This window comes from Helicobacter zhangjianzhongii, assembly GCF_030249855.1.
GTDB lineage: Bacteria > Campylobacterota > Campylobacteria > Campylobacterales > Helicobacteraceae > Helicobacter_B > Helicobacter_B zhangjianzhongii.
Genome location: NZ_JANURN010000004.1, coordinates 115343 through 229533 on the forward strand (window position 1 = coordinate 115343; position 114191 = coordinate 229533).

Genomic DNA, 114191 nt, shown 5'->3' on the forward strand with positions numbered 1-114191 from the left:
TAGTAACTCTGCTTGCAAAATATCCAAAATCTCCGTAGGTAAAAATGGCTTTTTCACGAGATAGGAAAACTCTTTAATCGCCTTGGTTTTAGCATACAACATACAGCTCAAAAAGTCTTGTGCTATGGATTTTACACGATCTCTATCCTGCCCTAGCCCACTCTCATCAACAAAGACAAAATACTCTTTTGTCAATGTGCTTACATCACACTCATCAGTGCTTATATAGCTTATAAGCGTGATCCCTGTTTTCTTCGCAGTGGCTTCAATAAGCTTTGCAACCATTGGATCGGTATTGATCAAAACGATTTTCATAAAGTTACCTATTTTAGAGTAAAATGGCACGGATTATAGCATATTTTTCACCCAAGGGGCTTTTGATGAGAAAAATCCTAGTGTTTTTGGCAAGCTCGTGGCTTATATGTGAAGCAAAAAGCGAGCTATTTATGTTGCCCTATGAGCAAGATAAAGCCTTCAAAAGCCTGCACAGCTCACTCAAACGCGCACAAAAAAGCATCGATATAGCCATTTATAGCTTCACCAATAGAGAGCTAGCAAAAGCTCTCCGCGATAGCGCGCAAAGAGGCGTGAAAATCCGCATAATCTTTGATGAGAGTAGCAAAAACGACTCGCGCTCAATGATCGGCTATCTTGATAAATACAACAATATCTCCACCTGCCTGCTCAAAGGAGGAAAATCCCCAAAAGGTAACTACTATGGTATAATGCACCAAAAGCTCGCCATAATCGATAAAAATCTTCTCTACATCGGTTCAGCTAATTGGAGTAAAAATGCGTTTGAAAACAGCTATGAAACGCTTTTTTATGATGATGATAATTATCTTGTCTCTAAGGCTGCGCGCTATTATGAAGATATGTTCAAATCCTGCCGAGCATTTTAATCTAGCCTAAAGGACACTCTTGAATATAGACACAGCCAAAGCGTTCAAAGAGATCCAATCCTATCTCCACACAATCACAGGAATTTACCTAGACATCTCTAAACAAACAATGATGAAAAACCGCCTAGATTCTCTCAAGCAGTTTCCTGTCTTTGATAGCATTACAACTGCAAGTGAGCTTATCGCGCTTACTAGCAAAAACCCCCAAGCAAAGCAGCTTTTCATCAATGCCTTTACCACCAATCAAACAGACTTTTTCCGCGAGAAAGTGCATTTCCAAGATATGCTTGATCGTGTTTTGCCAGCACTTTTTCAAAACCAATTCAATATCAAAATCTACTGCGCTGCTTCATCAACAGGCGAAGAGCCTTACTCCATAGCCGCCACTGTGCTATATGCTAGCGAGATATATAACTCTTCTTGCAATGTGGAGATTTATGCAAGTGATATTGACACAAAAGTCTTGCAAGATGCTAAAGATGGGGTTTTCACCCTAAGCCCCACGCTCAATCTCCCCAACTGGGTCAATATGGATAGATATTTTGACACCTTGCAAGTAGCTGCAAATGGCACAAAAACTATCCGCGCTAAGACAGTGCTAAGAAAAATGATCAAGTTTTTTCAGCTAAATTTGCACGACTCCACCTATCCATTCCACCAGAATGAATTTGATATTATTTTTTGTCGCAATGTGCTTATTTATTTCCAGACCCAAGAGCAAGAGCAGATTCTAGGAAAGCTCTTGCGATTTTTAAAGACAAATGGCACGCTATACATTGGACACGCAGATGATATTTTAGGACTCAAGGATAAGGTAGAGAGACTAGGCAATAAAACTTATATAAAAATACGAGATTAGCCTAAGGATAACTATGAGAGAAATAGAAGAAAAAAAACATCCAGATGTGCTACTAAAAAGCAATCCTTGCTTAATCAATCGTGAAAAGCTTATTGTCATAGGCTCTTCTACCGGAGGTCCCATCGCCTTAGAAGAAATCTTTGTCGCACTGCCCGCGTGCAATCTCCCGCCCATTGTCGTAGTCCAGCATATCCCCGAGCATTTTAGCCAAACGCTAGCCAAGCGACTTGATACAAAATCTAAGCTTAGTGTCTTTGAAGTCAATCAACGCTTCGTGCTTAAAAATGACTGCATTTATCTAGCAAAAGGCGGGACACAAATCGCGCTTGGCTATGAAAATGGCAAATATTCCGCCCATCCTATCCTAGATGCCCCTAGGATCTCAAGGCATCGCCCAAGCGTGGATATTCTCTTCCGCGCAGCCAACAACATTGCCGGGCGCAATACTTTAGCGATCATTCTCACAGGTATGGGTGATGATGGCTGCATAGGCATTAAGGAGCTGCACGATAATGGCGCAAAAACAATCGCGCAAGATGAGCAAACCTGCGTGGTATTTGGTATGCCAAAACGCGCGATAGAAGTAGGCGCGGTCGATGAGATTTTGCCGATCAGTAAAATCGCAGATAGGATTGTCAAATTTGCCCAAAGTAACAAGTAAAGATGACAATCAATAACTCTATCATAAAACCCAAGCACGCCCCCTACTTTATCTCTAGAAACACCCCTAGCAATTTTCTTAAAATCCACAAAGCTAGAATCTAGTTTTGCAATACACTTCTATGCTTCTACCCAATGCACCTACACTACCGCACTTCTAAGGCAACACTCATTGGTGATAATTTTACACATTTATTTTTATAGATGTTACTATTTTACAATCATAAATGGTATTTGACCTGCATATCATTTTATCACCGACATTTTATTGTAGTATCAAAGTGTATGTTACTTTATTGGTATAAAACAGCATAGTAACAAGAAATTTTTACACATAAGGAGAAGAAATGGGGCTCAAAGAAAATCAGCAAAACGCCTTATCGAAATTTCGGCAGTTTGTCAGCTTTAGGAACAAGATTTCGCTTGTTCTTTCGCTTGTAGTTTTGGTGTGCTACTACATCTTTGTCCTTAGCGTAGGATTATTCCCAGAGGTGTTGGGATATCGCTTAGGACCAAGCTCTGTTACACTTGGGATTATTGGAGGACTCTTTATTATTGTTTTAAGTATTGTTGTTACAGGGATTTATACATTCCTAGCAAACACTTATTTCGATCGAGATCAGGCAAATATCTTAAATCAACTGCAAGAATCTAACTTGATCAAAGACCTACAAAATGGCGAGATTGATTATAAAAACCAGCAAGGAGGTGCCCAATGAAAATATGGCAAAAATTTTCTATCACATTGTTTGCAAGCACATTTGGTGTCCTGCCACTTTGTGCTGATGCGATCAATACCGGTGGTGCAAAATCCGATGTAAATCCTGTCGCCATTGGTATGTTTCTAGCTTTTGTATTAGCGACATTATTCATTACTTATCTCTCAAATAAGAAAAGTCAGTCTGCAAGTGGATTCTACACTGCTGGCGGTAATATCACGGGTATGCAAAATGGTGTTGCCATTGCTGGGGATTATATGAGTGCAGCGAGCTTTTTGGGTATTACGGCATTAGTTTTTACAAATGGTTTTGATGGATTGATCTACTCTATTGGGTTTTTAGTGGGTTGGCCTATCATATTGTTTCTAATTGCTGAAAAGTTCCGCAATCTTGGAAAATTTACCTTTGCAGATATTACCGCATATCGCCTTGATGCAAAGCCTATCCGCATTATTTCAGCGGTTTCAGCATTGAGCGTGATTGTGTTTTACCTTATCGCACAAATGGTTGGAGCAGGGCAGCTTATACAAGTGCTTTTTGGACTTCCTTATGGTGTCGCGGTGATTCTTGTGGGGATTTTGATGATTTGTTATGTTGTCTTTGGTGGAATGCACGCGACAACTTGGGTGCAAATCATTAAGGCGATTTTACTTTTAGCAGGGGCTAGTTTTATGGCGATTATGATTTTGTATTTGACAAAATTTGATCTTTCTTATTATTTTGCTCAAGCTATTTCTCACCACCCAAAAGGTGAAGCGATAATGTCGCCTGGCACATTCTTGCCAAACACTATCTCCGCAGTTTCACTTGGACTTGCTTTAATGTTTGGGACAGCGGGTTTGCCACATATTTTGATGCGCTTTTTCACGGTTAAAGACGCTAAAGAAGCGAGAAAATCAGTCTTTTATGCCACAGGGCTTATTGGGTATTTTTATATCCTTACCTTTATTATAGGCTTTGGTGCGATTGCTTTGCTTTATGGGAATCCTGAATTTACAAATCCCGATGGCTCTTATAGCGGTGTGGCAAATATGGTCGCAATCAGCCTAGCTGAAGTGCTTGGTGGCAATGTCTTTTTAGGCTTTATTTCAGCTGTGGCGTTTGCTACGATTTTGGCTGTTGTCTCGGGTCTTGCCATTTCTGGGGCGGGGGCTATTAGCCACGATTTGTTTGTCAATGTCTGCAAAGATGGCAAATGTGATCCTAAGCTTGAAATGAGAGTAACTAAGGGTGCGACTATATTCTTAGGGATTTTGGCTATCGCGTTAGGATTCTTGTTTGAGAAACAAAATATTGCCTTTATGGTGGGACTTGCTTTTGCTATTGCAGCAAGTGTGAATTTCCCTATCTTGTTGCTTTCAATCTATTGGAAAAATCTTACAACTAAAGGTGCGTTTTGGGGAGGATTGATAGGGCTTGTTGTGGTGCTTACACTTGTGGTGTTAAGTCCTAGTATTTGGGTGAAAAGCTTTGGCTTTGAATCTGCGATTTTCCCTTATGATCATCCAGCAATTTTTACAATGCCTTTGACCTTTATAGCAATTTTTATTATCTCTAAGCTAGATAGCTCCAAACGCGCGCAGATCGATAAAGATGGCTTTAGAGCGCAAGATTTCCGCGCACAAAGTGGGATTGGTGCTAGCGAGGCTGTAGCCCACTAAGCCATATCTCACTTATCTCTTCCTGCCCTATGTGGCAGGACACAAAACCAAATCTACCTACAAGGTTTATCAATGATACAAAAATCCATCGCTTTGGCAGAAGAGCTACAAAGCAAAATCGAGCAAAATCTCTCCACTAGTGAGAGACAATTCCACGCTAAAATGCAAAAGCTTCTTAATAATCCCAAAAATAAAGTAATGCTAATCGAGCTACTTGACCGCTCTTTTCGCTGCAAGGATAAAAAAGCGAGTTTTGAGCTTATAGAACACACGCTGAATAAATTTGGTATAGCGGACTTTTTCTCTGCCTTTGAAAAATTCTTGCTTTTTAGCTTTTTAAACTTTGGTAAGTTAGCACCCAATCTTAGTGTGCCGTTTTTCATCTCGCATTTGAGAAATGATACAAAGGCTATGGTGCTAGACGCTGATGAAAATTTCCTAGCCCCGCACATTACCAAGCGTAAAAATGAGCAAAACATCACGCTTAATGTCAATCTCATCGGCGAAGAGGTTTTAGGAGAGGCAGAGAGTAAATACCGTATGCAAAAATACGAAGAAGCCCTAAAATCAAGCTATATCACTTATATTTCTATCAAAATTACTACAATTTTTTCACAAATCAATATTATTGATTTTGACTATTCTAAAGATGAAGTAGTAAAAAGACTTGATACGCTCTATGCCCTAGCCTTAGAAGAGCAAAACAGACAAGGCGTGAGTAAGTTTATCAATTTAGATATGGAGGAGTTTAGGGATTTAGAGCTAACTGTGGCGGCTTTTATGGAGAGTGTGGGCAAATTTGACATTAAAGCGGGCATTGTTTTACAAGCCTATATCCCTGATTCTTACGAGTATCTTAAAAAGCTCCTTGCCTTTTCAAAAGAAAGGGTTTTAAAGGGTATGCAGCCTATTAAAATCCGCTTTGTAAAGGGTGCAAATATGGAAAACGAAGAGACAATCGCTAGCCAAAGAGGCTGGGAGCTACCGACCTTTGAGCGTAAAATCGACACCGATAGCAATTATAATAAAATGCTAGATCTTGTGCTAGAAGATGAAAATTACAAATATATCAATGTAGGCATCGCTAGTCATAATATCTTTGAAATCGCTTACGCCTACACGCGCATTAAGGAAGCGGGGGCAAGTGAGAGCTTCACCTTTGAAATGCTTGAGGGTATGAGCTTGCAATGCTCTTATGAGCTATCTAAAATGCACGATTTAATCCTTTATGCGCCCGTGTGTGATGAAGCACATTTTAACAATGCCATTGCTTACCTTGTGCGCCGTCTTGATGAAAACACAAGCGAAGATAATTTTATGCGCTATTTTTTCAACCTTAAAGTCGGCTCTAAAGAATGGGAAGAGCAAAAAAGCTTATTTTTAAATGCCCTTGAAGGTATCAAAACTCTTGATAATACCACACACAGAAAGCAAGATAGAACCAAGATACAAGATACACCAAGCTCCTACATAACAAAAACTTTTACTAATGAAAGCGACACAGATTTCATACTCTCACAAAATCGCTTGTGGGCGCAAAATATTAAAGCAAAATACGAAAATTTAAGCGATTATGATGTCTATCCTGTTGCCGGAGGGCTTGACTTCACACAAGCGGATTTAAACACTTTAGAAGTTAAAGACAAAATAGCCCATCGCACCATAGGCACAGCGTATTTAGCAGGAGAAAATGAGCTAAAAGCAGCTTTAAAAGTGGCGAAAAACTCAAACTTCACGCAAAAAAGTAGCGATGAAATCTATGGCATTTTAGCCAAAGTCGCCAAGCTTATGCGTGAGAGAAGGGGGGATTTGATAGGGCTTGCGGCGTTAGAAACAGGCAAGACTTTTTTAGAAATTGATCCTGAAGTAAGCGAGGCGATTGATTTTGTGGAGTTTTATCCCCACTCTCTAGAAACACTCAAAAAGCAAAATCCAAACACCACCTTTAAGCCAAAGGGCATAGGCGTTACCATTGCGCCGTGGAATTTCCCTGTGGGTATTTCTGTGGGCACCATAGCCGCTCCTTTAGCTGCTGGTAATGTCGTGCTTTATAAGCCATCATCGCTTTCTATGCTGACAGGCTATAAGCTTTGTGAGTGCTTTTGGGATGCGGGCATCCCAAGAGATGCGCTAATTTTCTTACCAGCAAAGGGCAGTGATATATCGAAATATATTTTAAGCGATGAAGCGGTGAAATTCTCCATACTTACAGGCGGTGAAGATACTGCTTATGCGATGCTAGAGGCAAATCCAACGCTACTTTTAAGCGCAGAAACTGGGGGCAAAAATGCGACCATTGTGTCTAAATTTGCCGATAGAGATAGTGCGGTAAAAAACATTATCCACTCTGCGTTTTCAAATTCTGGGCAGAAATGCTCCGCCACCTCTTTGCTTGTGCTTGAAGATGAAGTCTATGAAGATGAAGAATTTAAAAAAGCCCTTGTTGATGCGGCAGCTTCTTTGGCGGTGGGAAGTCCTTTTGTCTTTAAAAATAAATTAGGTGCTTTGTGTGATAAACTTAGCGAGAAACTGACAAAAGCTATCAATGAGTTAGAAGCTGGGGAAGAGTGGGCGTTAAAACCAACATTTATAAATGATAATGCCCACTTAATGACTCCGGGCATTAAATACGGCGTGAAAAAGGGAGCTTTCACACATATGAACGAGCTTTTCGCACCAATTTTAAGTGTAATGAGGGCAAAAGATTTACAAGAAGCCATCGCAATCGTCAATGCCACAGGATATGGGCTTACAGCTGGATTTGAAAGCTTAGATGAAAGAGAGTGGGAGTATTTTCACACACACATTGAAGCAGGGAATATCTATATCAACAAGCCCACAACTGGGGCTATCGTGCTAAGGCAGCCCTTTGGCGGGGTGAAAAAGTCTGCCATAGGCTTTGGGAGAAAGGTAGGAATCTATAACTACATCACGCAATTTATGGATATAGAAGCAAAAACTGATACAAATTTACTTGATAGCCCCTTAGCAAGTGCATTAGAAAAACTAAGCAAAGCAAGTGATGAAAGCACACAAGCTGCCCTAGCAAATGCCGCCCTTATGGCAAAGTCCTATGCCTACCACTATAAGCACGAATTTAGCGTGGCAAAAGATTATGTCAATATCCGTGGAGAAGATAATCTTTTTTCTTACACGCGGATTAAAAACCTAGCCTTTAGGGTGTGTGAGCAAGATAGCTTGCAAGATATTTTAGGCGTTATTATAGGGTGCAATACACTAGGCTTAAGTCCTCTGGTAAGCTATGAGAAAAAAGTGGATTCTAGGGCTTGTGATACAAACGCGCAAAACGAGGATTCTAGGGCGGTTATCGCCTTAGCCCAAAAAGTTTGTCAAATGGCGGACTTAGCCGCAGATTTTGTAGCAGAAAGCAGCGATGAGTTTATCGCTAAGCTACCACTTTTTGAGCGCGTGCGCTATCACGCCAAGCCGGATACAAGCGATCCTATCTATCAAGCCACTGCTAAATGGGCTAAAATCATTATCCGTGATAAGCCGTTATTAAACGGGCGTTTTGAGCTTTTGTTCTATCATAATGAAAAGGCTTTAAGTGTGTCTTATCATCGGTATGGAAACTTAGGCATTCGTGCTTTAAAAAATTCACAATAAGGAGAAACAATGGAAGTTGTAAAAATCAATACAGAAATTGCCATTACTTTTATCGCCTACTCGGCTTTAATGCTATTTATCGGCTTTTATTTTTATAGGAAAAACAAAAGCACAGAAGACTACTTTCTAGGTGGGAGGTCGCTTGGACCTGTGGTTTCAGCCCTAAGTGCTGGAGCTAGCGATATGAGCGGCTGGCTTTTGATGGGTTTGCCCGGAGCTTTGTATGTGGGCGGCTTGGTGGAGAGCTATATCGCCATAGGGCTTAGTATTGGAGCATTGCTTAATTGGAGTTTTGTCGCCAAACGACTTAGAATCTACACAAGCATTATTGCCAATAGCATTACAATCCCTGATTATTTTGAAACGCGCTTTGATGATGATAAGCATATTTTACGCATTATTTGTGCGATTGTGATTTTGGTGTTTTTTACCTTTTATGTATCTGCTGGGCTTGTCGGTGGGGCGAAACTTTTTGAAAGCACTTTTGGGATCGATTATGCTTATGCCCTTACCACAGGGACTATCATCATCGTAGCCTACACATTTTTAGGTGGGTATAAGGCAGTGTGCTGGACAGATATGATTCAAGGGCTTTTGATGATGAGTGCTTTAATTATCGTGCCTGTGGTGATGCTCACAAATCTTGGCGGCTATGATGAGGCGATGAAAATCGTAGCAGATATTAAGCCCAAAGCTCTTTCTATGGGTGAAGGTGTATCAGCCCTTGCGATCATCTCCGCCCTTGCGTGGGGGCTTGGCTATTTTGGACAGCCACATATTTTGGTGCGCTTCATGTCTATCCGCTCGACTAAAGATATTCCAACTGCTACGATTGTGGGGATTTCTTGGATGGTGATTTCACTTATTGGGGCTTGTTTTATTGGGATTTTAGGTATTGCGTATGTGCATAAATTTAATCTCTCCTTGCAAGATCCAGAAAAAATCTTTATCGTGATGAGTCAGCTGCTTTTCAATCCTTGGATCGCTGGGATTTTGCTTTCCGCGATTTTAGCAGCGATTATGAGCACAGCTAGCTCACAGCTTCTTGTTTCAAGCTCGACTTTGGCAGAGGATTTTTATCGCCGTATTTTCAAGCAAGATGCTAGCCCACAAATGGTGATGAAAATCGGTAGATTTGGGGTATTACTTGTAGCTGTTTTTGCATTTTTAATCTCTACGGATAAGGATTCTAGTATTTTAAAGATTGTGTCTTATGCGTGGGCAGGCTTTGGGGCTAGCTTTGGCTCTGTGATGCTCTTTTCACTCTTTTGGAGTAGAATGACACGCATAGGCGCGATCGCCGGAATGATCACAGGCGCGGTAGTGGTGATTGTATGGCAAAACTACATTGCTGAGTATATCAAGCTCTATGAAATTGTGCCAGGCTTCCTTGCTGCATCACTAGCGATCATTATCGCAAGCCTTATGACAAGCGTGCGCCCAGGCACAAAAGCAGCCTATGACAAAATGATCGCTAATCTACGATCTTAGATTCTATGCTAGATTCTAGCTAGCCTAGAATCTAGGCTAGCCGATCACCCCTCCTCCTAGCACACATTCTCCATCATACACCACCAACGCCTGCCCCTTTGCCACGCCAAACACCGGCTCTTGCAAATGCGCGACAATCCTATCATCACACACCTCAAGCCTAGCTTTTGTAGGCTCGGAGCGGTAGCGGATTTTGATGTCATATTCTTTATCATTATAGATCGTGGGTAGGCTGATATTGCTTGCTTGGACTAGGTTTTTGGCTAGCTCTTGCTTTTTGCCCACGATGATTTCATTTGCCTTTGGGTCAATATCTAGCACGAAATGCGGCTCTAGCGCACCTTTGACACTAAAGCCCTTGCGCTTACCTATGGTGTATTGCATATAGCCCTTGTGGCTGCCTACGATATTGCCCTGCGTATCGCGCACGACTCCGGGGCTATCGACTTTGGCGTGCTTTTTCAAAATATCAATATAATCTGTTTCAACAAAGCAGATTTCTTGACTCTCTTTATAAGTCTCCAAAGTCCCAAACCACGGCATCGCCTCAAAGGCTTTGGGCTTGACTTCGCTCTTTAGCATATCGCCAAGTGGGAAAATCAGCCGATCAATGGCATCTTGGGATATGGCATACAAAAAGTAGCTTTGATCTTTGCCAGAATCCACCGCCTTTGCAATACGCTTTATGCCATTTACTTCTTGTATGCGCGCATAATGCCCGGTGGCGATTTTCTCACAGCCAAGCTCCATGGCTTTTTGCAATGCGAAGCCAAATTTCATATTAGGATTGCACATAGCACAAGGATTTGGCGTCTCGCCATTTTGATAGGAGCGCACAAAATAGTCATATACAATCGCCTTAAACTGCTCTTGTGCCTCTAGGACAATAAACTCAAAGCCTAGATTTTTAGCGACTTTCTCGCAGTTTGGGATAAAGACTTTATGCTTTTCTTCTTTATCGTGTAGCTTTAGGTAGATCCCAAGCACCTCATAGCCTTGCTGTTGTAGTAAATAAGCTGAGTAGGAGCTATCTACTCCCCCGCTCATTAGTAACGCAACTTTCATAGATACGCCTTTTAGTGAGATAAATAGGATGTAATTGTATCGCTAGAAATCTCACAACCACCTTAACAGCGCAGTCAAATGGGGAGCAGATATGTAAGTATATGCGCGTGGATCATCGCATACTTTGTAAGCCAATGCCAATAGATTCTAGGCAAGCCTAGAATACATAAGAATACCCAACGCTTGTGATCAAATTGCGGCTTGAAAATTCAGTATATGTGGCATTTAGCCCCATATTGTCCTTGAAGCTTGCGGCAATTGTAGGGATACGGAAGTTTAGCCCTGCTCTATGATGCTTGCCTATCCCCACTTCAAGCCCAATATTTACAGGCAGGATAAATCCAGATCCTAGATTGGCTTCTGTGATAGTCGCTTGCGCACCTTCTGGGTTTGTTGTCTTAGCTGTGTGCGATCCATACCCTGCCCCAAGCCCAGCATAGACCCCAATGCTTGCTTGACTAAGCTGCACAAAATCCCATACCACCTCGACATTAGCACTCACTTGGTGGATTGATTGCATTGCAGAGTTTGTGGTGATAGTAGTAGTCCCGCCACCGCTACCGCCACCACCTTGCTCTATCTCTGTGCTAGTTCCATTTGATCCATTGACCCCATAATGATAGCTCGCATAAGCACGCACACCAAATGAAGGGACGAAGTAATATCCATACCCAGCCTTCAATCCCAACGCAGCATAGGGATAGGTGATGTTTTGCGCTTGGGTTGTAGTCTGCTGCTGCTGGTTTGTAGGGATAGGATCTTCCCTAGTGAAGCCAGCTGCATAGCCTACCTCCGCCCCGATAAATGCGCCACTTTTATCCATACTTTTATCTATACCTTCTGCTTGCAAGCTAGCTAGCAGCACCGCACTCACACCCAAAAATCTTACCCCAAACTTCCTTGCACTCATACATTCTCCTTGTAATGACAAATTCAAATCAAACGCGCCACATTGTGAAAATCTAAAGTAAATACATTTTAAACAAATCACAAAACACGCTTTTCGTGCTACAATTTCGCCTTACACAATTTCCCTAAGGATTGATATGCTAGAGCGAGAGCTTGTAAGCACGCCACAAGAAGAAGCCCAAGATCGCTTCACAAGGTCGCGTTTGCTATTTGGTGATCATTGGACATTTTTACAAAGCAAGCGCGTGCTGATTTTTGGTGTTGGAGGAGTGGGGGGATTTGCGCTTGATGGCTTGTATCGCTGCGGTGTTACTAATCTCACCATAGTTGATAAAGATCGCTTTGACATCACAAATCAAAACCGCCAAATAGGCGCAGAATCTATCGGCGAGATAAAAGTCAAGGTGCTAGAGAAACTATATCCGGGCATTGTGGGTATAGAAGCTAGGCTTGATGAGCTATGGCTAGAAAGCTTTATAGCCCAAAATCCTTCATCTAGTAGCAAGCAATTTTGCGGCTATGATTATGTGATCGATGCTATTGATGATATTCCGGCAAAGATTCTACTAGCCAAAGCTTGTGCTTCTATGCCTTATGGGAGATATATCTGCTCCACAGGCTCTGCCAAGAAGTTTGATCCATCGCATATCAAAGTTGCTAGTATTTGGAAAAGCTATGGCGATAGATTTGCAAGGAAGCTTCGCGATGGATTGAAAAAAGCCGGGTTTAAAGGAGACTACAAAGTCATCTTTAGCCCAGAGCCACCTAAATGCAAAGGCTTAGGGAGCTTTAGCGCGGTAACGGCTAGCTTTGGCTTGCAAATCGCAAGTGAAGTAGCAAGAGATATTATAAAGGAGTCGTAATGATAGTGGATTCTAGCAAGCACAATGTGCTTACATACGCAGATTTTAGAAGTCGTGCAGATGATGACTTTGATGATGATATAGAAAATGGGTTTGATGATGTAGAGAGTGAATGGGATGATGATGAGTGGGAAGATGACTACAATCAATATGATAGCGATGACTATGAAAGTCCAGATTCTGAATATCAAGAGTAGAGAAGAGCTATGAGAGATATGATAAAAGTCGCTGCTTTGCAGCATAGATTCTATGGCAGCAGAGAAGAGACGATTGCTTACATACGCCAAGAAGTGCTAAAGCTTGCAGGAAGTGTGGATCTCATCGCCCTGCAAGAGCTACATCAAAGCGCGTATTTCTGCCAATATGAGAGCGCGGATCTCTTTGATTTGGCTGAAAGCTTTGAAGCAGATATTGCGCTATTTAGCGATCTAGCAAAGCAGGCAAATGTCGTGCTTGTAACCTCACTTTTTGAAAAACGCGCTAAAGGTCTATATCACAACACTGCCGTAGTCTTTGAGCGCGATGGCTCTATCGCAGGCAAATATCGCAAAATGCATATCCCTGATGACCCAAGCTTTTATGAGAAATTCTACTTCACGCCCGGGGATCTAGGCTTTACCCCCATACAGACAAGCCTAGGGCGGCTTGGCGTGCTTGTGTGCTGGGATCAGTGGTATCCAGAGGCGGCTAGGATTATGGCACTAAAGGGCGCGGATCTACTCATCTACCCCACTGCCATAGGCTTTACCCCAAGTGATAGCAATGAGGAGAAATCCCGCCAGCTCCAAGCGTGGCAGATTATCCAGCGTGCCCATAGCGTGGCAAATGCCCTCCCACTTATAGCGATCAATCGCGTGGGCTTTGAGCTAGATTCTAGCGGGGCTGGAGAGGGGATAGAGTTTTTTGGGCATAGCTTTATAAGTGGAGCTCAAGGCGAGATCCTAGCCCAAGCACAAAGCGAGCAAGCAAGCCTAGTGTGTGAGATCGATCTAAATCGCACGCAAGCCGTGCGGCAAATTTGGCCCTTTTTGCGTGATCGTAGGATTGAGTCGTATGGGGAGATTTTGCAGCGATTTTGCGACTAGCCTAGAATCCACTTTTTCAAGCGATTCAGCTTTGGGATAACATTAGCGCGATTGTGGGATTTTTGAGATAGTCATTACCGCTCTAGGTAACTCCTATCTCAAAAATCCCATAAAGCCCACTAAGCCTATCCGCAAATCTTAGAATCGTTTGCTCAAAAAGTGGATTCTAAGGAAAACGCTGAAAATGTAAAAACATCGCACAACGAAAAAACAGAAAGGGTGTTTGATAAAAACACCACAGGCGGCAGGATTTTTGATGAAAAAGCGGGGTTGTGCAGCCTTTTGCGCGGAGATAAGACTGATGGTCTATCGCACAAGCAAAAGGCAAACTCCCCGCTTTTTCGCAAAAAGCCAACGCCTTTAAAGATAAAACAAAGGAGTCTTATGAGTGATCTTACCACCCTAGCGACCAACCCAGCTCTAATCAGCGTGCTTGTGATGTGCGCTCTTTGCCTGCTGCGCTGCAATGTCTTAATCGCGCTTTTTGCCTCTGCTCTGCTTGCTGGCACACTAAGTGGCAGTGCGGTGCAGCAAACGATACAAATCTTTATCAATGGTATGAGCTCTAAGCTAGAAATTGCCCTAAGCTATATCCTGCTAGGCTTCCTTGCTTCTGCCATTACCAAAAGCAATCTCATCACCATAAGTATCTATAAGCTTACGCAGATGTTCCAAAAAGGTGTGATAAAAAGTAGCGTGCTTATCTGCCTTGCGATCGCGGCTCTCTCTTGCCTTTCGCAAAACCTAATCCCCGTGCATATCGCCTTTATCCCCATTCTAATCCCACCGCTCCTTAGTGTCTTTAATCTCTTAAAAATCGATCGCCGCGCCATTGCGTGTGCGCTTACCTTTGGCTTGCAGGCTCCTTATATCACGCTGCCTTTGGGCTATGGGCTATTCTTCCACCAAACAATCATTGAAGAGATGAATAAATATGGCTTTGCCATAACGCTTAGTGATACAGCCGGTGTGCTGTGGATCGGCGGGCTTGCTATGCTGCTTGGACTGCTTGTTGCAATAATTGGATTCTACTCTCGCCCTAGAATCTACCGCGAGCAAGTGATTGTAGAGCAGCAAGAGTGTATGGAAAATATGCGCTTAGGGCTTGCTGATATTAGCGTGCTTGTGGGGGCGGTGGTAGCCTTTATCGTGCAGCTTAGCACAAACTCTATGCCACTTGGCGCATTTAGTGGGATTGTGATAATGATCCTAGGCGGTGGGATTAAGTGGGGGGCTATGGACTCGCTTGTGGATAGTGGGCTTAAGCTTATGGGCTTTATCGCTTTTGTTATGCTCCTAGCTGCTGGCTTTGCTTCTGTGCTAGAATCTAGCCAAGCCATCACCCAGCTTGTAGAAGTAGGCTCTATGCTTGTAGGGGGTAAATTTGGCGGAGCGGTGCTGATGATTTTACTAGGGCTTTTTATCACTATGGGGATTGGCTCTTCCTTTGGCACGATCCCAATTATCGCGACTTTTTACTGCCCTTTGTGTGTGCAATTAGGCTTTAGTGTAGAGGCGACAATTTTGCTCATAGGCATTGCAGCTGCCATAGGCGATGCTGGCTCACCTGCGAGTGATAGCACCATAGGTCCCACCTCTGGGCTTAATGCCGATGGCAAGCACGATCATATTTGGGATACCTGTGTGCCGACATTTTTAGCCTTTAATGTCCCGCTGCTGCTAGCAGGCGTGATAGGCGCAGTGCTTTTAGGCTAGGAGGTTTCTTGCGCCCACATATTGCTATGCTAGCGGACTTCGATACGACAAAGCGACCCAGACCGCACAGAATGATTTCCGCGCTAAAAGATATTGCCCAGATGTTTGTCATCGCGCGAGAAGCGAGCCAAGAAAATGGCGCACGCTGCTTTAGCTTCCCTGCCCCAGAATCTAACGCCCAGACCCGCACCAAAGAGCAAAACGCTAGAATCCACTTTTTGTGTGAGCAAGGCGACTTTGCCCCGCTTATCTACACCAAAAACCGCGCAACAATCCCTAAGATGTTAGAATCTCTCCCTAGGCTTAATCTAATCATTGTCGAAGATCTAGCACTCTTGCCTTTTGCGTGTGATTATAAAGAGAAGTATCCTTGCAAGATTCTAGTGGATTTGCGTGAATTTTATCCGCTAGAGTATGAAGATAAGCAGTGGCTAGAAGGGCTTGGCAGATTCTTTACTCATTTGTGTAAGCACTACTTGCCAAAGGCTGATTGCTGCTTATGCGTAAGCACCCCCATAATAGATCGCTATGCTAAGGACTTTGGTATCACAAGCATTCTTTACTACTCGCTCCCGCCCTACCATAGCCTAACTCCAAGCGCGATTAGCACGCCTATCAAGCTCATTTATCACGGGCTAATTAGTGAAGAGAGAGGCTCTACTAATCTCCTAGAGCTTGCCAAAGAGCTAGGGGAGGGCTATGAGATTTACTGCCAAGTGCTTAGCAACAATAGCAATTTTCTAGCCCAATTTATCGCTCAAGCAGCCCCTATCCCAAACTGCCATATCCTTCCGCCTGTGAGCTTAGAAGAGATTATCCCTAGCTGCAATGACTTTGATATAGGCATAATCAGCCTGCAAGACACAAGCTTCAACAACAAAAACGCTATGCCAAATAAGCTTTTTGAATATATCCAAAGCAGGCTTTGCGTGGTAGCTACACCGCTAGATTCTATTAGAGAGTTTTTTAGACATTATGAAGTGGGCATAACTTCTAGCGATTTTAGTGCTAGCTCCCTAGCCCAAGCCGTGCGCTCTCTATCACCTGCGCAAATTATGGCGTATAAAATCCGCTCCCACAGCCACGCACAAGAGCTAAGCTTAGAGAGCAACGCCAAAAAAGCACGCCAAATCGTGCGAGATTTGCTGAAGTAAGTCAAAAGTGGATTCTAGTATCTAGCAATCTAGCTATCAAGCCATCACCTGATCTCATCGATAAAATACCTTGGACGCGCCTTGCTCTCTTGATAAATCTTGCCGACATACTCGCCAATGACCCCAAGACTTAGCAGCTGCACACCGCTAAAAAAGCTTAGCGGGATCATCGTCGAAGCCCAGCCATACACCGCCCAATCTGTGAAAAACCGCACAAAAAGCACATACCCGCCAAGCCCAATGGAGAGCAAGAAAAACACAAAGCCTATCACACTCACAAGCCTAAGCGGCACGATAGAGAAGCTTGTTATGCCATTCCACGCGAAAGAGAGCATTTTGCGCAAGGGGTATTTTGACTCCCCAGCATAGCGACTAAGCCTATCATACTCCACAACTCCACTAGAGAATCCAAGCAGCGGCACAATCCCTCGTAAAAACAAATTCACCTCCTTAAACTCCCCAAGCGCAGTGATAGCACGAGAGGAGAGCAGGCGATAATCCGCGTGATTATAGATAATCTTCACCCCCAAAAACGCCATAAGATCATAAAAGCCCTGCGCACTCTTGCGCTTAAAGGCTGTGTCTGTATCGCGCCTTTTACGCACGCCATACACGACTTCTTTGCCCTGCTTGAACGCAGCGACAAACGCATCAAACACTTCAATATCATCTTGCAAATCCGCATCAATGCTAATGGCACAATCACACTGCTGGGCGACAAAATCTAAGCCTGCTAGCAAGGCGTTTTGATGTCCTACATTGCGCGAGAGTTTAAGGGCTCTAGTGGGGATTCTACGGGGGGGGGGGGAAATCAACTAGGGATTCAGCTTTTGGGCTAGAATCGCGGATTGCTTCGCCGCGCTGCGTCGATAGACCACTAGTCTTATCTTCCTTGCGCGGCTCGCAAAGCCACGATTCTAGCTCCAAAATCTTAGAATCCTTTGCAGAGTTGGCTATATTTTGGACTTCATTGCTAGAATCCTGCGCTGGCTCATTTAAATTTGCTTCGGTGCTAGAATCCTTGTTTTGAAGCGCGGCGTTTTTATAGTCATTGCGAGCAAATGCGCTAGCGTTTGCGTGGCAATCCACACTAGAATCCAACTCGCTGTCATTGCGAGCCGACTTGTCGGCGTGGCAATCCATAGATGTTGCGTTAGCAAAAAGGGCATTCCTAGAATCCACTTTTTCAAAAGTGGATTCTGGCAGTAAATGAGCCGTGGCAAGCTGGCTTAGAATCTCCCAAGTGCTATCCTTGCTGCCATCATCGACATAGCAGATAAAGCTTTTTGGGCTAATATCGCTAGAATCCACAAGCGCGCGAAGCTTGTGGCTCAATGCCTTATGCGTATGCACTAAAACCGCTTCTTCATTGTAGCAGGGCACTACCACTGCTACAATGGGGGGCGAGCTTTTTGCTTGGGGGCTAGATAGCGGGCTTTTCAATACATTTTGGCTCGTAGAATCTACATCTTGCATCACACTCTCCTAAAAAAAGCGCATTGTAGCATAAAGCTTTTGATACAATGCCCTATCACACAAAGGGACTATATGGCACAAATCTATATCGCAGGTATCCACACTGACACGGGCAAAACACACTTTAGCGCGGCTTTTTGCAAGGTATTTGGGTATGAGTATTTCAAGCTTGTGCAAGCAGGGCAGGAAGAAGATCGCGCTTTTATCAAGCAATTTGTCCCAGAATGCACGATTTTTGACAATGGTATAAGCCTGCGCACTCCAGCATCGCCACATATCGCTAAGATCATAGAGCGATGTGATTATCAAGGTAGCCATATCACAATCCCAAGCGCGCAAAATCTCATCATAGAGCTAGCCGGAGGGCTTTTCACACCGCTTGATGATACGCAGTGTATGATTGATTATATGCGCTTAAATCCAAAGCCTTGTGTCCTTGTGGGGCGGTATTATCTAGGGTGTATCAATCATATTTTATTAAGCATTAGCGCGCTTAAGGCACACAATATCCCCTTGCTGTGTTTGGCGATGATGACAAGTAGTGATGATAGCTATCAAACATATATCAATGATTTTTTACACAATCACCCCTTGCTGCAAGGCACTCCGCTTGTGCGCACGCCATTTTTCACACAAGAGAAGTTCTCCTATGCCTGCGATACTCTAGCCAGCCAAGCACCGCTTATCACAAATCATTTGTGCCTGTAATGTTTGCAAGGCTAGAATCCGATTTTATCATTTGTGATAGTTATTCTTATTTTTAATAAAAATCTAAGTTAGCTTGCTTTATAATACCCCCCAAAGAAACACAAAGGAGTCAAGATGGATTTTACAAGTATCATTACTCATATGAATGATCATCACACAAACGAGCTTATCGGCTTGGTGAAAAAGTTTGGAGGCAAGAGCGATCCCAAAGATGTCAAGCTAGAGGGCGTGGATTTTGAAGGACTAGATATAGCCTATGCAGGTGGGAGTGTGCGCGTGGAGTTCCCCCAAAAAGCCTCACCAGATACCATAAAAAACGCCATTATCTCACTATGTATGAGCGTAGAGCAGACACACGATCTAGCGGGCATTAAGCAAGAGATTGATGCATTTGCCAAGGCGTTTGGCTCAGGTGTGTTGGCAAGCATTAGCCCTAGCGGCGAGGCATTGGCGACCTATGCGCCTGTGATCCACAGCGAAGGTAGATTCTATATCTACATTAGCGAAGTGGCGGAGCATTATGCAAGTATCCGCGCCAATCCAAACAATGTCGAGCTGATGTTTTTAGAAGATGAGAGTAAAGCACAATCTGTCATCTTGCGCAAAAGACTGCGCTACCGCGTGAATGCAAGATTTGTCGAGCGAGATAGTCAGGAGTTTGAAAATGTGTTTGCGCAATTTATCGAGCAAAGTGGTGGAAGTGGTGGGATCAAAACTATCAAAAATATGCACGACTTTCATCTCATTGAGCTAATTGTCCGCAATGGTCGCTATGTCAAGGGATTTGGTCAAGCCTATGCCATCACAAATGGCGAGATCTCCTATCTTGGCGGATCTGGCAACCCTCATAGCAGAAATCCCCATAGCAAAGGCACACACCCCGCACACTAGCACAACTAAGGAGTAATAGGGTAGGAGTGTGGTGGGTCTCCTTTAGTTGTTGTGATCAGTATTACTTTGCATTATTCTTCCTTTATACCCCCTTTTCTCTCTCCTTTGGGGGGTATTTTTCTCTTACGCATTATGATTTTGGTAAAATCCTTATCTTTAAGTAAGGAGATCTTCTATGCACAAACGCTCGTATTGTATCATCGGTTTAGAATTATATATGGAGGAGTTTTGCCCCATCGCTGTCTATGAAGCCCTAGGACTTCGCCCAAGTATCTATAAGCACAAAAACGCAGAATCCATCACCCTATCCTATAAACATTGGAAACAAGAATTAGAGCAGTATCACAAAGCCTCTAATCTAGAATCCACCCCTACAAGTGAAGCGGGATCTAAAGATGAGCCTAAAGCCTTTTATAAAATCCACTCTAAAATCATAGCTTTAAGCGTATTTCGCAAAGAGTGCGAGCGATTTGTAGAGCGCATTAGCCACAAGCACAAAGCCCTAGAAAATCTCAAAGAACAGCACAATGCCTTCATCGTGCTAAAGATCCACTCCTATCTAAACAAAGCCGACACCCTAGCCCTAAATCTCTCCCCCAAAGTCTCGCAAGTGTGCGCAAGGCTTGGGATACGGATCCTTGTGCAAGTCGAGATTCTAGACTAATGCCCCAAAAGCCGCGCGGCGACATTACGCGCACTGCCGTGCTTAAGATAGGCGCGGAGCTTGTAGGCATTGTCGATGAAGTCTTGCACGCGCACTTGGTGGTAGGCTTGCAAGAGATTTTCCACACTCATAGCCCCTTGGATTAGCTCTTGGTGGATTCTAGAGCTACCGCAGCCGGGCTTCTCTCCGCATAGCGCATTGTAGAAAATATTTGCCAGCCCTATATAGCGCAAATGCACAAAACAGCGTGCGATATAGTAGTCAAGCCACGCGCTTTTATACGCTAGGACAAATGGCACCCCAAGCAATGCTGCCTCTAAAGTCGCGGTGCCAGAGCAGATGAAAGCAAAGTCCGCTTGCATAAGCGCAGATCTAGTATCAAAGCATAGGGTGAAGTCCTGCAATGCCCCCTTAGTGCAAGGGCTTATCTCATAGATTGTCCGCAAGCTTGCAAGGTCGCTAGAATCCTGCGCAAAAGTGCTTGGGATCACAAGAAGCTTTTTGGCATTGGGAAGTTGCTTTGCCACTTGATAAAATGTCGGGAAAATCCGCTTGATCTCCCCACGCCTAGATCCGGGCATAAAGACAATGCAAGCAGGCTTATGGCTAGTGGTAGTCGCATTTGCCCTAGAATCCACCCTAGAATCTAATAGGCTAGATTCTAGCTCATCAAGCAGCGGGTGTCCCACATACACAAACTGCCCACTCTCTCTTGCCTGCTTGCTATAACACTCCGCTTCAAAGGGCAAAATCCCAAGCAATGTATCACAATATCGCTCTAAGCTCTTTGCACGATAGCTTTTCCACGCCCAGAGCTGTGGCAAGATATAATAATAAATAGGCGCGATCACACCGCCACTATGCCCTGCTTCTTGCAGTGAACGGATACGCTTGCTCAAACGAATATGAAACGAAGAAGAATCCATAAGCATAATCACACTAGCTCCTATCGCACTCTTTGCAAGAAGTCTTTGCGCACGGAGCAAAAAGGGGATTTTCACCGCCACATCGCTAAAGCCCATAATAGAAAAATCCCTAGGGTGATAAAGTGGATTTAGCAGCACACCTTGTGCTACAAACTCACCAAACAACGCCCGATCAAAGACCCCTACAATCTCTAGCGGCGCAGCCTCTAGCCCACAGGGCTCGCCACCACTAGAATCACGCAGGCAAAGGAGCTGTCGTATCACTTCTTTGGCGTGGATATTGGCACTAGATTCTAATGCACTAAGAAAAAGTCTCATAGCATCTCCCAAGCAGAGCTAGAATCCACTTTTAATTAAATGCATAAAAGTGGATTCTACAAATCAAAGCTAAACTTTGTCATCACATAGCTACGATTGATCGCGGTGTTTGGTGCGATATTTTGGGGCGCGAAATCAGGATTTAATATACCGCTATGGCGATATATGCTTGTGTAGTAATTAGCTATGATAGAAAAAGTCAGTAGCTTGCTAAGCTGCATATCTAAAGTAAGCTTTAATGAGTATTCATCAGCGGCAGGCGCAGTGGTGTAGCGACCATCTAGTCCTATGCCATAGCTATTTTTATAGCCAAAAAAGCTCTTTTGAAAATTAGCTTTAGTGAAAAATAGCGCGCTAAAGGCGTCTTTATATACGATAGCATTAAGCGAAGAGCCAGTGGCATACACACTATTGTCCCAGATATTTACCCCAAGTGGCGAGCCAAAAAACCCAAGCCTAGCGTGGGATAGCCCGATATTTTGCTGCATAGCAAAAGCTAGGTTGTAATGACTGCGCTCTTTATAGAAGTCCAAATCCTGCCTTAGCATAATCGTAGAAGTAAGCCCCTCTTTATCCCCATTTTCATCGCGCAAAAAGCCTCCAAGCAGCACAGGCACTTGCATATACAGCCTGTCATAAATAGGCAAAACGACATTGAGCCTTGTTGTGGCATTAAAGCCGCCGCCAGAATCACTTGCTGATGAGTTTGTCTCATAGCGCACATCAAGTCCGGGCGCACTATACTCACTAATGCCATAGTAATAAAACGCGTGCATATTTAAGCTACTATCATTGGCAAACACATACCCAAGCCCAAGTTTGGCACTAAGCAAGCCTCTAGGCACATTGGCACGACTATAATCCCAGAAAAATCCATCACCTAGCAAAGCCATACTAGAAATGCCAGCAAACTCTGCAAAAATAATCCCAGAATCTGTAAATCCCACATCATAGCCCAGCTTTCCACCCTCAACAAAGATAGAGATATAATCCCCATCATCATAAAAAAATCGCCCCAAAGAGAGATTGTAGCCGCTACCATCGCGCTTAGATGCGACCTCAAAGTAGGCATTATGGACATAATAATTGCGCGTATTTAGGGCAGTAGGAGTGCCTTTGCCATTGTAGCTTGGATTAAAGCCTATGTAGTTGTAGCCAAGATTATCGCCTCTTCTTGTAGAGTCATACGCCAGCCCTGCCCCAGCAGCACCAAGCCCCACGCGCACCACGCCGGATTCCCCAACGGCTTGGAGCTGCAAGCCAAGTGCGCCTAGCATATAGCCATAGCTCTCTGTTGGCGAGATTTTGTCCCCACCAAGCGCGAATTTGTTAAAAGATTCTACTTGTATCACAGGAAATATCCCTGTTTTAGCAGGATCTTTTGTCGCCGCTAGATCTAAGCTATTTGCCCACGCAAGCCCTAAAAGCAACCCCATACATACACCCACTCTCATACCAGCCCCTTGTCAAAAAATGCGACATTATAAAGGCTTTTTGATTATTGTTTGCTTTAGAAAAAGTAAATGATTAGTAAAGTAATAAAAGTGGATTCTAGTGTGCTGTGAGTGAAAGTAAGAAGAAGATAGCCTAGCTAGATTCTAGGCAGAATCTAGCTAGAAAAGGGCTGGGATTACATCATACCCATACCGCCCATTCCACCCATACCGCCCATATCTGGCATAGCTGGAGCAGGTTTGTCCTCTTTGATCTCATTGATTGTAGCTTCTGTTGTGAGCAGCATACTTGAGACAGATACGGCATTTTGCAGTGCTACGCGAGTAACTTTGAGCGGATCAATAATCCCTGATTTAAACATCGCTACATACTCACCGCTAGCGGCGTTAAAGCCATAGCCTTCTTCTTTAGTGTTTTCGATTTTATCAATCACCACACCTGCGTCATAGCCTGCATTGATAGCAATCTGTGCCAAAGGAGCTTTGATCGCGCGCTTGATGATGTCATAGCCGATAGCTTCATCGCCTTCAAGCTTTAGCTTGACTTTTTGAGCTGCACGGATAAGAGCCACGCCGCCACCTGCGACAATGCCCTCTTCTACCGCTGCTTTTGTCGCAGAGAGCGCGTCATCTACGCGATCCTTTTTCTCTTTCATCTCTACTTCGCTAGCAGCACCGACTTTGATCACCGCTACACCGCCACTAAGCTTGGCAAGTCGCTCTTGGAGCTTTTCTTTATCATAATCACTTGTAGTCTCTGCGATTTGTGTGCGGATTTGCGCGACTCGATTTTTCACATCAGCACTCTTGCCCTTGCCATCGACTATGGTTGTATTATCTTTGTCAATGACGATTCTAGCGGCTTGCCCAAGGTGCGCGATCTCTGCGTTTTCTAGTGTGAGCCCCACCTCATCGCTGATAACTTCACCACCTGTAAGGATCGCTATGTCTTTTAGCATTTCTTTTCTTCTATCGCCAAAGCCCGGAGCCTTCACTGCTGCGACATTTAGCACACCGCGCAATTTATTGACGACCAAAGTCGTAAGAGCCTCACCCTCAATATCTTCTGCGATGATAAGTAGCGGCTTGCCGCCTTTCATAGTCGCTTCAAGCAGTGGAAGAATATCTTTCATCGATGAGATTTTCTTATCTGTAAGTAGCAAATACGCGTTCTCTAGCTGGATATTCATCTTATCCGCGTTGGTTACAAAATATGGGCTTAAGTAGCCGCGGTCAAACTGCATACCCTCTACCACACTTAGCTCATCATTGATCCCTTTAGCTTCTTCTACGGTGATCACGCCATCTTTGCCGACTTTTTCCATAGCTTCTGCGATTAGATTGCCGATTTTCTCATCGGAGTTGGCAGAGATTGTCGCTACTTGGGCGATTTCGCCTTTGCCACCGACTTTTTTGCTAGCCTTTTTAAGCTCTTCGATGATCGCTTCAGCAGCCTTATCCATACCGCGCTTAACTTCCACAGGGTTTGCCCCAGCAGTGATATTTCTCAAGCCCTCTTTATAGATACTATGAGCTAGCACAGTCGCAGTAGTCGTGCCATCACCCGCAGCATCAGCAGTCTTGCTTGCTACTTCTTTGACAAGCTGTGCGCCCATATTTGCGATAGGGTCTGCAAGCTCGACTTCCTTTGCCACAGATACGCCATCTTTGGTGATTGTAGGCGCGCCATAGCTCTTTTGGATAAGGACATTGCGCCCTCGTGGTCCCATTGTAACTTTCACTGCATCGTGTAGTTGCTTTACGCCCTCATAGAGTTTGTTTCTCGCGCTATCGCTAAATTTGATTTCTTTTGCCATTGTTTGCTCCTTGTATTATTTGTATTGACTACTTGGACAAAACGCCAAGCACATCTTTGATCTCAAGCACGATATACTCTGCTTTATCAAGCTTGATCTCACTACCAGAATATTTCCCAAATACAACTACTTCGCCCTCTTTCACAGACTTTTCATCGGCGACTTGCTTGCTTATGGCAATCACCTTGCCCATAAGCGGCTTTTCCTTCGCGCTATCTGGGATAATGATCCCTGAAGTCGTTTTGCTTTCTTCTTCAAGTCGTTCAACCAGAATCCGTTCGCCTAGTGGTTTAAATTTCATTACCTGCTCCTTGTTCTAAAAATTAGCACTTAAAAATTTTAAGTGCCGAAAGTGTAGAAATATTATGTAAATAAGTCAAGTATTTATCCATTTACCATAAATATTTATTAGTCTATATGACTAAACTTTATTTACTATACATCTATAAAGAATCATTATCTACATAGTATAAATCCATCATATATAATGCACAATCAATGCCAAACAGCCCCGACTCTGCGGCTCCGCCCCACTCACACTCATACACCCCACACAAATCCATAAGACCAATCAAGCACATAAAGCAAGCTTTAACCAAAGCCTAGCTATGATACGCACACTCTAGCTTAAGGATATATGTTGTCTCCCCTAGTTTCTATCATTATCCCTGTCTATAATGTAGAATCCACTATTGCGCGGTGTTTGGATTCTTGTATCAATCAAACTTTTAGCGATATTGAGGTTATTATCATAGATGATTGTGGCAGTGATAGCTCTATACACATAGCACAAGATTATGCTCACAAAGACCCTAGAATCCACATCGTGCATAATGCGACCAATCTAGGACTCTTTAGCACACGCATAGCAGGAGAGAGAGTAGCAAGGGGCAAATATATCTTGCCTCTAGATAGCGATGACTACATAGAGCTACACGCGTGCAAGAGACTCTACCGCCTATTGCACAATCTCGCAGAATCCACACCGATCCCTAAGCTCACACTCCTAGACAATGAAAAGGCGTGTAAAAATGCCATTGGGGGGGGGCAGCACATAAACCACACAGGCAGCCGCGCTATGCCGCCTAAAGTCTCTATCATTATCCCTGTGTATAATGTAGAATCCTACATTGCTCGCTGCCTTGAGTCTTGCATACACCAAAGCTTGCGTGATATTGAGATTTTAGTTATAGATGATTGCGGGAGTGATAGCTCTATGCAAATCGCGCAAGATTATGCCCACAAAGACCCTAGAATCCACATTATCCACAATGCCAAAAATCTCGGCACATTTGCTACGCGCATTGAAGGGATCAAAGCAGCAAGGGGGGAGTATATAGCCTTTTTAGACGCTGATGACTATCTCACAAACAATGCCTGTGAGATCTCTTACAACGCCGCGCTAGAATCCACACAAGCCCAAAGCCCAGCCAACCCCCACCCCACAAATCTAAGCAAATCTAAGCAAAGCACCCAAGAGCCTGATACAAGTCCGGATATTGTGTTTTTTGGTATGCGTTTTGAGCCGCCAACGCTTAAGCGCGTAAGTCCCCCTGTGCTATGCAAGCCACTTTTCGGAGATGAAGTGCTTTTTGAAGTCTTCGCCCATTGTGCCACACCTCCGTGGCACATATGGGCGAAGCTTTATAAAGCTTCGCACATACGAGGCGCGATCGCGCACCTCGTGGCACATATGGGCGAAAATGTCCGCCTAACAATGGCAGAAGATGTGCTTAAAAGCTTCTGGCTAACCGCACTAGCTACAAAGAGTATCGGCATACCCGATAAGCTCTATGTCTATTGCGACTCTAGCTCCTCAATCACGCGCAAAATCGATGCAAAAACGCGCGACAAAAAGATCGCTGATATAGGGCGCGTGATTGATGAGCTTCGTAAGCTCTCGCAAGTTGATTGCCTACGCGCTAATGCAAGCTTTAGTATCGCGCAAAAGCGTGCGATTGCTATCCTTACAAGCGTGCAAGTGCTAGAGCACCGCTATGATGGGCTGATAAATGGTAGTTGGGGGGGGGCGGCATATCTTATGGCTTGTCTCAAGTCTCTGCGCTACCATCGCAAGTGGCAGACCTTTGTGCGCTTGCTTGCTTGTATCTTTTCTCTAGGGTATGTCAAGCTCTAAGCCTAGAATCCACTTTTTCAAAAGTAGATTCGGTCTTGGGTATCCATAGCGACGATTTAGCAAAATTTAGGGCAACCGCAGACCGCAAGTCTTGCTCTACCCTAAATTTTGCTAAAAGCCCCACTAGCAACACCGCAATTCCTAGAATCTTTGAAGAGAAACAAGCCAGACGAGAATTGTCATCGCGAGCCGTGTGCCAGCACGGCGTGGCGATCCATAAGCTAGAATCCTCGTTTGAAAAAGTGGATTCTAGGAATGCCCTTTTTGCTAACGCAAAATCTATGGATTGCCATGCCACTGCTAGCGCAGTGTCTCGCAATGACAGCAAAAACGCCGCTTTTCAAAACGAGGATTCTAGGGAAAACGCCCAAATTTTAAACAACTCCGCGCAGGATCCTAGGGAAATGGTGGCAGCATAATGCAAACCCCACTAGAATCCAACGCATTTACCAAAGCGCATATCCTAATCATTCGCTCAAATCCTTGCGACCCAGACTCACGCGTGCAAAAAATCGCCACAAGCCTAGCCAAGCAGCGTGCTAAAGTCCGCGTGCTTGCGTGGGATAGAAATAGTGCGCAAAACTCACACGCCACACTCACACCACAAACCCCGCATATACTCATCGATAGACTAGGCATTAAGGCTAGCTATGGTGTCGGGCTACGCAATCTCCTACCCCTGCTACTCTTCCAAGTCAAAGTCCTTGCCTATCTCTGGGCAAACCGCAAGACAATCGATGCCATCCACGCGTGCGATTTAGACACGGCATTACCGGCATTGTGTATAGCAAAGCTGTGCAAAAAGCCCTTGATCTATGATATTTTTGACTACTATGTCGATACCTTTAATGTCCCTAGAATCCTAAAGCCACTTATAAAGTCCATAGAGACCTTTGTCATCAATCATAGCGATGAGTGCATCATCTGTGCGCAATCTCGCCTAGAGCAAATCGCCCCAAGCAAGCCTAAATCCCTAAGCATTATCCACAATGCCCCAGAAAAGCCCGCATATATTAAGCCCTTTGCTCTGCTAGATTCTAAAGCCAAGCGTGTGAAAATAGCCTATGTCGGCGTGCTATGCCACAATCGCTACTTACTTGAGCTACTAGAGCTTATAGCAGCAGATCCACGACTTGAGCTGCATATCGCTGGCTTTGGGATTTTGCAAGATGTAGTAGAGAGCTATGCCGCGCGTGCAGATAATATCAGCTTCTATGGCAAGATCTGCTATGAAGATACCCTAGCCCTAGAATCTGCTTGCGATATTATCACCGCTCTTTATGACCCAAGCGTGCCTAATCACCTCTACGCCGCGCCCAATAAATTCTACGAATCTCTCCTGCTAGGCAAGCCTGTGGTAATGGTAAAAGGCACGGGAATGAGCGAGATTGTAGAGGCTATGGGCATTGGCGCGGTGATTGACTTTAGCCTGCACAATCTCAAGCAAGCATTCATCACCCTTGCTGCTAGCAACTCTCCCCAGCTACAAGCAAAGCGACAAGCTCTCTATAAAGAGCAGTTTGCTTGGGGGATTATGGAGCAGCGACTCTGGGAGATTTATGCGCGATTCTTCCCCAATCTGCGCAAATCCCTAATCGCTGTCATCTTTGGCACACGCCCTGAAGCCATCAAGCTAGCCCCGCTCATCAAGCAGCTAGAATCTAGCGAGCATTTTGCGATCTGCACTATCACAAGCGGGCAGCATACAGACTCTATGCTCTCTCCCATTTTGCAAGCCTTTGCGATCACACCTAGCTACAATCTCCATATCCACGCCCCACGCCAAAGCCTAGAATCCATAAGCTATAAGCTCCTATATCATCTCTCCCCACTGCTAAAGACCCTAGAGCCAGATCTCCTCTGTATCCACGGCGATACGACCACGGCATATATAAGCGCGCTATGTGGATTCTACCAGCATATCCCCATAGCCCATATTGAAGCAGGATTGCGCACGCATAATATCCACTCGCCTTTCCCAGAGGAGTTTAATCGCCAAGCCATAGCACTTATTGCCACCTATCACTTCACCCCCACAAACACCACCAAAGCCCACTTACTTAATGAGCGCGTTGCACAATCAAGCATTTTTGTCGTGGGCAACACCGCCATAGATGCCCTGCAAACCACCATAGCAAGCGACTTTACTCACCCACTACTAGAGTGGCTAGGGACTGATAAATGCCTTTTACTCACAGCCCATAGGAGGGAGAATCTAGGCAAGAATTTAGCGCGGATTTTTAGCGCGATCAACGCCCTGCTAGAATCTATCCCCAATCTTAAAATAATCTACCCAATCCACCCCAACCCAGCCATACAAGCCAGCGCGCAAAAGCACCTTAAATCCCAAGAGCGACTGCGTATTGTCCCACCGCTTGATGTGATTGCTTTCCACAATCTCTTGCATAGAGCAGATATTATCCTAACTGATAGCGGCGGTATCCAAGAAGAAGCCCCAGCCCTGCATAAGCCCGTGCTTGTGCTAAGAGAATCCACAGAGCGCGTAGAGGGGCTAGAAGCCGGCACGCTAAAGCTTGTGGGCACAGATCCTAGCGCGATCTTTGAAGCTGTATATGAGCTTTTGCACAATCAAGCCCTCTATGCCGCAATGGCTTCTAAGAAAAATCCTTATGGAAATGGCACAAGCTCTAAGCAAATTACTAGCATTTTAGAAAATCTCTTAGGGGGGGGGGGCAGAGCTAGGCTATAAAATCTATGTTTTTGTAGATTTTAGCTTAGAATCCACTTTTTCTAAAAAGGATTCAGCTTGTGGGCTAGAATCGCGGATTGCTGCGCCGCGCTGTGTCGATAGACCTCCAAGTCTTATCTCCTTGCGCGGCTTGCAAAGCCACGATTCTAGCCACACAATCTTAGAATCCCAAAGCGGCGTGGTGCAAGGCGGGGGCACGCAAGCAGGTTTCTTTAGTAAAGCCCAATCCTCCAAAAAAGCCAAATCGCCCCAAGCAAACCAAGCCGTAGGCGGCAGGATTTTTGATGCCGCTGCCTAAAGTCTTGCACCTAGCCTCCGACACCTTCAAAGGCGGCGCAGAAAGTGTGTTTCGCAACACCATAGAAGCCACCCTAGAATCCAAGCAGTTTGACATCTATGTCGCAAGCTGCGATAGACTGTCCCCTTGTGGCATAGAGAGTGCGCAGTTTTTGCGCCTTGATGATTGGCAGCTCTATCCTAAGTGGCGTGGGGCATATAAATATGTCTTTAATCTCGCAAATTACAAGCGGCTTAAAGCCTTTCTTTTTACGATCAAGCCAGATATTATCCACACGCAAAACTACCTTTCCCGCCTAAGCCCTAGCGTGCTTTTTGCCCTTAGAGCCTACAAGGCAAAGCACCCCAACACAAAGCTTATCTACACGCAGCACGGCTTTGGACCTTGCGCCAATGGTGGGCTATACAACTATGCCAAGGGGCAAATTTGCGAGCAATGTATAGGACATAGCAAGGGCTTGCGCATAGCCTATAAAAACTGCGATAGAAGAGGGCGGATATACTCGATTTTAAAGGCACTGCGCTCGCCCTTTTATCAAGGAGCATTTCTACAAGAAAAAGAGCTTTTTGACACAATCATTTGCGTGGGTGAGTTCCAGCGGCAAAAGCATATCCAAGATGGCTGGGATAGCTCTAAGCTAATCACCCTGACAAACCCCATAGAGACCAAATTCTACAATCCACACATCTCCCTAGCAGATAAGCGCGATTTGCTCGTGTTTTTTGGCAGGCTAGCCCCGGAGAAAAATGTCCCCTTGCTACTCCGCGCCTTTGCCAATCTCATCAAGATCCCGCGCTTCTCCCACTATAAGCTGCTTATCATAGGCGATGGCGATGATAAGCCAAAATGTATAGAGCTAGCCAGAGAGCTAATACCCCAAGCAAGCCCAAATGCCACAATCCTAGAATCCACTTTTTCAAAAGTAGATTCGGTCTTGGGTATCCATAGCGACGATTTAGCAAAATTTAGGGCAACCGCAGACCGCAAGTCTTGCTCTACCCTAAATTTTGCTAAAAGCCCCACTAGCAACACCGCAATTCCTAGAATCTTTGAAGAGAAACAAGCCAGACGAGAATTGTCATCGCGAGCCGATGAAGCCCTTTTCCCGTCATCGCGAGACTTGCAGCAGCACGGCGTGGCGATCCAAAGCCTAGAATCCACTTTTGAAAAAGTGGATTCTAGGAATGCCCTTTTTGCTAGCGCAACATCTATGGATTGCCACGCCGACAAGTCGGCTCGCGATGACAGCGAGTTGGATTCTAGCGTGGATCGCCACGCAGAACATAACGCTTGCAATGATGATAAAAACGCGATGAGTAAAAAAGTGGATTCTACTTTTGAGACTATGGATTGCCACGCAAACGCTAGCGCGCTTGCTCGCAATGACGATAAAGCCCAGAATCTAAACGAGTCCGCACAGGATTCTAGGAGCTTTACCCAAAATGCTCAAAATTTAAGCAAGCAGCAGGCGGAAGCAGTTGAGATGAGAAATCGCTGCTTTCTAAAGAAACATCGGCTAACGCCGAGCGGTATCCCTTGTTTTCAAGCGGTGGGCGCAGGGATTTACCTAAGCGGTAATGAGCAAGCCCACCGCGCAGAATCAGTGATTTATCGCTCAAAACAAGCGATAGCGGTGCAAGGCGAAGCCGCAGCAGGTTTCTTTAGAAATGCAACGCCCCTAAGCCCAAGATCTCCGCTTCCTTACACCTTTTTGCCAGCACGCACCCCCAAAGAGCTAGCAGAGATTCTAGCCAAGGCAAAGCTCACAATCCTGCCAAGTTTGTGGTATGAGACCTTTGGGCTTACGATCATAGAATCCATTTTAGCCGGCGCGATCCCCATAGTAAGCGATCTAGGGGCTATGCAAGAAACTATTGAAAATTTTTATGGCAAGAGCTTTGGCTTTGATCCGCGCCAAGCCCTACAAGATAGCAATATCCAAAGCCTAGAAGTGTGTATCATAGACACCCTAGACTCTTATGAGAGTGAGTTTGCCACCTTGCTACAAAAGCGCGAAGAGATTATGCAAGATCTCCACAGCTATGCCAAAAAGCTTATAAATCTCTATTTCTATGGGGGGGGGGGCATAATAACCATTGAGCTAGCTTTACTGAAGCTTTACGCACTTGCCCACTATCTCAACTCTTCCTTTCAATTTGCCCCTGCCCTACCCCCACAGGAGCTAAAGCAAATCCTAGCTAAAGCCAAGCTCTCTATCTCACCAAGCCTACTCAATGAGACCTTTGGGCTTACCATTGTAGAGTCTATGCTCTCTAGCACGCCAGCTCTCGTGGCAAACCGCCCCGAGCTAAACACCACAGCACAGAGATTTGGGGGCTTTGTGTTTGATGATTTAGAGCAAGATTTGCAAGGGATTTTAGATAAGTATGCTAAGTATTATGAAGATTTCTCACACAAACGCGCACAAAGTATCGCCTATATCCTTTCACACCCTTATCCTAGAGAGCTATTTGCACTCTACTTGCAAGGATCTAGCCTTGTCTAGCACCACAAGCCTGTGCAAGCTAGAAATATAGCCCCACGCTTGCATTGGCAAAATCTATTTAACCCCGGAGCAGTATCGCATAAAGTGCCGCACCTTTAAGGCATTGCTAAAGCTTGCCGCTCATTGCATTGCGCGCGCTTGCATTGCTTGGGTATTTGCCGCTTAGTATGGTAATCTCAGCTATATGCGTGCCGTGTCGCATACCACCTCTATCAGTTCGCCCCATATCAAAGTCGTTGTTGATAGACACATTGATTTTAGGCTCTTTGGGTTTAAGGCAAGATAGTGCTAAACACTAAGGCACAGAGCATAAGTCCTGCCTTAAAACAAATTGCAAAGAGCCAAACTCTCACTTAAACAGACCAATCGTAGCACGATAGCACAAAGCAAGTGAGTCGATAGGAGAGATACTTAAGGTAGCAAAAGACTGCCCAAATAGCTACTGCACTACGATATTTTTGTAATTTAAGCTTAAACAAAAAAAAAAAAAAAATAGAATTGTGCTTCTGTATTTTAGATTTTGTGTTCAATTTGAAACTTTAAGGAGATTGATGTGAAAAGTCGTTTGTTTGGTTTAATTGCAATTATTTGTTCTTTAGCGTTTGGGACTCTCCAAGCAGAAAATGCTACAAAGTCCAATGATTCACAGGGTTATGGCAAGTTTTTTATCGGTGCTGGTGCTACATTTATAGGTGGGGAAATGCATTTTGGTGCAGAAGCTTTGGCTGGGTATCAATATTATTTCCCTAAGGAATACTACATTGTTGATAAATTCAGGCAGGGCATTAGGGGATATGGAGTTGTTGGGTATGGCTTTTGGGGTCATAGCAGCACCGATTGGGATGGGGATAAGTGGTCTTATACAACGCATAGCTTCCCTATACTTGCTTTTGTGGATTATGCGCTAGACTTTACACCAAAAGAAAAGTATGTGTGGGGGATATTTGGTGGGATTGGTTTGGGAGCTCTTCCTAGATATGGGACATACACATACATAGATAGAGAATACGCAGGTGCGTATAATAGCTCAGGAAGTGCAACTAATTTTGATTTTGGATGGGCTGTTCGAACAGGTGGAAGTCTAACGATAGATAATAAACATCGATTTGAGCTATCCTTTGGTGCTGGGTATCAGTATTTAGGGCTACGATATATGCTCTTTCTCTAAATCCATTTTCTACATTTAAACCTTAAAAACTAGATATGAGCTTTTAAGGTTTTCTCTACCTATTCTCATATTTTGTCAAAAATTTCCAAAGAAAAGTCCCATTTGGGACTTTTTAAGCAAATAATAAAACAAGGATCTAGCCTTGTCTAGCCCACAAGCCTGCCAAGCTAGAAATATAGCCCCACGCTTGCATTGGCATTGATAGAGTAGTAGTCTGCGCCTACTTGCGAGCTAAACCCAAGCCGCGCGAAATATCGCTTATAGTTTATCTGCGCATTAAGCCCACCATAAAATCCGTGCATACTTAGCTGATGATTTTGGCTAAACCACAAATGCGAAAAATCGCTAAAGGAGCTTTGGCTCTGCAAGTTTGTCAAAAGGCGCAATGTGTAGAATCCAAATCCATTGACACTAAAGCTAATGGATTCTAGCGACTTAGCATAGCCGATATGCAAGCCTAGGCTAGAGCCTAGGGTATTGTAAGTCGCGCTTGCATACGACTTGGCAAAGATACCGCCCTGCTCGGCGTAGCTGCCTTGCGCGACTAGAGAGTAGTTGAGCAATGCCATAGGCTTAAACACCACAGCTTTGTAGGCAAAATCCCTAGCAACCCCAATTTGCGCATTGAGCAGATACTGCATAAAAGAGCTTTGCAAGCTTTGTGGAGCAGCGATGATAGAGCGCGTGGTGGCGTTTGCCCCAAGCCCAGCACCAAGCGCGCTTATCAAGCTTATATGCTTCAAATCCCACATCGCACTACCACCTAGCGAGAAAGAGTTCGCGCTAGCTTGCGTGTAGGTGTGCTTGGCTTGGTTATTAGTGAAGTCTAAAAAGCCGCCGATTATGAGAGAGCTACTCATCGCGCGCTTTGCTTGGATAGTGGTGGAGATGGCATTAGAGTAGTAGGAGCTATGCTTAAAATGCGTGTAGTTGGTGCTAAGGGCTACTTCATTTTTCTTGCCTGCAAGAGTGCTAGTAATATCTGCAAGCAGCTTTGTTTGCAGCATATTTGTGCCAGCCACAGCCGCAAGCCTTGGGAGCTTGCGGAGTGCCAAAGGCGCAGGGCTTGCAATCGCAGAGTCCGCCAAAAACGCAAGGCTATTGATAGAGAGACTTTCTTGGAGTGTAAGTGTGTCTTGCATAGCTTGGAGCGGGGCATTTTCCGCAAGACTATCAAGGCTTGCTTGATACAATGGGCTAGCGGCGTTTGTGATAGCCCCAAAGTAGTCTTGGTAGTCTTTTGAAAGGCTAGGGTCTTGAAAAATATCTTTCAATGTCTCGCCCATAGTAGAATCCCCACTTGGCTTAAAGGCGTCCGCTCTAAGCGCGGTGCTAAGGGTTTGCTCGGCGTGATTGTAGGTAAAATCTAGGACATTATTGCTCTGTGGCAAAATGGTGTCAAATTTATCAGTATGATTTTTGAGTGAGCCTAGGTCTAGGTGTATGGTTTTCCCAGCAGTGAGCAAGCTTCCCTCTCCACTATATATGGGGACAAACTCTAGCGTGCCGCCTTTTATATCATAGCTTGTTGCTTCTAGCTTGGAGTTGAGAGTCCCACTAAAAGCGATTTGCAGCTTCGCGCTAGAATCCTGTGTATAAGAGCCATTGATTGTAAGGGTGTTTTGCGTAAGGCTTGTGATAGGCGCAGCACCAAATCCTGCCATAACGATACCGCCTAGATTCTCTACCTTGCTTGTGCTTACTTGTATATCACTTCCTGTGGCTATGGTGCCAGAGCCGGCTAAGATCCCGCCATTTGTGAGCTTTACACCAGAAGTAGCAAGTGTCGCGCCGCTTGTGTTTGTGCCATTTATCACAGAGCCTAGCTGGATTACTCCGCCATTATCCGCATAGGTCGTGCCTTTAATTGTCGCACTATTTTCAATATGCACAATTCCAGAATCTTTGGCATAAGCGTTTTTCTCTATCACACCGCCACTTAGTAGCAAAACCCCAGCACTTTCCGCATAGGCATTGCTATGGACGAGCTTGCCGCTTTTACTTAGCTCTAGCACACCTTGCAAAACGCGTGTCGCACCTTCATAGGTGTTTGTCCCGCTTAAGGTTAGCTTCCCAGCTCCTACTTTGATAAGCCCTGCTTTTTTGATGTCTTTTAGCTCTTCTTTAGGCGAGTTCCACGCACCATCTATATGCCATTTATCTTCCCATAATCGCTGGTCTATATTGTTGCTAAACTCACCGCTTAGCCCCTTTGTATCAATGGTATAAAAGGCTTGATTTTCACCCTCAAAATGCTCTACACTATTTTTATTCATACGATTGACATCAAGCCGTGCTAAACCCTTAAGGGCTTTTTGCACATCTAAAATCCCCTGCCCAAAGACTTCTTCTTTACTAAGTTTGATAATGCCTTCAGGGCTGCCATTTACATTGATGGCATTATTTAAGATTTTATTAAGAAAGGTCTCATCTTTATAGCCTATCTCTCTTAAATCTTGCTTGACTCTATCTTTATCAATTTTGCCATCTGTGGTTGTTGGTATCTCATCGCCTACATAGATGATATTAGCCAACGACCCTTTGCCAAGATATTTCAGCATAAGTTTTGGAGCTTTAAAGTCATTGTTTGCCGTAGTGAGCAGCACATCAGCGATCTGCGCTCCACCTAGGAAGCCAAATTTCTGCTGCACGAGCATTGCCGCACCACTTACCATAGGCGTAGCTTGTGATGTCCCACTCATACCACAAAACTCTTCTTGCTCTCCGCCGCTACACATAGGTCTTTGATCCGCCCCCGGAAGTTTATCTGTCTTGCCAAAATACGCGTTTGCAGAGTCTATATCAACCCCCGGAGCTGTGATAGCATAAAGTGCCGCCCCTTTAAAAGCATTGCTAAAAGCTGGCGAAGCACTGCAATCATATGAATAACTACCACTGCTACACATTCCACTTTTAATTATCAATTCTCTTTTGCCACCCTCTTCTTTGACTTCAATGCCATCAGCGTTTAACGCCCCCACCACAAGCCACGCACGCAGCTCCTCATCATAGCTTGCCGCCACAGCTGCAGCACTTGGGCTAATCCTCCCATCATTCCCAGCACCCCAAATATTAAGAATGTCTTTTTCCTTAGATATGCGGATAAGGTGTAGTGTATCGTGTTGCTTGCCACGATTGAGTTTATGTTCTAAGAGTGTATTGAAATAATAATCTGCATTGATACTGCTTGTGTCTTTTTGGATAAGCTGGTAGCCATAATCTGTGGTTACATTGATAAGCGGATAATAATTTGGAGCTTCCCAGCTATTGTTGATAATTTTGACATCCCAATTCTTTATATCTTCATATAAATTGCCTGTGTAAGTGTAGCCCGGATTATTTTTGCCAAGCCCATAATATCTGCCATTATAGGCAATGCCGTGTGGGTCATTTTCACCTAGCTTTTTACCAATGGCAATCCCAGCTACATGCGTGCCGTGCCGCATACCATCTCTATCATTTCGCCCCATATCAAAGTCATTGTTGATAAGCACATTATCCTTGCCCTGCAAACTTCTATGCGAGTCGTTAAAAACAGAATCTATAATGCCAAGATTTATCCCACTCCCATCAAATCCGCTATTTTCATCATAGTTGATAATCTGCCAAGACTTTTTTAATTTATTGATTTGATCACTAGCACTTAGCACAAGCGGTAAGACACCTATACAAAGGGCTATCGCATACTTTTTCATTAGAATCCTTACTAAAATTTTGGCGGGATTCTAACAAAAAAAAAAAAAAAAAACGCTTTACTATTTGTAGCTTTATATCAAGAAGACAAAATAAGTTACCAATATCCACACAGACAGCACTAAAAAGCAAAGTAGAAAAAAGCTATGAGAGCTACTGCATTGCGGAGATTCCACAATGCAAAGCCACAAGAGAGACAAACAAGGATAAAAGGCTATGCCTAATTCTTATCCTTATCCACAAGTTTATTTGCGCCAATCCAAGGCATCATAGCCCTTAGTCTGCCGCCGACTTTTTCAATCTTGTGAGCGTTTAGATTCTTTCTCTCCGCATTCATTCGCGCATACCCAGCTTTTCGCTCTAAAATAAAATCTTTTGCAAAGCGTCCTTCTTGAATATCTTTTAGAATCTCTTTCATAGCCTTTTTAGATTCTGCATTTATCACTCTTGGACCACTCACCATATCGCCGTATTCTGCGGTATTTGAGATAGAGTATCGCATATTTGCTAATCCTCCCTCATAGATTAAATCCACAATGAGCTTTAACTCGTGCAAACACTCAAAATACGCCATTTCTTCAGGATACCCTGCTTCTACTAAGGTTTCAAATCCAGCTTTGACAAGGCTAGTTACCCCACCGCAAAGCACAGCTTGTTCGCCAAAAAGGTCTGTTTCTGTCTCATCTTTAAAAGTTGTTTCTATAATGCCACTTCTGCCACCGCCAATAGCACTTGCATAGCTTAATGCAATAGCCTTTGCATCACCCCTGCTAGTATTTTGCTCTACTGCGATTAGATCTGGGATCCCACCACCTTTTACAAACTCACTTCTTACCGTGTGTCCTGGAGCTTTAGGGGCTACCATTATCACGCCTACACCTTTTGGGGCTACAATCTGTCCAAAGTGGATATTAAAGCCGTGTCCAAAAGCAATGATTTTATCTTCACTTAAATTTGGCTTAATATCCTGTGTGAATACATCAGCTTGCAATTCATCTGGGATTAGAATCATAATCACATCAGCTTCTTTTGTAGCAGCACCCACTTCTAGCACTCTAAAGCCTTTTGCTTCAGCCTTAGCCCAGCTAGACCCACCTTTATACAGCCCGATGATGACTTCTACGCCAGAATCTCGTAAGTTCTCCGCGTGTGCGTGTCCTTGACTCCCAAAGCCAATGACAGCTACCTTTTTCTTTTGGATAAGTCCTAAATCGCAATCTTTATCGTAATATACTTGTAATGCCATTGTGTAGCTCCTTAGTGAAATATGCTCGCAAATGCGCGTGTAGGGCGTGATTGTAGCTAAATATGCTTACAATTTTTTTAAGATGTTTAAGCTAGGCTTGTGTATAATCGCTGATTTTTAAGGACTCTTATGCGCTATCTTAAAGACTTTCTCTCCCAAGAAGACTTCACCAAGACTCTCATCTATCCGTATCTAAAATGCACCGAGCAAGAAGCAGCGATCCTGCGCTATTTAGTGCTAGCAGCCCTTGATGGAGAGAGTGAGGAGCGCGTGCTTGACATACTTGGCGCGATTTTTGGCAAGCCCACAGATGTAAAAAAGCTAAGGCTAGATAATCTCAAAGATTGGGGCAAACAAGAGTATATCAATAAAATCGAGCGGACAGAGCATTTAGGCGCGATAAAGTCTCTGCTAGATTCTGGCTGGATCAATGCGGTGGATTTCTCTTTCTTACGCGATAGGGAAGTGGGGCGCGATATGGCACTGCTTGAGCTACTGCCACTTGAAGTAAGCCTATCATCAAGCTTTCTGCGCTTGCTAGAAGATGGCAGCGTGCAGCAAGAAGTCCCGGTAAACACGCCCTACACAGATCATTTGGAGTATTTGACAGATCAATTTTTACGCATTGGGCTGCTTGCTAGCTTGCGCCATAAAAAAAGTGCCAAAATCGCTAGCCAAATCCGCTCGGTAGAAGAGCGCATACAAGCGCGCTTGGAGCGGAGCAAAAGCGAGATCCCAGCACACAAGCTACTCAAAGATCACCACCTAAACACAAAGGAAGAAATTATATTTTTCGCCTTATTAAAGGAGGAGTATTACGGCGGTGATGGCTACTACCGCGATATGAATAATCTCATCGATCTTGTCAGCCACAATGAATATGAGAAAATCCAAAACCGCGCCTTGCTTGATGAAAAATCCACCCTTGTAGAAAAAGGCTTGCTTGATTATGGTGAAATGCTTAATCCCTTTGGCGGGATTATGCGGACATTTTTTATCCCTGAAGAGCTTTTACGCAAGCTCATTAACACCCCCAAAAAGCGCAGGGGCAATAAGCAAAATCTAGCCACCGAGCTACTAGAGCAAGATATTTTCGAGCTACTTACGCCTAGTGCTAGCTTTGATGAAGTGATCTTGCCAAGTGCTACGCGTGCCACACTAGAATCTATCTTGCAGCAAGTGGATTCTAGTGTGGTGGCGCGATTGAAAGAATGGGGCATTGTCGATAAGCATAAAGGCGTGCAGGCAAAGATCCTTTTCTATGGGGCAGCTGGCACAGGCAAAACACTAAGCGCGCAGGCAATAGCCAAGGCGTTAAAAAAGCAGATCCTACACTTTGATTGCAGCAAGATTCTCTCAATGTATGTGGGCGAGTCGGAAAAAAATGTGCGCAAGATTTTTGACACCTATAAAGACATCGCGCAAAAGAGCAAGAATCCGCCCATACTGCTCCTAGATGAAGCCGATCAATTTCTAAGCACGCGCATACACAGCAATAGCGGCGCAGAGAAAATGCATAATCAAATGCAAAATATCTTCCTAGAGCAGATCGAGCGATTTTCTGGCGTGCTGATTGCTACGACAAATCTTGTAGAGAGCTTTGATAAGGCATTTTCTAGGAGATTTGATTATAAGATCGAGTTTAAACGCCCAGATTTTGCTATGCGCGTGGCTTTATGGGAGAAATTCCTGCCCAAAACCGCGCCTTATGCACGCGGTATCAATGCAAAAGCCCTTGCCAGCACACTTGCTAGCTATGATCTAAGCGGTGCGCAAATCGCCCTAGTGGTGAAAAATACCGCCTACAAAATCGCCACACAAGCAAAGCCGATATTCAAAGAAGAAGACTTTATCCAAATGATTATACGCGAGCAAAAGGGGGATTTTGATGAGCAAAAAAGCGTAGGCTTTAACACACACTAGAATCCACTTTTTGACAAGGATTCAGCCTGCGGGCTAGAATTGTGGATTTCTGCGGCTTACTGCGTCAATAGACCTTAAGTCTTATTATCCTTGCAAGCCTTGAAAAGCCACAATTCTAGCCCGCCGCGCAATCTTAGAATCCCAAAGCGGTGATGAAACAAGCCTAAACCCCCTAGAATCCACTTTTTCAAAAGTGGATTCTAGTATGGATCGCCACGACCTCCTTGCGGAAGTCTCGCGATGACAAAGGTGGAATCGGCTTGCTTGTGTAGATTTTGTGTATTGCTAGAATCCTCGTTTTCACAAAGGCTGCTTTCATCATCATTGCGAGCGGATTAAAATCCGCGTGGCAATCCATATTCTGCACTAGTAGATAGGCACTCCTAGAATCCACTTTTTAGCTGCATTAAAATGGCTTATAGAATGCGTGTGTAGCAAGCTCTAGCATAGCTCTATCGCCCTTGCTATCGCCATAGGCATAAATCTCTGCATAGTTGCTTAAATCATAGCGCGCGCGGATACGCACTGCCTTTTGCTCTCCATAGCAGTTTGGCGTGGCAAACTCGCCGCTTACAAAAGTGGATTCTAGGGTTTTGGCATTGGATTTTTCTAAAGAAACCTGCGAGCTCACGCTCACACCGCTTTGCTTGTTTTGATGAAAAATCCTACCGCCTGCGGCTTGGTTATCAAACACGCTTTCTGCTTTTTCGTTCTGCGATATTTCTACATTTTGTGCGTTATTCCTAGAATCCACTTTTTGATTATGGATTGCCACGCCGCTATCGCGGCTCGCAATGACAGAAAAATAGGCTTGCTTGCTAGAATCCACTTTTGTATTTTCGGTGGATTTTTCCAAACTGCCCCAATTGGTGTCTTCAAGGATTCTAGGAGTTCTAAAGAAACCTGCTGCGGCTTCGCCTTGCACCGCTATCGCTTGTTTTCTAAAGAAGCTTCGCTTTGCGGTGGGACTTTTGTAGCTTTTTAGGGATTTACTAAAGAAACCTGCTTGCGTGCCCCCGTCTTGCACCGCTTCGCTTGTTTTGGCGGCAGAGCAAGAGTCTGCGGCTGCCTCCAAATCCCTAAAATCTGCGGAATGCCTACCCAAGACTGAATCCCCCCTAGAATCCACTTTTTTAAGCTGTGTCGCAAGTCTTGTGCCTATACACTCCATACCAAGCCTAGCACATAAGGGAGCAAGGTATTCTTCAAAGCTTGCACTGACCATTACGACCCTATCGCCCCTATCTTTATGCCATTGCAAGCGCGCTAGAGCAGCAGGCTTTAAGCGGCTCTCAAGCTCTGGGCAAAACCGCTCGCACTCTTGCAAAAATTCCTTATAGTCCATACCGGCAAAAAAATAGCGCATCAATGCTTGCTTGGCTTTGGTATTGCTAATAAGTCCTAGCGCGTATCCAATAAGTATAAAACATCGTGAAAACAGCCCCCAATATAGCCTTTTTTTGCCCCGCACAAATGCGACAAACGCTAGCAGACTATCACCCTTTGCCATCGTGCCATCAAAGTCAAAAAATGCGATATTCATTGCGCTCCTTCTATGCTGTGATGGCTGGGATTGTAGCCAAAACTCTCGCGCTTTGCAAAGCTATATCTTATGTGAGTTAGTGATTTGGCATATATTTTGCTTTCACTTTGGCAAACCATTGCAAGGAATATATATGAGCAGTATCACTAATGTATCAAATGACACAAAAGCTATGCAAGATCTTTTCGCCCAGCGTGCCAATCTCCACCAAAAGCCCGAGCTTCTCACGCCAAAGCCAAGCACACAGGAGCTAGAATCTAGCACCAACACTACGGAAAAAGATCCTATGCTAGGCTTGCTTAGTGCGCTAGCTCCTGTAAAATCGCTTGATAAAATCCAAGGTATAGATGAGACAGATAGTGGTAGCTTGCACAAAGACTCGCAAAAAGACCCCTATGATTCACTCCATAGAATCCAAGATACATTCACACCATCTAAAGAGCTAAGTGCTGCTATGAGTGCCAAAGCCTATGTGAAAAATGGACTTGCTGATGTCGATAGCTTCAAATCTATGGCAAAGCAGCTCCAAGCAGATGGCGTGCTTAATCGCGATGATATGATGGCGGTGGATTTTCTCAGTGCTAAATCTCCCAATATCAGTCTAAAAGATTTTGACGCGATGATCAAAAACGACAACCTAAGCCGCGAAATGCGCTCGCTTATCTCCCAGCTTGTCCAAAAGCTCCATATGGTGAATTACATTAGCGGCGGCTTGATGAACGCCTAAGCCACATAAGCCAACCACAATCACACGAGCCACACAATGCGACATATAGAAGGAAAGCCAGAGATACACTACCCCTGTGTATGGGAGTTTAGAATCATAGGGGAGAATAAAGCGCGTTTAGAGCAGATTATCAGCGAGCTTATGACAAAGCCCTATACCCTAGATGAGAAAAATCACTCAAGCAAGGGGCGATTTGTCTCTATGCATTTAAGCGTTGAAGTAGAGAGCGAGGAAGAGAGGAACGCGCTCTACCAAAGCCTAAGCACGCACAAAGAAATCTCTATGGTGCTTTAGCCCCAATTTAAGCGGTATTTAACGCAAATTATTTTACATATTACCGCGCAGTAATGCACTAGTCGTATAACACACTAGAATCCACTTTTACAACACAAAGGAAGAATATGCAAACAACAATTACAAAGCTTTTATCACAAGTGCTTTACCCAAACTTTGAAAAAGACATTGTAAGCTATGGATTTCTTAAGGAAATCAAGCTTGATAATGGTGTAGAAATTATCCTAGCTATCCCCTCAAGCGATCCTAATGTCGCCAAAGCTCTTTATGATAGGATCGATAATGTCTTGCAAAAGGCAAATATCCAAGCAACTATCACCATAAACACCCCACAAATCGCCCAAGAGAAAGCCGCCCCACAAGCGAAAAATCTCTTGCCCCAAGTTAGGCATTTTGTAATGGTAAGCTCTGGCAAAGGCGGAGTGGGCAAATCAAGCGTGGCGACAAATCTCGCCATAGCCCTAGCGATGGATGGCAAGAAAGTAGGGCTGCTTGATGCAGATATTTATGGACCAAATATCCCGCGTATGTTTGGGCTACACGGGGTAAAGCCAAAGCTTGATCCAAGCGGGAAGAGACTTATCCCTTTACAGGCATTTGGCGTGGATCTTATGAGTATGGGAATGCTTTTTGATGAAGGAGAGAGTCTTATATGGAGAGGTCCTATGCTTATGCGCGCTATCACGCAGATGTTTAGCGATGTGGTGTGGAAAGAGCTTGATGTGCTTGTGCTTGATATGCCTCCAGGCACAGGAGATGCGCAGCTATCAATTGCCCAAAGTGTGCCTGTGGGTGCTGGAGTGGCTGTTACAACGCCGCAGCTTGTGAGCCTTGATGATGGTGCAAGGGCTTTAGATATGTTTCAAAAGCTCTCAATCCCAATTGCTGGTATTGTAGAAAATATGAGCAGCCATATTTGTGCAAATTGTGGCAGCGAGCAAGATATTTTTGGCAAAGACACCACGCTTCCTTTGGCGCAGAAATACAATACCACAATCCTTGCAAAAATCCCCCTAGATCCTGCAGTGCGAGAAGGCGGAGATAATGGCAAGCCTATTGTGTATTTCGCGCCGGATTCGAGCATTGCCAAAGTATATAGACAAGCCGCGCAAGAGTTATGGGAGTTTTTAGAAAATAATCGCGCAGATAATACCTCTATCCAGCCGCGCTAAAAGATACGCATAGAACCTATGCTATGGATTCTGTGCGATTATTACCCAATAGTTATAAATGCTTTAACTACAATAAAAAAATCATAAGAAATAGCTGAAAATAACGCATAATTTGTGCTATAATCCAACTTCAGCATTTCTTAGTATGCTGCAGACATACTAAAAATCACAGATAAGCTTTTTTAAGGAAGGAAATATGCGTATTTTAGTAGTTGATGATGACGCAGCTTTGAGCAAGAAAGTCAGCGAAGAGCTAAACGATAATGGGTATCAAACAGATATGGCAGAGAGCATAAAAGATGGCTCGTATTATGTCAATATTCGCAATTATGATTTAGTGCTTGTCAGCTCCAAGCTGCCTGATGGAAATGGATTAGATCTTATCGCAGAAGTGAAAGCAAAATCTCCAAGAGTGCCTGTTATTGTCTTGGCACACAAGCCAAAATCCGATCAAGAGATTTTGGCGTTTAAAAGTGGGGCTGATGATTTTATCGCCAAGCCTTTTGAGAATCTCGTGCTGCTTGCTCGCGTTGAGGCTAGGCTTAGATTTTGGGGTTCTAGCACGATTGAAATCGATGATCTAGTCATCAACCCAGATGAAGAAAAGATCACCTACAAAGGCAAAGAGATTGAAGTCAAAGGCAAGCCATTTGAAGTGCTGACCCATCTAGCTCGCCATCGCGATCAAATTGTCTCAAAAGAGCAGTTGCTTGATGCTATTTGGGAAGAGCCAGAGCTAGTAACGCCAAATGTGATAGAAGTGGCAATCAACCAAATTAGACAAAAGATGGATAAGCCTCTTGGTATCGCTACAATAGAGACAGTGCGCAGAAGAGGGTATCGATTCTGCTATCCTAAAAAACCTGCAGAAAACTAAATATTTAAAAAGGGTGTTTGATGAAAAAAGCTTTGGGTATGTGTATTTTGGCAATGGCATTTATCGGCTGCGGTGATGAGTCTGCAAAGCTCTATAATACTTGGAATATCGTAGCTCTAAGCGATGGTGGAAATCCCATTGATGTGGGACATAGCGAAAGAAAAATCTCTATAACAATCGATAAAGACAAGTTTAATGGCTATTCTGGGTGTAATTCGTTTTTTGGATCATATAAAATCAATGGCGATCAGTTTCAAAGCGCAAATTCTGGTATGACAAGAATGCTATGTGAGCCAAAATCTATGGAGATAGAAGAATCACTCATTAAATTATTTTCCGATAATTCTGTGCGTTTTACACTCCAAGAAGAAAAACTTATCTTTGAGAAAACCGGTGAAAATGGTGGTGTGCAGGCAATTTTTGAAGCACAATCCAAATAACTAGTATTATTTAAGCATTTAGTATAGGCACTTTTGATTAGGGGTTGCTATGGGCGGTGTATTAAATGGTTCGCAAATGCTCATTGAAGCATTGCATTTAGAAGGTGTGGAGATAATCTTTGGCTATCCTGGTGGTGCTGTTTTAAATATTTATGATGAGCTGTATAAGCAGACATATTTTCGGCATATTCTTACGCGCCACGAGCAAGCAGCCATACACGCTGCAGATGGCTACGCACGCGCAAGTGGCAATGTGGGTGTAGCACTCATCACTTCAGGTCCGGGATTTACCAATGCTGTAACAGGCATAGCCACAGCCTATATGGATTCTATCCCTCTTGTGGTTATCAGCGGGCAAGTGCCTGTGGCACAAATCGGCACCGATGCATTTCAAGAAATTGATGCTGTTGGGATCTCGCGCCCCTGCACGAAGCACAATTATCTTGTCAAAGACATCAAAGATTTACCTAGAATCATAAAAGAGGCGTTTTATATCGCTAGGAGCGGGCGATGTGGTCCTGTGCTCATCGATCTCCCCAAAGATATTTCAGCAAGCCTTGGTGATTTCATCTATCCAAGCGAGGTGAATCTCCGCACCTACAAGCCTACTTATAAGCCCAATCAACGGCAGATCAAAAAGCTTATCGAAGCCATTAAGCTCTCCAAAAAGCCTTTGGGCTACATAGGTGGGGGTGCGATAGCAAGCAACGCAAGCAAGCTAGTGCGTGATTTTGTCCAGAAAATTGGCTTACCTAGTGTAGAGACACTAATGGCAAGAGGCGTGCTAGATTCTAGTGATGTGTGCAATCTCGGTATGGTGGGTATGCACGGAAGCTATGCGGCAAATATGGCGATGTGCGAGTGTGATTTGCTCCTATGCTTTGGGGCTAGATTTGATGATCGCGTTACAGGCAAGGTAAGTGAATTTGCCAAAAATGCCAAAATCGCCCATATTGACATTGACCCAAGCTCTATTGGCAAGATTATCGAAGTAGATTATCCTATTGTCGGGGATATACGCTCTGTGTGTGAAGAGCTGCTTGATATGGCGACACAAGTGGATTCTAGTAGCTTTCAGCAGTGGCGAGCACATTTACAAGACTATCAAAATCTCCACCCACTAGGCTATCAAGACAGCCGAGAATCCATAAAGCCACAATGGGCGATAGAGCAGCTAGGTGAGCTACTAGGTGGCAATGCCATTATCGCCACAGATGTTGGGCAGCATCAAATGTGGGCAGCGCAGTTTTATCCATTTAGTGCGCCTAGAGAGTTTCTCACCAGCGGTGGGCTTGGGACAATGGGCTTTGGCTTCCCAGCGGCTATGGGCGCGTATTTTGCTAGCCAAAATAAGCATATCATCAACATCACAGGCGATGGCAGTATCCTAATGAATATCCAAGAGCTTATCACTTGTGTGGAGAGTCAAATCCCTGTTGTCAATATCATTCTTAACAATAATTATCTTGGTATGGTGCGACAATGGCAGACATTTTTCTATGAAAATAGATTCTCACATACAGATTTATCGCTTCAGCCAAACTTTGTCGCACTAGCAGAGAGCTTTGGCGGGCTAGGATTCCGCATTGAGCGCAAGGAAGACTTTATCCCCACGATACAAAAAGCACTTGATAGCAAGCAGGTGTGTTTGGTTGATGTTGTGATAGATCGCTATGAAAGCGTGCTGCCTATGGTGCCCGGCGGTGCGCCTTTAGATAAAATGATTTTGAAATAAAGAGAGCGAGATGGCAAGGAAAATCATAAGTGTGATTGTAGTCAATGAGCATAGTGTTTTAGCGCGTATATCGGGGCTTTTTGCCGGTAGGGGATATAATATCGAATCTCTCACCGTAGCCCCCATACCAGATAGCGATCTCTCTAGGATCACAATCGCCACAGATGGTGAGGCGCGTGTGCTAGAGCAGATCATCAAGCAGCTACACAAGCTTATCCCTGTGCTAAAGGTTAGCGATGATAGCGATTTATTAGAAAAAGAAAGCGTGCTAATCAAAATTGGCATAGAAGAAGATCTAGCGAGCATACAAGCCCTAGCCCACGCCTATAATGGCAAAATCGCTAATGCTAATGAAAAATACATCATCATCGTAGCCACTGAAAAGCCTCATAGGATCACTAGTCTCATCAAAGCTATGTCGCGCTTCAAGCCCAAAGAAATCGTGCGTAGCGGTGTCATCGCTATGGAGCGGTATTGATCTAGCAATCACTCAAGGATCATAGAAATATTAGGATTCTATGCTCTAGGCGAGTGGTCGCCCTGCTCTGCCTGAGATCCCAAAAGAGTGTGGAAGCAATAATGGCTTAGAATAATAACCTGCAGCAATGGTGTAAAAAAGTTTAGAATAGGTATGAGCCCTAGTAGATATGTTAGTAGGGCTATGGTGTATTTACGCTTGGCTTTGTGGAGCTTAGGGTAATCATCTCTCCCAAGCACTTCTTGCCCCACATCAAAAAGCATCGTTTGATAAAAAAACACAAAAAATGGCACAAGCATTATCACCCCGCCAATCACAGGGATAAAAACTAAAGGCATACACACGACACAAAGCGCACACAGCAAGACAAATGCCTTAAGAAACTGCTTCAAAGCCACTAGAATAGGCACACTTGCAGGCTTTGGTATATAAGGATAATGATACTTGCGGATATAGCCAACCACAAGCGGTGCGTAAAAAATACTCACAAAGACATTTCCCACAAGAGCTAGCAAAATCACACAAAACCCAAGTAGCGCATATAAAGAAATCGTGATCACACGACCTAGGATACCATTGTCATTGATATAAGCTTGCAAAGATTCTGGCAAAAGCCCCGTAGCATAAGCGATCAAAACATCGCAAAACACATAGAGTATCCCGCCCCACAACGCTACCCCAAATAGCACAGGCAAGATATTTAGCGCAATCATAGGGAGAGAGAGAAAATCGCGCTTACTTTTGCGCAAAATAGCTAAAAACCCAGCCTGAACAGACAATGTAGAATCCATCGCGTATCCTTGAGATTAAAATAACCATAGGATTCTAGGGAGTTTTGCCAAATAGTGCAATAGATTCTACAACCCCTAGACATAGCAAACATACTAATGCCACTACATCTACGCCTTGCGTATTGCACTACACAAGCTCCTTGAAAGCGATTCATCAACATCTCTTTTAAAGCGTGGGGATAAAGAGCGCAAAATCTCCATTGACTTATACTACCCAATCCCCTACAATAAGCCCTAGGTCTTATGCCTATCAATACTTCAAGGGAGATTATATGAGTGGGGTTATAAAAAAATGCGCTATTTGCGCTGTTTTTGCAAGTATCCTAGGGCTATCTGGCTGCTCGGATTCTCAAGAAAGCAAGCAAAATGAGCAACAGGAGCAAACTATGGCAGAGCAAACAACACAAGCTATGCAAGACACACAAAAACCGCATAAAAACACCACAAAGCCAAATATTGTGATCCTTGCCACAGGTGGGACAATCGCCGGAGCGGTAGATTCTTCACTGCAGACAACAGGCTATCAAGCAGGAGTGCTAAGTATAGAGTCTTTGCTACAGTCCGTGCCAGAGCTTGCCGATCTTGCCAATTTAGAAAGCGAGCAGATTGCTAATATTGATAGTGCGGATATGAGCGATGAGATATGGCTTACACTTGCTAAACGCGTGAATGCTTTGCTGAAAAGCTCTAAAGTTGATGGCGTGGTGATAACGCACGGCACAGACACAATGGAGGAGAGTGCGTTTTTCTTGCATTTGGTAGCAAAGAGTGATAAGCCCATTGTGTTTGTGGGGGCTATGCGTCCTAGCAGTGCTCTAAGTGCCGATGGTCCTAAAAATCTCTATAATGCTATCTCTCTTGCAGCAAATCCTAAATCTAAAGGCAAAGGCGTTATGGTGGTGATGAATGATAGAATCCAAAGTGCAAGATATGTGAGCAAAATCCATACGCTTAATGTCAATGCCTTTGCTTCGCCAAATACCGGCGATATGGGCTATATCCTTGATGGCAAGGCATTTTTCTACACTACGCCAAGTAAGCCTCACACCCTGCAAAGTGAGTTTGATATAGACAAGCTAGATTCGTTGCCTAAAGTTGATATTTTATACTCTTATGCTAATGATAATTCTCAAGTGGCAGCCCAAGCGTTGTTTAATCACGGCACAAAAGGGCTTGTCATCGCAGGAAGTGGGGCGGGAAGTATCCACAAAAATCATAAAGATATGCTAAAAAAGCTTATGCAAAATGGCTTAGTAGTGGTGCAAAGCTCAAGGATAAATAATGGCTTAGTCATCGCAAATGAGGCGGATTCTAAGCTTGGGTTTATTAGCGGCTATGACCTAAATCCACAAAAAGCACGAGTGCTGCTAATGTTAGCTTTAAGCAAAACGGATAATAATGAGCGGATTGCTAAGATTTTTGAAACCTACTAGAATCCGCGTTGTCTTTTTGACACTTTCAAGGGAGTTTGCTTTTTGTGCTTTGTCATTTATATCTCAATAAACTTCTCGCACACAAAGCTTCACAGCCCTTGAAATTGTCTAAAAATACTTCCGCGGGACTTTTCTCTGTGCTTTAAGCGTGGGATAACAAGTTAAAAAGGAGTAAAGAATGGATATATTATCAATAGTCTTAACACTCTTAGTCGTAGTTGGCACGGGGTATTATGTATTAAAAGCATATAATCCTATTTTTGTCTTGCTATTTTCTGGCATAGTTGTGTTGTGTGGGGCGTTTTTTCTCTATGGTGCGGAAGTGCCGCTGCCCAACAATACTCCATCTCAAGGCGTGTTTTTAGATGTGTATAAGTTCCTATCAGCCACTTTTGCAAAAACACTTTCAGAAGTTGGGCTTATCATTATGTCTGTGGCTGGGTTTGCTGCGTATATGAAGCATATTAACGCCTCTTCAAAGCTCGCCTTTGTGGCAAATGCTCCACTTAGCAAAATCAAAAATAAATACCTTATCCTAAGTGGGACTTTTGTGGTGGGTATGATGCTAAAGATTGTCATCTCAAGCTATGCTGGACTTATCTTATTGCTGTTAGCAAGTATTTATCCTGTGCTTATCGCCCTTGGGATCCGTCCTATCACAGCGGTTTCTGTGCTTTCACTCATCACCCTTGATTATGGTCCAAAAGATGGTAATTCAATCAATATGGCAAAAATGGTAGGAGATCCTGATAATGTTGTGGGATTATTTTTGCATTACCAAATATGGAGTGTTGTGGCGTATGTTGTTATCATCGCTCTTGTGATACCGCTGTATTATGCGTATGTGGATAAAAGAGATAAGGCAAAATTAGAGGCTGAAAATGTGGAGGTTGCAGAAATTACCAACCCGCAATGTCCGCTTTTTTATATTTTGTTGCCGTGGTTACCTATCGTGTTGCTGTTTGGGACATATTTTGCAGGGATCAAGCTTGATGTAGTGAGTGCGAATTTTATTGCCATTTCCTTATGCTTTTTGATTGAGTTTATCCGTCATAGAGATGGCAAAAGGGTGAGTGAAGATATTATCGTGGTGCTAAAGGCAATGGCGGAGATTTTTGTCTCTGTGGTGAGTATCATCATCGCTGCAAGCGTGTTTGCTGAAGGGATAAAGGCTCTAGGCGGACTTGAAGTCATTGTAGGGTATCTAGCAAGTATGGGGAATATCGCGGTGCTGCTTTGCATTATCGTGCTAAGCTTTCTTGTCTTTGGGATTACAATCATTATGGGAAGTGGGATAGCGGCATTTAGTGCTATTGGCAATATCGCGGCAAATCTCGCTCCAAAGCTAGGCATTAAGCCTATCATTTTAGTTTTACCCCTTGAGATAGCTTCTTGTCTTGGTAGGGCAGCTTCACCTATTGCTGGTGGGATTTTGGCATTAGCTGGATTTGCAAAGCTAGAGCCTTTGGCGATTATCAAACGCACCTTGCCGCTTTTACTTTTAGGTATGGTGATAAATATTATCGTGGCGTGGAGCTTTACGCTGTAAGCTTCAAGTCGTAAAAGTGGATTCTGTGCTAGAATCCTAGATTTGAAACAAAGGCAGAAAATGGATTCTTATGAATATGGCGAGTTGTTAAAAACTCTGCACAATAAAGCGCAAAATATAGCAAAGATTCTAAACCCAGATTTATTACAAAAGCGACTAGATGAGATTGATAAGCTAGAATCGCACCAAGAGTTTTGGAATGACGCAAAAAAAGCAGGGGAAATCACAAAGGAAAAGCGAAAATGTGAGCGGATTTTACACACTTATGCAGAGATGAAAGCCGAGCTAGATGACGCAAAAGAGCTATTTGAGATAGCACAGAGTGATGGGGATTCTAGCACTTTGGAGCTGTTGTTTGAGAGCGCAGAATCTTTGCAAAGCCATATACAAAAGGTAGAAATTCAAGTTATGCTAAGTGGGGAGCACGACTCATCAAATGCCATTATTACCGTTCAGCCCGGAGCCGGTGGGACGGAGTCCCAAGACTGGGCTTCTATGCTGTATCGTATGTATTTGCGTTGGGGTGAGCGGCGGGGCTTTAAGGTGGAGCTGCTAGATTATCAAGATGGTGAAGAGGCAGGCATTAAGGGAGCGGCATTTATCATCAAAGGTGAGAATGCCTATGGCTATGCTAAAAGCGAAAATGGCGTGCATAGGCTAGTTAGAATCTCCCCCTTTGATGCCAATGCCAAGCGGCATACAAGCTTTGCGAGTGTGCAGGTAAGCCCCGAGCTAAGTGAAAACATAGATATAGAGATTTTGGATAAAGACATTCGCATTGATACCTATCGTGCCAGTGGTGCGGGCGGTCAACATGTGAATAAGACAGAATCTGCTATCCGCATAACGCATTTTCCAACGGGGCTTGTCGTGCAGTGTCAAAATGATAGAAGTCAGCACAAAAATAAGGCAACAGCTATGAAAATGCTGCAGAGCAAACTCTATGAGCTAGAGCGGTTGAAACAAAGTGAAGGCGTAGCCAACATAGAAAAAAGCGAGATAGGCTGGGGACATCAAATAAGAAGCTATGTCCTAGCCCCTTACCAGCAGGTAAAGGACTTGCGAAGCAATTACGCTACAAGCGATACTGATGGCGTGCTAGATGGCGATATTGATGATCTAATAGAATCTGTGCTGGTTTTGGGCAAGCAATAGCCAAACCACTTTCAAAGCTTAAGCCTACACCCCTATCCACAAAGCGCACTTTTACAATACTAGATTCTAGCCATAGCTTGCAGTGTCTCTATGCGCTTATGTATGGGAGGGTGCGTGGCAAATGCACCTTTAAACCCCTGTAAGAAAAACATATGCGCACAGGGCTTGGCTAGCTTGTTGTCTAAAAATCCTTGCGTGTCTTTTGCTAGCTTGCACTCTTGCGACTCTTTTGGCGACTCTTCTTGTGCTATTGTTTGTAGTGCGCGCAGAATCGCATTTGGGTTGTGTGTGTATTGCACGCTTGTGGCATCGGCTAGAAATTCTTTCTGCCGTGAAATTGCCGCTTGGATAAGGCTTGCACAAAGTGTGCCAAGAAGCCCCAAAGCATAAAAGCTAAAGGCAAATAGCGCGATGACTGCTTCGCCTTTAGAGTCCCTTTTCCCAGCAGCTCCCGTGCGGTGCGCAATAGAGCGCATAAGAATCTCGCCGATAAAGCTAATACTCATAAAGCCAAAAATCAAGCTAAATATCCGCAGATTTAGCGCGACATCTTGGTGGAATGCGTGGGAGAACTCGTGCCCCACCACGCCAGAGAGCTCTTCGCGTGAGAGTGTATCAAGCGCGCCTTGCGTGAAAAATAGCGCGAATCGCTCATCGCTCTTGCCAAATCTCTCGCCACTACACATTGCATTGATCCCTTGCTCTTCTCGCATAACAAACACGCGCGGCATAGGCATAGCACTAGCGATGGCGATTTCTTCTACGACATTAAGCAGCCGTGCGTATTTGCGGTGATTTTTGTATTTCTTAGGGGTGATTTCTATGGCTTTTAGGGTTTTGGCAAGTCTATCTATGCTATGGCGACTAAGCAGTAGAGATTTCACCGCAAAGCTCCCAAAAATCACAAGTAATATGCCAGCACTTAAGCTTAGGCTGTATATAAACCAGCCCATTTGCTTGCGAATATTATCTGTGAGAAAGCTAAAGCTATCAGGCTCATCAAAGATAGCCGGCATTGCTAGCCAAAATATCAGCTCAAACACGCAAAAGCACAGCATAAAAAACAGCACAAACACCACGATAAACAGCATATTAAGCCACAACACTTTCCCTAATGCTAAATCTTTATGCGCGGCAAATCCTAGCTCTTTGGGCTTTCTTTTGAGATACAAACGCGTAGCGAAAAACAGCAAGCAAGCACAAAGCAAGACCACGCAAAGCAGCCCACCATATACCATCGATCCGCCCCATATAAGCAGCCATAGCGCAAAGCCCATATTGTCTTGTGCTAGCATTTCAATGCGCATTGCAAGGCTATCAAAAACACTATCGCTAATCTCTTTATACTCAGCTATTAGTGGGTAAAACTGCGCCATAACGACCATAAGGCTTATCGTTGTAAGACTGATTAGCACAAAGAAAAGCAATGACCTAGGCAGGCTTGGGTTGGGGTATTTATTGAGATTTATGATAAGTATCGCACAAAAGCCAATGGTTATCAGCAGTGCTGGCACAAACACCCAAGGGATAAAATGTGTAAGAAGCGCGTGTATGACTTGTATCATAGATTCTAGCTTTTATCCACTTTATCACAGGGTTTTTGCCCCAGCACGAGATGAGAAATCCCCGCGGAGTAGGACTTAATCTCTAAAGGCTGCAAGTTAGCTTCTTTAAACGCTAGGGCTAGCTCATCTGGGGTGATAAAGCTCTCCATAGAATCTGGGAGATATTTATAAGCAGCATAATTGCGCGAGATGAGGTAGCCAATGCAGGGCAGAATATGCTTGGTATAGATGCCAATAATGCGATCTATCAAGCTTGGGCTAGAGTTTTTAAAAAAATCTAGCACCACCACTATGCCACCGGGCTTTAGCACGCGTGCAAACTCGCGCAATGCCTGCTTGTATTCTAAGACATTGCGCAAGCCATAAGAGATAGAGAGTATATCCACACTTTGGGATTGTAGGGTGCTTAGATCTTTTGCCTCTCCTAAGTGTAGGCTTATCTTAGAATCTAGCTTCTTGGATTCTAGCTTAGCTTGGCTATCTTCTAGGATTCTAGAGCTAGAATCCACTTTTGCAAAACTTCCGCCAATAGCTTGCAGCTTCTTCTGCGCGATTTTTAGCATTTCTTGCGATGGGTCTATGCCAATCATCTCACCCACCACGATATTGGATTCTAGCGCGTAGCTATGCCAATGCTTTATCATATCCCCACTGCCACACGCCACATCGACAATGCGCTCTATATCCTTAGCATTGCGTGCTTTGTAGGCTCTTTTAACCGCATCTTTGCGCCAAGAAATATCAATGCCTAGACTTAGGATTCTATTAGTCTTATCATAATCCTTAGCAATATCATCAAACATCGCGATAATCGATCTCTGCGTCCTTTGGGCTTCTTGCTTGGTGTGCTGGTCTTTTGTTTGCGTATTGTGGGCTTGGCTATTCATTCTCAACCTTTGCTTCAATCTTTAGCTTTGGCAGCCTTTTACGCGCTTTTTTCACCCACGCATTAAGCGCGGCAATCTGCTTGCTTGTAGCCTTAGACGCCGTGCCGCCAAGGCTCGTGCGTGCCTGCATAGAAGCAAGCAGTGTGAGCCTTGCAGCAACACCACTCTTTGCAAACAAGGATTCTAGCTTGGGGGCAAGCTTTGAAAGCTCTCTTGCAAGCTCACTTCCACTAAGCTCGCTTAAATCACAGCCCTGTGATTCTGCATAGGCGACTATGCGCCCGGTGATATGGTGCGCTTCTCTAAAGGGCACGCCACATTCACGCACTAAAAAGTCCGCCAAGTCTGTCGCACTCAAATGCCCCCTTTGACACGCTTTAAGCATAGCCTTTTTGTCAAAGCTAGCACTTTCACACACTGCTTGTAAAATCTCTAGGCTAATGAGCGCGCTCTCCACACTATCAAATATCGCTTCTTTATCTTCTTGTGTGTCTTTGTTGTAGGCTAGGGGGAGGGATTTCATCACCACAAGCAAGCGCATTAGATTCCCATATAATCGCCCACTTTTCCCGCGCAAAAGCTCTGGGACATCGGGGTTTTTTTTCTGCGGCATTATGGAGCTGCCGGTGCTGTATTCATCACTTAAACGGAGGAAGCCAAACTCCGCGCTACTCCATAGCACAAGCTCTTCTGCTATGCGTGAAATGTGCATACCAAGCATAGCAAGAGCATAGAGCAAATCCAGCGCGAAATCCCTATCACTCACAGAGTCCATAGCATTGAGCGTGGGTGCGGCAAACCCTAGCTGCTTGCTTACCCACTCTCTATCGTTGTTATACGGCGTGCCAGCAAGCGCGCCAGAGCCTAGGGGCATAAGGTTATTGCGCTTGTGTAAGGACTCTAGCCGCTCTACATCGCGCCTAAGGCTCTCACACCACGCCACTAGGTGGAATCCTAAGTTGATAGGCTGGGCGTGCTGCAAATGTGTCATACCCGGCATTAGCGTGTGCGTGTGCTTGCGTGCTATGGCAAGGAGTGCTTGGATAAGCGTTAGGAGCTTGTTGGCAATTAGCACAGAGTGATCTAGCACATACATTCTACAATCAAGTGCTACTTGATCGTTGCGCGATCTAGCGGTGTGGAGCTTTTTGCCCACATCGCCTATATGCTCTATCAAGGCAGATTCTATCGCCATATGTATGTCTTCTTGCTCTAGGGAGAATCTAAAGCTCCCTTGCTCAATCTCGCTGGCGATTTTCTCTAGCCCAGATTCTATAAGTGCCACTTCACTAGAGTCCAAAACCCCTATGCGCCCAAGCATTCTAGCGTGGGTTTTAGAGCCTAGAATATCATATCGCCATAGCTTTTGATCAAATGTGATAGAGGCATTAAAGACATCTAGCAGCGCGCTAGAATCTAGCTCAAACCGCCCTCCCCATAGCTTTGCCATACTTGCTCCTTAGAATCCAGTTTTGAAAAAGTCTAAAATTTCAGCACCGCGCATAGCACGATACCAATCATCAGCAGTGTTGGGACTTCATTAAACACGCGGAAAAATCGCGGACTAAGCTCGCAGGACTCTCTTTGCATTTTGCTAGCAAATATCCCACAAGCGATGTGAAAAATCAGCAGCAAAGCCACAAGCGTGAGCTTGATGTGAATCCACATTCCACTTTTGAAAATCGCTGTATTTGCGATAATAAGCATTGAGCCTGTGATCACGCTAGCAAGCATTGCTGGGCGCATAATGTAGGCAAAAAGGCGGTATTCTTGCAGCTTGATGATCCGCACAAACTCCCTAGAATCTCTATTTTGACTATGATAGACAAATAGCCTAGGGAGATAAAATAGCCCTGCCATCCACGCGATAATACTCATAATATGCACTGCCTTTAGCCATTGATAATATTCCATAAGCATACTTGAAAACGCTTCCATTAAACTTCCTTTGTGTTGAGATTATGCGCTGATTGTGGGAGCAATTGTGGTGTAAAACGCCTTAAAACGCCTTAAAATCGCTCGTATAATGCCTATACACACGCGCTATGCCTTCTTCTAAGCTCACGCTAGGCTTCCAGCCAAGGGCGTGTATCTTGCTAGAATCCATAAGCTTTCTAGGAGTGCCATCAGGCTTTGATGTATCAAACACAAGCTCACCACTAAAGCCCACAATCTCGCGTATAGACTCTGCTAGCTCCTGTATGCTTACATCACTGCCATAGCCGATATTGATATGCGTATTGCGCACTTGGGGGCTTTGTTGGGGTGTGGTGTGAAAAGTGGATTCTAGGCTAGAATCCACCAAATGAGCAAAATCAATGTTTTGCAGCATAAACACACACGCTTGCGCCATATCTTGTGCGTATAAAAACTCTCGTCTCACCTGCCCGCTGCCCCATACTTGCACGCTATCTTTGCTAATGCCATAATGCTCTAGGAGCTTTTCAGGGCTAAGGGCTTGCAAGGCAGGGTTTTTGGGCTTGCGCTTTGTAATATCTGCCACCACAGAATCCATATCGCCCGCACGCAATAGCTTGGCTAAATGCATTTTGCGCAAGAGAGCTGGGAAGACATGCGAGGTCTCTAGGTCAAAATTATCTTGCTCGCCATAGAGATTTGTCGGCATAGCACTCACAAAATTACAGCCATACTGCAGGCTAAAGCTCTCACATAGCTTGATCCCAGCGATTTTAGCGATGGCATAAGGCTCATTGGTGTATTCAAGCTCGCTGGTTAAAAGAGCGGATTCTAGGATTGGCTGTGGGGCAAACTTGGGGTAGATACAAGAGCTACCTAGAAATAGGAGCTTTTTTACGCCGTGTTTATAGGCATTGTAGATCACCGCATTTTGGATAGCTAAATTCTCGTATAAAAAATCTGCTCGATAAGTATTATTGGCATAAATACCACCGACTTTAGCTGCAGCAAGCACGACATATTCTGGGCGATTAGTGGCAAAGAATTTTTCCACCGCAGCCATATCGCGCAAATCTAGCTCATCTCTGCTGCGCGTGATGATCTGTGTATATCCTTGCGCTTGCAACTCACGCACAATAGCACTCCCCACAAGCCCTCTATGCCCAGCGACAAAAATCCTAGAATCTAGCTGCATACCTACTCCTAAAATCACGCATTATAACGAAATTTCCAAAAACACGCGCAAATAAGGGCAAAGTAATGTATAATGCACGCTTTGTTTTGCGTGTATCTTGGCGGATTACACAAGTGTGGATTCTCATATTTTTAGGGGTGCTTATATGGGTATGGGGCAAACGATAGTAGAAAAAATTTTTTCAGAGCATTGTGGCACAGAAGTTTATGCAGGGCAGATTGTAGAATCTCCTATTGATATGGTCATTGGCAATGACATCACCACGCCGCTTTCTATCAAGGCGTTTGAAAAAAGTGGGGCAAGCACACTTGCTAGAGCGGATAATTTTTGCATTGTTATGGACCACTTTATCCCGGCAAAAGATATTGCCTCTGCCAATCAAGCGCGCATTAGTCGAGACTTTGCCAAAAAGCACAAGCTAAAATATTTCTTTGATGAGCGCGATATGGGGATTGAGCACGCGCTGCTGCCGGAAAAGGGCTTAGTAGTGAGTGGTGATGTGATCATCGGTGCAGATTCTCACACCTGCACACACGGCGCGCTTGGGGCATTTAGCACAGGTATGGGTAGCACAGATTTAGCCTATGCAATGATCACGGGCAAAAATTGGTTCAAAATCCCAGAATCCATACAAGTGGTCTTTGATGGCACACTCCCTAAAGGCGTGTATGGCAAGGATTTGATTCTAGAAGTGATACGGCAGCTTGGCGTTGATGGCGCGCTGTATAAAAGCCTAGAGTTTTGCGGTAGCGCGATAGGATCTTTGGGTATGGATGATCGCTTTTCACTCTGCAATATGGCGATAGAAGCCGGCGCGAAAAATGGCATTATCGCTCCAGATTCTATCACCAAAGCCTACTTGGCAGAGAGAGAGGCAGTAAATGGCTCTTTGCGCTCTGCGCCTAGAATCCACTTTAGCGACTCTAATGCCCGCTACACACAAATCCTGCATATCGATGTATCAGCCCTAGAGCCACTTGTCGCCTACCCCTTTCTCCCGAGCAATGGCAAGCCTATTTCCCACGCAAGTGGCGAAAATCTAGCTATCGATCAAGCCTTTATTGGTAGCTGCACCAATGGGCGATTGAGCGATCTTAAAATCGCCGCAGAGATTCTTAAAGGTAAGCAAATTCACCCAGATGTGCGGCTTATCGTTACACCCGGCACGCAGAAGATTTATCGCCAAGCCCAAGAGCTAGGCTACATTGATATTTTGCTAGATTCTGGTGCGCTTATCTCTAATCCCACTTGTGGCGCGTGCCTTGGGGGATATATGGGGATTTTGGGCGATGATGAGCGATGTATCTCTACCACTAATCGCAACTTCATCGGTCGTATGGGCTCTAGGAGCTCACAAGTATTTTTGGCAAACTCCGCCGTGGTGGCTTACTCTGCTATTATGGGTAAAATCGCTGATCCAAGAGAGGTGCTTTGATGAGTAGTAGCTCGGGGCTTTTGCGGATTTTAGTTGTCATAGCACTAGGGCTTTTTGGCTATTTTCTCTATACGCTTGATTTGTTTAAAAGCACGCCCATTGCTGTGCAGACATTTTTGCATTTAAATCCCACAGAGCAAATCCCCATCGATGACAATTCTGCGTGGAATCCAGAGCGTAGAATCTCCCTAGAAGTAGAGAGCCAGAGCAAAATCAAATCCTACAAGATTAGAGCTACCACAGGCGATGGAGTTGTCGTGCTAGAGCAAGAAGAAGTCGTTACAAATCGCCCAGAAAAGCTTAGGATCTGGCTACCGCGCCCCGAGATCGATTTGCCCGATAACACAAAGCTACACTATGAAGTAGCTATCACGGACTGGAGCAATGCGAACTTTTTTAGCGGTGAGACATTGGTTAAGCACCTAGATTTTACTATCAACACCAAGCAGCCTGTTATTACGATTCTAGCGCACTCACCGCGCATTAGCTATGGTGGCAGCGCACTTGTGGTATTCCATGTTGAAAGCGTGGATATTAAAAGCATCACAATCACTAATGGCAAAGATACATTTGTGCCTTTTCCCTTTGTCGCGCAAGGCTACTACGCTGTGATTCTTGCTTGGCCCCTAAGCAATCAAAACTTCAGCGGTAGAATCCAAGTATCTGATACAGCCCTAAATGCTAGAAGTATCACTATCCCTTTCATCAAAGACACTTCCCCGCGCTATCAAGCCTCCACACTAAAACTGCAAGAGCAATTCTTGCGCGACAAGATGGATGGGCTAATTAGCGAGATAAAGGCTATCCGCTATGAGCCAGAGCTTGATGAGCTGCACGATGATTTTGAGAAGTTTGTCTATATCAACGAACAGGTGCGCTTGAAAGATGAAGCAATCATTGCTGAGAGTGCCTATCAAGCCTGCTTGCAAGATGCGCAAAACACAAACTTCCCAATTGAGTGGGGTCCATTTATCCCACTAAAAGGCTATAGCGTGGTGGGTCGCTTTGGCGATAAGCGCACCTATGTCAATGCGCAGGGCAAGACCAGCCAATCTCTCCACCTAGGGCTTGATATTGCAAGTGTGAAAAATGACAGAATCATTATCGCCAATAATGGGCGCGTGATCTTAGGGCAAAAGCTAGGCGTGTATGGCAATACAATTATGATTGACCACGGATTTGGCGTGGCAAGTTTATATGCGCATTTATCAGACTTTCTTGTAAGCAATGAGCAAGAAGTGCTTGCTGGCGATGTGGCTGGGCTTACAGGCGAGAGTGGCTGGGCGTTTGGCGATCATTTGCACTTTGGTATGCTTGTGCAAGGACTTAGCGTGCGCAATGTAGAGTGGCTGGACTCTCGCTGGATCAAGCATAATATCACTGATATTTTGGCACAAGCCAAACTCCTAATCAACCAAGCCCAATGATGAAAACACGACAACACCGCGCACAGATTCTAAGCTTCACAGATGGTGATCACCAAGAATGGAGCGCATTTATCAAGAAAAATGCCACTCTTTTGCAAAGCTTTATTTTGCATTTTTCCGCCCCTATTGATACAAGTATGCAGGAGCTATGCCAATCTTATGGGCTTTTATACACCATAGGCACTCTACCTAGCAAGCCTAGCCCAGAATCTATACAAGCCCTAAATTCCACGCCACCCAAACAAGAAGCAAAGATTGAAGAAGCCAAGACCTCGCAATCTTCTCCACAAAAGCAAAGCCACACACTAATCCATAAAATCCGCAGTGGCGAAGAAATGACACTTGATGATAATGCAATTATTTTAGGCGATATTGCGCACGGGGCAAATATTTATGCCAAGCAAAGTGTCGTGATTTTTGGGGATTGTGCTGGGGTATTGCGCGTAGATGGGGGGTTTTTCATCGTGCGCAATCTTACTTCTGGGCATATTGTCTTTTGCGATTCTATCTTGCCAGAGGCTATTGTGGCTAAAATCAATGCCAATAGCCATTTAAAAATCATTATCAAAAATAGCGATACAATAGCGGTCAAGGAGATAGTATGAAGCAAAGGACGATTACAAAAAGAGTCGAGCTAACAGGTATAGGCTTGCACAAGGGCGTGCCTGTTACACTTGTTTTAGAGCCTTTGGAGGCTGATAGTGGGATAGTGTTTTACCGCAGTGATTTGGGCGTGAGCATTCCGCTTGTGCCAGAATCCATTATCGATACGACTATGGCAACGGTGATTGGCAAAGGCGAAGCAAAAGTCTCTACGATAGAGCATTTGATGTCGGCGATTTATGCCTATGGGATTGATAATCTAAAAATTAGCATTGATAATGAAGAAGTCCCCATAATGGATGGCAGCTCGATCGCGCATTGTCTGCTGCTTGATGAAGCGGGCATTGTGGAGTTTGATGTGCCACGCAAGCTTATTGAGATAAAAAAGCCCATAGAAGTGCGCGATGGCGATAAATTTGTCCGCCTAGAGCCAAGCCAAAAGACCATATTTGATTTTTCTATCGATTTCAAGCACCCAGCTATCAAAGAGCAGCAATACACCTTTACTTTCTCTAAGCTTTCTTATATCGATGAAATAGCCAAGGCTAGGACATTTGGCTTTTTGCAAGAAGTAAATTATCTGCGCTCTATCGGGCTAGCAAAAGGCGGGAATCTCAATAATTGTATCGTGCTTGATGAAGCAGGCATTATGAATAAAGAGGGCTTGCGCTATCCAGAGGAGTTTGTGCGGCATAAGATTTTAGACGCTATTGGGGATATGGCGATTTTGGGGATCCCGCTACTTGGGAGCTATATCTCCTTTGCCGGAAGTCATAAGCTAAACTCTCTGCTCACCCAAAAGCTCTTGCAAGAAGAAGGCGCGTATGAGATCGTTACTGCAAGCGAGAGCCAAAAGGTGCTAGAGTTTGAAAAGGCAGTGGCAATTAGCTAAATGCACGCCTATAATCTCCTAGTCGTATGTATCAACTCTCCCTTGCATTACGCGCTTTATGATGATGATAGGCTGCTAGAATCCTTTCATATCGATGAGAAGCCTTCGCGTGCCTTGCCGCTAATGTATCAGCACCTGCAAGAATCAAGCGTGCGCGTGGGGGGCATTTACTATGCTAGCGGTCCGGGCAATCTTAGTGCGCTTAAACTTACGCATATTTTCTTGCAGAGCTGGGCGATTGTAGAATCTATCCCCTTGTATGCCACAGATAGCTTCTCTTTATGTTTGGACTCCCATATCCCCGCCTTTGGGAAAAAGTATTTTACCTTGCAAAACTGCTCGCAAATCCCCTATATCCTAGAATCCACTTTTGAGCCAAACACAAAAGCCACAAATCTCGCCATAGCCCAAGCCCATATCACACACACCCTCTGTCCCACCCCCAGAGAGAGACAGCCATTTCTCGCACCACAGATACTGCCAAAGCAGCGATTTTGCCTGCCGTGTGAGCCGCTCTATATCCTACCGCCCCTATAAATCCAGCTTTGAGATATTGGAGCGATTTTTGCTTCACTTTGTGCGATATTTGGATTTGGAGCTGGCGCGTGCGTATTGACTATGGACTCTCTACTACTTCTCTCTCCTCTTTGCTGCATACGACAAAAGACCTAGACACCACCCCACAAGAAAGCAGTAGCACACAGACTACCAAAGAGCCAGCCCCGGTATCAAAGACCCTGCCACCCAAAGCCCCCCTAGAATCCACGCAAGCAGACACCCCTACACAAAGAGAGACCTTTGGGCTAGAGATTTTAGAAAAAATGAGCGACAAAGAGTATCAGGTGTTTTTGCGCGCAAGTGAAGGAATGAGCGAAGTGGAAAAAATGGCAGCCGCCCAAACTCTGTATATCTTCACAGAATCTTACGCTAAAGATTCTACCCAAGCCACAAAGCCCCATCCATCAACACCACCTATGAAGAAAAACCCCTACTTCAGTGCTAGAGAGCAGTTTCTCACGCGCTATGTCGCACTCTACAATGGCGCGCAAGAAGTCAATATCATAGGCTAGGGTTAAGCTAGCGTGCATTACAATGTCTTAAATCACTATCAAAGGATCAACTATGCAACTACAAGCCAATGACATCGCACCAGATTTCAAGCTCCCTGATGCCCAAGGCGTAGAAATCTCGCTCAAAGATTTTGCACAAAAGACCATTATCCTCTACTTTTACCCCAAGGACAATACACCCGGCTGCACCATAGAGGCGCAAGATTTTAGCCAGCTGCTGCCGCAATTTTTTGCCAAAAATGCGGTGGTGATAGGCATTAGCCCAGATTCGCCCAAATGCCACCAAGGCTTTATCACCAAGCAAGATCTCAAGCACATTCTCCTAAGTGATAAGGACAAAGCTGTGGCGAGTGCCTATGGTGCGTATGGCAAGAAAATGATGTATGGCAAGGAGGTGATGGGGATCATACGCTCGACTTTCATCATCAAAAGTGGCAAGATTTTGCACGCACTCTATAATGTCAAAGCAAAAGGACACGCGCAAGCTGTGCTAGATATGCTCTAGGCTGCATTCCTAGAATCCACTTTTTTACTCTCGGCTGTTTTTGTCATTGAGGGCGAGCGCGGTAGTGCTTGCGTGGCAATCCACTCTCTTAACTAGAATCCACTTTTGAAAAATCGCCAAAAGTGGATTCTAGGAATGAAACTATGGATTACCACACGGAAATAACACTCGCAATGCATAATGATGAAAAAGTGGATTCTAGCTTAGAATCTATGCCAAGCCCCTTAGAATCCACTTTGCCACGCTCAATAAGTTTTAAGCCTGATTAGTTATAATGTCTGCTTTATTATTATTTAAGGTTTGACAATGGGTAGCTTTTCTAAATTTGGCTTTATTATGGCGACACTTGGTAGCTCGATTGGGCTTGGGCATATTTGGCGATTCCCCTATATGGCGGGGCAGATGGGTGGCGGGGCATTTGTGCTGCTATTTTTGGTGATGACACTTTTTATCGGGGTGGCAATGCTTGTGGGTGAAATGCTTATGGGCAATAAAACGCAAAAAAACACTGCTGATGCGTTTATCGAGCTAGATCCAAGCCCTAAAAAACCTTGGCGTTTTGCTGGGCTCACACTTATTGGTGGTCCTGTTATCCTATCTTTTTATGCAGTGGTGCTAGGCTGGGTGGTGTATTATCTCGTGGGTGTAAGTATCGATCTGCCAGATAATGCCGAGCAGGCTGATAGAGTCTTTGGGGCTCTTTTGACCTCGCATTCTTTCTATCAACTCCTGGGCTTTAGCGCGGTGCTTGGGCTAACGGGACTTATCGTCTCGCTTGGCATTAAAGATGGGATTGAAAAGCTCAATCTCGTGCTTATGCCGCTACTTTTTATCATCTTTATTGGACTGCTTATTTATGCGGCTTTTCAGCCATCATTTATGCAAGCGGTGCATTTTTTGTTTGACTTTAAGTATGAAGATATTACCTTTGAAGTGATTATCGCTGCTATGGGGCAGATGTGCTTCTCGCTTTCGCTTGGCATTGGGATCATCATCACCTATGCCGCTTCTACAGATTCTAGGCAAAATCTCCTTGAGAGTGCGCTATATGTCGTGATATGTGGGATTATCATCTCGCTTATTGCTGGTGTGATGATTTTTACTTTTGTCTATGAATATGAAGTGGCAGTAACCCAAGGCACCGGACTTGTATTCAAAGCTCTGCCCATTGCCTTTAGCAAAATGGGGCTAAGCGGGACGATTGTCGCGATACTCTTTTTCATAGGGTTAGCATTTGCTGGGATTACTTCTACGATCTCGCTCCTTGAACCAAGTGTAATGTATTTTGTGCAGCGATACAATAGAAACCGCAAGGTTGTTACTTGGACGATTGTAGGAGCGATTTATGCGGTGGGGCTTGTGTTGCTTTTCTCACTCAATAGTGATTATTCACAGACTTTAAGCTTAGCAGGCAAGCAGCTTTTCGTGTGGTTTGATAGTGCTAGCTCAAATTTCATTATGCCTCTTGGCGCACTCATTAGTATGATTTTTGTGGGTTATGTGATTGGCAAAGATAGAGTCAAGGAAATGGCGCAAGGATTCTTGGGAGAAATGGGGTTTGTGGTGTGGTTTTTCATTATCCGCTATGTTGTCCCACTTGTGATTATCGCTGCGTGGATTGGCACGATTATAAGTGAGTAGGCAAGTATGAATACATTTTCTAAATTCGGCTTTATTCTAGCGACACTTGGTAGCTCGATCGGGCTTGGGCATATTTGGCGATTCCCCTATATGGCGGGGCAGATGGGTGGCGGGGCATTTGTGCTGCTATTTTTGGTGCTTGCCCTAGTGATTGGCGTAAGCTTGCTTATCACAGATATGGTGATTGGTAATCGTGGCAAAAAAGATGTAGTGGGCTGCTTTGAGACACTTGATCCAAGCCCTAAAAAGCCGTGGCGACTTGCTGGGATAGCGATCATCGGCGGTCCGCTTATCTTGTCTTTTTATGCTGTGATTTTGGGCTGGATCCTCTACTACTTCGTGGCTATAAGCTTTAATCTCCCTAGCAATATGTTTTTATCCAAATGGGCGTTTAATGAGCTTATGAGTGAAAGGATTTGGTGTCAAGTCTTAGGGCTTTTTGCCTGTCTTTTTATCACCGCACTCATCGTCTCTCTTGGGATTAAAAAGGGGATTGAAAAGCTTAATCTCGTGCTTATGCCACTGCTGTTTATCATCTTTATTGGACTGCTTATTTATGCGGCTTTTCAGCCATCGTTTATGCAAGCGGTGCATTTTTTGTTTGACTTTAAGTATGAGGACATCAATTCTAATGTCTTTATGGAAGCCCTAGCACAGATGTTTTTCTCACTCTCACTTGGTGTTGGGACAATTATCACCTATGCTGCCTTAACCCAAGAGAAGCAAAATCTCCTTACTTCAGCGTTGTGGGTAGTGGTCCCTGGCATTATCATCTCGCTTGTGGCAGGGCTTATCATTTTTACTTTTTACTTCGGCTATGATGGCTCGCTAGGCAATGATGGGGATAGAGGAATAAATCTAGTATTTATCTCATTGCCACTTATCTTTTCGGAGTTTGGTGCAGTTGGGCAGATTCTATGCTTGGCATTTTTAGGGGCATTGCTCTTTGCAGGGATCACTTCTACAATCTCGCTCCTAGAGCCAAGTGTGTTTTATCTCACGCAAAGATGCGGTGTATCGCGAGCTAAAGCGAGCTTTTGGGTAAGTGTGGTGGTATTTGTGCTAGGGCTTTTTGCTATCCACTCTTTTAGCTCATACCACATACAGCATCTACAAACCCCACTGCTTATCACAACAGATAAGCACAGCATATTCTTCTGGCTCAATACCCTTATACAGCTGGATAACCCGGCATTTTTCTGGCTTGATTATCTAACAGCCAAAATCATTATGCCTCTTAGTGCGCTTGCTTCGATTATTTTCCTTGGCTATATCATCAAAAAAGATACGCTAAGAGAATTTACGCGCGACTTTCTTAGTCCCATTGCATTTTCAGTGTGGTATTTTATCATTCGCTATATCGCGCCAATAGTGATTCTAGCGGTATTTATTTTCAAATTTTTTGAATGATATAAGGAGAACTACTTGGAAAATTTCGAAGACAAAATCAAGCAAATCAAAGACATTTTACAGCAACTCAATACGCAAGACCTAAGCCTAAAGGATAGCTTGACACTTTATAAGCAAGGAATGCAGGAGCTGAAAAATGCTCAAGATCTTTTAGAAAAAGCCAAGCTAGAGTATGAAGAGATAAAATCACTAGATTCTAGTATAAATCCAGCAGAGACACACTAATGCGTATAGAGCTTTATCAGCAAGATACTCTTAGCATAAATGATTCTCGTTTAGCACTCTTTTGCCATAAATTGCCAAAAGATGCGCTAGTAGTCCTCCCAGAATACACCCTTAATCCATTTTTCACTGCATTATGCAAGCAAAGTCAAGATGAGATTCTCGCACACTCCACAGCACAGATAATCTCACTTGAAGCTCTGGCACAAAAGCATCATATCCACTTTGTCGCTCCCATCATTACTAAAGTCAAAAACACTCTATGTAAGCAACTAGTTTATATCAACCCAGAATCCACAAAGCATATTTACTACACCCAGCAGCGACTTATCGCTTATGAATATTGGAACGAAGCCGCATATTTTGGCAATCCACAGCCTAAAACTATCAAAACGCCAAGTATTTTTACGCTAGGTGGATGCAAAATTGCTATGCTTTTTGGCTTTGAAATACATTTTGATGAAATTTGGTGCAAGCTTAAGGCACAAGGTGTGGATATTGTGATTATGCCTTGTGCAAATACTTTTGATTCTGCTAGCAGGTGGAGAGAATTATGCAAAGTGCGCTCGCTACTCAATGGCTGTGCTATCTTGCGCGTAAATCGCATAGGCACCTGCGAAGTTTGCGATGAGCAATGGGAGTTTTATGGTGATAGTCTTATCACTATGCCTGATGGCACGATTTTAGATCATTTAGGAGATGCACAAGAGAGACTCTCAATCACTCTCACACGCACACAAATCACGCATATAGCGCAAGAATGGGGATTTAGAAAAATATTTGAGTAAAGTATGATTTTCTTAGACTATAAGCTTTTTAGATTATAATAACGCCCTTGATATTTTGATGAAGGATAGCTGCGTGATGAAAAAGCCTATTTCTCTACTAACACATAAAAAAATATATGACCCAAACTCCAATGAGTCCATAGATGAGCGCAAAATCTTTGGAGGAAATCCCACAGCGATGTTTGATTTAACAAGGATCAAATATCAATGGGCTTACAAGCTTTGGAAAACAATGATCGCTAATACTTGGTTCCCTGAAGAAGTGAATATGAATGGTGATAAAAAGGATTACGCAGAGCTTAGTGCAGCTGAAAGGCAGGGCTATGATAGGGCTTTAGCCCAGCTTATCTTTATGGATTCCTTGCAAACAAACAACATAAACGACAATATCAATCCATTTATCACAAGCCCCGAGATCAATCTACTGCTCATACGACAGGCATTTGAAGAATCGCTCCATAGCCAGTCCTATGCAGTTATGGTAGAATCTATTAGTGACAACACAAATGAAATCTATGATATGTGGCGCAAAGATATGCAACTACGAAACAAAAACGACTATATTGCTGATATTTACATAAGCTTAGCAGAAAGCCCTACAGAGACAAACTTCATCAAAGCATTATTTGCCAATCAAATTTTAGAGGGTATTTATTTTTATAGTGGATTTTGCTACTTCTATGCTATCGCACGCACAGAAAGAATGCTCAACACTGCCCAAATGATACGCTTTATCCAACGAGATGAAGTTACACATCTGCTCATATTCCAGAATCTAATCAACACACTCAAGCAAGAGCGTCCCGATCTATTTACAAAAGATCTGCAAGATGAAGTTGTAGAAATGTTTAGGGCTGGGGTAGAGGTAGAAGCCAAATGGGGGGAATACATCACGCAAGGACAATCACTCGGGCTATCATCACAGAGTATCCGGGGATTTTTAGAATACTTAGCAGATGAGCGACTGAGCAAAGTCGGTATGCCAAAGCTCTACAACACTAAAAATACTTTAGATTGGTTTAGGAGCTTTAGTAGCTTTAACAACCAAAGAACCAATTTCTTTGAAGGCAAGGTTACAAACTATACTAAAGGTGGAGTAGATTTCGATGATTTTTAAAGACATTATATCGCTACAAATAAAGACAAAGCAGAATTTTCAGGACAATCTCGCGCGTGTCATTACACAAATCCAAAAGAGTAAAAGCGGCTCTATTATCCTAACACCGGAATTAGTGCTAAGTGGATTCTGCTATCAAAATATGGATGAGGCAAGTGAATTTAGCAAGCACGCCACAGAGCAGCTACTCAATGCAAGCACCAATCACACAATCATCACCACAATGATTGAGAAGAAAAACCACAAGTTTTACAACAATCTTAAAGTGTTTTCCAAGGGCGAATTGATCCACAAGCAATCTAAACATAAGCTATTTATGCTTGGTGAAGAGCATTTGCATTTTGCATCAGGCTCGGCAAATGAAATTATTCCATTTCGACTTGATGGTATGAATTGTGGCGCGCTTATTTGCTTTGAATTGCGATTTGTCGATCTATGGCAGAAGCTTCAGGGGGTTGATGTCTTATTTATCCCAGCGCAATGGGGACAAGCACGAAAAGATCACTTTGAAACACTCTCGCGTGCGCTTGCTATAGCAAATCAATGTTTTGTGATCACTAGCAATAGTGCTAGCTTACATATGGCAAAATCAAGTGCTGTCATCAGCCCTTATGGCAAGACTATACAAGATGATAGCCAAGAGATTATACAAGCTCAAATCGACATTGCCGAAGTAGAAAAAATGCGCAAGTATATCAATGTAGGATTAAAGGAATGCATAAGATAAAAGGACATTTTATGTGCAATGAAATTGCCAGGCAATTTCCCCTGCAAGATCAAGTGCGCAATGCCCTAGAATCTGTCGATAGAGAGATGTTTGTCCCAGATTTCTCTAAACATTTAGCCTATAGCCTAGATCCACTACCTATGGGAGCGGCACAATGGGTATCATCTCCCCTTACAGTCGCCAAAATGACGCAGTATCTCACTCCGGGCGATAGTGTCCTAGAGATTGGCTGTGGAAGTGGCTATCAAGCTATGGTGCTTGCGCAAATCTTTCGCCGTGTTTTTAGCATTGAGCGCATAGAGTCATTGCTCACAGAAGCAAGAAAACGCATTCGGGCAATGGGTGTAAGTAATATCCACACAAAATTTAGTGATGGACAGCAAGGCTGGGCAGAATATGCACCTTATGATAGAATCCTATTTTCTGCCTGTATAGAAAGCAAGATTCCACAAGCCATTATCGATCAACTAGAAGAAGGAGGGATTCTCGTAGCCCCTATGCAAGCCCCAAACACCACACAGACTATCTTAACGCTCTCTGGGGCTAGCCCTGCCCCCAAACAAGCTAAACAATACATAAAACGCTTTACCAAACGCAATGGGATTCTAAGCAACGAAGAGATTTTAGAAGAATGTTTGTTTGTGCCTGTTGTTGATGGCACAATGCATTAGAGGTAGGTATGGAGATTTTTACTATAACCCTTGATGATGTATGGCAAGCATCTTTTACACAAAATTTCTCTGCTATGCAATGCTGCTTGGGGGCTTGTGTGGGAGCAGCTGGAGTTTGGCTACTTAGCCCCAATCCCCACAAACCACACCTTGAGCAAAATGACACCACACACCAAGCTCACACCACTCAATACAAGCACACTTCGCGCTATCTATGGAGCGGGATTGGCGCATTTATATGTGCCATAATTGGTAGCAGCGGAGACTCTACTTTGCTACCTTGGCTACTTGGGATTGTGATATTAAGCCTATCTCTTTGCGTATGGGATATTTACTACTATGCCGTGCCAAATTGGCAAAATCTAGCTCTTTTGCTTATAAGTGCTAGCAAAAGCATCATACTCGCACACATCTTGCAAGACAACTTTTTCATAGATATATCTACTATTTATGATTTGCTATTGGGTGCTGGACTTATCAGCTTAGTATATATTCTAGGGATAATGTTCTTGCAAAAACAGCTTCTTGGGGAAGGGGATATTATCTTTTGTGCAAGTTTTAGTGCGCTTTTTGGTTTTGAAACCACTGTGATTAGCATATTTTGGGGCTGTGTGTTGGCTAGTATTGTTAGTATTTTTAGCAGAATCTTTACCAAACACACAAACATTGCAATCCCTCTAATCCCCTATATAATTGGAGGACTTGGAGTGGGGGTATTGTGGGGACTATGGCTATGAGACAACGCTATCTTTTTCATTCAGTTGCGCAGATATTTTTACCATTTTTTATTGTGCTATTCTTTATAGCTTCTGTGGTGCTGCTCATAGGTCTTGCTACCATTACACAATTTATCAAGCTTAATGTGTGGGATCTAGGACAGATTTTTTTATATTCCATACCAAATGGTGTATTTTTTATCATTCCTATCACTTTTTTCTGTGCCTGTGTTTTGGGACTATCAAGATTGTCGTTTGATTATGAGTTGCTTGTATTTTTTTCTCTAGGAATTTCACCGCGCAAGATTCTAGCTCCATTTATTGGGCTTAGTATTTTTGCTAGCATTGTATTGCTATTTTTCTCTCTCGCGCTGATCCCACTCTCTAAAAGTGCTTATGGCAATTTTATGGCTCAAAAACGCGCTGAAGTAAATATCAATATTAAAGCTGGTGAGTTTGGGCAAAAACTGGGCGATTGGCTTGTGTATGCGGATACTGCACACGATAGACACTATGAAGGGTTGGTGCTCTTCTCTAGTAACCTAGAATCCCAAGAAGTATTTATCACTGCCAAAGAAGGTGAAATGTCTAATAATGAAGGTGTATTTACCCTACTACTACGCAACGGAAGCGCATACTTTGCCGAACCAAACAAAGTAGAACGAGCAGATTTTGGGCAAATGCTTGTGCATACCAAAATCGATGAAATAAATCTCAGCTCATATGATTTGTGGGCATACTGGAAGAGTGCCTTTGAAGGAAGCAGCTCGCAAGCTAGGCGTCTTGCCCAAGCCATAATCACATCACTATTTCCCATAGCAAGTATTTTTCTCATACCATTATTTGGCATAGCAAACCCTAGATTCCATAAAAATCTTAGCTATGTATATTTACTAATTAGCGTGGCTGGATATTTTATAGCAATGCACATATTCAGTCAAAATGCCCCATTCTATGGTATATTTGGCTTGCCATTGGTCTGGCTGACAGGATCTTATTTTCTCTATCGTAAATTCGTGCTACGAGTATATTAATATTGCCGGATAATATCAGTCCCAGCCGGAGGCACAAATACAAATACATCATCGCTAATTGTGCGGTTTATATATACATTATGCAGTGTAATTTCTACAGCATTATCAAATTCATCGGTAAAGGTGAGTTTGCTAGGAATATTATTGGCTAAAGTGAGCACATATCGCGTGCCATCAAAATCTGTGCTATATGTATCATCGTGCTGTTTTTTTGCCTTGCGCAAAATCTCGAGAAAATCAATTTTTGTTTTACCAACACTGGCTTGATCTAAAAATGGCTCATAAATAGTCGCTTTATCACCATCTACATAGAGCTCTTTCTTAGTCGGTGCTTCATACACCCATTTTGCCTTGGTTGGAGCCTTAATATACAATTTACCGCTATACACAAGCACGCTATCTTGACTTTTGGTATGCTGTGTGAAAGAAGCCTCTAGAGTCTTAATATGCTCACCATATCCATAGGCAGCACTAAAAAACCCGGCAAAAATCACACAGGCAAAAAACTCTCTCACGCACTAGCCCCTAGTGGCAGCCACAAGATCCACCACCACAGCAACCACTATCTCCATGATCGTGATGTGATGTATCACAAGATCCACCACCACAGCAACCACCACCCACATAACCTTGCAAGATCTCATCGGCAGTAGCATCTCGCATATCAACAACCTCAACATCAAACAACAAAGTCTTGCCAGCTAGTGGGTGGTTATAATCAATCATCACGCTACTATCATTAAAATCCTTAACAACAACCTGCACTGTTTGCCCATCTTCTGCTTGTCCAAAAAGCGTCATACCCTTTTCTAAAACAATACCATCAAACTGATCCTTTGGAACCTCTTGCACAAAATCTGCTTGATAAACACCATAGGCATCTTCTGGAGCTATAGATAAATTAAGCTTATCGCCCTTTTTCGCGCCTAACACAGCCTGCTCAAGACCGCTGATCACCTGCCCAGCACCAAGCAAAAACTCCAATGGTCGAGAAGTTACATTGCTATCAATAATATCTTGAGTATCCGCATCTTTTACTTCATAAAATATCGCCACAACTTGCTTTTGTTCTGTAGAATCCACCTGTCATCCTTTGTTTTTATTTTTTTGTCGTAAATCTTTGGCTTTCCTACCCTGTTCAGATTCTGGATATAAACGAATAAGAGAATCCAAAAATTTATTGTAGTTATCCATATCTTTAGAATACCTAAAAGCCCACGCTGTATGCCACAAAAGAATAGGCATATAACTCGCCTTATCATCTAACGAAGCACTTTTTTTATAAAAACTTATCGCTTCTGCAAACTTACTGCGCTGATATTCAATCTCGCCAAGCATATAAAGCGATGATGCAACTTTATAATTATTCTTCACCAACCATTCATAGCGTTTTTTAGATTCTAGGAGATTTTTCTCTCTATATAGTTTTCTAGCTTGATCGATAATCTCTTTGTTGCTAAGTTTAGTAAAATCATCACTGCCCCTACTCCCAGCATTTACCGACTTGAAGTCTTCGTTACTAGTTTGGGGTTTTGATTTTTTCTGCGCTTGATTATTGGTTCCTGTCAAGACACCAAGCTCATTCAAAATATCTTGATTTAACTTGGTTGTCAATGTGGTCAAATCACTAAGTTTAGCGGTAAGTTGATCTATAGTTTTTTGCATATTCTCAATCGTTGAGTTATGTTGTCTAACCAAGTCATTCTGATAATCAAGATTTGACTGCAAAGTTTGTATTGTTGCTTCCTGTTTCCCTATGGTATCAAGCAAAGACTTTATGCGTAACGCCTGCCCATCTAAAACGCTCTGCATACCATCTCTAGATTGTTCAAGCATTTGAATCCTGGCACTATAATCTATTACTAAATTTTCAAGATTTTTATTGGTAGATTGAAGGGTTTTTAACTCTTTCTTTGTTGCGCCACTCTGCAACTCAAAAGCCGATGGCTCAGCCCACAGAGCCACCAAAGAAAGCAAAAGGCAATAAGAGAATTTACCACACTTCACTTATTCTGCTTTGATAAACTATTTTGATACTTTTACATCGGAGCGACGATTTTTTTGGTAACAATCTCTTGTCTTATCCATACAAATAGGCTTGCTCTCACCAAAACTCACAACACGAATACTATCCCTACTCATACCTTTAACCACGAGAGCATCACGCACAGCTATGGCTCTTTTTGTGCCAAGAGCATAATTATATTCATCTGTTCCAAACTCATCAGTATTACCTTCAATCACAAGCTGAATAGAATCTTGTGATTGCGCTTGAGTTGCAATCACATCTACTACAGATTGCATATCGGGTCTAATAACAAACTTATCAAAATCAAAATATACACTGCCCAGCAAATCCCCAGTCTCTTTAGATGAAATGCTGCTTGTGGATTCTGAAGATCCACCAACCATCTCCCCATCTCCAGCCCCAACGACATTAACCTTCTCTTTTGGACACCCAGTCAGCATAAAAAGTGCTGCAACCACTCCAAAAATCACAACCGCTTTCTTCATTTCAAACTCCTTGCTTCAGATTTATGGTTTAGATTATACCAAACTTTTATTGCTTTTTGTTTTTACTCCATTTACTTACCAATCAAAAGACTGGATACTAGCCCTATTGAGTGGAAATAGATAGCTTTTGTTGTAATCAAGCCGTATAACCCCTAAAGCAGTTTGCCCAGATGTATGCTTTAAGAACATCACACTTCCGCCATCTTTAGAGAATCTTGGCATTTGATTATTTCCTATAGCAGTTAGTCGCCTAATATAATCTGTTTTGGTTGAAATAAGATAAATATTGAATGTATTAGCACCAAACTCATTGTCGCTTTCCCTGCTAGAATAGGCTACATAATCCCCATAGGCAGTTATAGAATTATTATTGCGCCCATGATAAACGACTTGTTCGGCAGGCGCATCAATATCAAGTCTCTTGGAATAAATATTGGCATAACCAGATCGATCAGACACAAATACCATAGATCTTTCATTATCAATAAAATAGCCCGATACATCAATGCCGGAATACTTAGTAAGTTGCGTAAGCTCTTTGTTTGCAACATTATAAAGGTAAATATCTGATTGATGTTTAGGTGCTAAGGTAACTAGAATTTTCTGCCCATCTCTACTAACATCCGATACCGCAGCCATACCATCGCTAGCAATAATCTGCTCCGAACTACCGGTTTGAATGTTGTATTTTATGATTGTTGGACGCAATAAATACTTGGTAAAATAAATTTCTTTTTGTGTAGAATCTACCCATTTTGGAAAGATATTTAAGCCTCCTGTAACAATTGTGCGATTATATGTGAGTGTATAGTCGCCCAGGACAATATTAGCTTGTCCGCTACCTGTATATTGTGCATAAACAACATAGCGATTCATCCAAGCAATTGTGGGTGCTTTAATATAAGAGTTAATATCAATTGCCATCTTATGGGCAACAAAAGGATAAAGAGCAGAATCTGTTAGTTGGTAAGTTTTATTGATCTTTAGAGACGATGAGTTATTATCATAAAAAAGCAATGACACCTTAAGAATCTTATTTTCTTTGATAACTCGAACTATGCCTACAAGGTCAATTTTTTTTGCCCGATATGCACCAAAATCTATAGTGTCTTGTGCATATATTGAGCCATCCACAGGATCAAAATGCCCAGAGACACTCAAATCACCCAATAAAATTTTATAAATTTTTTTTGCCAACAAAGACTCGCCACTAGCAACATAACCAATCTCAACCTTTGGAGTTTTCTGTCCAGACTTAACTATATCAATCGTAGCATCAGCACTAAATAAGCCACTAATCAGCACCATAATCCCAAAAAAACTTCTCATAACACTCCTTTATTTGAGCCGAAAATTTACCTTTATCTCAACAACCCTACCCTTTGGATAAGGCGGAAGCTTTTCTTGTTTTAAGGATTCCAAAAGATCAATCACACTTTGATTATAGTCATCATATTGCGAGAGCTTTACAATGCGATAGCTAAAATTACCTATATTAGTTACACGAATTAGTGCGCTAACTTCAGCATCCTGATAATATCTTGACTGCCATTTTCGGTAGATTATATCATAAATTTTACCAAACCATTCATTATACTCTCCATCTGCAAATTCTGGAGAAATACTTTGTGATTGCACATCAAGTGCTTTATTGTCCATTGCATTAAAAGTGGAATTAAGCTTTTCAAGCTGTTTTTGCAAAGCCTGCAATCGGCTAGAATCTACTTTATCTTTTGTGTTTTTTGCTTTTTGACTACGATTATCCCCACTTTCTTTGGCGGGTGCCATCATATCTGGAATTGTTGAAAAAATATCTCTAATACCAGTCCCTTCAAGATGCGTGCCAGAATCCTTTTTATTTTCTTGAGTCATCTCCATTGGAGCAATATCAATGCTTACAGCCTGCTCCATTGTTGTAGCAATATGAGATGTGTATTTCGTCGTAAAAATAGAAGAAAATTTCAATAATAAAACAAAAATAACACAGTAAAAAAACAATGCACCTATACCACTCCAAACAAGCAATGCTTTCTTACATTCACCCATTTGTCACCAAAGAAATTTTATTAAATCCTGCTTCTTTGACACTTTTTAAAATATAAATCACACTCTCATAACTCAAATCCTTATCAGCTCGAATAAAAATTGATGTGTCTTTTTTACTATACTGTTTTGCTAGTAGATTGAAACTATCTGGAAACATTTTATATTCATAAGTATTGTTTTTAATATAAATTTTTTTTCTCTTGTCAATACGAATTTCGAGCATATTGTTTTGAGTTTTTTTTGCCGACTTACTACCCTTTGGTAGAGTAATATCTTCTTGATACACTATGGTGGGTGTTGTAACCATAAGAATTGCTAGTAAAACAAGCATAATATCCACAAGTGGGGTAATGTTTAACTCTGGCTTATCCTCCCACAAAAACTGATCATCCATATAGCAAGTCACTTATTTTGCAGATGACAGATAATCAATCTGCATTTGAATATAAACACCTAAATCATACACCTTGCGCTTAAGAATCATAAAAAAAGTATATGCTGGAATTGCCGTTAATATACCAGCTGCCGTAGCAACTAATGCCTTAGAAATTACAGGCGCAATAACATCAAAGGAAACCTGCCCACTATTACCAAGCCTACCAAAAGCATCTAAAATCTCAACAACAGTCCCAAAAAGCCCTATAAAAGGAGAGGTAGAAGCAATGATACTTAAAAAAGCAAGCCCTGTAGTAGAATGCTTAATGGCTTTATTCTTCCACAGAGAAAAAATATTGGGAGAAACATCGCGATGATCCGCACTGATAAAAATTGCATCTCTTGGAAATCTCTGTTCTCCTTGTAAAATAGCCTCTAAAGAATCCTGCTCATCTTTTACCATCTTTGCGAGACTAATATACTTATAAAAGAAGATCCAAAGTGTTGCAAAACAATACGCAGAAAGCCAGCACAATGTAAGTAAAGTAATTAGGCTTGACTCTTCAAGAAACTGAAAAACAGAACCCATTAGAATCGGCTTTTTGCGGCGTGCTCAATTCTAGAAACAACAGAATATATGGCAACCTTATCGTTTGATGCACTCTCAAGCAACTCCCTGGCACTTGCGATAGCTTCTGACACCCCACTCTCACTCTGCCCCCCAATTGCAACTGCGCCATTTGCAATAATATCTACTTTCGAGGATGTTACTTCAGCATACCCCCAATCAATGGCAACTAAATCTCTAGATTGTCCTTGAGAAATCTCAATAACACCTGCTTTCAATAAAGAAAGAAGATTGGAATGCCCATGCAAAACACCAAACTCCCCATCCACTCCAGGCATAGTTACGCTATCCACCTCACCAGAAAAAATCTCCCCATAGGGAGTAACAATACTAACAGCAAGCTTTTTCATCACTTTTCTCTCTAAGATTTTTTCATTTTCTCTGCTTTTTCTATAACTTCTTGAATACTTCCAACCATATAAAAAGCATTCTCTGGTATGTGGTCATATTTGCCTTCCAAGATTCCTTTAAAGCCATCTAAAGTCTCTTCAAGCGTAACATATTTTCCGGGACTGCCTGTAAAAACTTCTGCAACAAAAAATGGTTGAGACAAAAACTTCTCAATTTTTCTTGCTCGTTCAACAACTTTCTTATCCTCTTCTGAAAGCTCATCCATACCCAAAATTGCAATGATATCCTGCAGATCTTTGTATTTCTGGAGAATTTGTTGAATTCCTGTTGCAATCTTATAGTGTTCCTCTCCAACAATTTGTGGATCAAGGATTCTCGATGTAGAATCCAATGGATCGACAGCTGGGTAGATACCCTTCTCTGCAATTTTTCTATTCAAAACGGTTGTCGCATCAAGATGTGAAAAAACAGATGCCGGAGCTGGGTCTGTTAAGTCATCGGCTGGCACATAAACTGCCTGAACAGATGTAATAGAACCTTTCTTTGTAGATGTTATACGCTCCTGTAGTTTTCCCATCTCACTAGCAAGCGTAGGTTGATAACCCACAGCAGAAGGAATTCTCCCTAAAAGTGCAGACATTTCCGCACCGGATTGCGCATAACGGAAGATATTGTCAATGAACATAAGAACATCGAGCCCTTTCTCATCGCGGAAATATTCCGCCATAGTAAGTCCTGTAAAAGCAATTCTATTTCTTGCCCCTGGTGGCTCATTCATCTGCCCATAACACAAAGCAACTTTATCCAAGACACCACCTTCTTTCATCTCGTGATACAAGTCATTTCCCTCGCGTGTCCGCTCCCCAACTCCAGCAAATACAGAATAGCCACTATGTTTATATGCAACATTATGGATTAGTTCCATAATAACAACTGTTTTGCCCACGCCAGCACCACCAAACAATCCAACTTTACCACCCTTAGAATACGGAGCCAATAAATCAACAACCTTTATCCCTGTCTCAAACATTTCTGTTTTGGTACTTTGATTTTCAAACTTTGGAGCTTCTCTATGAATTGGCCATTTCAAATCTGTCTCAACGGGATCGCCGCCATCTACGACATCACCAACAACATTAAAAATCCTGCCAAGAACTTGCTCACCAACAGGCACTTCTATCATTTTTCCTCTAGCCATAGCAGACTGCCCTCTCGTTAAGCCTTCAGTCATATCCATAGCAATAGTTCTAACCCTATTGTCCCCTAGATGCGCAGCAACCTCTAAAACTAAACCTTTTTTCTCACCATCAAAATCATACACCACATCAAGTGCTTCATTGATAGAAGGAAGATATGAATCAAAATCCACATCAACCACCGGACCCATTACTTGAACAATTTTACCTTCCATACTCATACTCCTTTTTGGTTTATTTCATCGCTTCAACACCAGCATTAATCTCTACAAGCTCTGTTGTAATAGATTCTTGCCGTGCTTTATTATACGAGATAGTTAAATCCCTTACAAGTTCGCCAGCATTTTTCGTTGCCGCATCCATTGCCTGCATTCTAGCACTATGTTCAGCAGCTAGAGAGTCTATCAATGCATAATACATGTTATACTCAATATATCTCTGTGCTAACTGATCCAATACCACATCTTCTTCTTCATCTGGTTCAATATTCACACTATTATAAGTAGCATGTTGCTGTGCAGCACTACTTGATTCATTAAGATCAAACCCTAGAGGTAATATACTTTTAATCTTAAGCTCTTGGGAAATCTTATTTCTAAAACCATTATGAACCAAAATCACCTCATCAGTCAATCCATCTAGATAATCTTGCGCTACTTTACGGATAAAATCACTCGACTTTTCATAGTCTGGACTCGAACTAAGCCCAATAATCTTATCAAGAATTTCTATCTCATTAAAAGTAAAATAGGCTATGCCTTTTTTCCCAATACCACGCAATCTAACCTTGATGCCCCTACTCTTAAGATCTGCTATAAGCCTAAGAACCTCTTTGATTGTTGTTACATTAAAACCACCGCACAACCCCTTGTCGGCAGTTACAAACACAATATCAACTTTCTTAATCTCTCTATGTTTAGCATCAACAAAAAAACTACTATTGATATTTTCAAGACCTCGCACCTGAATCTTTGAGACAATATCTTCAAAAATCTCATTAAGTTTATTTGCATAAACACGAGAGCGTTTCGCCATTTCTTCAGCTTTTTTCAACTTCGATGTAGAGACCAACTTCATTGCACGCGTAGTTTTTTGGGTATTCTTCACGCTATCAATTTTTGTCTTTATCTCTTTTAGATTATTTCCCATTTCCTACTCCAAATTATTTAGCTGAAACTAAGCTTATATTCTTCAATAGCCTTCGTTAAAACAGCTTCCAACTCTTTGTCTAAAGCCTTTTTACTGCGAATCTCTTCAAAAATCTTAGGATATTTAGCTTCTATAAAGGGGTAAAGATCATTCTCAAACTCCACAACTCGACCCACTGGAATATCGTCTAAGAATCCTTTGGCACCGGCGAAAACTACAACGACCTGCTTCTCAATAGCCAAAGGAGAATATGGTGGTTGCTTAAGAACTTCAACCATTCTTTGCCCGCGCTCTAATTGCTTTCTGCTTGTCTCATCAAGATCCGAAGCAAACTGTGAAAAGGCTTGAAGCTCACGATACTGAGCTAAATCAAGGCGCAATGTTCCAGCAACTTGTTTTGTGGCTTTAATTTGCGCAGCACCACCAACACGAGAAACAGAAAGTCCTACATTGATAGCAGGGCGCACCCCAGAATTAAACAGATTTGTCTCTAAAAATATTTGCCCATCAGTAATAGAAATGACATTTGTAGGAATATATGCCGAAATGTCGCCAGCTTGGGTCTCAATAATTGGTAAAGCTGTCAGTGAGCCAGCCCCTTTTTCATCAGACAACTTAGCCGCTCTTTCCAACAAGCGAGAATGAATATAAAACACATCACCAGGAAATGCTTCACGACCAGGAGGTCTGCGCAAAATCAAACTCATCTCACGATATGCAACAGCGTGCTTGCTCAAATCATCATAAATAATAAGAGCGTGCCGTGCATTATCTCTAAAATACTCACCAATAGTTACGCCTGTATAGGGAGCAAGGTATTGCATAGCTGCAGAAGAAGAAGCAGGTGCATTAACAATAACGGTATATTCCATAGCACCGTGCTCCTCAAGTTTGCGCACCACCTGCGCAACAGTTGATTCCTTTTGCCCTATAGCCACATAAATACAAATAACATCCTGTCCCTTTTGATTTATGATAGTATCAATAGCAACAGTTGTCTTACCTGTCTGTCTATCGCCTATAATAAGCTCTCTTTGCCCCCTACCGATTGGCACAAGAGCATCAATCGCTTTGATACCAGTCTGCAATGGTTCATGAACAGACTTTCTATCCATAATCCCAGGTGCTTTTTGCTCAACAAAACGAAATTCACTCGACTCAATAGCACCTTTGCCATCAATAGGATCACCGACCGTATTAATCACGCGACCAACAACACTATCTCCCACAGGCACTTTCATAAGACGCTTGAGGCGTTTTACAGACATCCCCTCGCGGATATTATTTCCACCTCCAAGAATAACAACCCCAACATTTCCCTCTTCTAGATTAGATGCTAGTCCAAGATCGCCAGTTTCAAATTCAACCATCTCATACGACATAACATTTTTCAATCCATACACCTTAGCTACACCATCAGCATAGCCAACAACCTTGCCTGTTTCGGATATATCAACACTCACATCAAAACTATTGATCTTATCCTTAATAATTGAGCTAATTTCCTCTGCTTTTAATTTCTGTACCACTTACACTCCTTGCTATTGAATTAAATTATATGGATCTTAAGATATGAGACCTAAGATCATCAAAAAATCTTTCTTTAAGGAAAGACACCTCTATCCCCAAGTCTTGCACAGCCAACCTAATACCATCAACCTTGGTAGAAGACTGCTCAATATGCAGCTTAACTCCAAGCTTGGCAGATAAGCTATCGGTAATATTAGAAATTGTGCTAGAATCCAAATTTTTAGGTGCATACAAAATAGCTTTATAGCTATTGTCAAGCGCACGCAAATATCTCTCTAAAATACTACTCACAAACGGAATAATATCTATGCGCTTGTTCTCTATAAGCAGATCCAAAAACGCACCTACCTGCTCATCATCACTAAATAAAGCAATCAATAATCTCTTTTTTTCCATCTTTGTCATATAGGGCGAATGAATCATATCCCTAAATTTCTCCACACAAAAAGCCTGTGAAGCCTGCAAAAACAGATTAGATAGATTCTCTAGCTCATCTCTCTTGAAACACTGTATAAGTGCGTGGGCATACTTCTTAGCGATAATCTCTTCCATCTACGCCACCTTCTTATTTAAAATTCTCACATATTCCTGCGTGTCAATATCAGCCGCATTACTATTGAATAATTCCTTCAATACTGACTCTACGAGTTCCACACGAGCCTTTCTCTGCTCAAAAAACATCAAAGACTCGCTCGATTTAATAAGATTCTCTATGTCTACACTACACTGCTCTTCATACTTTTGCGCAATCACAACAGCCTCTTTCCTTGCCGTAGCGATAATATCAGCAGCCTTCTTCTGTGCTTCTTCCAATTGCTTCTGTGCCTGCTCTCTACCTCTTTTTGCTTCATTGATCCTATCTTGAGCCTGCTCGAAACGACTACTAATTTCTTGTTGACGACTTTGAAGCAAAGCCTTAAGTCTATGAGCACCCAAATACCACAAAATAGCAAGAAAGATAATAAAATTTATGACCCTTTCACTAAAATCCGTATGAGATATATCCACCGCACCAGATGCATACGAGACCCCAAGCAAACAACCAAATACCACGCCATATCGCACACAATACTTCATACTTTATCTCCCTATATTTGCTGAACTTTAGACTTCAAAGCCGTTTCGAAAACGCCTAAATCCGCCAACAACTCCTGTTTTGCTTGGTTTTTTTGATTCTCAAGATCAGCCCGAAAACTATCTATTCTCCCTTGGACTTCATTAGCCTGTTTTTCCATTTTTTCATCATATTCAGCCTTGGCTTCTATAGTTGCACTCTCTATGATACTACTTGCCTGCGCTTTGGCATCAGCAAAAATAGCACGAATCTTTTCTTGAATTTCCTGAACCTCATTATCATCGCTCATTGCAGATTCCATATCCTTGCGTAAGGAATTTTCGCGCTCATCCATAAAGCCAATCAAAGGTTTAAAAAGCCAAGAATTAAGCAAAAGCATTGTGATAATAAACACAACAAAAACCAATAACATCAACCAAGGATCAGGGATTGTAATACTCATTTATGTCCTTTCCAACGATCAGCTGTTTTAATTCTAACAGCCCAAACCTTAAATCAAGATTTTAATTTTTCAATTAACTGCACCACTGCTTCTTTTTGTGGCTGAATAATAATCTTACCTTGAGAAATCCTAGCCTGCACGCCAAGAGCGGCAAAAGCAGCACAAAGCTCACCCAATACTTCATTATCCACACTAGAATCTAGCTTTTTAATGGCAACATTCTGTTTCTTACTAGAATCTTCTTGCTTGAGATCTTTCACCAGCTGCTCTGTCTCTCGAACAGAAAGTTTCTGCCCCACAATAGAATCCGCTAGCACTTTTTGCTCACGCTCCTGCAAGCCTACCATCACCTTAGCGTGCCCTTGTGTAATTTTGTTTTGAACAATGAGATCTTGAACATACTCACACAAATCCAATATACGCATTGTATTGGTAATTTGTGCGCGGGATTTCTTTAGTTTTGTAGCAAGCTCTTCGTGGGTGATCTTGTATTCATCAATAAGCTCTTGATAAGAATGAGCAAGATCAAGCGGGTTTAGATTCTCTCTTTGGATATTTTCAATAATCGCTAGCTCGCGCAATCTACTTCGATCGATGTATTCGTTTGCCACAACAGCCCTTATCGTGCTCTTCCCAGCGATTTTACTAGCCCTTAATCTGCGCTCTCCAGCAATGAGAAAATAATCGCCTCCATCATCATATACAAGTATAGGCTGCAAAAGTCCGTGCTCGGCAATGGATTCTGCCAAATCATTAAGCGCACTTTCATCGAAATTTTTTCGCGGCTGGAAAGGATTTGGCTTAACGACATCAACACTAAGCTCAATGATGGATTCTGTATATTCACCTAGGTTTTTTTCATACGCATCTTGCACTTCACCTAGAAGCTCTCCAAGTCCACTGCCAAGGGCATTTTTCTTTGCCAATCTATGCTCCTTGCAAAATCGCTTGGGCGAGATCTTGATATGCTATGCTACCGCTTGATTTGATATCATAAAGCAAGATTGGCTTCCCAAAGCTTGGGGATTCTGCAAGTTTAACATTACGAGGAATGATGATATAAGAATCTTCACCTTTGTCTGCTTTCTTAAACAATTTAGAATCAAAATGCCTTGATAAGTCCGTAAATACTTGCTTAGAGAGATTATTTTGTGCAGAAAACATCGTAGGAAGTAAGCCACGGATTTCAAGCGTTGGATTTATGCCATTATCTTTAAGCAATCGAATCGTATTGATAAGCTGAGCCAACCCCTGTAGCGCATAATACTCACATTGAATAGGGATAATCACAGAATTAGCCGCAGCAAGCGCATTGATCGTAAGCGGTCCCAGAGCAGGAGGAGAATCTATAATGATGAAATCATAGTTATTTTCCACTTCGGCAAGCTTTTTCTTCAAAACTAGCTCGCGCCCACTTTTATTGGTGTAAAAGCTTTTTTCAATCCCTACAAGACCAATATCAGATGGCACAAGATCCATAAATGGGACATCTGTCTTTTTTATCACTTCAGAGATTGTCTTACTTCCCATAAGCACATGATAGACATTAAACTCTATATCCGAGCGGCGCAAGCCCAAGCTTGTTGTCGCGTTTGACTGCGCGTCAAAATCAATCAACAACACCTTTTTCTCCGCAAGAGCTAGTGATGCAGCAAGATTTACAGCCGTAGTTGTTTTGCCAACACCACCCTTTTGATTTGCCACGGTAATTACTTCATGCATAGCCTATACCCCACACTCTCGTAAATTATAAACCACCCTCCCTCCAATATTCACGCCGCCATCTTCTAGCAAAAATGCATCGCGCAAGGAAACAAGCTCATCTCCTATATGGAAGGAAAAAGGATAATTCCGCCAAAATTCTAGCTTATAGTTGCTGAAAATTTGCTTCCAGCTTGGAGGATTTTGCAAAACTTCAAATAATCTAGCAAAAAACTTTTCTTCATCAAGCGCAATATCGATCTTACCGAACCTCTCGCTAGCCACATTGATCCCAACACCACAAAGCAAAACCCCTTTCACGCGCTCAATGAGAATACCTCCAGCCTTTTTGTCCAAGACATACAAATCATTAGGATATTTTAGCCACGCACTAGAGCCAGACTCTCGCAATATATCCCTTATAATGCAGCCTAGAAATATCGCCACGCTCTGCGCTGGCACATCATCTGGCAAAATGAGTGGGGCATTATAAGCAAATGAAAACATCAAAGCCTGCTCATTGTCCCATACATTGCCCCGCGACCCTCGACCCTTGCTCTGCGACTGCGCCACGACACACAGCGGCTTGTGTAAAAAAGTGGATTCTAGCCGCCGGCGCAGCTCATCTTGAGTAGAATCCACTTTTGTCATTTGTATTACTTTGACACCTGAGAGTATCGCTTCACGCCCTAGCATAGCTTATCACCCACTTGTAGCCCCCTAGAGCGGAGAAAGACACTAGCATTAACGCGATTTTTACTAGGAGCTTGCAGCTCTCCAATCACCAAGCACTCCCCATCGCCACACGCGATCACGCAAGGCTCGATATGGCAAATCTCTCCGGCACCTGCTAGCCCCCCTCTAGTAGCAAGCTCTTTATTGAGATCTTGCGAGATAGCCTCACTATATCTCAATAAATCTATATCAAATAGCTTTAGTCCGCTTGTGAGATATACTCCGGGCCACTCATTAAAGGCAAGCCACTTTTTATACACCAAGCGCGCAGAGCTAAAATCCACCAAGCCATCTTGCTTGCTAATCTTTTTGCAATAAGTCGCTTTGCTGTGATCTTGCGGCACAGGCGTGATCTCGCCAAGCTTTGCCAGCACTTCACATAGCGTATCCCCTCCAAGCCTAGCTAGATTCTGGCTTACAATCGTGTAAGTTGCCCTATCATCTCTAGGCATTGTTTCTATGGCTAAAATCTCTCCGCTATCTAGCCCAGAATCCATACGCATAATGCTTATGCCATACTCTCTATCATCACTCAAAATCATCTGCTGGATAGGGCTTGCCCCGCGATATGCTGGGAGAATAGAGGCGTGGAGATTGATACAAGGCGCGATGTGGAGTATAGATTCTGGCAGGATCTTCCCATACGCCACGACGATAATTGCCTCCGCCCCTAATCGCAGCTTCTCACTCACACTAGAATCCAGTTTTTGCGGTTGTAGCACAGGTATGCCACGCGCAAGCGCAGCAAGCTTCACTGGCGGTGGAGTCAAAATCTGCTTGCGTCCTACTGGCTTATCTGGCTGCGTGCAAACCGCCACAATCTCATATTTTTCACAGAGCTGCTCAAACACCACGCGTGCAAACTCCGGTGTCCCCATAAATATCACTCTCATCAGCTCTCCTTGCATTCTAGCTAGAATCCACTTTTTATAGCAAATGCCTCTTTGCCATCTTATCTATCACGATGATCAAAGCACACGACTCAAGCCACTATTTTTATTTTAAATGCATATAACCAACTATGCACAAAAGTGGATTCTACTTCGCAGAATCACTCTCTTGCTCACTCGCTGCGCTATCTAGGACAGATTTGATCGTTTTTACACTATTTGGCGAGCTAGAGAGAAAAATCTCTACACGATTGTTTTTCGCGCGATTTTCTAAAGTCGTATTTGGTGCCACAGGGCTGTATTTCCCATACGATGAGTAAGACATTTTCTCCGGATTTACACCATTATCGAGTAATTGACTCATCACCGCATACGCCCTAGCTGAAGCAAGCTCATAGAGATCTTTGTATTTTGCATTGCTTGCTAAAGGCTTATCATCTGTGTAGCCTCTCACATCGATTTTCACCTCAGGCGGAAGCTTATTGATAATTTCAGCAATCCGCCGCACATAGGTGATCATCTCTTCATTATTCAAATCCGCTCTTCCTTCTTCAAAGAGCAAATCTGCTGGCAAGCGCAGTATGATCCCCTGCTCGATTTGCTCTAGCACGCCTCCTTCTTGGATTAGCATTTGGATTTGCGCGATACTATCTTTCACCGCGACAGCTGAAGCAGTGCCATCTGCCGTTTGAGGCTGCTTGCCTTCGGTGTTTTCACGCACCTCGCCCGGATCTGGTGGTCGCTGAAAGATAGGCTGAAATATCGATGATCTAGGAGGATTGGAAAAAGCTGTAACAAGTGCCTGACTCAACGCTTTTGCCTTAGAGCTTTCTGTGCTAGAAATAGCCCAAAGCGCGATAAAAAGTGCGAGCAAAAGTGAGAGAAAGTCCGCATAAGGGACCGCCCACTTCTCACCAGCTGGACATTCTTGCTGTTTTTTCTTAGACATTAGTATCCCCTACTCAAATTGAGAGATCTTAGGCTGATCTGGGCGCAAGAATCCAAGCAGCTTACTCTCAAGATTGCGAGGGTTTTCGCCATTAGCGATCGCCAAAATCCCCTCCATAATGACAACTTTCTCCTGCACAAGGTAGAAAGAGTTGTTTTTGATCTTATTGCCCAATGGTCCAAAGATAACATACGCACACATAATCCCCGTAACAGTCGCGGTAAATGCCCCAGCAATCCCTGCCGCCATAGCAGTAGGATCTTCAAGCAGCTGGAGGGCTAGCATAAGCCCCATAACCGCCCCGACAAGCCCCATAGTCGGCGAAGTCTCCCCAGCTGTGATCCAATAATGCGCCGCGCCGTGATAATAATGCTCTAACTGCTCTATTTTGATCTCTAAATCTTCTTTCACAGATTTTGCATCGCGCCCATCGATCACCATACTAAGCCCATCGCGGAAGAAATCATCTTCTATCTGTGCCGCACGCCCCTCTAGTGCCAAAATCCCATCGCGCCTAGCAAGGGAAGAAAACTCGACAACATCTTTTATTGTCTTAGAGAGATCAAGCTTAGGTCCCATAAATGCCAGCCCAAGCTCCTTATAAGCTGCCTTAATCGCCGCAGAATGCGTAGAAACCATAGCAGCAAACAAAGTAGTAGGAATAATGATAATACAAGAGCTAAGGTGGATAACATGCAGCGGATTCCCACCTTCTAAAATATCCCCAATCGAGATAGAAGTGATCGCTAAAATAATCCCTAGTAATGTAGATAGATCCATAAATACACTCGCTGTGGTGATCTATTGTGCCCAAAATGATCATCTCTAAGATGATCTAAAACACAATGCTTGCCAAGACTTCGAAGCAAAAATATGCCAAGAAGCAAGCCTTCCATTCTAGCTAGCAAACTACAAGCCAATACTAGAGACTCAAAAAGACTTCAAAATGACTTTGGGAAAATCGGCACTACTTAGGACTTCTTAAAGCTTTTTTGAATGCTTTATATGGCTTTATCGCGTAAGGTGGCGACATTAAGCGCGTTATAACAAAGCTCATTTTATACTTCGGCATTTATTCCACATCAAAGGATAACTATGAAGGGCAAGATTCTAGCAGTGGGCTTAATCAGCGGTGAAGATGGCAATCGCTACACTTTTGAAGCAAGTGATGTGTCAAACTTAGAGGGTAGAAGTATGGAGCATCTCACAGGCTGTGAGGTGGATTTTGAAGTGAGTGAGAATATGGCAAAAAATATTTTCATCACGGGTGGTAGTATCAATATGGCAAATATTCAAGGGCAGCTTATGGCAAATGACACACAAAGCATTCGCTTTAAGTTTTTACTTAGCATTGGGCTTTGTTTTGGAGGAAATTTTATCTTTCTAATCCCATTTATAGGCTGGGTGATTGGGGGTATTTTACTCATTGCTGGGTTTGTAATCTTTGTGTTGGCTGCGCTTGGGACAAAACGCACAAGTGAAAGCCCAACTTTGTTTAAAAACTTTATTCTCTCTATCGCGATTATGGTGGTGGCACTTATTGTAGCTATGATTTTTGGTGGAACTGCGTTACTTGGGGGTATGGCTGGGTATAGCTCGGCTGGTGGATTTGGGCTTGTTGTAGCGGTGATATTGCTTATTGTTGGTAGTATTGCGGCACTTGTATATAATCTCTTATTTTTTAGAGAATTAGCTTTTGTTACCGAGCAGAAATTCTTGCTTTGGGCTTTCTATGCGAATCTTCTTGGAAGCATAACAACACTTATTTTCATCGGTTGGTTGGTTATTGTTGCGGCTGTTGTGTTGTGGATTATAGGATTCTATCAAATGAAAACTATCCGCAAACGCACAGAAAATGATGTAATGCCTTGGTTTTAAAGACTAGCGAGATGCTGCCTCGCTGGAGTTAAATCTAGGGTTTTACTAACTTCTTTCTAAATTTCATTCTGCTAGAATCCACACGCAAATTCCTACTCATAAAGGTGTCTATATGCTACATTCTCCACACACACATAGTGTTGAAATTTTGGTTTTAGATTTTGGCTCACAATACACGCAGCTCATCGCTAGAAGATTGCGTGAATATGGCGTTTATACCGAGATAGTCCCCTACTTTGAAAAGCTAGATTCTATAAAAAGCAAAAATCCTAAGGGCATTATCCTTAGCGGAGGACCTGCTAGTGTGTATGAAGAGGGGGCATATAAGCCGGATTCTAGAGTATTTGAGCTTAATATCCCTGTGCTTGGAATCTGCTATGGTATGCAGTATATCGCGCATTTTTTTGGCGGAAGCGTGGTGAGAGCAGAGGCGCAGGAATTTGGCAAAGCGGTTTTAGAAATCGCGGATTCTAGTGTGGAGCTGTTTAAGGGCGTGAAGCAGGATTCTATCGTATGGATGAGCCACGCTGATAAGGTGGAGTCTGTGCCTAGTGGCTTTGTGGAGCTGGCAAAAAGTGGGAATACGCATTATTGCGCTATTGCGGATTTTACGCGGCGAGTGTATGCGCTGCAGTTTCACCCAGAAGTGGTGCATAGTGAGTGCGGCGGGGAGATTCTAAAAAACTTTGCTGTGGGGATTTGTGGGGCAGATACAAGCTGGAATATGCGGAATTTTGCGGAAAGTGAGATTGTGAAGCTAAGAGAAAAGGTGCTTGGGGAGACTTGTGGAAATGGGGCGGATTTTGTATCTATCTTAGAGACGCCACGCACCTATTTGCGTCCATATCGCCTTGATGATTTGGAAGACTTGCACAAGATTTTAGATGAGAAAACAATGTATGCTTGGGGACACGCTTTTAGTAAGCAAGAATGCAAAGATTGGATAGAACAACAACTGCAACGCTATCAAAAATATGGCTTTGGGCTTTGGGCTGTGGTAGATAAGGCAAGTGGTGAGATTATCGGCAATGCAGGGCTAAACTATGAGAATATTATGCTTGTGAGTGATGAAACTAAAGTTGATGAAGTGGATTCTAGCGGAGAATATCAATGCGAAATTTTAGAGCTTGGCTATATTATCAATCATCGCTTTTGGGGGCAGGGCTTGGGGCTTGAAGTGGCAAGGGCGTGTGCGGAGTATGCCTTTTCTAAGCTTGGTGTAAAGGAGCTTTACTGCTTGATTAAAGAAGATAACGCACCATCGCTAAAGCTTGCCAAAAAGCTTGGAATGCGTGTTGTAGGTAAAAATATAAAGCATTACAAAGGGCAGGAATTAGCACATTTTGTGCTAAAGACAAATGAACTAGTGCTATGCACAAAGGGCGAAAATTTTAATCAAAAATGTGAGGTAAGAGTAGAATCTAATATGGAGAGATTTGCTAAAGATTCTAAGCCAACGCAAGAAAAATCACAAGAAAAAGGGTTGAAATCCAATGCGGAAGGATTTGCGATGAGAAATCGTGGTTTTCAAGGTGGAGGCGAAGGGAGTTTATTAAACATAAATGACCAAGCCGACAATGCAGAATCCGCGATTTCTCACGCAAAGCCAACGCAGAAAGTGCTATGTGCTGTGAGTGGTGGAGTAGATTCTAGCGTGGTAGCAACGCTTTTATATCGTGCCATAGGAGAGAATCTTATCCCTGTGTTTGTGGATACCGGGCTTTTACGCAAAGGCGAGAGAGAAGCCGTTGAAGAAATGTTTAGAGAGAATCTAAAAGTGCCTTTGATTGTAGCAGATGCAAAAGAGCTATTTTTAGGACGACTAAAGGGGGTAACAGAGCCTGAGCAAAAGCGAAAAATCATCGGTGAAACCTTCATAGAAGTCTTTGAAGCTGAGGCTAAAAAGCATAATACAAAAGGCGAGATAAAGTTTTTAGCACAAGGCACACTTTACCCTGATGTCATAGAATCTGTGAGCGTAAAAGGACCAAGCAAGACGATAAAAAGTCATCATAATGTCGGCGGACTGCCTGAATGGATGAAGTTTGAGCTAATCGAGCCTTTAAGAGAGCTTTTCAAAGATGAGGTAAGGGCGTTAGGCAGGGAGCTTGGAATGCCAGAATCTATGCTTATGCGACACCCCTTCCCCGGACCCGGACTTGCCATACGCATTATGGGCGAGGTGAATGCGGCGGATTTAGAGATTTTAAAGGAAGCAGATTCTATCTTCATAGAAGAGCTACATAAATGGGGCTTGTATGATTCTGTATGGCAGGCATTTTGCGTGCTTTTAAATGTGCGAAGTGTAGGCGTAATGGGCGATAACCGCACTTATGATAATACCATTTGCGTCCGGGCAGTAGAAGCAATGGACGGAATGACAGCGAGTTTCTCACACTTACCCCACGCATTTTTAGAATCTGTCTCAAACCGCATAATTAATGAAGTAGCAGGGATTAACCGCGTAGTCTATGACATTACTTCAAAACCCCCAGGAACGATTGAGTGGGAGTAGGGAATGAATAGAAAGGCAAGTGTTTGTGATATTTTTTGCGGAGCGGGTGGGCTTAGCTATGGCTTTGCAAAAGATGAGTATTTTGAGCTTGTTGTAGCTTGTGATATTGATAAAAATGCGATTGCAAGTTATCAGGAAAATCACCCTTATACTCAAACAATTTGCAAAGATATAAGTAAGCTTAATAATGCCAAATTAAAAGAATTTGGAAACATAGATATTTTGCTTGGTGGTCCCCCTTGTCAAAGCTACTCCACACTTGGAAAAAGGCAAATGGATACAAGGGCGAATTTATTTAGAGAATATTTGCGAGTGTTAAAATCTCTCACACCAAAAGCCTTTATTTTTGAAAATGTAGTGGGGCTTTTATCTATGCAAAAGGGAGAGCTTTTTTCTTATATCTGTGAAAATTTTGAAAAGTTGGGTTATAAAATTTATTACAAAATACTCAATGCAGCGGATTTTGGTGTGCCTCAAATAAGACAAAGGGTTATTGTAGTTGGGATAAGGCGGGAGTTTGATAAAAATTTTATATTCCCACAAGCTACGCATAAAAATTTTGTTTCGTTAGAACAAGCCATTGATGACTTACCACCTATTAAAAGCGGAGAAAATGGGAATCATTTAGGATACAGATATGAAGCGTGTAATGATTTTTTACATTTTGTGAGAAAAAGTAAAATCTTAAGCGAACACGAAAGCCCTAAAAATAACGCAAATCTCATACAAATTATGCAGCTATTGCAAGATGGGCAGTGCAAAGATGATTTACCTTTGAGTGTGCGACCAAAATCAGGCTACACAAATACCTATGCAAAAATGTGGTGGAAAAAACCAGCCCCTACAATCACAAGAAACTTTGCCACACCAAGCAGCTCAAGATGTATCCACCCACGAGATTCTAGAGCGTTAAGCATTAGAGAGGGAGCAAGACTACAAAGCTTTCCAGATGATTATATATTTTGCGGCAATTCAAGTGATAAAAAGCTTCAAATAGGAAATGCTGTGCCACCACTTGTAAGTATGGCATTAGCTAAAGCGATAAAGGATTATTTTAAGGGTGGGAAATGAAAGAAATACAAGCAAAAAATCTATATGGAAAAGGACACGAACAACAAAAGAAAAGACCTTATGCGGTAGTTTATGAAAGTAAAAATTATTGTCTTGCATTCCCCAAAACAACAAAGGATAAAAGAGATAAAGAATATCCATCTCATAAAAACTTTAAACTCCCAGATGAAAATGAAATAATGATAGACCAGCTAACAATCATTCTAAACGCAAACATTATTGCAAATGATTTAAGTGATTTTCAAATACAACTACAACAATTAAAATATGGTGATACCAAAATAGACTTAGTAGCTGAACACTTTTGCCAATATGTTATTTTACAAAATAAAAAATCCAAACAAACATTTCAAGTTCAATTTGGAGATATTATAGAATTCAAACATTCCCACCCCTTACTCATCAATCAACAATATTTTATTGTTTTATCTAACGGAGTATTTCATCAATCAAAAATGTGTTGCATAGCCCCATATAATAGAGAAAATGGCAATACAGATTATAGTCTATTACATTGTATAGATTTTGAAGAAAGAAAAATAGTAAAAATTGATAATAAAGAATGTCTTAAAAAAGATAAAATTGCCAATGAAATAAAAACATTATTTTTAGGAAATCAAAATGTTTAACACAAATGACTTTAAACAATACCGACATAGTTTAGGATTCAGTTCCCAGCAACATTTTAAAGAATTTTTGAGTGCAAAGGATATAAAGCCTCGTATTGATTTTGCTTATATAGATTCTTTAAATAGCAGACTTTGTGAGATTTTTAAACGCATAAATGAAATTTACTACAAGCCTTGCAATATAGAATCTTTTTTGCAAAATAATCTTTTTAATGCTTTTAATCTAATGAAAAATAATGATATTTTAGAAAAATTAAATAATCAAGGCAGACGAAAAGAAGAAGTATATTTTAGCTATTTGCGTGGATTTTTAATTTGCGAATATTTTAAAGAAGCAATTTGTGATATTTTTAATACTGACATATCGCAGATTTTGCATATTGGTGAAGATGATTTTTCTTCATTAGAAACATTTAAAAGAACGCCTAAAGCCGATTTACAAATACAAAATATAAGAATAGAAATGCAAAGTGGATTCCAAGGGATTAACGATATTAAAGAACACAAAGTGCGTGAAGCAAAAAGGAATTTTATAGAAAACAATATACAAACTCTAGTCATACATTTTGATATTTTTAATGGACAGGTTGCCTTTGTGGATATTTCAAATATCCCTAGTGATGATTTAAATTGGATTACAAGGCAACAGATGGAAGGACAGAGTGTGTTTAATATAGAACAAAATTATTTTAAGTGGTTATTGAAAGAAAAACCGCCTTGCTTGGCATTGCTATAAAATACTTGCAAAAGTGGTAAAACAAAGAAAATGATATATGGCGAGTATGGCAGGGATTGTGCATATTTACAGAGCTTTAAAACGCAATTATTGCAGAGAAAAATCAAAAAGTTTAATAAGATAAATTGGTGGGAGTGGGGCAGAGATTATCATAAAAGTGAAATGCCTCGCATTTATGTCAATACCAAAACACGCAATAAAAAGCCATTTTTCTTACACCCTTGCAAAGCCTATGATGGATCTATTCTAGCGATTTTTCCAAAGTTTAAAGTGGATTCTATAATGCTACAAAACTTATGCGATAAGCTAAATGACATAGATTGGCAGGAGCTTGGATTTGTGTGTGATGGGAGGTTTCTCTTTTCACAAAGAAGTTTAGAAAATGTAATGCTAGATTCTAGCTTTAATGCTTTGAGGTCTCTAGGTTTGTAGATTCTTCGCTATGAAAGATTTATGTTAGAATCCACTATATTCAAGCGACAAAAGGTTTGTGATGAAAAAATTTGCACTGATTTATGGCGTTATTGCCACACTGCTTTGGCTTTTTTTTGTTGGTGTATTTGCTGATAGACTTTAAAGACTTAGCAAAAGATTCACACAAAATCACCACCAACTCAAGCCTAGCTCCTTTTGACAAAGCCCTGCAAGCGTGTATCAATAAGCACAATACCTATCTTAAAAAAACTCCTGCAACTTGGCAAGGAAGAAAATCTAGATGTGAGCTTTATGCTCCAAGCTGACACTTGCGAGATTCACTCTCTCACATTTGATAAGCCCAAAAGTGAGTTTGCTCCACATATCACAAATGTGCTTCACAAAGCTAAAGCCTGCATAAAAACGCAATGCCAGAGCATACAAGAAAACACACAATACACTATTCCATTTTTCTATCGTTTATCACCCGATGAGTAAAGCCTATCCTGCCCCTCTACAAAAGCTCTATAAAGCTACCTTACCCACTTCTAGTAATAGATTCTACAATCCCACAATAGCCTATCGATAATAACGCTCTGCTGTGTCATTAAGCATTGTCAGCATTTTTTCAAACCACACCAAATCCATTGTAACATAGCTAGTATTTTGCCAAATATCTAGAATCCACAAAGACAGGGATAGCCCAAAATAGCTAGAAGAAGCTGGATTTATGGGGACCAAAGCCCCATAGATTATGTTGTAGCAATCCTTTCAATCACCGCATTAAAGCTCTTGCTTGGTCGCATAACGCTTTCAGCCTTGCTATCATCAAATTTATAATATCCACCTAGATCTACTTTTACACCTTGAGCGGAGTTAAACTCTGCTCTAATAGAATCTTGCTTAGATTCTAGCTCATTAGCAATAGGCGTAAAGAATGCTGCAATGCTAGAATCTGTGCTTTGATTTGCCAACGCTCTAGCAAAATACATCGCCAAGTAAAAATGACTTGTGCGGTTGTCATCTTCGCCCACTTTGCGTGAAGGGGCTTTGTTGTTATCAAGCCATTGTGAAGTCGCCACATCTAGCGCGTCTGCTAGCACCTTTGCCTTAGGGCTATTTTGCTTTTGCGCGTAAAATTCTAGGCTTGCTTGCAGGGCTAGAAACTCGCCCAAGCTATCCCAACGCAAGTGATTTTCCTCCACAAGCTGCTCTACTTGCTTTGGCGCACTGCCACCAGCCCCTGTCTCAAACATCGCCCCACCATTTAGCATAGGCACGACGGAGAGCATTTTCGCACTTGTGCCAAGCTCCAAAATTGGGAAAAGATCGGTCAAATAATCACGCAAAACATTGCCTGTGATAGAGATGGCATTTTTCCCAGCACGGATAAGTTGCAGGGATTCCAAACACGCTTCTTTTGGGGCTAAAATAGCTATGTCTTTGCCTAATTCCTGCAATCTCTTTTTGACTAAATCAATCATAATTTTATTACTAGCCCTTTTTTCATCAAGCCAGAAAATCGCCTTATCCCCTGTTAAATCCGCCCTTTCAATGCCTAAATCAATCCAGTTTTGCACCGCATCAAATTTGGCTTGATTAGCACGATAAATATCGCCCTTTTTCACGCTATGAGCAAGCAGCACCCTATCGCTAGAATCCACAATGATAAACTCGCCATCACTTGGGGCTACAAAGGTTTTATCGTGTGAGCCATACTCTTGGGCTTTTTTCGCCATTAAGCCCACATTGCTGACACTGCCTAGCGTAGCAGGATTCAGCACTCCATTAGCCTTTAAGTCTTCAATCACAGCTTCATAAATAGTCGCATAAGTCTTATCAGGGATTACCGCATTTGCATCGCATTCCTTGCCATCTTTGTCCCATAATCTCGCGCCATTTTTCAGCATAGCAGGCATAGAGGCATCTACAATTACATCGCTTGGGATATGTAAATTAGTAATGCCTTTGTCAGAATTTACCATAGAGATTTTGGCACTTTTTTCTAAAATCTCATTGTATTTAGCTAGAATCTCCGCTTTTTTAGGGCTAGATTCTATCTTTGTGAGCAATTCACTCACGCCATTATTGGCATTTACACCTAAAGATTCTAGCTCATCTTTAAACTCCGCAAAAAGCTCTTTAAAATACGCCTTCACCGCATAGCCAAAAAGGATAGGATCGCTTACCTTCATCATCGTAGCTTTTAAATGCAAGGAAAATAGAATGTCTTGCTTTTTGCAGGATTCAATCTGGGCTGCGTAAAACTCGCTTAGCTTTTGTGCGTCCATAAAGGTGGCGTCCAAAATCTCATTTGCTTCTAGTTTTAGCCCATCTTTTAGCACCTTTTGCCCGCTAGAATCTTTGAAGATAATCTTTGCTGTTGTGGGAGATTCTATCAACACCGCCTTTTCATTATCAAAGAAATCGCCCTCTTTCATATAGCTGACACAGCTTTTTGAGTTTTTGTCAAAAGGCGTTACTCGGTAAGGGTTTTTCTGTGCGTAGGATTTTACAGCATTGGTGCTGCGGCGATCAGAATTACCCTGCCTTAAAACAGGATTGACTGCTGATCCTAGCACTTTTTGGTATTTCTCTTTCACTGCTTTTTCTTGCTCATTGCTTGGTTCATCAGGGAAATTTGGCACATTGTAGCCCTTTGCTTGAAGCTCTTTTATGGCGTTTTTAAGCTGAGGGATTGAAGCGGAGATATTTGGGGTTTTGATGAGATTTGCACTAGGGGTTTTGACAAGCTCACCGAGTTTGCTTAAAGCATCTTCTACGCGTTGATTTGGGGCGAGATTCTCGGGGAATTGAGCTAAGATTCTAGCACTTAGAGAAATGTCTGAAGTCTCTACTTGAATATCTGCGTGGTTTAAAAATGCCTTTGCAATGGGCAAAAACGAGTAGGTCGCTAGGGCTGGAGACTCATCTGTGAGTGTGTAAGTGATTTTCATCGTGTGTCCTTTGTGGTGAAATGATTGCGGAATGGTTTAGTATAGCAAAAACCTTTACATACATTGCTACAAAGTATAAAATTTTTAACCTTTTTACAATATGTCTAGGTAAATTAGGTAGCATAAAAATAGCGGCGACATAAGCAAGCATAGCCAAAGCGGTGGATTCTAGGCTCACACTAGAATCTATCTATCCATTTAGTTAGCATATCCAAATCATCATAGCTTGTCATATCTACAGTAATTGGCGTGATAGAGACATAGCCACTCATCACCGCGCTGAAATCGCTTGCCCGCTCACTGCGCTCCTCCCACTCAAGCTCGTGCGTGCCTAGCCAATAATACTCTTCATTGCGTGGATTGCGTGCTTTGGCGACATCGTTGCCATAGAGCCGCACGCCTAGCTCTGTGATCTTGTAGCCTTTAGATTCTGTGGCGATGGGGATATTGACATTAAGAAATTTGCGCTTAGGTAGGGGATTATGTGTCAAAATCTTTTGCGCTAGGTCAAATGCCACTTTTTTTGCAAGACTAAAATCACACTTCCTATCACTCTCTTTTTTAAGTAGCTGTGAAATCGCCATACTAGGCACCCCTAGAATCGCGCCCTCCATAGCCCCTGCAGCCGTGCCAGAGTAGGTAACATCTTCGCCCATATTGCAGCCGATATTGATCCCAGAGACAATTAAGTCCGGTTTGCGATTTTGCTCTTTATAGAGTGTGTTATATGCAAGATAGATACAATCTGCCGGCGTGCCATCATCAAGCTTGTAAGAATCTTTACCCACAGAGATAAGGGAGAGAGGCTTTGTGATACTAAGTCCGTGTCCGCACGCAGATTTCTCCCTAGCAGGAGCGACTACACACACCCGCCCAAGCGGGCTAAGGGCTTCCTTTAGAGCTAGAATCCCAGCCGCATCAAAGCCATCATCATTGGTGATTAAAATCTCTTTCATACAATCTCCTTAAAATAATCCCCCAAAAGCATTGAGAGATTCTTAGCTATGGGCTTGGGGAACGCTTCTATGCTTGTAGCTAATGCGCTAGATTCTGCTTGCAAAAGCTCTTTAGCCTGTGCTAGTCCTAGCAGATTTACATAGCTGTTTTTCTGCCCATCATTGCGCGTGGGCTTACCTGCTTGGGCTGCTTCTTGCACCGCATCAATGACATCATCTCGTATTTGGAAAAACAGCCCAAGTCGCAAGCCAAAGTCCCATAAATCCTGTGTGAGTGGGTCCGCGGCATTTGCGATGATGGCACCCATCTTTAGGCTTGCAGCGATGAGTTTGGCGGTTTTGTTGCTATGGATTTCTTGGAGCTGCTCTAGCGGCAGGGCTTGATTTTCAAAATGGCAATCAAGTGCCTGCCCAATCACCATACCGCCTATCCCACCAGCATAAGCAAGCTCTTTTACAAGCTGGATTTGCACGCTAGGATCTAGCTTTGCGCAGCTTAGTAGATAGAATGCATAAGTATTTAGCCCATCGCCCACAAGGGTCGCGCTCACTTCATCATAAGTAGTATGTAGCGTGGGCTTACCCCTGCGCAAAGAGGCATTATCCATACAGGGCAGATCATCGTGGATAAGTGAGTAAGTATGCAAGCACTCTAACGCCAGCGCAGGCAAAAAGGCGTTTTTTGTCATTATGGGGCGTAGCCCAGAGACAACAGCTAGCAAAAGATTTGGGCGGAAACGCTTGCCCCCATACAAAAGCATCTCCCAAAAAGCCGTGGCAAAATATGGGTGGAAGCTAGGGATTTGCGGTGCGCTTGCTTGCAAAAATTGCTCAAATTCTTTCATACTCTGCTGATATTGCATTATGCTCCTTAATGGTATAAAAGTGGATTCTACAATGCCATCCGCACAGAGTCAAAAAGCGCGTCCATATTCTGCTCTGGGATAAAATACTGCACACCAAGTCGCCTAGCCTCTTCTGCTGTTTCATAATCAGGCATTTTTGCCACAACAAGACAAAAGACAACAGGCTTTGCCGGCTCTTTTTGCGGGAGCTGCTTGGTGTTTTGGATAAAGTCTAGCGCACTCATCTCACCGATTTGCTCATCAAGCACGACAATATCTTGCTGTGTAGTAGCAAGGAGCTTTAGCGCACTTATGGGGTTTTTATCCACGCTAACTGTGAGAGTAGAATCTATCTTTTCAATAACTTCTTTATATTTCAGCGCATTGACCGCGGAGCTGCGCAGCACAAGCACATTTTTATGACTTACTTCTTCTAGATATTTTAGTAGGCTAAAAAGCTCCTTTGTCTTTGGAGAGGCTTTATTTTTATCAAGTCCGCGGAGAAAATAGCGAAGAAAAGTTTTTGATGAGAAGCCTCCTTCTATACGCGCATCACGGAAAAACTTGCGCACGATTTGAGACTTTTTCGCGCGATCCCATAGCTCAGAATCCAAATCATAAGCCTTAGAATTTAGCAGCCCTACAAAGCGGTTTTTAATATCGCGCAACATCGGCGCATAAACATCGACAAACTCTTGAAAATGCACTTCTCTAAACTTTTTGAGTCTCTCTCTCTCGTGTGCAAGCCACTCTTGGCGCGTGGCGATAAACTGGATAAGATCGACATAGGTCCTACGCATCATTTTGACTTCTTTTTCAAAGCGTAAATATTCTTGCCCGCCACGCCCAGAGCTATTTGCCATACGCTGCAAACGCTTTTCGCTTGCATCAAGATTGTTGCCTAGCACTTGGCATTGTGCTTTGGCATTGTTTAGGGCTAGCTGTGTGGCTTCTATGTCTTTTTCTACTTTGATGTATTCTGCTTGCTTGGAGAGAAAGATTTTTTCAAAGGCATAGGCTGGGGTGTATTGCGCCTTTTTGACATAGTTTTCAAACTCTTTCCATAGGTAGTTTATCTCATTTTTTGCCTTGCGTAAATCTTCGTTTTCGACAAGATTATCCATTTCACACAAATCATTATAAGCCGTGAGCAAAAAGCGTCTCATACGCAAAAAATCTAAACTCAAATGCCCTTCTACAAAGTCTTTATACTCAAGTAGAATTTCATTTTCCCTGGCAAAAAATTCTTCAATACACACATTTGGTAGCTTTGTCATAGGGATTTCATCAGGATCTATGGGCTTTGGCTTGATTTTCGCGCGTGTTACTATACGCATTTCTACCTCAAACTCCACCTCCTCGCCCACAGCCATCTCCCCAGAATCCGCATCCCACACCGAGAAGTCAAAGTCATATACCCGTTGATTTAAATCCTGCTCTATCTTGCCCTTTTGCGCTGCTTCATCAATAACAATCAGCTTCCCTGTCAGCATACACTCTCTCCTACAAACATAAGCACCAAATATCACTATGGTAATTGATCAATGCGATCAATTATAGCAAAATAATTATAGATAGCCCTTGCTTCTTATGGACAATTGGGACAAAATCGACATAAATCACCACACTGCAAGCTTTACGCACTTTCTCTGCTATAATTACCCAAATCCCCAAAATATATAAAGTTGAGCTTATGAAAACATCTCTATCTTTGCGCACTATCCCCATAGTCTCCTTGCTTCTTGGATTTATATATAGCGGGGCTTATGGGCTTGACTATTCCGCTTGCAGAGCCTACTATAAGCAAGCAACTAGCGTGGTGGATTCTACTAGAATCTATTCTGTCTTGTATCAAAATAAGCCCCATCTCATCGCCTTTTCGCCAAGTCCGCTACGCTCTTCACGCATTATCAAGCACGACCCTTTCACAGGGCTATATCTCTTCTCTGGCAAGCTAGCTAAAAGCTACCGCCTAAAGCCACTTGATACATTTGCCCATACACTCCCACTTGCTGGAGTCAATGCCACACAAGCTATCGCCGGCAGTATCACAAACTTTGAAAAAGGCATATTTGATCTAGGCAAATTTAGCACCACTTTGCCCAAGGATTCTGTGATTAGCACCATTTGCTATCAAAGCTATGGCATTAGTGCCTATGGGCAATACTTTATCCCAAAAATTCTCATCGATAGATTCTTAAGCCCCAAGGGAGGGCAGTATGGAGATATTGGCGTGCGAGTTAGTGCAAATATCCAAAGTGTGCGCGATCAGCACCCAAAGGGCGTGATCATCGAGCAAGTCGATGTCTTTTTCCCACACAAGCCCCTTTTGCCAAAAGATAGAATCCTATCCATAAATGGACACGCGATCACCTCGCTTGCAGATTTTGAATGGCTTGTCGCTGATCTTGAGCCTAGGTCAAAGGCACAAGTCAAGTTTGTGCGCAATGGCAGAGTGCTTGAAGCCGCTGTGCAAGTAGATAGGCGATATGGTGGTGGGATCTTGCGGGATACATTTTTTGAACGCTATGGCGTGATAATCGACAAAGACTTCGTGATCCGCTCAATTGGCAAGCCCCTGCCCTTTACGCTATCGCAGCTTAGTGTGGGGGATAAGTTTATTTGGATTGACAAAACACCCATTAAAAAAGACAGCGATTTTTGGCATTTCCGCCAGCTATTTTCTCAAGCAGGGCTAAGAGGGCAAGTCGAGCTACTCTTGCTACACGATGGCGTGGAGATTTTCTTGCGATCTCCTCTGCGCTAGAAAGCCTAGAATCTTAAGCTAGATTCTAGCAATGCTCTCAATACTCTTTAGCATCGCAAGCTTTGCACTTCTTGCGCTAGCAAGGGGCGGTCCATAGCACATAAGCCCAGAATCCCAAGCACCCCAAATAGCAACCCTAGAATCCACTTTTACAAAAGTGGATTCTAGAGAGTAAGCCCAAACTCATCATCGTAAGCCTTACTCCCCCTTTTTCCATCATCGTAAGCGAGTGTAACGAGATGATTTATAATTTTGCGCTAGCAAAATAACCTTTACTAGAATCCATTTTTTACATATCGCGTTTTATTGTCATTGCGAGCGAGTGAAACGAGCGTGGCAATCCATACTAGAATCCACTTTTTATTGTGTCTTTTATGGATTACTAAAGAAGCTACGCTTTGCCGCGCCGTGTTGGCGCACCGCTCGCAATGACGGAAAATAAGCTTGAAAATTAAAACCTAAAAAATTAAGAGAGTCGCGGCGGTAGGATTACAAAAAGTGGATTCTAGGGTAGGTCAAATGTCTTGCAGTGCTTTATGGAGCAGAAATGTAAGCGACTTGATATTGGTATGCGCCACAGAAGAGACGCCTAAGATGAAGTGCGGCAAATGCGGCAAATCCGCCCCGTTAGATTCTAGGAGTATAGGCTTAGATATATCTAAATCCTGCGGGATTGGCTGCGCAAACGATCCTAGCAAAGCAGCAAACTTGCTAAAGAGATCTTGCGCGACATCAATTTTGCTAATAATAATCCCAAATGGACGCGTGCTAAGATCTGCGCTAAAGCTTGCAAGCTCTTTTGCCAAGTGGCTATACTGTGTGCTTGGGTCTTTTAGCCCATCTAGCACAAAGAGCAAAAACTTCGTGCGCTCAATATGCTTCAAAAACTCCAGCCCAAGCCCCTTCCCTTGGCTCGCTCCATCGATAATCCCCGGAATATCTGCCATCACAAAAGAGCGCAGCTCATCGACTTCCACCACGCCTAAATGCGGGGTAAGGGTTGTAAATTCATAGTTTGCTACTTCTGGTCTAGCATTAGAGAGCGTGGAGATAAGGCTAGACTTCCCAGCATTTGGATAGCCTACAAGCCCTACATCAGCGATGAGCTTTAGCTCTAGGCGCAAGTGTAGTGAAGCACCGGGTAAGCCTTTTTGCGCGTAGGTTGGAGCTTGATTGCTCGCATTTTTGAAGCGAGAGTTGCCTAGCCCACCCTTGCCACCTTTAAGCAGTAGCACTTCTTTGCTAGGAGAGTCTAAGTCTGCGAGCAGCTCTCCGCTCTCATAGTTGAAAACTTGTGTGCCTAGCGGGACTTTGATGATGAGATTGGCTCCATTTTTGCCTGTGCAGCGGCGTGCGCCACCGGGTGCGCCGTGCTGGGCTTTGTGGTGCTTTTTGCCACGGAAGTTTGAGAGCGTATCGGCATTGTTATCAACACATAAGACAACATCGCCCCCCTTGCCGCCATCGCCGCCATCAGGTCCGCCCTGTATGACAAACTTCTCTCGCCTAAAGCTCACCGCTCCAGCACCGCCATTCCCAGAAGCGACAAAAATATCCGCACTATCGATAAACATCAGCTACCTTTAGCCACTTTATAAGTAGCTATTTTTTGGACTCTGCTAGGATTTGGTGGATTTGGGACTCCATTTTGGGGAAATATTGGATCACCATAGCTTGGGCTAGCTCTTGAGAGTCTCTAAGAGTCGCCACTGCATTATTAGCCAACTTTTTGCCAGCTGGGGTTTGATAGAGCGCGATTAGATCGTTTAAGTCTTGCTCTGTGTAATACTTATGATAAAGCAGCAGTATTTGGCTCTCTAGATCTTTTGCTATGCTAGAGAAAGTATCGCGCACAATGCGAGTAACTTTGTCCTTTTGGGCTTTGGTTATATCTTGCCCTTTTGTGATTTGTGCGATGATCTGCTCTGCGGCTTTACCATCGCTTATGTCTTTTAGCATAGCATTGCTTTGAGAGATTTCTAGGAACTTCTCAAAGGTTTTTTTATATGACGCGCTAGGGGCTGCTTGCTCGGCATATAGTGGCGCAGATATAAGAAAAAGGGCGCATACAAAGCGAGCGATAAGGGATAAAGTGGGTTTCATAGAAGCTCCTTGGATCGTATATGTAGGTAATAGACTCGCGTAGAGTGTGCGAGCAAAGTTGGGAGAGCACTCCTAGATTCTAGGAGTTAGCAGCTGGGATAACAGAGACTTTCTTGCGCTCTTTGGTCTTCTGTGAGAATTGCACGACCCCATCGATGAGCGCGTAAATGGTGTGGTCTTTGCCGATCCCTACATTATCTCCGGGATGGACTTTAGTCCCCCTTTGGCGGATAATGATATTGCCAGCGCGGACAAACTGCGAGCCAAACTTCTTAACGCCTAATCTTCTCCCTGCAGAATCTCTGTTATTCTGGGTGCTTCCTTGACCTTTCTTGTGTGCCATTGTTGCTCCTTATTTTGTAATGCTTGTGATTCTCACGCGTGTGAAATCTCGGCGGAATCCACGCTTAGTCTTGCTATCTTTTCTTCTGCGTTTTTTAAAGGTTATGACCTTTTTCCCGCGACCTTCGTTGATCACTTCAGCTTCTATCTTCGCGCCTGCGACAAATGGTGTGCCTACTACGATAGACTTGCCATCGTGCAGTGCCAGCACTTCTTCAAAGCTGATTTTTGACTTTGGCTCAAGGCTTAGTTTATCAAGCAGGATAATGCTCCCTTGCTCTACCTTGTATTGCTTGCCTCCATTCTTCAAAATCGCATACATCGTGTTTCCTTGTGGTTTGATACGCCACCTATGCCTTGTTAGGCTTATAGGTATGCAAGGGCGCGATTGTAGCGATAAAATGTTTGTGTTTTGCTTAATTTTGGGGGCTATGAGCTAGAATCCACTTTTTTAGTAGCGATCACTTCTACCTCTACTAGCGCGTCTTTTGGCAGGGATTTGACAGCTATGGTGCTGCGCGCGGGCTTATGCGCGCCAAATGCCTTGGCATAGATCTCATTAAACACCGCGAAATCCCCCATATCAGCCAAAAAGCAAGTGGTTTTTAGCACATATTCAAGCCCGGATCCGCTTGCTTCAAGCACTGCTTGGAGATTTTGCATAACTTGCTCGCTTTGCTCTTTGATCCCACCTTGGACAAACTCGCCATTAGCTTGCAAGGCGATAGAGCCAGAAGTAAAGATCAAATCCCCAAAACATATCGCCTGTGAGTAGGGACCTATGGCTTGAGGGGCGTTTGGCGTGTGGATAGACTTTGGTTTCATAAGGGATCCTTGCGTGATTGAGATTGCGTGAGTTTAGTATATAATACTTTAAAAAAGGATATAGCGATGGGCTTTAAGCGCGTGTTTATGCTGTGGGGTTTATGTGTGTTTGGCGTGAGTGAGCAGGGGCTAGCGCAGCAGGTGGATTCTATCATAGAAGGCAAAGAGAGTAGCAAATCTAGCCCAAAGGCGCAGGCAGATTCTACTTATGATGAAGATAGAGTTGAGATCATCGACTATAAGCGCAACAAAATCCTAGGCTTTATGATCGTGCGTAATGGGCATATCATAAAGCGTGTGGTGTATAAAGAGCCTAGAGACCTAGAGAGCCAGCCTAGCCTCGCACCAAATATCCCCCCTAAAGCAGGATCTAGCATACCACCTGCCCCTAGCCAAGAGCGCGCCCAATCGCCCAACACCCCTAGCCCAACGCCCACGCCCAAAACACCCACGCCAAAGCAAGAAGCTCTGCCTCAAAATCTCTATGAGAGACAGATCTCCAATGCCCCAAAAGACACAAAAAGCCCCAAGCAAAGCCACTCACACAAAGGAGAGATCCCGCAAGAAATCGGCGTAGAATCCACTCGAGTCAATCCCATTTACAAAAACCGCCAATGGGAGAAAAGGCACATTATCCACGATATTAGCCAAGAGGTCATCGAGCTTGAAAGATAGGCATTTATGTGGATCTCGTGGCAGCTATTTGGGCAATCCATAGAGATCCTATCGCTAGAATCCTCGTTTGACACGCCCTTTTATAGTCATCGCGAGCCCAATCAACCATTCCCCTGTCATTGCGAGCCGACAACGGCGGCGCGGCGATCCTGTCAAAAAGTGGATTCTAGCTTTGCGTGCTTTCATCTCCCCCGCGCAATCCATCTCCCCCACGCAAGAAGTATAATCATCACCAAAAGTGCGCTAAAGATCACCAAGCAGCATTGCGCCATCGTGCCGATCTCCCACTTAGGCAAGAGATACCACCCATTTGCATAAAGCTCTACAAAAGCCTTGCGCAAACCACTAAGTGCCACGCCACTTGGGATTATAGGCATATCAAACCCACAATCCCCACTTGGAGCAAACCACCAAGGCAGCCAGCGATCTAGCGGCAGCCCAAAGTCAAAGTGTGCTTGCATAGAGCAGCCGCGTATGCCAAACACCACCTCATCGCTATGGATAGCTGTGTGGATTCTATGCAGCTGCCACGCCGCCGCCAGCCCCCGCACGCACGCATAGAGCATACACACATACCCCACGCCAAAGGCTACCCTACTGCTCGGGGCAAGCGCGACCAAGCTTGCCCCACAAGCAAACACCACAAAAGCATAGCGGATATACACGCACTGCTCACAAGGGCGCATATAGCCATACACTTGTAGCACATAGTGTGAGAACACCACAAGCCCCAAACTCACCCCCGCTAGTAGAATCCACCCCAAACGCCGCGCTTGCCACTTATGCAACCATAGCGCGACTTGATGTAGCCAGCTCACTCTACCCTACTCAAACATAAACTAGCGCGATAAAAGCTCTGTGATTTTCTCCCCTAAATCATCAAGGGATTTTAGCTCACTGATTTTGATGAGATATTTGCCATTGACCACAAATGCCGGGATCCCTTGAATAATAGCTATATCATAGCTTGACTCCCAATCTTTAAGGAGTTTTTTTACCTCCGGTGTGCTAAGGGCTTGGCGATAGTCCTCCTCGCTAATCCCCGCAGCTTTGAGCCCTGTTTCTAGGAAGCTTTGCGGATCTCTGCCATCTCCCCAGCGGTTTTTATGGATATGATATTCCTCAAAATACACATTCAACGCGCGGTGAAAGAGCGATTTGCTATCAAATAGTCTAATGCCTTCTTGCCTGTCCTTGGCAATTAGCACCGCAAAAAGCTCATTTGCTAGCTTGCCGTAATCGCCCTTTTGCTCTAAATGATAAGGGCGGAACTCCACTCCTTCAGGGATTTTCTCAATGATTTGTGGCAGGATTTTGGCGTATTTGAAGCAAAATGGACACGCATAGCTATATACCTCAATCACAGAATTTTCCGCATTGGGGATAGGATTTTTCAGCACGACATAATCTGTGCCCTCTTTAATCTCTATACCAAATAGCTTCACACTAAGCACACATATAAAAAGCCCTGATAATACCTTGTATCCCACATTTTTCATATAAACTCCTTTGGCAAAGCGTAATTGTAGCCAATCTAGCCGCCTAGAATCTAGTGCTACAAGCTCCTAGGCATAAGCAGCACGATCGCAAGTGCCGGGAGCGCGAAAAGCGCGGCAAACAGGGCATTAAACTCTATCCCCAAATGCGCGAAAATCGCCCCGCCAAGCGCACTAGCACAAGCGATCCCTACATTAAACGAGCCTTCATTAACGCTAATGGCACTATCTTCAAAGCCCTTAGCATATTTATGCGATGAAAGGATAGCAAGCGACTTTAGCGGCGCGATAGAAGCGAAGCTCACCATACCCATAACGCATAAATTGATCAGCACAAACACTTGAGAATACGCGCTAATACTCATAAGCGCGTAAGTGATGATCTGCGCGCCAAGCATTAGGCGAAGCGAGATGATAGAGCCTTTTATATCCGTGATTTTCCCGCCTAGTAGATTCCCCACGACCGCACTCCCACCATACAAAAGCAAAATCGAAGCGATAGACTGCTTATCAAAACGCGAAAGCACCAGCAAAAACTCCGCGATATAAGTATAAAGCACGAAGCTCGCCCCGCAAGTGCAGGCAGTTACGATATATGCACGCAAGAGCTTAGGCACACAAAGAGCGCGAAAAAGATTGCGGATAAAGGTCCTCTGCCCTTGTATATTTGGCATAAGCACCCACACACTAGCAATCGCCACACCTGTAAGCAGAGCAATAAGCCAAAAAATCGCCTGAAAGCCAAAGAGCTGCCCCACAAATGTCCCCAAAGGTATGCCTGTAACAAGCGCGATCGTAAGCCCAGAGACCATTAGGGCTAGCGCGGTGTTTTGCTTCCCTTCTTTGGCGATTTTGATCGCAGCAATGGTAGCGATGACAAAAAACACGCCGTGCATACAGCCAGCCACAAAGCGCGCACAAAGCGTGAGATAAAAATGATCACTTATAGCGACAATAAGATTTGCTAGCAAAAAGATAGAGAGATTTAGCATAAGCTGATATTTGCGATCAAGGCTGCTTATGGGGATTGTCAAAATCGGTGCGCCAATCACCACGCCAATGGCATAGATGGTTACAAGCCAGCCAGCCACAGGCTGTGAGATCATAAAATGTGTGGCAATATCAGGCAAAATCCCTGCGACAATAAACTCTGTAACCCCCATACAAAACGCGCTTAAAGCAAGCGCGAAAATGCCCTTTGATGAAGACTTTTGTGTGCTTGTGTGTGTCATATTGTAGATCTCTCAAAATCCCTAGAATCTAGTCAAATTTAGGGGAGAAATTGTAGGGATTTTTGACTTAAAAATGTTTGAGAATCGCACCAAAACTAACACCACTAGCTAAAACAACAAACCCATATCTAAAATATGCTAGAATCCACAAACAAAACCCACAAGGATTCCAATGCTATCATCTCTCCACCCTAAGGCTATGCTGGCTTGTTTGCTTATGTGTGTAAGCCTTGCTCTAGGCGATACACAAGATTCTCCCAAGCCCCAAGCAAGCAACCAACCAAGCAATATAGTAGGCGGGATCGCCATAAAGGTCAATAACGACCCCATCACGCTCTATGAGATACAAAGCCTAAGTGCCAAGCAGCACATCTCCAAGGACAAAGCCCAAGAGATTTTGATCGCCCAAAGACTCAAAGACCAAGAAATCAAGCGACTTAATATCGCCATTGATGATATGCGACTTGAGCAAGAGATGGAATCTATCGCCGCACAAAACAACCTTAGCTACCAGCAGTTTATCCAAGCTCTCTATCAGCAAGGCATATCCACAGAATCCTACAAGCAAAAGCTCAAAGATCAAATCCAAACGCGCGAGCTTATGCGCAATATCTTGCTATCATCAAGCACTTCTAGCGAAGAAACTATGCGCAAGTATTACGACACGCACAAAAGCGAGTTTATAACAGCGACCAAAGTGCAAGCTATCCGTTATAGCTCCAAAGACCCAAAGCTCCTTGAACGCGCCATAGCCAACACAAGCCTAACCCTAAATGGTGTAGAAAAAACCCCCGAAACTCTCACACTAAGTATGCTAAATCCGCAAATCGCACAGATGTTTTCCCAGCTACAAACAGGGCAGTTTAGCCCTATTTTAGACGCGGGTAATGGCAGCTATGTCGCCTTTTTGGTGCAGGATAAAAGCGGTGAAAATGCGATGAGCTTTGAAGAAGCCAAAAACTTCATCGCCCAAAAGCTCGCCCAAGACCACCAAGAGCAAATCTTGAGTGAATATTTTGAAAAAATCAAGCAAAAAGCCCATATCGAATATGTCCGCAAATAGCCTAGCCTTAGCAATCCTATCTAGCGCGCTAGAGTCCGCCCACAAAGACATAGGCAAGTGTGTGGCTATGCTAGCACTAGAATCCACTTTTACACGCCTAGAGGCAATCTATGCTAGAGGCACTAGAATCCACTTTTGCACACACCAAGACAGCCCAACCACAAAGGACTATAATGCTTGATTATCTAGCTACTATGTATCGCGATCCTTTGTTTGGGATCACTATTTTAGTGGGCATTATTGTGATTTTGGTATTTGCAGATTATGGGCGCAATCGCTACCGCGCTAAAAAGCGTCAAATCGCCCTAGAAAACTTCACCAAATCCTACGATGGCAGCGCATTAAGCGATGAGCTAGTGGAGTTTCTCCACCTAGCCAAAAACCCCACCCCACCCCTACTACTGCTTGCTAAAACCTACGCCAAAGCCGGCGATAGTGCTATGGCGATCAAAATCTACCTAAGCCTGCTTGATACCACGCGCAATCCACAGGAAAAAATCATTATCCTAGAATCTTTGGGCATTACTTATTTTGATGCAGGCTTTTTGCAGAGGGCGAAAAATATCTTTCTTGAGATTCTAAAAACCCACCCCAGAAACACCCAAATCCTAAGCTATCTAATGCGCGCCCACGAAAATATGGGAGAATATCGCGCAGCCCTTGATACGCTTGAATGCTTAGATGAGCTCAATGCCCAAGAAGAGCGAGAGCTAAGGCAGATGAAGCAATACCTCCACTTTATGATTCTCTCCCAAGACTCCTTGCTACCATTAGATAAAAAGCATAGAGAAATCATAAGCCTTATGCGATCTAGTGGGCAGATCAATCGCTTGGTGCTAGAATATCTCTTCATCTATGATAGGGAGAGATTTTGGGAGGAGCTTGCGCGCTTCCATACAATCACATTTTGCCTAGATATTTTATGGCGATGCGATAAGGCAGAAGTGCCATTTGAGAGACTTAAATCGCGCCCAGATATTTTGCAAGTCTTTATCGCCAAAGGATTTTATACACCGGTGGATTCTAGACAGACAAAGACACAAAGCCTAGAATCCACTTTTTCACACAATGCCACACAAACGCACAAAGTGGATTCTAAAGAAAAAATGGATTGCCACGAAAATCCTTGCGGATTTTCTCGCAATGACAAAGAAAATAGCTCTTGTGCAAAAGTGGATTCTAGCAATGAAGCTTTTTCATCGTCATTGCGAGCCGACTTGTCGGCGTGGCAATCCACAAGCAACAACGCCCAAAAAATACAAAAAGTGGATTCTAGGGACAATGCTAAAAGTATAAAAAACCTAGAATCCACTTTTGATACAAACGCTCAAAATGTAGAAAAATCGCAGAGCAAACAGGCTGAAGTCGTGCTTGATAAAAACGCCGAAATTTTACACGAGCCGCAGAACAAAAAAACAGAAAATGTGCTTGATAGCAACTCGCAGGCGGCAGGAAAAGTGGATTCTAGGATTTCTACCCACAACGCCCAAATTCCAAACAACCCCGCCAAGGATTCTAGGATTTGCATAGAAATCTTTGAGCTAGAAGTGCTGCGCGTGCTTGCGGAGCATTCTACACAACGGGGTGAATTAAGCTTTGAATATCGATGTCATCATTGTAAAAATCTCTTCCCATTTGACTCCTATCGCTGCCCTATTTGCGCGAAAATGGGAGAAATGGATCTCGTGTATAAAATCATCAAACACCACACACAAAGGCAGAACTTATGAAAGATCTTACAATCTATGCAGATGGCTCATCACTTGGCAATCCGGGAGCTGGCGGCTACTGCGCTATTTTGCTCTATAAAGGTATCAAAAAGATTGTCCAAGGTGGCGAGCCAGATACGACAAACAATCGTATGGAGCTTATGGCAGTGCTACAAGCCCTAAAGGTGCTAAAAGAGCCCTGCCGTATCAAAATCTACACAGACTCCCAATATGTCGCACAAGGCATTAACGAGTGGCTCCCCGGCTGGATACGCAAAAACTTCCGCGAAGTGAAAAATCCCGATTTATGGCGGCGATACATCGCCCTAAAAGAGCAGCACATTATCCAAGCCCAATGGATCAAGGGGCATAATGGTGATTTACTCAATGAAGAATGTGATAGAATTGCACGATCTCAAGCACAGCAGATACAAAACCTAGCACAGCATATTGAAACACCAAAAACACTGCTTGATATGTAAAAGTGGATTCTAGTAAAGGGTGATGATGACTTCTCTTAAACGCTTGCAGCAGCTTTTAGGATATAGCTTTAAAAATGAGTCCTTGCTGCTTGAAGCACTCACACACAAAAGCTTCATAAAATCCAGCAATAATGAGCGTTTAGAGTTCCTAGGCGATGCGGTTTTAGACTTGCTTGTGGGGGAATATCTCTTTGATCGCTTCCCTAAATACAACGAAGGCAAGCTCTCCAAAATGCGCTCAAGCCTTGTGAATGAAAAAAGCTTCGCCATTTTTGCGCGCGATTATGGTATCGGCTCTTTATTGCGGCTCTCAAGCAGTGAGGAGCAAAACCACGGCAGAGATAAGGACTCTCTGCTCTCCAATGCCTTTGAAGCGATCATTGGAGCTATCTATAAAGAAGCAGGGATTGATTGCGCGCGCAAAATTGTCTATCATATCCTTACCAAGCACTACCCCAATATGAAAATCCAAGATCTAGCCCTTGATTACAAAACCACCTTGCAAGAAATCACACAAGAACGCTTTGGCGTGCTGCCTATATATAAGCTCCTAAGCCAAGAAGGACCCGATCATAAAAAGCGTTTCACAATGCAAATCCTTATTGATAATATCGAATACGGCACGGCTTCTGGCACTTCAAAAAAGCTTGCCGAGCAAGCTTGCGCAAAAATCGCGTATGAAAAGCTCACGCAAGACTCCCCCAAGCCACGCAATGCAAAGAAGCAAGGAGCAAAGCTATGAATACATTTGGGCAAGCATTACGCATAAGCACTTTTGGCGAGTCTCACGGCTTAGGCGTAGGCTGTGTGATCGATGGCTTCCCAGCTGGCATAGTGATTGACACCGCGCTGCTAGCGGCGCAAATGCAGCGGCGCAAAGGCGGGCAAACGCCTTATGCCACACCACGCAAAGAAGAAGATAAAGTAGAAATTTTAAGCGGCGTGTTTGATGGCAAAAGCACCGGCGCACCTATCGCGCTTTTTATCCCAAATACCAACACAAAGTCCAAAGACTATGAAACGATCAAAGATATATTCCGCCCCGGACACGCAGATTTTACCTACCACGAAAAATATGGGGCTAGAGACTATCGCGGTGGTGGCAGAAGCTCTGCTAGAGAGAGTGCTGTGCGCGTGGCTAGTGGGGCGTTTGCCAAAATGCTTTTGCAAGAGCTTGGCATCACTTGTGAGAGTGGGATTTTACACATAGGGACACACAAGGGCGAGAATATCGACTTTGCCTATGCAAAAAC

Annotated in this window: 119 protein-coding genes and 4 pseudogenes (2 of these 123 running past the window's edge); 65 read left to right on the top strand and 58 right to left on the bottom strand. The window is 43.3% G+C overall.

Going from position 1 to position 114191, the window contains the following annotated elements; genetic code table 11:
- Window positions 1–315: the beginning of a hypothetical protein gene (locus NYG90_RS05220; RefSeq protein ID WP_285256805.1), read on the bottom strand. Its footprint begins 2529 nt before the window's first position; the window shows 315 of its 2844 coding nt (coding positions 1–315); the start codon lies at window positions 313–315; the stop codon falls past the left edge of the window.
- Window positions 316–380: 65 nt separating this feature from the next.
- On the opposite strand from NYG90_RS05220, the gene NYG90_RS05225 reads away from it, so the two are divergent.
- From NYG90_RS05225 to putP, 7 genes are all read left to right on the top strand, one after another.
- Entirely contained in the window at window positions 381–902 is a 522-nt protein-coding gene (locus tag NYG90_RS05225) for a phospholipase D-like domain-containing protein (protein WP_285256804.1), read from the top strand.
- A gap of 19 nt (window positions 903–921) precedes the next feature.
- Complete coding sequence (locus NYG90_RS05230) at window positions 922–1761, top strand: CheR family methyltransferase (protein WP_258552214.1); 840 nt, start codon at window positions 922–924, stop codon at window positions 1759–1761.
- Window positions 1762–1774: 13 nt separating this feature from the next.
- Window positions 1775–2422 (top strand): CheB methylesterase domain-containing protein, encoded by a 648-nt coding sequence (locus NYG90_RS05235; protein WP_285264800.1) that lies wholly within the window; start codon window positions 1775–1777, stop codon window positions 2420–2422.
- A gap of 346 nt (window positions 2423–2768) precedes the next feature.
- Window positions 2769–3140, top strand: a complete 372-nt coding sequence (locus NYG90_RS05240) for a DUF485 domain-containing protein (RefSeq protein WP_115011568.1) — start codon at window positions 2769–2771, stop codon at window positions 3138–3140.
- Entirely contained in the window at window positions 3137–4801 is a 1665-nt protein-coding gene (locus NYG90_RS05245; RefSeq protein WP_285256803.1) for a cation acetate symporter, read from the top strand. The genes NYG90_RS05240 and NYG90_RS05245 overlap by 4 nt, the downstream gene beginning before the upstream one ends.
- 72 nt (window positions 4802–4873) lie before the next feature.
- A complete protein-coding gene (locus NYG90_RS05250; protein ID WP_285256802.1) occupies window positions 4874–8428 on the top strand; it encodes a bifunctional proline dehydrogenase/L-glutamate gamma-semialdehyde dehydrogenase in 3555 nt (1184 codons plus the stop codon).
- Between the two features lie 9 nt (window positions 8429–8437).
- On the top strand, window positions 8438–9919 hold the full coding sequence (gene putP, locus NYG90_RS05255) for a sodium/proline symporter PutP (RefSeq protein WP_285256801.1): 1482 nt from the start codon (window positions 8438–8440) through the stop codon (window positions 9917–9919).
- 36 nt (window positions 9920–9955) lie between these two features.
- Here the strand turns inward: putP and mnmA are convergent, their stop codons facing one another.
- Both mnmA and NYG90_RS05265 read right to left on the bottom strand, forming a co-directional pair.
- Entirely contained in the window at window positions 9956–10984 is a 1029-nt protein-coding gene (mnmA, locus tag NYG90_RS05260; RefSeq protein WP_285256800.1) for a tRNA 2-thiouridine(34) synthase MnmA, read from the bottom strand.
- Between the two features lie 157 nt (window positions 10985–11141).
- Window positions 11142–11894, bottom strand: a complete 753-nt coding sequence (locus tag NYG90_RS05265; protein WP_285256799.1) for an outer membrane beta-barrel protein — start codon at window positions 11892–11894, stop codon at window positions 11142–11144.
- A 136-nt stretch (window positions 11895–12030) separates the two neighbouring features.
- Here NYG90_RS05265 and NYG90_RS05270 point away from each other — a divergent pair, with 136 nt between their 5' ends.
- The 5 genes from NYG90_RS05270 (at window position 12031) to NYG90_RS05290 (ending at window position 16711) form a co-directional block, all read left to right on the top strand.
- Complete coding sequence (locus NYG90_RS05270; protein WP_285256798.1) at window positions 12031–12756, top strand: ThiF family adenylyltransferase; 726 nt, start codon at window positions 12031–12033, stop codon at window positions 12754–12756.
- On the top strand, window positions 12756–12953 hold the full coding sequence (locus tag NYG90_RS05275) for a hypothetical protein (protein ID WP_285256797.1): 198 nt from the start codon (window positions 12756–12758) through the stop codon (window positions 12951–12953). The genes NYG90_RS05270 and NYG90_RS05275 overlap by 1 nt, the downstream gene beginning before the upstream one ends.
- A gap of 18 nt (window positions 12954–12971) precedes the next feature.
- Window positions 12972–13841 carry a carbon-nitrogen hydrolase gene (locus NYG90_RS05280; RefSeq protein ID WP_285256897.1) on the top strand — a complete coding sequence of 290 codons (870 nt, stop codon included), beginning with the start codon at window positions 12972–12974 and terminating at the stop codon, window positions 13839–13841.
- Window positions 13842–14225: 384 nt separating this feature from the next.
- The gene (locus NYG90_RS05285; RefSeq protein ID WP_285256795.1) at window positions 14226–15557 is read left to right on the top strand and encodes a Na+/H+ antiporter NhaC family protein; all 1332 of its coding nucleotides are present in this window, start codon (window positions 14226–14228) and stop codon (window positions 15555–15557) included.
- An 8-nt stretch (window positions 15558–15565) separates the two neighbouring features.
- The gene (locus NYG90_RS05290; protein ID WP_285264801.1) at window positions 15566–16711 is read left to right on the top strand and encodes a glycosyltransferase family protein; all 1146 of its coding nucleotides are present in this window, start codon (window positions 15566–15568) and stop codon (window positions 16709–16711) included.
- Window positions 16712–16755: 44 nt separating this feature from the next.
- On the opposite strand, the gene NYG90_RS05295 is transcribed toward NYG90_RS05290, so the two are convergent.
- Window positions 16756–17526 (bottom strand): glycosyltransferase, encoded by a 771-nt coding sequence (locus tag NYG90_RS05295; protein WP_285264802.1) that lies wholly within the window; start codon window positions 17524–17526, stop codon window positions 16756–16758.
- Window positions 17504–18187, bottom strand: coding sequence for a glycosyltransferase (locus NYG90_RS05300; RefSeq protein WP_285264803.1), 684 nt, complete (start codon window positions 18185–18187; stop codon window positions 17504–17506). The genes NYG90_RS05295 and NYG90_RS05300 overlap by 23 nt, the downstream gene beginning before the upstream one ends.
- Before the next feature lie 72 nt (window positions 18188–18259).
- Between NYG90_RS05300 and bioD the strand changes: the two genes are divergently transcribed.
- The 3 genes from bioD to NYG90_RS05315 all read left to right on the top strand — a co-directional run bounded on the left by bioD (window position 18260) and on the right by NYG90_RS05315 (window position 20450).
- The gene (bioD, locus tag NYG90_RS05305; RefSeq protein WP_285256792.1) at window positions 18260–18895 is read left to right on the top strand and encodes an ATP-dependent dethiobiotin synthetase BioD; all 636 of its coding nucleotides are present in this window, start codon (window positions 18260–18262) and stop codon (window positions 18893–18895) included.
- A 114-nt stretch (window positions 18896–19009) separates the two neighbouring features.
- Entirely contained in the window at window positions 19010–19786 is a 777-nt protein-coding gene (locus tag NYG90_RS05310; RefSeq protein ID WP_115011555.1) for a HugZ family heme oxygenase, read from the top strand.
- Between the two features lie 175 nt (window positions 19787–19961).
- Window positions 19962–20450 carry a hypothetical protein gene (locus NYG90_RS05315; RefSeq protein ID WP_285256791.1) on the top strand — a complete coding sequence of 163 codons (489 nt, stop codon included), beginning with the start codon at window positions 19962–19964 and terminating at the stop codon, window positions 20448–20450.
- Here NYG90_RS05315 and lpxB read toward each other — a convergent pair.
- From lpxB to NYG90_RS05340, 5 genes and pseudogenes are all read right to left on the bottom strand, one after another.
- Window positions 20447–21694, bottom strand: coding sequence for a lipid-A-disaccharide synthase (gene lpxB / locus NYG90_RS05320; RefSeq protein ID WP_285256790.1), 1248 nt, complete (start codon window positions 21692–21694; stop codon window positions 20447–20449). The genes NYG90_RS05315 and lpxB overlap by 4 nt on opposite strands.
- Before the next feature lie 56 nt (window positions 21695–21750).
- Window positions 21751–23148 carry an outer membrane family protein gene (locus tag NYG90_RS05325; RefSeq protein ID WP_285256789.1) on the bottom strand — a complete coding sequence of 466 codons (1398 nt, stop codon included), beginning with the start codon at window positions 23146–23148 and terminating at the stop codon, window positions 21751–21753.
- A 176-nt stretch (window positions 23149–23324) separates the two neighbouring features.
- Window positions 23325–24965 carry a chaperonin GroEL gene (groL, locus tag NYG90_RS05330; RefSeq protein ID WP_285256788.1) on the bottom strand — a complete coding sequence of 547 codons (1641 nt, stop codon included), beginning with the start codon at window positions 24963–24965 and terminating at the stop codon, window positions 23325–23327.
- A 34-nt stretch (window positions 24966–24999) separates the two neighbouring features.
- Window positions 25000–25266 (bottom strand): annotated as a pseudogene (gene groES, locus NYG90_RS05335) (co-chaperone GroES); the annotation flags it as partial.
- Window positions 25267–25408: 142 nt separating this feature from the next.
- Window positions 25409–25546, bottom strand: coding sequence for a hypothetical protein (locus NYG90_RS05340; RefSeq protein ID WP_285256787.1), 138 nt, complete (start codon window positions 25544–25546; stop codon window positions 25409–25411).
- Window positions 25547–25602: 56 nt separating this feature from the next.
- On the opposite strand from NYG90_RS05340, the pseudogene NYG90_RS05345 reads away from it, so the two are divergent.
- The 4 genes and pseudogenes from NYG90_RS05345 to wecB form a co-directional block, all read left to right on the top strand.
- Window positions 25603–25923, top strand: a pseudogene (locus NYG90_RS05345) (glycosyltransferase family 2 protein); the annotation flags it as partial.
- Between the two features lie 120 nt (window positions 25924–26043).
- Window positions 26044–26349 (top strand): annotated as a pseudogene (locus tag NYG90_RS05350) (glycosyltransferase family 2 protein); the annotation flags it as partial.
- Between the two features lie 692 nt (window positions 26350–27041).
- A complete protein-coding gene (locus tag NYG90_RS05355; protein ID WP_285264804.1) occupies window positions 27042–27521 on the top strand; it encodes a hypothetical protein in 480 nt (159 codons plus the stop codon).
- A complete protein-coding gene (wecB, locus tag NYG90_RS05360) occupies window positions 27521–29812 on the top strand; it encodes a non-hydrolyzing UDP-N-acetylglucosamine 2-epimerase (RefSeq protein WP_285264805.1) in 2292 nt (763 codons plus the stop codon). The genes NYG90_RS05355 and wecB overlap by 1 nt, the downstream gene beginning before the upstream one ends.
- Before the next feature lie 3 nt (window positions 29813–29815).
- On the opposite strand, the gene NYG90_RS05365 is transcribed toward wecB, so the two are convergent.
- Window positions 29816–30010, bottom strand: coding sequence for a hypothetical protein (locus NYG90_RS05365; RefSeq protein ID WP_285264806.1), 195 nt, complete (start codon window positions 30008–30010; stop codon window positions 29816–29818).
- A gap of 86 nt (window positions 30011–30096) precedes the next feature.
- Between NYG90_RS05365 and NYG90_RS05370 the strand changes: the two genes are divergently transcribed.
- Window positions 30097–32616, top strand: coding sequence for a glycosyltransferase family 4 protein (locus NYG90_RS05370; protein ID WP_285264807.1), 2520 nt, complete (start codon window positions 30097–30099; stop codon window positions 32614–32616).
- Window positions 32617–32722: 106 nt separating this feature from the next.
- Here NYG90_RS05370 and NYG90_RS05375 read toward each other — a convergent pair whose 3' ends face one another.
- The gene (locus NYG90_RS05375) at window positions 32723–32866 is read right to left on the bottom strand and encodes a hypothetical protein (RefSeq protein ID WP_285264808.1); all 144 of its coding nucleotides are present in this window, start codon (window positions 32864–32866) and stop codon (window positions 32723–32725) included.
- A gap of 303 nt (window positions 32867–33169) precedes the next feature.
- On the opposite strand from NYG90_RS05375, the gene NYG90_RS05380 reads away from it, so the two are divergent.
- Complete coding sequence (locus NYG90_RS05380; RefSeq protein ID WP_285264809.1) at window positions 33170–33784, top strand: outer membrane beta-barrel protein; 615 nt, start codon at window positions 33170–33172, stop codon at window positions 33782–33784.
- A gap of 167 nt (window positions 33785–33951) precedes the next feature.
- Here the strand turns inward: NYG90_RS05380 and NYG90_RS05385 are convergent, their stop codons facing one another.
- On the bottom strand, window positions 33952–37479 hold the full coding sequence (locus NYG90_RS05385; RefSeq protein WP_285264810.1) for a S8 family serine peptidase: 3528 nt from the start codon (window positions 37477–37479) through the stop codon (window positions 33952–33954).
- A 218-nt stretch (window positions 37480–37697) separates the two neighbouring features.
- Window positions 37698–38723 carry a ketol-acid reductoisomerase gene (gene ilvC / locus NYG90_RS05390; RefSeq protein WP_285264811.1) on the bottom strand — a complete coding sequence of 342 codons (1026 nt, stop codon included), beginning with the start codon at window positions 38721–38723 and terminating at the stop codon, window positions 37698–37700.
- A 129-nt stretch (window positions 38724–38852) separates the two neighbouring features.
- On the opposite strand from ilvC, the gene NYG90_RS05395 reads away from it, so the two are divergent.
- Window positions 38853–40646 carry an ATP-binding protein gene (locus NYG90_RS05395; protein ID WP_285264812.1) on the top strand — a complete coding sequence of 598 codons (1794 nt, stop codon included), beginning with the start codon at window positions 38853–38855 and terminating at the stop codon, window positions 40644–40646.
- A 187-nt stretch (window positions 40647–40833) separates the two neighbouring features.
- On the opposite strand, the gene NYG90_RS05400 is transcribed toward NYG90_RS05395, so the two are convergent.
- Together NYG90_RS05400 and NYG90_RS05405 are read right to left on the bottom strand one after the other, a co-directional pair.
- Window positions 40834–41040 (bottom strand): hypothetical protein, encoded by a 207-nt coding sequence (locus NYG90_RS05400; RefSeq protein ID WP_285264813.1) that lies wholly within the window; start codon window positions 41038–41040, stop codon window positions 40834–40836.
- Window positions 41041–41052: 12 nt separating this feature from the next.
- Window positions 41053–42189, bottom strand: coding sequence for an HAD family hydrolase (locus tag NYG90_RS05405; protein ID WP_285256777.1), 1137 nt, complete (start codon window positions 42187–42189; stop codon window positions 41053–41055).
- 133 nt (window positions 42190–42322) lie between these two features.
- Between NYG90_RS05405 and NYG90_RS05410 the strand changes: the two genes are divergently transcribed.
- From NYG90_RS05410 to ilvN, 7 genes are all read left to right on the top strand, one after another.
- Window positions 42323–42916, top strand: a complete 594-nt coding sequence (locus NYG90_RS05410) for a hypothetical protein (protein WP_285256776.1) — start codon at window positions 42323–42325, stop codon at window positions 42914–42916.
- A 36-nt stretch (window positions 42917–42952) separates the two neighbouring features.
- Complete coding sequence (locus tag NYG90_RS05415; RefSeq protein WP_285256775.1) at window positions 42953–43210, top strand: HP0495 family protein; 258 nt, start codon at window positions 42953–42955, stop codon at window positions 43208–43210.
- A 107-nt stretch (window positions 43211–43317) separates the two neighbouring features.
- Window positions 43318–44382 carry an Mrp/NBP35 family ATP-binding protein gene (locus NYG90_RS05420; protein ID WP_115011538.1) on the top strand — a complete coding sequence of 355 codons (1065 nt, stop codon included), beginning with the start codon at window positions 43318–43320 and terminating at the stop codon, window positions 44380–44382.
- A gap of 196 nt (window positions 44383–44578) precedes the next feature.
- Window positions 44579–45259, top strand: a complete 681-nt coding sequence (gene hsrA, locus NYG90_RS05425) for a homeostatic response regulator transcription factor HsrA (protein ID WP_115011537.1) — start codon at window positions 44579–44581, stop codon at window positions 45257–45259.
- Between the two features lie 20 nt (window positions 45260–45279).
- Complete coding sequence (locus tag NYG90_RS05430) at window positions 45280–45699, top strand: META domain-containing protein (protein ID WP_285256774.1); 420 nt, start codon at window positions 45280–45282, stop codon at window positions 45697–45699.
- A 49-nt stretch (window positions 45700–45748) separates the two neighbouring features.
- Window positions 45749–47434 carry an acetolactate synthase large subunit gene (locus NYG90_RS05435; protein WP_285256773.1) on the top strand — a complete coding sequence of 562 codons (1686 nt, stop codon included), beginning with the start codon at window positions 45749–45751 and terminating at the stop codon, window positions 47432–47434.
- A gap of 10 nt (window positions 47435–47444) precedes the next feature.
- Window positions 47445–47912, top strand: coding sequence for an acetolactate synthase small subunit (gene ilvN / locus NYG90_RS05440; protein ID WP_115011534.1), 468 nt, complete (start codon window positions 47445–47447; stop codon window positions 47910–47912).
- A gap of 38 nt (window positions 47913–47950) precedes the next feature.
- Here the strand turns inward: ilvN and NYG90_RS05445 are convergent, their stop codons facing one another.
- Window positions 47951–48703 carry an EI24 domain-containing protein gene (locus tag NYG90_RS05445; RefSeq protein ID WP_285256772.1) on the bottom strand — a complete coding sequence of 251 codons (753 nt, stop codon included), beginning with the start codon at window positions 48701–48703 and terminating at the stop codon, window positions 47951–47953.
- A gap of 410 nt (window positions 48704–49113) precedes the next feature.
- On the opposite strand from NYG90_RS05445, the gene NYG90_RS05450 reads away from it, so the two are divergent.
- From NYG90_RS05450 to prfB, 3 genes are all read left to right on the top strand, one after another.
- Window positions 49114–50136 (top strand): asparaginase, encoded by a 1023-nt coding sequence (locus tag NYG90_RS05450; RefSeq protein ID WP_285256896.1) that lies wholly within the window; start codon window positions 49114–49116, stop codon window positions 50134–50136.
- Window positions 50137–50314: 178 nt separating this feature from the next.
- Entirely contained in the window at window positions 50315–51685 is a 1371-nt protein-coding gene (dcuC, locus tag NYG90_RS05455) for a C4-dicarboxylate transporter DcuC (protein ID WP_285264814.1), read from the top strand.
- Between the two features lie 60 nt (window positions 51686–51745).
- Complete coding sequence (gene prfB, locus NYG90_RS05460) at window positions 51746–52840, top strand: peptide chain release factor 2 (RefSeq protein ID WP_285256770.1); 1095 nt, start codon at window positions 51746–51748, stop codon at window positions 52838–52840.
- 59 nt (window positions 52841–52899) lie between these two features.
- Here the strand turns inward: prfB and NYG90_RS05465 are convergent, their stop codons facing one another.
- From NYG90_RS05465 to NYG90_RS05485, 5 genes are all read right to left on the bottom strand, one after another.
- The gene (locus NYG90_RS05465; RefSeq protein WP_285264815.1) at window positions 52900–54405 is read right to left on the bottom strand and encodes a M48 family metalloprotease; all 1506 of its coding nucleotides are present in this window, start codon (window positions 54403–54405) and stop codon (window positions 52900–52902) included.
- A 5-nt stretch (window positions 54406–54410) separates the two neighbouring features.
- Entirely contained in the window at window positions 54411–55292 is an 882-nt protein-coding gene (locus tag NYG90_RS05470) for a class I SAM-dependent methyltransferase (RefSeq protein WP_285256768.1), read from the bottom strand.
- The gene (gene argH, locus NYG90_RS05475) at window positions 55285–56742 is read right to left on the bottom strand and encodes an argininosuccinate lyase (protein ID WP_285264816.1); all 1458 of its coding nucleotides are present in this window, start codon (window positions 56740–56742) and stop codon (window positions 55285–55287) included. Before argH ends, NYG90_RS05470 begins: the two co-directional genes overlap by 8 nt.
- A 32-nt stretch (window positions 56743–56774) precedes the next feature.
- On the bottom strand, window positions 56775–57230 hold the full coding sequence (hemJ, locus tag NYG90_RS05480; protein WP_285264817.1) for a protoporphyrinogen oxidase HemJ: 456 nt from the start codon (window positions 57228–57230) through the stop codon (window positions 56775–56777).
- Window positions 57231–57291: 61 nt separating this feature from the next.
- Complete coding sequence (locus NYG90_RS05485) at window positions 57292–58404, bottom strand: GDP-L-fucose synthase family protein (protein ID WP_115011527.1); 1113 nt, start codon at window positions 58402–58404, stop codon at window positions 57292–57294.
- 151 nt (window positions 58405–58555) lie between these two features.
- Here NYG90_RS05485 and NYG90_RS05490 point away from each other — a divergent pair, with 151 nt between their 5' ends.
- The 17 genes from NYG90_RS05490 to NYG90_RS05570 all read left to right on the top strand — a co-directional run bounded on the left by NYG90_RS05490 (window position 58556) and on the right by NYG90_RS05570 (window position 72662).
- Window positions 58556–59839 carry a 3-isopropylmalate dehydratase large subunit gene (locus tag NYG90_RS05490; RefSeq protein WP_285264836.1) on the top strand — a complete coding sequence of 428 codons (1284 nt, stop codon included), beginning with the start codon at window positions 58556–58558 and terminating at the stop codon, window positions 59837–59839.
- The gene (locus tag NYG90_RS05495; RefSeq protein WP_285256765.1) at window positions 59839–61266 is read left to right on the top strand and encodes a M23 family metallopeptidase; all 1428 of its coding nucleotides are present in this window, start codon (window positions 59839–59841) and stop codon (window positions 61264–61266) included. Before NYG90_RS05490 ends, NYG90_RS05495 begins: the two co-directional genes overlap by 1 nt.
- Complete coding sequence (locus tag NYG90_RS05500) at window positions 61266–61871, top strand: septum site-determining protein MinC (RefSeq protein WP_285256764.1); 606 nt, start codon at window positions 61266–61268, stop codon at window positions 61869–61871. Before NYG90_RS05495 ends, NYG90_RS05500 begins: the two co-directional genes overlap by 1 nt.
- Complete coding sequence (lpxC, locus tag NYG90_RS05505) at window positions 61868–62761, top strand: UDP-3-O-acyl-N-acetylglucosamine deacetylase (protein WP_115011524.1); 894 nt, start codon at window positions 61868–61870, stop codon at window positions 62759–62761. The genes NYG90_RS05500 and lpxC overlap by 4 nt, the downstream gene beginning before the upstream one ends.
- Window positions 62762–63298, top strand: coding sequence for a hypothetical protein (locus NYG90_RS05510; RefSeq protein WP_285256763.1), 537 nt, complete (start codon window positions 62762–62764; stop codon window positions 63296–63298).
- An 8-nt stretch (window positions 63299–63306) separates the two neighbouring features.
- The gene (locus NYG90_RS05515) at window positions 63307–63831 is read left to right on the top strand and encodes an HP1233 family protein (RefSeq protein WP_285264818.1); all 525 of its coding nucleotides are present in this window, start codon (window positions 63307–63309) and stop codon (window positions 63829–63831) included.
- A 52-nt stretch (window positions 63832–63883) separates the two neighbouring features.
- Window positions 63884–64336, top strand: coding sequence for a peroxiredoxin (locus NYG90_RS05520; protein WP_115011521.1), 453 nt, complete (start codon window positions 63884–63886; stop codon window positions 64334–64336).
- Between the two features lie 143 nt (window positions 64337–64479).
- A complete protein-coding gene (locus NYG90_RS05525) occupies window positions 64480–64605 on the top strand; it encodes a hypothetical protein (RefSeq protein ID WP_285256760.1) in 126 nt (41 codons plus the stop codon).
- Between the two features lie 37 nt (window positions 64606–64642).
- Window positions 64643–65977 (top strand): sodium-dependent transporter, encoded by a 1335-nt coding sequence (locus NYG90_RS05530; RefSeq protein WP_285256759.1) that lies wholly within the window; start codon window positions 64643–64645, stop codon window positions 65975–65977.
- Window positions 65978–65983: 6 nt separating this feature from the next.
- Window positions 65984–67387, top strand: a complete 1404-nt coding sequence (locus tag NYG90_RS05535) for a sodium-dependent transporter (protein ID WP_115011519.1) — start codon at window positions 65984–65986, stop codon at window positions 67385–67387.
- A 15-nt stretch (window positions 67388–67402) separates the two neighbouring features.
- Window positions 67403–67612, top strand: coding sequence for an exodeoxyribonuclease VII small subunit (gene xseB / locus NYG90_RS05540; protein ID WP_115011518.1), 210 nt, complete (start codon window positions 67403–67405; stop codon window positions 67610–67612).
- A complete protein-coding gene (locus tag NYG90_RS05545) occupies window positions 67612–68397 on the top strand; it encodes a carbon-nitrogen hydrolase family protein (RefSeq protein ID WP_115011517.1) in 786 nt (261 codons plus the stop codon). Before xseB ends, NYG90_RS05545 begins: the two co-directional genes overlap by 1 nt.
- 76 nt (window positions 68398–68473) lie before the next feature.
- Entirely contained in the window at window positions 68474–69514 is a 1041-nt protein-coding gene (locus tag NYG90_RS05550; RefSeq protein ID WP_115011516.1) for a ribonucleotide-diphosphate reductase subunit beta, read from the top strand.
- Window positions 69504–70241: a nitrilase-related carbon-nitrogen hydrolase gene (locus NYG90_RS05555; RefSeq protein ID WP_115011515.1), complete on the top strand. Its 738-nt coding sequence runs from the start codon at window positions 69504–69506 to the stop codon at window positions 70239–70241. Before NYG90_RS05550 ends, NYG90_RS05555 begins: the two co-directional genes overlap by 11 nt.
- The gene (gene pcm, locus NYG90_RS05560; protein ID WP_285256758.1) at window positions 70229–70912 is read left to right on the top strand and encodes a protein-L-isoaspartate O-methyltransferase; all 684 of its coding nucleotides are present in this window, start codon (window positions 70229–70231) and stop codon (window positions 70910–70912) included. The genes NYG90_RS05555 and pcm overlap by 13 nt, the downstream gene beginning before the upstream one ends.
- An 8-nt stretch (window positions 70913–70920) precedes the next feature.
- Window positions 70921–71649: a prepilin peptidase gene (locus NYG90_RS05565; protein ID WP_285256757.1), complete on the top strand. Its 729-nt coding sequence runs from the start codon at window positions 70921–70923 to the stop codon at window positions 71647–71649.
- Window positions 71646–72662 carry an LptF/LptG family permease gene (locus NYG90_RS05570; RefSeq protein WP_181814201.1) on the top strand — a complete coding sequence of 339 codons (1017 nt, stop codon included), beginning with the start codon at window positions 71646–71648 and terminating at the stop codon, window positions 72660–72662. The genes NYG90_RS05565 and NYG90_RS05570 overlap by 4 nt, the downstream gene beginning before the upstream one ends.
- Here the strand turns inward: NYG90_RS05570 and lolA are convergent.
- From lolA to motA, 21 genes are all read right to left on the bottom strand, one after another.
- Window positions 72659–73177, bottom strand: coding sequence for a LolA-like outer membrane lipoprotein chaperone (lolA, locus tag NYG90_RS05575; RefSeq protein WP_285256756.1), 519 nt, complete (start codon window positions 73175–73177; stop codon window positions 72659–72661). The genes NYG90_RS05570 and lolA overlap by 4 nt on opposite strands.
- A gap of 10 nt (window positions 73178–73187) precedes the next feature.
- Entirely contained in the window at window positions 73188–73745 is a 558-nt protein-coding gene (locus tag NYG90_RS05580; RefSeq protein ID WP_285256755.1) for an FKBP-type peptidyl-prolyl cis-trans isomerase, read from the bottom strand.
- 3 nt (window positions 73746–73748) lie between these two features.
- Entirely contained in the window at window positions 73749–74669 is a 921-nt protein-coding gene (locus NYG90_RS05585; protein WP_285256754.1) for a tetratricopeptide repeat protein, read from the bottom strand.
- Window positions 74670–74687: 18 nt separating this feature from the next.
- Window positions 74688–75176, bottom strand: coding sequence for an OmpA family protein (locus tag NYG90_RS05590; RefSeq protein WP_285256753.1), 489 nt, complete (start codon window positions 75174–75176; stop codon window positions 74688–74690).
- Between the two features lie 75 nt (window positions 75177–75251).
- Window positions 75252–76505 carry a Tol-Pal system protein TolB gene (gene tolB, locus NYG90_RS05595; RefSeq protein ID WP_115011507.1) on the bottom strand — a complete coding sequence of 418 codons (1254 nt, stop codon included), beginning with the start codon at window positions 76503–76505 and terminating at the stop codon, window positions 75252–75254.
- 9 nt (window positions 76506–76514) lie between these two features.
- Complete coding sequence (locus NYG90_RS05600) at window positions 76515–77222, bottom strand: TonB C-terminal domain-containing protein (RefSeq protein ID WP_285256752.1); 708 nt, start codon at window positions 77220–77222, stop codon at window positions 76515–76517.
- Window positions 77215–77616 (bottom strand): ExbD/TolR family protein, encoded by a 402-nt coding sequence (locus NYG90_RS05605; protein ID WP_115011505.1) that lies wholly within the window; start codon window positions 77614–77616, stop codon window positions 77215–77217. The genes NYG90_RS05600 and NYG90_RS05605 overlap by 8 nt, the downstream gene beginning before the upstream one ends.
- Before the next feature lie 12 nt (window positions 77617–77628).
- Window positions 77629–78186: a MotA/TolQ/ExbB proton channel family protein gene (locus NYG90_RS05610; protein WP_285256751.1), complete on the bottom strand. Its 558-nt coding sequence runs from the start codon at window positions 78184–78186 to the stop codon at window positions 77629–77631.
- Complete coding sequence (gene atpC, locus NYG90_RS05615) at window positions 78186–78575, bottom strand: ATP synthase F1 subunit epsilon (protein ID WP_115011503.1); 390 nt, start codon at window positions 78573–78575, stop codon at window positions 78186–78188. The genes NYG90_RS05610 and atpC overlap by 1 nt, the downstream gene beginning before the upstream one ends.
- A gap of 11 nt (window positions 78576–78586) precedes the next feature.
- Entirely contained in the window at window positions 78587–79987 is a 1401-nt protein-coding gene (atpD, locus tag NYG90_RS05620; protein ID WP_115011502.1) for a F0F1 ATP synthase subunit beta, read from the bottom strand.
- A 19-nt stretch (window positions 79988–80006) separates the two neighbouring features.
- Window positions 80007–80921, bottom strand: coding sequence for an ATP synthase F1 subunit gamma (gene atpG / locus NYG90_RS05625; RefSeq protein WP_285256749.1), 915 nt, complete (start codon window positions 80919–80921; stop codon window positions 80007–80009).
- A 17-nt stretch (window positions 80922–80938) separates the two neighbouring features.
- Window positions 80939–82450, bottom strand: coding sequence for a F0F1 ATP synthase subunit alpha (atpA, locus tag NYG90_RS05630; RefSeq protein WP_115011500.1), 1512 nt, complete (start codon window positions 82448–82450; stop codon window positions 80939–80941).
- A gap of 25 nt (window positions 82451–82475) precedes the next feature.
- Window positions 82476–83003 carry a F0F1 ATP synthase subunit delta gene (locus NYG90_RS05635; protein ID WP_285256748.1) on the bottom strand — a complete coding sequence of 176 codons (528 nt, stop codon included), beginning with the start codon at window positions 83001–83003 and terminating at the stop codon, window positions 82476–82478.
- On the bottom strand, window positions 83004–83528 hold the full coding sequence (locus tag NYG90_RS05640) for a F0F1 ATP synthase subunit B (protein ID WP_285256747.1): 525 nt from the start codon (window positions 83526–83528) through the stop codon (window positions 83004–83006).
- Between the two features lie 11 nt (window positions 83529–83539).
- Window positions 83540–83968 carry a F0F1 ATP synthase subunit B family protein gene (locus NYG90_RS05645; RefSeq protein ID WP_285256746.1) on the bottom strand — a complete coding sequence of 143 codons (429 nt, stop codon included), beginning with the start codon at window positions 83966–83968 and terminating at the stop codon, window positions 83540–83542.
- A gap of 53 nt (window positions 83969–84021) precedes the next feature.
- A complete protein-coding gene (locus NYG90_RS05650) occupies window positions 84022–84894 on the bottom strand; it encodes a ParB/RepB/Spo0J family partition protein (protein WP_285256745.1) in 873 nt (290 codons plus the stop codon).
- 1 nt (window position 84895) lies between these two features.
- Window positions 84896–85690 carry a ParA family protein gene (locus tag NYG90_RS05655; RefSeq protein WP_115011495.1) on the bottom strand — a complete coding sequence of 265 codons (795 nt, stop codon included), beginning with the start codon at window positions 85688–85690 and terminating at the stop codon, window positions 84896–84898.
- 3 nt (window positions 85691–85693) lie between these two features.
- Entirely contained in the window at window positions 85694–86365 is a 672-nt protein-coding gene (locus NYG90_RS05660) for a biotin--[acetyl-CoA-carboxylase] ligase (protein ID WP_285256744.1), read from the bottom strand.
- Window positions 86359–87297 carry a methionyl-tRNA formyltransferase gene (gene fmt, locus NYG90_RS05665; RefSeq protein ID WP_285264819.1) on the bottom strand — a complete coding sequence of 313 codons (939 nt, stop codon included), beginning with the start codon at window positions 87295–87297 and terminating at the stop codon, window positions 86359–86361. The genes NYG90_RS05660 and fmt overlap by 7 nt, the downstream gene beginning before the upstream one ends.
- Window positions 87298–87442: 145 nt before the next feature.
- Entirely contained in the window at window positions 87443–88243 is an 801-nt protein-coding gene (gene motB / locus NYG90_RS05670; RefSeq protein ID WP_285264820.1) for a flagellar motor protein MotB, read from the bottom strand.
- A gap of 9 nt (window positions 88244–88252) precedes the next feature.
- On the bottom strand, window positions 88253–89023 hold the full coding sequence (gene motA / locus NYG90_RS05675) for a flagellar motor stator protein MotA (protein ID WP_115011491.1): 771 nt from the start codon (window positions 89021–89023) through the stop codon (window positions 88253–88255).
- 315 nt (window positions 89024–89338) lie between these two features.
- Between motA and NYG90_RS05680 the strand changes: the two genes are divergently transcribed.
- The 7 genes and pseudogenes from NYG90_RS05680 (at window position 89339) to NYG90_RS05710 (ending at window position 95984) form a co-directional block, all read left to right on the top strand.
- Entirely contained in the window at window positions 89339–90121 is a 783-nt protein-coding gene (locus tag NYG90_RS05680; protein WP_285256742.1) for a V-type ATP synthase subunit I domain-containing protein, read from the top strand.
- A 112-nt stretch (window positions 90122–90233) separates the two neighbouring features.
- On the top strand, window positions 90234–92636 hold the full coding sequence (gene guaA / locus NYG90_RS05685; RefSeq protein ID WP_285264821.1) for a glutamine-hydrolyzing GMP synthase: 2403 nt from the start codon (window positions 90234–90236) through the stop codon (window positions 92634–92636).
- A 3-nt stretch (window positions 92637–92639) separates the two neighbouring features.
- Entirely contained in the window at window positions 92640–93707 is a 1068-nt protein-coding gene (locus NYG90_RS05690) for a DNA cytosine methyltransferase (RefSeq protein WP_285256740.1), read from the top strand.
- Window positions 93704–94336 carry a hypothetical protein gene (locus NYG90_RS05695; protein ID WP_285256739.1) on the top strand — a complete coding sequence of 211 codons (633 nt, stop codon included), beginning with the start codon at window positions 93704–93706 and terminating at the stop codon, window positions 94334–94336. The genes NYG90_RS05690 and NYG90_RS05695 overlap by 4 nt, the downstream gene beginning before the upstream one ends.
- Entirely contained in the window at window positions 94329–95072 is a 744-nt protein-coding gene (locus tag NYG90_RS05700) for a restriction endonuclease (protein WP_285256738.1), read from the top strand. The genes NYG90_RS05695 and NYG90_RS05700 overlap by 8 nt, the downstream gene beginning before the upstream one ends.
- Before the next feature lie 3 nt (window positions 95073–95075).
- Window positions 95076–95504 (top strand): annotated as a pseudogene (locus tag NYG90_RS05705) (class I SAM-dependent methyltransferase); the annotation flags it as partial.
- Between the two features lie 285 nt (window positions 95505–95789).
- On the top strand, window positions 95790–95984 hold the full coding sequence (locus NYG90_RS05710) for a hypothetical protein (protein ID WP_285256737.1): 195 nt from the start codon (window positions 95790–95792) through the stop codon (window positions 95982–95984).
- Between the two features lie 81 nt (window positions 95985–96065).
- Here NYG90_RS05710 and NYG90_RS05715 read toward each other — a convergent pair whose 3' ends face one another.
- The 5 genes from NYG90_RS05715 to NYG90_RS05735 form a co-directional block, all read right to left on the bottom strand.
- Entirely contained in the window at window positions 96066–96227 is a 162-nt protein-coding gene (locus NYG90_RS05715) for a hypothetical protein (RefSeq protein ID WP_285256736.1), read from the bottom strand.
- Between the two features lie 11 nt (window positions 96228–96238).
- Complete coding sequence (locus NYG90_RS05720) at window positions 96239–98443, bottom strand: NADP-dependent isocitrate dehydrogenase (RefSeq protein WP_285256735.1); 2205 nt, start codon at window positions 98441–98443, stop codon at window positions 96239–96241.
- A gap of 179 nt (window positions 98444–98622) precedes the next feature.
- The gene (gene surE / locus NYG90_RS05725) at window positions 98623–99399 is read right to left on the bottom strand and encodes a 5'/3'-nucleotidase SurE (protein ID WP_285256734.1); all 777 of its coding nucleotides are present in this window, start codon (window positions 99397–99399) and stop codon (window positions 98623–98625) included.
- Complete coding sequence (locus NYG90_RS05730; protein ID WP_115011484.1) at window positions 99396–100262, bottom strand: polyprenyl synthetase family protein; 867 nt, start codon at window positions 100260–100262, stop codon at window positions 99396–99398. The genes surE and NYG90_RS05730 overlap by 4 nt, the downstream gene beginning before the upstream one ends.
- A gap of 29 nt (window positions 100263–100291) precedes the next feature.
- On the bottom strand, window positions 100292–101737 hold the full coding sequence (locus NYG90_RS05735) for a DNA-binding transcriptional response regulator (protein WP_115011483.1): 1446 nt from the start codon (window positions 101735–101737) through the stop codon (window positions 100292–100294).
- A gap of 200 nt (window positions 101738–101937) precedes the next feature.
- On the opposite strand from NYG90_RS05735, the gene NYG90_RS05740 reads away from it, so the two are divergent.
- Window positions 101938–103011, top strand: a complete 1074-nt coding sequence (locus tag NYG90_RS05740) for a DUF7488 domain-containing protein (RefSeq protein WP_285256733.1) — start codon at window positions 101938–101940, stop codon at window positions 103009–103011.
- Between the two features lie 18 nt (window positions 103012–103029).
- Here NYG90_RS05740 and NYG90_RS05745 read toward each other — a convergent pair whose 3' ends face one another.
- The 6 genes from NYG90_RS05745 to NYG90_RS05770 form a co-directional block, all read right to left on the bottom strand.
- Window positions 103030–103158, bottom strand: a complete 129-nt coding sequence (locus tag NYG90_RS05745; protein WP_285264822.1) for a hypothetical protein — start codon at window positions 103156–103158, stop codon at window positions 103030–103032.
- A 368-nt stretch (window positions 103159–103526) separates the two neighbouring features.
- A complete protein-coding gene (obgE, locus tag NYG90_RS05750; RefSeq protein ID WP_285264823.1) occupies window positions 103527–104585 on the bottom strand; it encodes a GTPase ObgE in 1059 nt (352 codons plus the stop codon).
- A 28-nt stretch (window positions 104586–104613) separates the two neighbouring features.
- The gene (locus tag NYG90_RS05755; protein ID WP_150337691.1) at window positions 104614–105114 is read right to left on the bottom strand and encodes a DUF2059 domain-containing protein; all 501 of its coding nucleotides are present in this window, start codon (window positions 105112–105114) and stop codon (window positions 104614–104616) included.
- Between the two features lie 79 nt (window positions 105115–105193).
- The gene (gene rpmA, locus NYG90_RS05760; protein ID WP_023930407.1) at window positions 105194–105457 is read right to left on the bottom strand and encodes a 50S ribosomal protein L27; all 264 of its coding nucleotides are present in this window, start codon (window positions 105455–105457) and stop codon (window positions 105194–105196) included.
- Between the two features lie 9 nt (window positions 105458–105466).
- On the bottom strand, window positions 105467–105778 hold the full coding sequence (gene rplU / locus NYG90_RS05765; RefSeq protein WP_115011479.1) for a 50S ribosomal protein L21: 312 nt from the start codon (window positions 105776–105778) through the stop codon (window positions 105467–105469).
- Window positions 105779–105885: 107 nt separating this feature from the next.
- Complete coding sequence (locus tag NYG90_RS05770; protein WP_285256730.1) at window positions 105886–106281, bottom strand: RidA family protein; 396 nt, start codon at window positions 106279–106281, stop codon at window positions 105886–105888.
- A 66-nt stretch (window positions 106282–106347) separates the two neighbouring features.
- Between NYG90_RS05770 and NYG90_RS05775 the strand changes: the two genes are divergently transcribed.
- On the top strand, window positions 106348–106956 hold the full coding sequence (locus NYG90_RS05775) for a hypothetical protein (RefSeq protein WP_285264824.1): 609 nt from the start codon (window positions 106348–106350) through the stop codon (window positions 106954–106956).
- Window positions 106957–107010: 54 nt separating this feature from the next.
- Here NYG90_RS05775 and NYG90_RS05780 read toward each other — a convergent pair whose 3' ends face one another.
- The gene (locus NYG90_RS05780) at window positions 107011–107160 is read right to left on the bottom strand and encodes a hypothetical protein (protein ID WP_285264825.1); all 150 of its coding nucleotides are present in this window, start codon (window positions 107158–107160) and stop codon (window positions 107011–107013) included.
- Window positions 107139–107696, bottom strand: coding sequence for a disulfide bond formation protein B (locus NYG90_RS05785; protein WP_285256894.1), 558 nt, complete (start codon window positions 107694–107696; stop codon window positions 107139–107141). The genes NYG90_RS05780 and NYG90_RS05785 overlap by 22 nt, the downstream gene beginning before the upstream one ends.
- On the opposite strand from NYG90_RS05785, the gene NYG90_RS05790 reads away from it, so the two are divergent.
- Entirely contained in the window at window positions 107669–107794 is a 126-nt protein-coding gene (locus NYG90_RS05790; protein WP_285256902.1) for a hypothetical protein, read from the top strand. The two genes, NYG90_RS05785 and NYG90_RS05790, sit on opposite strands and share 28 nt — an antisense overlap.
- Window position 107795: 1 nt before the next feature.
- Here the strand turns inward: NYG90_RS05790 and NYG90_RS05795 are convergent, their stop codons facing one another.
- Both NYG90_RS05795 and NYG90_RS05800 read right to left on the bottom strand, forming a co-directional pair.
- Complete coding sequence (locus NYG90_RS05795; protein WP_285264826.1) at window positions 107796–108455, bottom strand: thiol:disulfide interchange protein DsbA/DsbL; 660 nt, start codon at window positions 108453–108455, stop codon at window positions 107796–107798.
- 56 nt (window positions 108456–108511) lie between these two features.
- Complete coding sequence (locus NYG90_RS05800; RefSeq protein ID WP_285256727.1) at window positions 108512–109684, bottom strand: MFS transporter; 1173 nt, start codon at window positions 109682–109684, stop codon at window positions 108512–108514.
- 172 nt (window positions 109685–109856) lie between these two features.
- On the opposite strand from NYG90_RS05800, the gene NYG90_RS05805 reads away from it, so the two are divergent.
- The 6 genes in view from NYG90_RS05805 to aroC are tightly spaced (at most 25 nt apart) and all read left to right on the top strand, a layout consistent with a single transcriptional unit that may run on beyond the window.
- On the top strand, window positions 109857–110747 hold the full coding sequence (locus tag NYG90_RS05805) for a peptidyl-prolyl cis-trans isomerase (RefSeq protein ID WP_285256726.1): 891 nt from the start codon (window positions 109857–109859) through the stop codon (window positions 110745–110747).
- A complete protein-coding gene (locus NYG90_RS05810; RefSeq protein WP_285256725.1) occupies window positions 110734–110928 on the top strand; it encodes a hypothetical protein in 195 nt (64 codons plus the stop codon). Before NYG90_RS05805 ends, NYG90_RS05810 begins: the two co-directional genes overlap by 14 nt.
- Complete coding sequence (locus tag NYG90_RS05815; RefSeq protein ID WP_285264827.1) at window positions 110921–112477, top strand: tetratricopeptide repeat protein; 1557 nt, start codon at window positions 110921–110923, stop codon at window positions 112475–112477. The genes NYG90_RS05810 and NYG90_RS05815 overlap by 8 nt, the downstream gene beginning before the upstream one ends.
- Window positions 112474–112938, top strand: coding sequence for a ribonuclease HI (gene rnhA / locus NYG90_RS05820; RefSeq protein WP_115011470.1), 465 nt, complete (start codon window positions 112474–112476; stop codon window positions 112936–112938). The genes NYG90_RS05815 and rnhA overlap by 4 nt, the downstream gene beginning before the upstream one ends.
- A gap of 25 nt (window positions 112939–112963) precedes the next feature.
- Window positions 112964–113680, top strand: a complete 717-nt coding sequence (gene rnc / locus NYG90_RS05825; protein ID WP_285256723.1) for a ribonuclease III — start codon at window positions 112964–112966, stop codon at window positions 113678–113680.
- Window positions 113677–114191: the 5' end (the start) of a chorismate synthase gene (gene aroC, locus NYG90_RS05830; RefSeq protein ID WP_285256722.1), read on the top strand. It continues 574 nt past the right edge of the window; only the first 515 of its 1089 coding nucleotides appear in the window; the start codon lies at window positions 113677–113679; its stop codon lies off the right edge, out of view. Before rnc ends, aroC begins: the two co-directional genes overlap by 4 nt.

Excerpts from the sequence above, each read along its gene's own strand:
- NYG90_RS05225 (WP_285256804.1), top strand. The coding sequence starts at position 381 with ATGAGAAAAATCCTAGTGTTTTTGGCAAGCTCGTGGCTTATATGTGAA.
- NYG90_RS05235 (WP_285264800.1), top strand. The coding sequence starts at position 1,775 with ATGAGAGAAATAGAAGAAAAAAAACATCCAGATGTGCTACTAAAAAGC.
- NYG90_RS05240 (WP_115011568.1), top strand. The coding sequence starts at position 2,769 with ATGGGGCTCAAAGAAAATCAGCAAAACGCCTTATCGAAATTTCGGCAG.
- NYG90_RS05245 (WP_285256803.1), top strand. The coding sequence starts at position 3,137 with ATGAAAATATGGCAAAAATTTTCTATCACATTGTTTGCAAGCACATTT.
- NYG90_RS05250 (WP_285256802.1), top strand. The coding sequence starts at position 4,874 with ATGATACAAAAATCCATCGCTTTGGCAGAAGAGCTACAAAGCAAAATC.
- putP (WP_285256801.1), top strand. The coding sequence starts at position 8,438 with ATGGAAGTTGTAAAAATCAATACAGAAATTGCCATTACTTTTATCGCC.
- mnmA (WP_285256800.1), bottom strand. The coding sequence starts at position 10,984 with ATGAAAGTTGCGTTACTAATGAGCGGGGGAGTAGATAGCTCCTACTCA.
- NYG90_RS05265 (WP_285256799.1), bottom strand. The coding sequence starts at position 11,894 with ATGAGTGCAAGGAAGTTTGGGGTAAGATTTTTGGGTGTGAGTGCGGTG.
- NYG90_RS05270 (WP_285256798.1), top strand. The coding sequence starts at position 12,031 with ATGCTAGAGCGAGAGCTTGTAAGCACGCCACAAGAAGAAGCCCAAGAT.
- NYG90_RS05275 (WP_285256797.1), top strand. The coding sequence starts at position 12,756 with ATGATAGTGGATTCTAGCAAGCACAATGTGCTTACATACGCAGATTTT.
- NYG90_RS05280 (WP_285256897.1), top strand. The coding sequence starts at position 12,972 with ATGATAAAAGTCGCTGCTTTGCAGCATAGATTCTATGGCAGCAGAGAA.
- NYG90_RS05285 (WP_285256795.1), top strand. The coding sequence starts at position 14,226 with ATGAGTGATCTTACCACCCTAGCGACCAACCCAGCTCTAATCAGCGTG.
- NYG90_RS05300 (WP_285264803.1), bottom strand. The coding sequence starts at position 18,187 with ATGCAAGATGTAGATTCTACGAGCCAAAATGTATTGAAAAGCCCGCTA.
- bioD (WP_285256792.1), top strand. The coding sequence starts at position 18,260 with ATGGCACAAATCTATATCGCAGGTATCCACACTGACACGGGCAAAACA.
- NYG90_RS05310 (WP_115011555.1), top strand. The coding sequence starts at position 19,010 with ATGGATTTTACAAGTATCATTACTCATATGAATGATCATCACACAAAC.
- NYG90_RS05315 (WP_285256791.1), top strand. The coding sequence starts at position 19,962 with ATGCACAAACGCTCGTATTGTATCATCGGTTTAGAATTATATATGGAG.
- lpxB (WP_285256790.1), bottom strand. The coding sequence starts at position 21,694 with ATGAGACTTTTTCTTAGTGCATTAGAATCTAGTGCCAATATCCACGCC.
- NYG90_RS05325 (WP_285256789.1), bottom strand. The coding sequence starts at position 23,148 with ATGAGAGTGGGTGTATGTATGGGGTTGCTTTTAGGGCTTGCGTGGGCA.
- groL (WP_285256788.1), bottom strand. The coding sequence starts at position 24,965 with ATGGCAAAAGAAATCAAATTTAGCGATAGCGCGAGAAACAAACTCTAT.
- NYG90_RS05340 (WP_285256787.1), bottom strand. The coding sequence starts at position 25,546 with ATGTGCTTGATTGGTCTTATGGATTTGTGTGGGGTGTATGAGTGTGAG.
- wecB (WP_285264805.1), top strand. The coding sequence starts at position 27,521 with ATGCAAACCCCACTAGAATCCAACGCATTTACCAAAGCGCATATCCTA.
- NYG90_RS05370 (WP_285264807.1), top strand. The coding sequence starts at position 30,097 with ATGCCGCTGCCTAAAGTCTTGCACCTAGCCTCCGACACCTTCAAAGGC.
- NYG90_RS05385 (WP_285264810.1), bottom strand. The coding sequence starts at position 37,479 with ATGAAAAAGTATGCGATAGCCCTTTGTATAGGTGTCTTACCGCTTGTG.
- ilvC (WP_285264811.1), bottom strand. The coding sequence starts at position 38,723 with ATGGCATTACAAGTATATTACGATAAAGATTGCGATTTAGGACTTATC.
- NYG90_RS05395 (WP_285264812.1), top strand. The coding sequence starts at position 38,853 with ATGCGCTATCTTAAAGACTTTCTCTCCCAAGAAGACTTCACCAAGACT.
- NYG90_RS05405 (WP_285256777.1), bottom strand. The coding sequence starts at position 42,189 with ATGAATATCGCATTTTTTGACTTTGATGGCACGATGGCAAAGGGTGAT.
- NYG90_RS05410 (WP_285256776.1), top strand. The coding sequence starts at position 42,323 with ATGAGCAGTATCACTAATGTATCAAATGACACAAAAGCTATGCAAGAT.
- NYG90_RS05415 (WP_285256775.1), top strand. The coding sequence starts at position 42,953 with ATGCGACATATAGAAGGAAAGCCAGAGATACACTACCCCTGTGTATGG.
- NYG90_RS05420 (WP_115011538.1), top strand. The coding sequence starts at position 43,318 with ATGCAAACAACAATTACAAAGCTTTTATCACAAGTGCTTTACCCAAAC.
- hsrA (WP_115011537.1), top strand. The coding sequence starts at position 44,579 with ATGCGTATTTTAGTAGTTGATGATGACGCAGCTTTGAGCAAGAAAGTC.
- NYG90_RS05430 (WP_285256774.1), top strand. The coding sequence starts at position 45,280 with ATGAAAAAAGCTTTGGGTATGTGTATTTTGGCAATGGCATTTATCGGC.
- NYG90_RS05435 (WP_285256773.1), top strand. The coding sequence starts at position 45,749 with ATGGGCGGTGTATTAAATGGTTCGCAAATGCTCATTGAAGCATTGCAT.
- ilvN (WP_115011534.1), top strand. The coding sequence starts at position 47,445 with ATGGCAAGGAAAATCATAAGTGTGATTGTAGTCAATGAGCATAGTGTT.
- NYG90_RS05445 (WP_285256772.1), bottom strand. The coding sequence starts at position 48,703 with ATGGATTCTACATTGTCTGTTCAGGCTGGGTTTTTAGCTATTTTGCGC.
- NYG90_RS05450 (WP_285256896.1), top strand. The coding sequence starts at position 49,114 with ATGCAAGACACACAAAAACCGCATAAAAACACCACAAAGCCAAATATT.
- dcuC (WP_285264814.1), top strand. The coding sequence starts at position 50,315 with ATGGATATATTATCAATAGTCTTAACACTCTTAGTCGTAGTTGGCACG.
- prfB (WP_285256770.1), top strand. The coding sequence starts at position 51,746 with ATGGATTCTTATGAATATGGCGAGTTGTTAAAAACTCTGCACAATAAA.
- NYG90_RS05465 (WP_285264815.1), bottom strand. The coding sequence starts at position 54,405 with ATGATACAAGTCATACACGCGCTTCTTACACATTTTATCCCTTGGGTG.
- NYG90_RS05470 (WP_285256768.1), bottom strand. The coding sequence starts at position 55,292 with ATGAATAGCCAAGCCCACAATACGCAAACAAAAGACCAGCACACCAAG.
- argH (WP_285264816.1), bottom strand. The coding sequence starts at position 56,742 with ATGGCAAAGCTATGGGGAGGGCGGTTTGAGCTAGATTCTAGCGCGCTG.
- hemJ (WP_285264817.1), bottom strand. The coding sequence starts at position 57,230 with ATGGAAGCGTTTTCAAGTATGCTTATGGAATATTATCAATGGCTAAAG.
- NYG90_RS05485 (WP_115011527.1), bottom strand. The coding sequence starts at position 58,404 with ATGCAGCTAGATTCTAGGATTTTTGTCGCTGGGCATAGAGGGCTTGTG.
- NYG90_RS05490 (WP_285264836.1), top strand. The coding sequence starts at position 58,556 with ATGGGGCAAACGATAGTAGAAAAAATTTTTTCAGAGCATTGTGGCACA.
- NYG90_RS05495 (WP_285256765.1), top strand. The coding sequence starts at position 59,839 with ATGAGTAGTAGCTCGGGGCTTTTGCGGATTTTAGTTGTCATAGCACTA.
- NYG90_RS05500 (WP_285256764.1), top strand. The coding sequence starts at position 61,266 with ATGAAAACACGACAACACCGCGCACAGATTCTAAGCTTCACAGATGGT.
- lpxC (WP_115011524.1), top strand. The coding sequence starts at position 61,868 with ATGAAGCAAAGGACGATTACAAAAAGAGTCGAGCTAACAGGTATAGGC.
- NYG90_RS05510 (WP_285256763.1), top strand. The coding sequence starts at position 62,762 with ATGCACGCCTATAATCTCCTAGTCGTATGTATCAACTCTCCCTTGCAT.
- NYG90_RS05520 (WP_115011521.1), top strand. The coding sequence starts at position 63,884 with ATGCAACTACAAGCCAATGACATCGCACCAGATTTCAAGCTCCCTGAT.
- NYG90_RS05525 (WP_285256760.1), top strand. The coding sequence starts at position 64,480 with ATGGATTACCACACGGAAATAACACTCGCAATGCATAATGATGAAAAA.
- NYG90_RS05530 (WP_285256759.1), top strand. The coding sequence starts at position 64,643 with ATGGGTAGCTTTTCTAAATTTGGCTTTATTATGGCGACACTTGGTAGC.
- NYG90_RS05535 (WP_115011519.1), top strand. The coding sequence starts at position 65,984 with ATGAATACATTTTCTAAATTCGGCTTTATTCTAGCGACACTTGGTAGC.
- NYG90_RS05545 (WP_115011517.1), top strand. The coding sequence starts at position 67,612 with ATGCGTATAGAGCTTTATCAGCAAGATACTCTTAGCATAAATGATTCT.
- NYG90_RS05550 (WP_115011516.1), top strand. The coding sequence starts at position 68,474 with ATGAAAAAGCCTATTTCTCTACTAACACATAAAAAAATATATGACCCA.
- NYG90_RS05555 (WP_115011515.1), top strand. The coding sequence starts at position 69,504 with ATGATTTTTAAAGACATTATATCGCTACAAATAAAGACAAAGCAGAAT.
- pcm (WP_285256758.1), top strand. The coding sequence starts at position 70,229 with ATGCATAAGATAAAAGGACATTTTATGTGCAATGAAATTGCCAGGCAA.
- NYG90_RS05565 (WP_285256757.1), top strand. The coding sequence starts at position 70,921 with ATGGAGATTTTTACTATAACCCTTGATGATGTATGGCAAGCATCTTTT.
- NYG90_RS05570 (WP_181814201.1), top strand. The coding sequence starts at position 71,646 with ATGAGACAACGCTATCTTTTTCATTCAGTTGCGCAGATATTTTTACCA.
- NYG90_RS05590 (WP_285256753.1), bottom strand. The coding sequence starts at position 75,176 with ATGAAGAAAGCGGTTGTGATTTTTGGAGTGGTTGCAGCACTTTTTATG.
- tolB (WP_115011507.1), bottom strand. The coding sequence starts at position 76,505 with ATGAGAAGTTTTTTTGGGATTATGGTGCTGATTAGTGGCTTATTTAGT.
- NYG90_RS05600 (WP_285256752.1), bottom strand. The coding sequence starts at position 77,222 with ATGGGTGAATGTAAGAAAGCATTGCTTGTTTGGAGTGGTATAGGTGCA.
- NYG90_RS05605 (WP_115011505.1), bottom strand. The coding sequence starts at position 77,616 with ATGGATGATCAGTTTTTGTGGGAGGATAAGCCAGAGTTAAACATTACC.
- NYG90_RS05610 (WP_285256751.1), bottom strand. The coding sequence starts at position 78,186 with ATGGGTTCTGTTTTTCAGTTTCTTGAAGAGTCAAGCCTAATTACTTTA.
- atpC (WP_115011503.1), bottom strand. The coding sequence starts at position 78,575 with ATGAAAAAGCTTGCTGTTAGTATTGTTACTCCCTATGGGGAGATTTTT.
- atpD (WP_115011502.1), bottom strand. The coding sequence starts at position 79,987 with ATGGAAGGTAAAATTGTTCAAGTAATGGGTCCGGTGGTTGATGTGGAT.
- atpG (WP_285256749.1), bottom strand. The coding sequence starts at position 80,921 with ATGGGAAATAATCTAAAAGAGATAAAGACAAAAATTGATAGCGTGAAG.
- NYG90_RS05635 (WP_285256748.1), bottom strand. The coding sequence starts at position 83,003 with ATGGAAGAGATTATCGCTAAGAAGTATGCCCACGCACTTATACAGTGT.
- NYG90_RS05640 (WP_285256747.1), bottom strand. The coding sequence starts at position 83,528 with ATGAAGTATTGTGTGCGATATGGCGTGGTATTTGGTTGTTTGCTTGGG.
- NYG90_RS05645 (WP_285256746.1), bottom strand. The coding sequence starts at position 83,968 with ATGAGTATTACAATCCCTGATCCTTGGTTGATGTTATTGGTTTTTGTT.
- NYG90_RS05655 (WP_115011495.1), bottom strand. The coding sequence starts at position 85,690 with ATGCATGAAGTAATTACCGTGGCAAATCAAAAGGGTGGTGTTGGCAAA.
- NYG90_RS05660 (WP_285256744.1), bottom strand. The coding sequence starts at position 86,365 with ATGCTAGGGCGTGAAGCGATACTCTCAGGTGTCAAAGTAATACAAATG.
- fmt (WP_285264819.1), bottom strand. The coding sequence starts at position 87,297 with ATGAGAGTGATATTTATGGGGACACCGGAGTTTGCACGCGTGGTGTTT.
- motB (WP_285264820.1), bottom strand. The coding sequence starts at position 88,243 with ATGTCTAAGAAAAAACAGCAAGAATGTCCAGCTGGTGAGAAGTGGGCG.
- motA (WP_115011491.1), bottom strand. The coding sequence starts at position 89,023 with ATGGATCTATCTACATTACTAGGGATTATTTTAGCGATCACTTCTATC.
- NYG90_RS05680 (WP_285256742.1), top strand. The coding sequence starts at position 89,339 with ATGAAGGGCAAGATTCTAGCAGTGGGCTTAATCAGCGGTGAAGATGGC.
- guaA (WP_285264821.1), top strand. The coding sequence starts at position 90,234 with ATGCTACATTCTCCACACACACATAGTGTTGAAATTTTGGTTTTAGAT.
- NYG90_RS05690 (WP_285256740.1), top strand. The coding sequence starts at position 92,640 with ATGAATAGAAAGGCAAGTGTTTGTGATATTTTTTGCGGAGCGGGTGGG.
- NYG90_RS05695 (WP_285256739.1), top strand. The coding sequence starts at position 93,704 with ATGAAAGAAATACAAGCAAAAAATCTATATGGAAAAGGACACGAACAA.
- NYG90_RS05700 (WP_285256738.1), top strand. The coding sequence starts at position 94,329 with ATGTTTAACACAAATGACTTTAAACAATACCGACATAGTTTAGGATTC.
- NYG90_RS05720 (WP_285256735.1), bottom strand. The coding sequence starts at position 98,443 with ATGAAAATCACTTACACACTCACAGATGAGTCTCCAGCCCTAGCGACC.
- surE (WP_285256734.1), bottom strand. The coding sequence starts at position 99,399 with ATGAAAGAGATTTTAATCACCAATGATGATGGCTTTGATGCGGCTGGG.
- NYG90_RS05730 (WP_115011484.1), bottom strand. The coding sequence starts at position 100,262 with ATGCAATATCAGCAGAGTATGAAAGAATTTGAGCAATTTTTGCAAGCA.
- NYG90_RS05735 (WP_115011483.1), bottom strand. The coding sequence starts at position 101,737 with ATGCTGACAGGGAAGCTGATTGTTATTGATGAAGCAGCGCAAAAGGGC.
- NYG90_RS05740 (WP_285256733.1), top strand. The coding sequence starts at position 101,938 with ATGAAAACATCTCTATCTTTGCGCACTATCCCCATAGTCTCCTTGCTT.
- obgE (WP_285264823.1), bottom strand. The coding sequence starts at position 104,585 with ATGTTTATCGATAGTGCGGATATTTTTGTCGCTTCTGGGAATGGCGGT.
- NYG90_RS05755 (WP_150337691.1), bottom strand. The coding sequence starts at position 105,114 with ATGAAACCCACTTTATCCCTTATCGCTCGCTTTGTATGCGCCCTTTTT.
- rpmA (WP_023930407.1), bottom strand. The coding sequence starts at position 105,457 with ATGGCACACAAGAAAGGTCAAGGAAGCACCCAGAATAACAGAGATTCT.
- rplU (WP_115011479.1), bottom strand. The coding sequence starts at position 105,778 with ATGTATGCGATTTTGAAGAATGGAGGCAAGCAATACAAGGTAGAGCAA.
- NYG90_RS05770 (WP_285256730.1), bottom strand. The coding sequence starts at position 106,281 with ATGAAACCAAAGTCTATCCACACGCCAAACGCCCCTCAAGCCATAGGT.
- NYG90_RS05775 (WP_285264824.1), top strand. The coding sequence starts at position 106,348 with ATGGGCTTTAAGCGCGTGTTTATGCTGTGGGGTTTATGTGTGTTTGGC.
- NYG90_RS05780 (WP_285264825.1), bottom strand. The coding sequence starts at position 107,160 with ATGGATTGCGCGGGGGAGATGAAAGCACGCAAAGCTAGAATCCACTTT.
- NYG90_RS05795 (WP_285264826.1), bottom strand. The coding sequence starts at position 108,455 with ATGAAAAATGTGGGATACAAGGTATTATCAGGGCTTTTTATATGTGTG.
- NYG90_RS05800 (WP_285256727.1), bottom strand. The coding sequence starts at position 109,684 with ATGACACACACAAGCACACAAAAGTCTTCATCAAAGGGCATTTTCGCG.
- NYG90_RS05805 (WP_285256726.1), top strand. The coding sequence starts at position 109,857 with ATGCTATCATCTCTCCACCCTAAGGCTATGCTGGCTTGTTTGCTTATG.
- NYG90_RS05810 (WP_285256725.1), top strand. The coding sequence starts at position 110,734 with ATGTCCGCAAATAGCCTAGCCTTAGCAATCCTATCTAGCGCGCTAGAG.
- NYG90_RS05815 (WP_285264827.1), top strand. The coding sequence starts at position 110,921 with ATGCTTGATTATCTAGCTACTATGTATCGCGATCCTTTGTTTGGGATC.
- rnhA (WP_115011470.1), top strand. The coding sequence starts at position 112,474 with ATGAAAGATCTTACAATCTATGCAGATGGCTCATCACTTGGCAATCCG.
- rnc (WP_285256723.1), top strand. The coding sequence starts at position 112,964 with ATGACTTCTCTTAAACGCTTGCAGCAGCTTTTAGGATATAGCTTTAAA.